The sequence below is a fragment of the Mesorhizobium sp. NFR06 genome (assembly GCF_900115245.1).
Lineage (GTDB): Bacteria > Pseudomonadota > Alphaproteobacteria > Rhizobiales > Rhizobiaceae > Mesorhizobium.
Genome location: NZ_FOVT01000011.1, coordinates 1 through 113,005 on the forward strand (window position 1 = coordinate 1; position 113,005 = coordinate 113,005).

At 64.4% G+C, this 113,005-nt stretch carries 106 protein-coding genes, 1 tRNA gene, 3 pseudogenes and 2 riboswitches (1 of these 112 cut by a window edge); of the genes and pseudogenes, 54 read left to right on the plus strand and 56 right to left on the minus strand.

All coding sequences use genetic code 11. The features are described from left to right. The first annotated feature begins 447 nt into the window (after positions 1–447). On the plus strand, positions 448–2,427 hold the full coding sequence (locus tag F3H96_RS19215; RefSeq protein WP_149803304.1) for a M23 family metallopeptidase: 1,980 nt from the start codon (positions 448–450) through the stop codon (positions 2,425–2,427). 56 nt (positions 2,428–2,483) lie between these two features. Here F3H96_RS19215 and F3H96_RS19220 read toward each other — a convergent pair whose 3' ends face one another. After that, entirely contained in the window at positions 2,484–4,037 is a 1,554-nt protein-coding gene (locus F3H96_RS19220) for an MFS transporter (protein WP_149803305.1), read from the minus strand. 158 nt (positions 4,038–4,195) lie between these two features. On the opposite strand from F3H96_RS19220, the gene F3H96_RS19225 reads away from it, so the two are divergent. Then, positions 4,196–4,828: a TMEM175 family protein gene (locus tag F3H96_RS19225; protein ID WP_149803306.1), complete on the plus strand. Its 633-nt coding sequence runs from the start codon at positions 4,196–4,198 to the stop codon at positions 4,826–4,828. On the opposite strand, the gene F3H96_RS19230 is transcribed toward F3H96_RS19225, so the two are convergent. The 8 genes and pseudogenes from F3H96_RS19230 to F3H96_RS19265 all read right to left on the minus strand — a co-directional run bounded on the left by F3H96_RS19230 (position 4,802) and on the right by F3H96_RS19265 (position 16,733). Then, positions 4,802–6,343, minus strand: a complete 1,542-nt coding sequence (locus F3H96_RS19230; RefSeq protein WP_149803307.1) for a L,D-transpeptidase family protein — start codon at positions 6,341–6,343, stop codon at positions 4,802–4,804. The two genes, F3H96_RS19225 and F3H96_RS19230, sit on opposite strands and share 27 nt — an antisense overlap. A gap of 132 nt (positions 6,344–6,475) precedes the next feature. After that, a complete protein-coding gene (locus tag F3H96_RS19235; RefSeq protein WP_149803308.1) occupies positions 6,476–6,844 on the minus strand; it encodes an MmcQ/YjbR family DNA-binding protein in 369 nt (122 codons plus the stop codon). 124 nt (positions 6,845–6,968) lie between these two features. Further along, on the minus strand, positions 6,969–9,575 hold the full coding sequence (gene clpB / locus F3H96_RS19240; RefSeq protein ID WP_149803309.1) for an ATP-dependent chaperone ClpB: 2,607 nt from the start codon (positions 9,573–9,575) through the stop codon (positions 6,969–6,971). Between the two features lie 489 nt (positions 9,576–10,064). Then, positions 10,065–10,862, minus strand: a pseudogene (locus F3H96_RS19245) (DUF4167 domain-containing protein); the annotation flags it as partial. Positions 10,863–11,166: 304 nt separating this feature from the next. Continuing rightward, positions 11,167–12,045: a peptide chain release factor N(5)-glutamine methyltransferase gene (gene prmC / locus F3H96_RS19250; protein ID WP_149803311.1), complete on the minus strand. Its 879-nt coding sequence runs from the start codon at positions 12,043–12,045 to the stop codon at positions 11,167–11,169. Next, a complete protein-coding gene (prfA, locus tag F3H96_RS19255; protein ID WP_149803312.1) occupies positions 12,038–13,117 on the minus strand; it encodes a peptide chain release factor 1 in 1,080 nt (359 codons plus the stop codon). Before prfA ends, prmC begins: the two co-directional genes overlap by 8 nt. Positions 13,118–13,125: 8 nt before the next feature. Then, a complete protein-coding gene (gene ptsP / locus F3H96_RS19260; RefSeq protein ID WP_149803313.1) occupies positions 13,126–15,396 on the minus strand; it encodes a phosphoenolpyruvate--protein phosphotransferase in 2,271 nt (756 codons plus the stop codon). An 83-nt stretch (positions 15,397–15,479) separates the two neighbouring features. Further along, complete coding sequence (locus F3H96_RS19265; RefSeq protein WP_149803314.1) at positions 15,480–16,733, minus strand: aspartate kinase; 1,254 nt, start codon at positions 16,731–16,733, stop codon at positions 15,480–15,482. Positions 16,734–16,954: 221 nt separating this feature from the next. On the opposite strand from F3H96_RS19265, the gene F3H96_RS19270 reads away from it, so the two are divergent. Beyond that, positions 16,955–17,254: a hypothetical protein gene (locus F3H96_RS19270; protein ID WP_149803315.1), complete on the plus strand. Its 300-nt coding sequence runs from the start codon at positions 16,955–16,957 to the stop codon at positions 17,252–17,254. Between the two features lie 25 nt (positions 17,255–17,279). Here the strand turns inward: F3H96_RS19270 and F3H96_RS19275 are convergent, their stop codons facing one another. After that, positions 17,280–17,858, minus strand: coding sequence for a putative glycolipid-binding domain-containing protein (locus F3H96_RS19275; RefSeq protein WP_149803316.1), 579 nt, complete (start codon positions 17,856–17,858; stop codon positions 17,280–17,282). Between the two features lie 193 nt (positions 17,859–18,051). Between F3H96_RS19275 and ubiG the strand changes: the two genes are divergently transcribed. After that, positions 18,052–18,801, plus strand: coding sequence for a bifunctional 2-polyprenyl-6-hydroxyphenol methylase/3-demethylubiquinol 3-O-methyltransferase UbiG (ubiG, locus tag F3H96_RS19280; RefSeq protein WP_149803317.1), 750 nt, complete (start codon positions 18,052–18,054; stop codon positions 18,799–18,801). Between the two features lie 23 nt (positions 18,802–18,824). Here ubiG and F3H96_RS19285 read toward each other — a convergent pair whose 3' ends face one another. Beyond that, on the minus strand, positions 18,825–19,739 hold the full coding sequence (locus tag F3H96_RS19285; protein ID WP_149803318.1) for a DMT family transporter: 915 nt from the start codon (positions 19,737–19,739) through the stop codon (positions 18,825–18,827). A 101-nt stretch (positions 19,740–19,840) separates the two neighbouring features. Between F3H96_RS19285 and F3H96_RS19290 the strand changes: the two genes are divergently transcribed. Next, positions 19,841–20,326: a MarR family transcriptional regulator gene (locus F3H96_RS19290; RefSeq protein ID WP_149803319.1), complete on the plus strand. Its 486-nt coding sequence runs from the start codon at positions 19,841–19,843 to the stop codon at positions 20,324–20,326. A 107-nt stretch (positions 20,327–20,433) separates the two neighbouring features. On the opposite strand, the gene F3H96_RS19295 is transcribed toward F3H96_RS19290, so the two are convergent. From F3H96_RS19295 to F3H96_RS19310, 4 genes are all read right to left on the minus strand, one after another. Beyond that, the gene (locus F3H96_RS19295; protein WP_149803320.1) at positions 20,434–20,859 is read right to left on the minus strand and encodes a DUF1178 family protein; all 426 of its coding nucleotides are present in this window, start codon (positions 20,857–20,859) and stop codon (positions 20,434–20,436) included. Then, complete coding sequence (locus tag F3H96_RS19300; RefSeq protein ID WP_149803321.1) at positions 20,856–21,722, minus strand: carbon-nitrogen hydrolase family protein; 867 nt, start codon at positions 21,720–21,722, stop codon at positions 20,856–20,858. The genes F3H96_RS19295 and F3H96_RS19300 overlap by 4 nt, the downstream gene beginning before the upstream one ends. 2 nt (positions 21,723–21,724) lie before the next feature. Next, complete coding sequence (gene grxC, locus F3H96_RS19305; RefSeq protein ID WP_149803322.1) at positions 21,725–21,988, minus strand: glutaredoxin 3; 264 nt, start codon at positions 21,986–21,988, stop codon at positions 21,725–21,727. A 69-nt stretch (positions 21,989–22,057) separates the two neighbouring features. After that, a complete protein-coding gene (locus F3H96_RS19310; protein ID WP_149803481.1) occupies positions 22,058–22,858 on the minus strand; it encodes a ComF family protein in 801 nt (266 codons plus the stop codon). A 64-nt stretch (positions 22,859–22,922) separates the two neighbouring features. On the opposite strand from F3H96_RS19310, the gene F3H96_RS19315 reads away from it, so the two are divergent. Continuing rightward, positions 22,923–23,795 (plus strand): methyltransferase domain-containing protein, encoded by an 873-nt coding sequence (locus tag F3H96_RS19315; protein ID WP_149803482.1) that lies wholly within the window; start codon positions 22,923–22,925, stop codon positions 23,793–23,795. Between the two features lie 32 nt (positions 23,796–23,827). Here F3H96_RS19315 and F3H96_RS19320 read toward each other — a convergent pair whose 3' ends face one another. The 5 genes from F3H96_RS19320 to argJ all read right to left on the minus strand — a co-directional run bounded on the left by F3H96_RS19320 (position 23,828) and on the right by argJ (position 26,987). Continuing rightward, positions 23,828–24,007, minus strand: coding sequence for a Flp family type IVb pilin (locus tag F3H96_RS19320; protein ID WP_149803323.1), 180 nt, complete (start codon positions 24,005–24,007; stop codon positions 23,828–23,830). 112 nt (positions 24,008–24,119) lie between these two features. After that, positions 24,120–24,440, minus strand: coding sequence for a hypothetical protein (locus F3H96_RS19325; RefSeq protein WP_149803324.1), 321 nt, complete (start codon positions 24,438–24,440; stop codon positions 24,120–24,122). Between the two features lie 107 nt (positions 24,441–24,547). Further along, a complete protein-coding gene (locus F3H96_RS19330) occupies positions 24,548–24,970 on the minus strand; it encodes a (deoxy)nucleoside triphosphate pyrophosphohydrolase (protein ID WP_149803325.1) in 423 nt (140 codons plus the stop codon). Beyond that, positions 24,967–25,746, minus strand: coding sequence for a GNAT family N-acetyltransferase (locus F3H96_RS19335; RefSeq protein ID WP_188131457.1), 780 nt, complete (start codon positions 25,744–25,746; stop codon positions 24,967–24,969). Before F3H96_RS19335 ends, F3H96_RS19330 begins: the two co-directional genes overlap by 4 nt. Beyond that, entirely contained in the window at positions 25,746–26,987 is a 1,242-nt protein-coding gene (gene argJ / locus F3H96_RS19340; RefSeq protein ID WP_149803326.1) for a bifunctional glutamate N-acetyltransferase/amino-acid acetyltransferase ArgJ, read from the minus strand. The genes F3H96_RS19335 and argJ overlap by 1 nt, the downstream gene beginning before the upstream one ends. A 187-nt stretch (positions 26,988–27,174) precedes the next feature. On the opposite strand from argJ, the gene F3H96_RS19345 reads away from it, so the two are divergent. After that, positions 27,175–27,771 carry a TetR/AcrR family transcriptional regulator gene (locus F3H96_RS19345; RefSeq protein WP_149803327.1) on the plus strand — a complete coding sequence of 199 codons (597 nt, stop codon included), beginning with the start codon at positions 27,175–27,177 and terminating at the stop codon, positions 27,769–27,771. Between the two features lie 55 nt (positions 27,772–27,826). Here F3H96_RS19345 and F3H96_RS19350 read toward each other — a convergent pair whose 3' ends face one another. Continuing rightward, complete coding sequence (locus F3H96_RS19350; RefSeq protein WP_149803328.1) at positions 27,827–28,753, minus strand: peptidylprolyl isomerase; 927 nt, start codon at positions 28,751–28,753, stop codon at positions 27,827–27,829. Positions 28,754–29,016: 263 nt separating this feature from the next. Between F3H96_RS19350 and secA the strand changes: the two genes are divergently transcribed. Then, positions 29,017–31,749 carry a preprotein translocase subunit SecA gene (gene secA / locus F3H96_RS19355; RefSeq protein ID WP_149803329.1) on the plus strand — a complete coding sequence of 911 codons (2,733 nt, stop codon included), beginning with the start codon at positions 29,017–29,019 and terminating at the stop codon, positions 31,747–31,749. A gap of 114 nt (positions 31,750–31,863) precedes the next feature. Here secA and F3H96_RS19360 read toward each other — a convergent pair whose 3' ends face one another. After that, positions 31,864–34,449, minus strand: coding sequence for a LuxR family transcriptional regulator (locus tag F3H96_RS19360; RefSeq protein WP_149803330.1), 2,586 nt, complete (start codon positions 34,447–34,449; stop codon positions 31,864–31,866). A 243-nt stretch (positions 34,450–34,692) separates the two neighbouring features. Here F3H96_RS19360 and F3H96_RS19365 point away from each other — a divergent pair, with 243 nt between their 5' ends. From F3H96_RS19365 to F3H96_RS19385, 5 genes are all read left to right on the plus strand, one after another. Then, entirely contained in the window at positions 34,693–34,965 is a 273-nt protein-coding gene (locus F3H96_RS19365; protein ID WP_149803331.1) for a DUF4242 domain-containing protein, read from the plus strand. 393 nt (positions 34,966–35,358) lie between these two features. Continuing rightward, entirely contained in the window at positions 35,359–35,862 is a 504-nt protein-coding gene (locus F3H96_RS19370) for a hypothetical protein (protein WP_149803332.1), read from the plus strand. A 329-nt stretch (positions 35,863–36,191) separates the two neighbouring features. Further along, positions 36,192–37,595 carry a lipopolysaccharide biosynthesis protein gene (locus tag F3H96_RS19375; RefSeq protein WP_149803333.1) on the plus strand — a complete coding sequence of 468 codons (1,404 nt, stop codon included), beginning with the start codon at positions 36,192–36,194 and terminating at the stop codon, positions 37,593–37,595. Beyond that, positions 37,595–38,875, plus strand: coding sequence for a GNAT family N-acetyltransferase (locus tag F3H96_RS19380; protein WP_149803334.1), 1,281 nt, complete (start codon positions 37,595–37,597; stop codon positions 38,873–38,875). Before F3H96_RS19375 ends, F3H96_RS19380 begins: the two co-directional genes overlap by 1 nt. Before the next feature lie 72 nt (positions 38,876–38,947). Beyond that, complete coding sequence (locus F3H96_RS19385) at positions 38,948–40,108, plus strand: YncE family protein (protein ID WP_149803335.1); 1,161 nt, start codon at positions 38,948–38,950, stop codon at positions 40,106–40,108. A 474-nt stretch (positions 40,109–40,582) separates the two neighbouring features. Here F3H96_RS19385 and F3H96_RS19390 read toward each other — a convergent pair whose 3' ends face one another. The 6 genes from F3H96_RS19390 to F3H96_RS19415 all read right to left on the minus strand — a co-directional run bounded on the left by F3H96_RS19390 (position 40,583) and on the right by F3H96_RS19415 (position 48,507). Beyond that, complete coding sequence (locus F3H96_RS19390) at positions 40,583–41,236, minus strand: hypothetical protein (RefSeq protein WP_149803336.1); 654 nt, start codon at positions 41,234–41,236, stop codon at positions 40,583–40,585. Between the two features lie 33 nt (positions 41,237–41,269). Next, positions 41,270–42,451, minus strand: coding sequence for a hypothetical protein (locus F3H96_RS19395; protein WP_149803337.1), 1,182 nt, complete (start codon positions 42,449–42,451; stop codon positions 41,270–41,272). A gap of 79 nt (positions 42,452–42,530) precedes the next feature. Next, positions 42,531–43,253, minus strand: a complete 723-nt coding sequence (locus F3H96_RS19400) for a TfuA-like protein (RefSeq protein ID WP_149803338.1) — start codon at positions 43,251–43,253, stop codon at positions 42,531–42,533. A gap of 6 nt (positions 43,254–43,259) precedes the next feature. Continuing rightward, complete coding sequence (locus F3H96_RS19405; RefSeq protein WP_149803339.1) at positions 43,260–44,414, minus strand: YcaO-like family protein; 1,155 nt, start codon at positions 44,412–44,414, stop codon at positions 43,260–43,262. 23 nt (positions 44,415–44,437) lie between these two features. Beyond that, on the minus strand, positions 44,438–47,599 hold the full coding sequence (locus F3H96_RS19410; RefSeq protein ID WP_149803340.1) for an AAA family ATPase: 3,162 nt from the start codon (positions 47,597–47,599) through the stop codon (positions 44,438–44,440). Positions 47,600–48,422: 823 nt separating this feature from the next. After that, a tRNA-Leu gene (locus F3H96_RS19415) sits at positions 48,423–48,507 on the minus strand. A gap of 335 nt (positions 48,508–48,842) precedes the next feature. Here F3H96_RS19415 and F3H96_RS19420 point away from each other — a divergent pair. Next, entirely contained in the window at positions 48,843–49,433 is a 591-nt protein-coding gene (locus tag F3H96_RS19420) for a YqaA family protein (protein ID WP_149803341.1), read from the plus strand. A 23-nt stretch (positions 49,434–49,456) separates the two neighbouring features. Next, positions 49,457–49,975, plus strand: coding sequence for a disulfide bond formation protein B (locus tag F3H96_RS19425; RefSeq protein ID WP_149803342.1), 519 nt, complete (start codon positions 49,457–49,459; stop codon positions 49,973–49,975). A 166-nt stretch (positions 49,976–50,141) separates the two neighbouring features. On the opposite strand, the gene F3H96_RS19430 is transcribed toward F3H96_RS19425, so the two are convergent. Together F3H96_RS19430 and F3H96_RS19435 are read right to left on the minus strand one after the other, a co-directional pair. Then, a complete protein-coding gene (locus F3H96_RS19430) occupies positions 50,142–50,699 on the minus strand; it encodes an HNH endonuclease (RefSeq protein ID WP_149803343.1) in 558 nt (185 codons plus the stop codon). Positions 50,700–50,810: 111 nt separating this feature from the next. Then, positions 50,811–51,470 (minus strand): DNA-3-methyladenine glycosylase, encoded by a 660-nt coding sequence (locus tag F3H96_RS19435; RefSeq protein WP_149803344.1) that lies wholly within the window; start codon positions 51,468–51,470, stop codon positions 50,811–50,813. Positions 51,471–51,561: 91 nt separating this feature from the next. Between F3H96_RS19435 and gluQRS the strand changes: the two genes are divergently transcribed. Continuing rightward, positions 51,562–52,431: a tRNA glutamyl-Q(34) synthetase GluQRS gene (gene gluQRS, locus F3H96_RS19440; protein WP_149803484.1), complete on the plus strand. Its 870-nt coding sequence runs from the start codon at positions 51,562–51,564 to the stop codon at positions 52,429–52,431. Here the strand turns inward: gluQRS and F3H96_RS19445 are convergent, their stop codons facing one another. Beyond that, on the minus strand, positions 52,432–52,689 hold the full coding sequence (locus F3H96_RS19445) for a hypothetical protein (protein WP_244620064.1): 258 nt from the start codon (positions 52,687–52,689) through the stop codon (positions 52,432–52,434). It lies immediately after the preceding gene. A 184-nt stretch (positions 52,690–52,873) separates the two neighbouring features. Here F3H96_RS19445 and F3H96_RS19450 point away from each other — a divergent pair, with 184 nt between their 5' ends. Continuing rightward, positions 52,874–53,779, plus strand: coding sequence for a DMT family transporter (locus F3H96_RS19450; protein WP_149803346.1), 906 nt, complete (start codon positions 52,874–52,876; stop codon positions 53,777–53,779). Between the two features lie 93 nt (positions 53,780–53,872). On the opposite strand, the gene F3H96_RS19455 is transcribed toward F3H96_RS19450, so the two are convergent. Continuing rightward, the gene (locus F3H96_RS19455) at positions 53,873–54,724 is read right to left on the minus strand and encodes a YihY/virulence factor BrkB family protein (RefSeq protein WP_149803347.1); all 852 of its coding nucleotides are present in this window, start codon (positions 54,722–54,724) and stop codon (positions 53,873–53,875) included. A 58-nt stretch (positions 54,725–54,782) separates the two neighbouring features. Between F3H96_RS19455 and F3H96_RS19460 the strand changes: the two genes are divergently transcribed. The 7 genes from F3H96_RS19460 (at position 54,783) to F3H96_RS19490 (ending at position 60,307) form a co-directional block, all read left to right on the plus strand. After that, the gene (locus tag F3H96_RS19460; RefSeq protein WP_149803348.1) at positions 54,783–55,649 is read left to right on the plus strand and encodes an SDR family oxidoreductase; all 867 of its coding nucleotides are present in this window, start codon (positions 54,783–54,785) and stop codon (positions 55,647–55,649) included. Between the two features lie 25 nt (positions 55,650–55,674). Then, positions 55,675–55,866, plus strand: coding sequence for a twin transmembrane helix small protein (locus tag F3H96_RS19465; RefSeq protein ID WP_149803349.1), 192 nt, complete (start codon positions 55,675–55,677; stop codon positions 55,864–55,866). Positions 55,867–55,946: 80 nt separating this feature from the next. Then, positions 55,947–56,528 (plus strand): cob(I)yrinic acid a,c-diamide adenosyltransferase, encoded by a 582-nt coding sequence (locus tag F3H96_RS19470; RefSeq protein ID WP_149803350.1) that lies wholly within the window; start codon positions 55,947–55,949, stop codon positions 56,526–56,528. 21 nt (positions 56,529–56,549) lie between these two features. Then, positions 56,550–57,359, plus strand: coding sequence for a rhomboid family intramembrane serine protease (locus tag F3H96_RS19475; RefSeq protein ID WP_149803351.1), 810 nt, complete (start codon positions 56,550–56,552; stop codon positions 57,357–57,359). Positions 57,360–57,521: 162 nt separating this feature from the next. Next, the gene (locus F3H96_RS19480; protein WP_149803352.1) at positions 57,522–58,271 is read left to right on the plus strand and encodes an electron transfer flavoprotein subunit beta/FixA family protein; all 750 of its coding nucleotides are present in this window, start codon (positions 57,522–57,524) and stop codon (positions 58,269–58,271) included. Positions 58,272–58,294: 23 nt separating this feature from the next. Then, positions 58,295–59,224, plus strand: a complete 930-nt coding sequence (locus F3H96_RS19485) for an electron transfer flavoprotein subunit alpha/FixB family protein (RefSeq protein ID WP_149803353.1) — start codon at positions 58,295–58,297, stop codon at positions 59,222–59,224. 204 nt (positions 59,225–59,428) lie between these two features. After that, a complete protein-coding gene (locus F3H96_RS19490) occupies positions 59,429–60,307 on the plus strand; it encodes a 3-hydroxybutyryl-CoA dehydrogenase (RefSeq protein ID WP_149803354.1) in 879 nt (292 codons plus the stop codon). Between the two features lie 102 nt (positions 60,308–60,409). On the opposite strand, the gene F3H96_RS19495 is transcribed toward F3H96_RS19490, so the two are convergent. The 3 genes from F3H96_RS19495 to F3H96_RS19505 all read right to left on the minus strand — a co-directional run bounded on the left by F3H96_RS19495 (position 60,410) and on the right by F3H96_RS19505 (position 63,680). Then, complete coding sequence (locus F3H96_RS19495) at positions 60,410–62,362, minus strand: PAS domain S-box protein (RefSeq protein WP_244620065.1); 1,953 nt, start codon at positions 62,360–62,362, stop codon at positions 60,410–60,412. Positions 62,363–62,503: 141 nt separating this feature from the next. Next, a complete protein-coding gene (locus F3H96_RS19500) occupies positions 62,504–63,142 on the minus strand; it encodes an NrsF family protein (RefSeq protein ID WP_149803356.1) in 639 nt (212 codons plus the stop codon). A 1-nt stretch (position 63,143) separates the two neighbouring features. Continuing rightward, positions 63,144–63,680 carry a sigma-70 family RNA polymerase sigma factor gene (locus tag F3H96_RS19505; RefSeq protein ID WP_149803357.1) on the minus strand — a complete coding sequence of 179 codons (537 nt, stop codon included), beginning with the start codon at positions 63,678–63,680 and terminating at the stop codon, positions 63,144–63,146. A 300-nt stretch (positions 63,681–63,980) separates the two neighbouring features. After that, positions 63,981–64,096, plus strand: a riboswitch (guanidine-I (ykkC/yxkD leader). A gap of 101 nt (positions 64,097–64,197) precedes the next feature. Between F3H96_RS19505 and F3H96_RS19510 the strand changes: the two genes are divergently transcribed. The 9 genes from F3H96_RS19510 (at position 64,198) to F3H96_RS19550 (ending at position 73,718) form a co-directional block, all read left to right on the plus strand. After that, positions 64,198–65,262: a putative urea ABC transporter substrate-binding protein gene (locus tag F3H96_RS19510; protein ID WP_149803358.1), complete on the plus strand. Its 1,065-nt coding sequence runs from the start codon at positions 64,198–64,200 to the stop codon at positions 65,260–65,262. Between the two features lie 134 nt (positions 65,263–65,396). Further along, a complete protein-coding gene (locus F3H96_RS19515; RefSeq protein WP_244620075.1) occupies positions 65,397–66,176 on the plus strand; it encodes an ABC transporter permease subunit in 780 nt (259 codons plus the stop codon). Beyond that, positions 66,173–66,982 carry an ATP-binding cassette domain-containing protein gene (locus F3H96_RS19520; RefSeq protein ID WP_149803359.1) on the plus strand — a complete coding sequence of 270 codons (810 nt, stop codon included), beginning with the start codon at positions 66,173–66,175 and terminating at the stop codon, positions 66,980–66,982. Before F3H96_RS19515 ends, F3H96_RS19520 begins: the two co-directional genes overlap by 4 nt. 12 nt (positions 66,983–66,994) lie before the next feature. Continuing rightward, a complete protein-coding gene (locus tag F3H96_RS19525; protein WP_188131458.1) occupies positions 66,995–68,203 on the plus strand; it encodes an agmatinase family protein in 1,209 nt (402 codons plus the stop codon). Positions 68,204–68,205: 2 nt separating this feature from the next. Beyond that, positions 68,206–68,751, plus strand: coding sequence for a hypothetical protein (locus F3H96_RS19530; protein WP_149803360.1), 546 nt, complete (start codon positions 68,206–68,208; stop codon positions 68,749–68,751). A 33-nt stretch (positions 68,752–68,784) separates the two neighbouring features. After that, complete coding sequence (locus F3H96_RS19535; RefSeq protein WP_244620066.1) at positions 68,785–69,396, plus strand: HupE/UreJ family protein; 612 nt, start codon at positions 68,785–68,787, stop codon at positions 69,394–69,396. A gap of 485 nt (positions 69,397–69,881) precedes the next feature. Next, a complete protein-coding gene (locus F3H96_RS19540; RefSeq protein WP_149803361.1) occupies positions 69,882–70,889 on the plus strand; it encodes an iron ABC transporter substrate-binding protein in 1,008 nt (335 codons plus the stop codon). A 193-nt stretch (positions 70,890–71,082) separates the two neighbouring features. Next, entirely contained in the window at positions 71,083–72,639 is a 1,557-nt protein-coding gene (locus tag F3H96_RS19545) for an iron ABC transporter permease (protein ID WP_244620076.1), read from the plus strand. Next, positions 72,636–73,718: an ABC transporter ATP-binding protein gene (locus F3H96_RS19550; RefSeq protein WP_149803362.1), complete on the plus strand. Its 1,083-nt coding sequence runs from the start codon at positions 72,636–72,638 to the stop codon at positions 73,716–73,718. The genes F3H96_RS19545 and F3H96_RS19550 overlap by 4 nt, the downstream gene beginning before the upstream one ends. Before the next feature lie 19 nt (positions 73,719–73,737). Here the strand turns inward: F3H96_RS19550 and F3H96_RS19555 are convergent, their stop codons facing one another. The 5 genes and pseudogenes from F3H96_RS19555 to F3H96_RS19575 all read right to left on the minus strand — a co-directional run bounded on the left by F3H96_RS19555 (position 73,738) and on the right by F3H96_RS19575 (position 78,962). Continuing rightward, positions 73,738–74,535, minus strand: coding sequence for a phosphodiesterase (locus tag F3H96_RS19555; RefSeq protein ID WP_149803363.1), 798 nt, complete (start codon positions 74,533–74,535; stop codon positions 73,738–73,740). A 49-nt stretch (positions 74,536–74,584) separates the two neighbouring features. Continuing rightward, complete coding sequence (gene ugpC / locus F3H96_RS19560) at positions 74,585–75,685, minus strand: sn-glycerol-3-phosphate ABC transporter ATP-binding protein UgpC (RefSeq protein WP_149803364.1); 1,101 nt, start codon at positions 75,683–75,685, stop codon at positions 74,585–74,587. Positions 75,686–75,696: 11 nt separating this feature from the next. Next, complete coding sequence (locus tag F3H96_RS19565) at positions 75,697–76,611, minus strand: ABC transporter permease subunit (RefSeq protein WP_149803365.1); 915 nt, start codon at positions 76,609–76,611, stop codon at positions 75,697–75,699. Positions 76,612–76,619: 8 nt separating this feature from the next. Further along, positions 76,620–77,503, minus strand: a pseudogene (locus F3H96_RS19570) (ABC transporter permease subunit). Positions 77,504–77,609: 106 nt separating this feature from the next. Further along, complete coding sequence (locus F3H96_RS19575; protein ID WP_149803366.1) at positions 77,610–78,962, minus strand: extracellular solute-binding protein; 1,353 nt, start codon at positions 78,960–78,962, stop codon at positions 77,610–77,612. 240 nt (positions 78,963–79,202) lie between these two features. On the opposite strand from F3H96_RS19575, the gene F3H96_RS19580 reads away from it, so the two are divergent. Both F3H96_RS19580 and F3H96_RS19590 read left to right on the plus strand, forming a co-directional pair. Then, positions 79,203–80,243 (plus strand): endonuclease/exonuclease/phosphatase family protein, encoded by a 1,041-nt coding sequence (locus tag F3H96_RS19580; protein WP_149803367.1) that lies wholly within the window; start codon positions 79,203–79,205, stop codon positions 80,241–80,243. 174 nt (positions 80,244–80,417) lie between these two features. Beyond that, positions 80,418–82,874 carry an EAL domain-containing protein gene (locus tag F3H96_RS19590; protein ID WP_149803368.1) on the plus strand — a complete coding sequence of 819 codons (2,457 nt, stop codon included), beginning with the start codon at positions 80,418–80,420 and terminating at the stop codon, positions 82,872–82,874. 5 nt (positions 82,875–82,879) lie between these two features. Here F3H96_RS19590 and F3H96_RS19595 read toward each other — a convergent pair whose 3' ends face one another. After that, positions 82,880–83,563 carry a TlpA disulfide reductase family protein gene (locus F3H96_RS19595; protein ID WP_149803369.1) on the minus strand — a complete coding sequence of 228 codons (684 nt, stop codon included), beginning with the start codon at positions 83,561–83,563 and terminating at the stop codon, positions 82,880–82,882. 32 nt (positions 83,564–83,595) lie between these two features. On the opposite strand from F3H96_RS19595, the gene argH reads away from it, so the two are divergent. The 3 genes from argH to lysA all read left to right on the plus strand — a co-directional run bounded on the left by argH (position 83,596) and on the right by lysA (position 86,601). Next, a complete protein-coding gene (gene argH, locus F3H96_RS19600; protein ID WP_149803370.1) occupies positions 83,596–84,996 on the plus strand; it encodes an argininosuccinate lyase in 1,401 nt (466 codons plus the stop codon). A 75-nt stretch (positions 84,997–85,071) separates the two neighbouring features. After that, positions 85,072–85,278 carry a lipoprotein gene (locus tag F3H96_RS19605; protein WP_149803371.1) on the plus strand — a complete coding sequence of 69 codons (207 nt, stop codon included), beginning with the start codon at positions 85,072–85,074 and terminating at the stop codon, positions 85,276–85,278. Positions 85,279–85,332: 54 nt separating this feature from the next. After that, positions 85,333–86,601: a diaminopimelate decarboxylase gene (lysA, locus tag F3H96_RS19610; RefSeq protein WP_149803372.1), complete on the plus strand. Its 1,269-nt coding sequence runs from the start codon at positions 85,333–85,335 to the stop codon at positions 86,599–86,601. A 15-nt stretch (positions 86,602–86,616) separates the two neighbouring features. Here lysA and F3H96_RS19615 read toward each other — a convergent pair whose 3' ends face one another. Continuing rightward, positions 86,617–86,919, minus strand: a complete 303-nt coding sequence (locus F3H96_RS19615) for a metalloregulator ArsR/SmtB family transcription factor (protein ID WP_149803373.1) — start codon at positions 86,917–86,919, stop codon at positions 86,617–86,619. Positions 86,920–86,969: 50 nt separating this feature from the next. On the opposite strand from F3H96_RS19615, the gene F3H96_RS19620 reads away from it, so the two are divergent. From F3H96_RS19620 to F3H96_RS19630, 3 genes are all read left to right on the plus strand, one after another. Then, on the plus strand, positions 86,970–87,911 hold the full coding sequence (locus tag F3H96_RS19620; RefSeq protein ID WP_149803374.1) for a threonine/serine dehydratase: 942 nt from the start codon (positions 86,970–86,972) through the stop codon (positions 87,909–87,911). A 114-nt stretch (positions 87,912–88,025) separates the two neighbouring features. Beyond that, positions 88,026–90,617 carry a TIGR02302 family protein gene (locus F3H96_RS19625; protein ID WP_149803375.1) on the plus strand — a complete coding sequence of 864 codons (2,592 nt, stop codon included), beginning with the start codon at positions 88,026–88,028 and terminating at the stop codon, positions 90,615–90,617. Positions 90,618–90,640: 23 nt separating this feature from the next. Then, positions 90,641–91,012 carry a glyoxalase superfamily protein gene (locus F3H96_RS19630; protein ID WP_149803376.1) on the plus strand — a complete coding sequence of 124 codons (372 nt, stop codon included), beginning with the start codon at positions 90,641–90,643 and terminating at the stop codon, positions 91,010–91,012. Positions 91,013–91,047: 35 nt separating this feature from the next. Here the strand turns inward: F3H96_RS19630 and F3H96_RS19635 are convergent, their stop codons facing one another. Continuing rightward, positions 91,048–91,932, minus strand: a complete 885-nt coding sequence (locus F3H96_RS19635) for a LysR substrate-binding domain-containing protein (RefSeq protein ID WP_149803377.1) — start codon at positions 91,930–91,932, stop codon at positions 91,048–91,050. Between the two features lie 294 nt (positions 91,933–92,226). Between F3H96_RS19635 and F3H96_RS19640 the strand changes: the two genes are divergently transcribed. Next, entirely contained in the window at positions 92,227–93,192 is a 966-nt protein-coding gene (locus tag F3H96_RS19640; protein WP_188131459.1) for a DMT family transporter, read from the plus strand. Here F3H96_RS19640 and F3H96_RS19645 read toward each other — a convergent pair. The 3 genes from F3H96_RS19645 to F3H96_RS19655 all read right to left on the minus strand — a co-directional run bounded on the left by F3H96_RS19645 (position 93,175) and on the right by F3H96_RS19655 (position 94,828). Next, entirely contained in the window at positions 93,175–93,546 is a 372-nt protein-coding gene (locus tag F3H96_RS19645; protein ID WP_149803378.1) for a response regulator, read from the minus strand. The two genes, F3H96_RS19640 and F3H96_RS19645, sit on opposite strands and share 18 nt — an antisense overlap. 84 nt (positions 93,547–93,630) lie before the next feature. Further along, positions 93,631–94,173, minus strand: a complete 543-nt coding sequence (gene hpt, locus F3H96_RS19650) for a hypoxanthine phosphoribosyltransferase (RefSeq protein ID WP_149803379.1) — start codon at positions 94,171–94,173, stop codon at positions 93,631–93,633. Positions 94,174–94,192: 19 nt separating this feature from the next. After that, positions 94,193–94,828, minus strand: coding sequence for a hypothetical protein (locus F3H96_RS19655; protein ID WP_149803380.1), 636 nt, complete (start codon positions 94,826–94,828; stop codon positions 94,193–94,195). Between the two features lie 180 nt (positions 94,829–95,008). On the opposite strand from F3H96_RS19655, the gene ftsE reads away from it, so the two are divergent. The 3 genes from ftsE (at position 95,009) to F3H96_RS19670 (ending at position 97,532) form a co-directional block, all read left to right on the plus strand. Further along, positions 95,009–95,668: a cell division ATP-binding protein FtsE gene (ftsE, locus tag F3H96_RS19660; protein WP_149803381.1), complete on the plus strand. Its 660-nt coding sequence runs from the start codon at positions 95,009–95,011 to the stop codon at positions 95,666–95,668. Then, positions 95,661–96,647, plus strand: coding sequence for an ABC transporter permease (locus F3H96_RS19665; protein ID WP_149803382.1), 987 nt, complete (start codon positions 95,661–95,663; stop codon positions 96,645–96,647). The genes ftsE and F3H96_RS19665 overlap by 8 nt, the downstream gene beginning before the upstream one ends. A gap of 195 nt (positions 96,648–96,842) precedes the next feature. After that, positions 96,843–97,532, plus strand: a complete 690-nt coding sequence (locus F3H96_RS19670) for a YdcF family protein (RefSeq protein ID WP_244620067.1) — start codon at positions 96,843–96,845, stop codon at positions 97,530–97,532. On the opposite strand, the gene F3H96_RS19675 is transcribed toward F3H96_RS19670, so the two are convergent. Next, the gene (locus F3H96_RS19675) at positions 97,529–98,155 is read right to left on the minus strand and encodes a pyridoxamine 5'-phosphate oxidase family protein (protein ID WP_149803384.1); all 627 of its coding nucleotides are present in this window, start codon (positions 98,153–98,155) and stop codon (positions 97,529–97,531) included. The two genes, F3H96_RS19670 and F3H96_RS19675, sit on opposite strands and share 4 nt — an antisense overlap. A 93-nt stretch (positions 98,156–98,248) precedes the next feature. Then, positions 98,249–98,800, minus strand: coding sequence for a peroxidase-related enzyme (locus tag F3H96_RS19680; RefSeq protein WP_149803385.1), 552 nt, complete (start codon positions 98,798–98,800; stop codon positions 98,249–98,251). A 102-nt stretch (positions 98,801–98,902) separates the two neighbouring features. Here F3H96_RS19680 and F3H96_RS19685 point away from each other — a divergent pair, with 102 nt between their 5' ends. Together F3H96_RS19685 and F3H96_RS19690 are read left to right on the plus strand one after the other, a co-directional pair. After that, complete coding sequence (locus tag F3H96_RS19685) at positions 98,903–99,805, plus strand: LysR family transcriptional regulator (RefSeq protein ID WP_149803386.1); 903 nt, start codon at positions 98,903–98,905, stop codon at positions 99,803–99,805. Between the two features lie 82 nt (positions 99,806–99,887). Beyond that, positions 99,888–100,682 (plus strand): 1-acyl-sn-glycerol-3-phosphate acyltransferase, encoded by a 795-nt coding sequence (locus F3H96_RS19690; RefSeq protein ID WP_149803387.1) that lies wholly within the window; start codon positions 99,888–99,890, stop codon positions 100,680–100,682. A gap of 4 nt (positions 100,683–100,686) precedes the next feature. On the opposite strand, the gene F3H96_RS19695 is transcribed toward F3H96_RS19690, so the two are convergent. The 3 genes from F3H96_RS19695 to F3H96_RS19705 form a co-directional block, all read right to left on the minus strand. Further along, positions 100,687–101,307: a LysE family translocator gene (locus F3H96_RS19695; RefSeq protein WP_149803388.1), complete on the minus strand. Its 621-nt coding sequence runs from the start codon at positions 101,305–101,307 to the stop codon at positions 100,687–100,689. 226 nt (positions 101,308–101,533) lie between these two features. Continuing rightward, a complete protein-coding gene (locus F3H96_RS19700) occupies positions 101,534–102,481 on the minus strand; it encodes an aldo/keto reductase (RefSeq protein ID WP_149803389.1) in 948 nt (315 codons plus the stop codon). Positions 102,482–102,716: 235 nt separating this feature from the next. Then, complete coding sequence (locus F3H96_RS19705; RefSeq protein WP_149803390.1) at positions 102,717–103,238, minus strand: gamma-glutamylcyclotransferase; 522 nt, start codon at positions 103,236–103,238, stop codon at positions 102,717–102,719. 124 nt (positions 103,239–103,362) lie between these two features. Here F3H96_RS19705 and F3H96_RS19710 point away from each other — a divergent pair, with 124 nt between their 5' ends. Both F3H96_RS19710 and F3H96_RS19715 read left to right on the plus strand, forming a co-directional pair. Then, a complete protein-coding gene (locus tag F3H96_RS19710) occupies positions 103,363–104,361 on the plus strand; it encodes a DUF2125 domain-containing protein (RefSeq protein ID WP_149803391.1) in 999 nt (332 codons plus the stop codon). A gap of 7 nt (positions 104,362–104,368) precedes the next feature. Then, positions 104,369–105,304, plus strand: coding sequence for a sugar kinase (locus F3H96_RS19715; RefSeq protein WP_149803392.1), 936 nt, complete (start codon positions 104,369–104,371; stop codon positions 105,302–105,304). A gap of 319 nt (positions 105,305–105,623) precedes the next feature. Here the strand turns inward: F3H96_RS19715 and F3H96_RS19720 are convergent, their stop codons facing one another. Next, positions 105,624–106,559 (minus strand): prephenate/arogenate dehydrogenase family protein, encoded by a 936-nt coding sequence (locus F3H96_RS19720; RefSeq protein ID WP_188131460.1) that lies wholly within the window; start codon positions 106,557–106,559, stop codon positions 105,624–105,626. Positions 106,560–106,565: 6 nt separating this feature from the next. Then, the gene (hisC, locus tag F3H96_RS19725; RefSeq protein WP_149803394.1) at positions 106,566–107,669 is read right to left on the minus strand and encodes a histidinol-phosphate transaminase; all 1,104 of its coding nucleotides are present in this window, start codon (positions 107,667–107,669) and stop codon (positions 106,566–106,568) included. Positions 107,670–107,801: 132 nt separating this feature from the next. Beyond that, positions 107,802–107,879: riboswitch (SAM riboswitch) on the plus strand. A 94-nt stretch (positions 107,880–107,973) separates the two neighbouring features. On the opposite strand from hisC, the gene F3H96_RS19730 reads away from it, so the two are divergent. Together F3H96_RS19730 and metW are read left to right on the plus strand one after the other, a co-directional pair. Next, positions 107,974–109,143, plus strand: a complete 1,170-nt coding sequence (locus F3H96_RS19730; protein WP_149803395.1) for a homoserine O-acetyltransferase — start codon at positions 107,974–107,976, stop codon at positions 109,141–109,143. 79 nt (positions 109,144–109,222) lie between these two features. Beyond that, entirely contained in the window at positions 109,223–109,837 is a 615-nt protein-coding gene (gene metW / locus F3H96_RS19735; RefSeq protein WP_149803396.1) for a methionine biosynthesis protein MetW, read from the plus strand. Positions 109,838–109,879: 42 nt separating this feature from the next. Here metW and F3H96_RS19740 read toward each other — a convergent pair whose 3' ends face one another. Then, positions 109,880–110,200 carry a DUF1330 domain-containing protein gene (locus F3H96_RS19740; RefSeq protein WP_149803397.1) on the minus strand — a complete coding sequence of 107 codons (321 nt, stop codon included), beginning with the start codon at positions 110,198–110,200 and terminating at the stop codon, positions 109,880–109,882. A gap of 262 nt (positions 110,201–110,462) precedes the next feature. Between F3H96_RS19740 and F3H96_RS31530 the strand changes: the two are divergent. The 3 genes and pseudogenes from F3H96_RS31530 to F3H96_RS31170 all read left to right on the plus strand — a co-directional run. Then, positions 110,463–110,838, plus strand: a pseudogene (locus tag F3H96_RS31530) (glycosyltransferase family A protein); the annotation flags it as partial. 196 nt (positions 110,839–111,034) lie between these two features. Then, positions 111,035–111,229, plus strand: coding sequence for a hypothetical protein (locus F3H96_RS31165; RefSeq protein ID WP_244620078.1), 195 nt, complete (start codon positions 111,035–111,037; stop codon positions 111,227–111,229). Further along, positions 111,226–111,423 (plus strand): hypothetical protein, encoded by a 198-nt coding sequence (locus F3H96_RS31170; RefSeq protein ID WP_244620068.1) that lies wholly within the window; start codon positions 111,226–111,228, stop codon positions 111,421–111,423. Before F3H96_RS31165 ends, F3H96_RS31170 begins: the two co-directional genes overlap by 4 nt. 77 nt (positions 111,424–111,500) lie before the next feature. Here F3H96_RS31170 and F3H96_RS19750 read toward each other — a convergent pair whose 3' ends face one another. Further along, complete coding sequence (locus tag F3H96_RS19750; protein WP_149803398.1) at positions 111,501–112,301, minus strand: DUF1194 domain-containing protein; 801 nt, start codon at positions 112,299–112,301, stop codon at positions 111,501–111,503. Positions 112,302–112,359: 58 nt separating this feature from the next. Next, positions 112,360–113,005: the end of an ABC transporter ATP-binding protein/permease gene (locus tag F3H96_RS19755; protein ID WP_149803399.1), read on the minus strand. The gene runs 1,187 nt beyond the window's last position; only the last 646 of its 1,833 coding nucleotides appear in the window; its start codon lies beyond the right edge, outside the window; the stop codon is at positions 112,360–112,362.

Here is a 113,005-nt window from a genome sequence, read left to right on the forward strand (position 1 = left end):
CGCGGCTCTCTTGAATTTCGCAGAGGGCAGATTTAGAAGCGAACTTCTTCGTCGCCAGCGGCGCACCGCCCTCGTTCGTGGGGCGTATATAGTCGGAGGTCCCTCGACGCGTCAACACCGATTTCGAACTTTTTTGAATTTTTTGCGACGAATTTTTCGGCCGCCTTTTTCGATAGCCGACTGCCGTCGCGGCAGCCCTTGGGTCATCCACAACGAGCCCTATTGCCGCCGCATTGAGGCGTGAAACCGGCCCATATAAGGAAGGCGCGCGCGTACGTACCAGGCGCGCCGACGACGGACGACAGGGCGCCCTGCGCAAGGGGCGCGTGATTGGGGATATCGGCCCCGGCTTGCCGCTTCGTTGACTTCAACCGTCGTGACAGGCAAATGTCATGGCCGCAACGACAACGACAAGCCGTTCGCCTGGGGAAGAAGCAGCCTTTCTGGATGCCGGACACCGAAGAGGTCATAGCCGAACTCGGCAACGAGCCGCCGCTGATCGCGGACGGCCGCAGCGGTCCGCCTGACCGCCGCGAGGTCTCGGCCCGCTGGCTGTCGGGCACTTTCCTGACGGGTGTGACGTCGAGTGTCTTGATGGGCGTGGCCCTGTTCGCCGCCCTGGATGGCCGCCAGCAGCTGGCGACGCCGCCCGAAATCGCCGAGCTCATCGGCCTTGCCGGCGGCGGCGACGATTCCGGCGAGCAGGCCAAGACCACCAGGCTGGTCGCGCCGCGCCAGATCGCCCGGGCAAAGGACCGGCGGCGCATGGAAGTGTCGATGGTCACCAAGGTCGGCGACCGTGACGTTATCCACACCATGCCTTTCGTGCAGATCAAGATGGCCTTGGCGGCCGGCCACACCACCAACCGCCCCTACCCGCCATTCGACCCGTTGCAGGTCTTCGGCGACGACGGCGACGACAACGCCCAGCCGGCGACGGCCACCGCGGCCGCCGGACAGATCTACGGCGCCAAGGTCGAAAGCGAGATGAGCCTGAAGACGGTCGATTTCCCGATCGAGACGGCCTCCTTCGACGAGAAGAGCGATCTTTCCGCCGACGAAGTGGAAAAGGTGGTGCGGGACGCCAGCAACGGCTTGAGCGACGGCGCCGTCCAGGTGGCCGCGCTGCACTATATCGATCCGCAGCGATTCGGCGATGCCTTCGCCGAATCGATGGCCGGCTCATATGATGTGAAGATCACGCAAGAAAACGTTTCGGTGGCGCCGCGCGCCACGCCGGACGATCAGGCGCCGGCCTTCGCCGAGGAAATCATCCCTTTCACCAGCGATACCGATATAGCCGAGGCCTTCGCCGATTCAGGCTATACCGGCGATGACGCCACCGGCATGGCGCAGGCGATCGGCAAGCTCTTGAACGCAACGGCGCTCAAGGCCGGAACGGTACTGCGCGTCGGCCTCGAAGTACGCGGCGATATCGCCAAGGTGGTCCGCACCAGCGTCTACGACCGCACCACCCACATCGTCACCATCGCACTCGACGATCGCGGACAGTTCGTGCCGGCGCAGGAGCCGGACCCCAATCCCGAATTGCTGACGGCGTTCGACGATTCGCAGCCAGTGGTGGTGCGCGCCAACCTGCCCAACGTCTATGACGGCATCTACCGCACCGCCTATTCCTACGGCATGTCGAAGACAATGACGCAGAAGCTGATCAAGCTTCTCGCCTCCGACGTCGATTTCCAGTCGCGGCTTTCGCCGGCCGACCGCCTCGAAGTCCTGTTCTCGCAGCCCGACGGCGACGACCAGACTTCCGACAATTCCGAGCTTCTCTACGTCTCGGCCACCTTCGGCGGCCAGACGCGCAACTTCTATCGCTTCCAGATGCAGGACGGCAGCACCGACTATTTCGACGAGAACGGGTCGAGCGCGAAGCAGTTCCTGCTGCGCAACCCCCTGCCCAACGGTCGCTTCACCTCCGGCTTCGGCGCGCGGCGGCACCCGATTCTCGGCTATGTCCGCATGCATACCGGCACCGACTGGGCCGCGCCGATCGGCACGCCGATCATCGCCGCCGGCAACGGAGTCGTCGAGAAGGCCGGCTGGGCCGGCGGCTACGGCAAGCAGATCATCATCCGCCATGCCAATGGCTACGAGACGTCCTACAATCACCAGAGCGCTTTCGCCCAAGGCATCGAGCCTGGCGTTCATGTCCGGCAGGGCCAGGTGATCGGCTATCTCGGCCAGACCGGCCTCTCCACCGGCCCGCATCTTCACTACGAGCTGATCGTCAACGGCACCAAGGTTGATTCGATGCGCGTGCGCCTGCCGGTCGGCAAGGTGCTGAAGGGCGACGACCTCGTCGCCTTCAAGCGCGAGCGCGAACGCATCGACGATCTTCTCAAGCAGGAAGACGGCAACTCGCTGAAAGTTGCCAGCGCCAAGACCGATTCGCAGCTTCCGAACTGACCGGTTCCGGGACAGGGGCGGAGCGGCTTTCCGTCCGGAATTGCGTCAAAACCGCTCTAACCAAGCGAATCATCTGACCGCCGCGGCCAAGGCGACGCCTGCCCGGGCACCGTAAACCAGGCGATGGCCGATGACAGCAGGCAAAGGAGCGCCGTGACCGCCGCAACCGCGGCAAATGCCGAATCGCCTGCTGCAACTCTCGCCGCGTCAACATCGGCGGCCAGTCCGGCCGGTGCCGGCTCACCAAAGCCGGGAACGCCTGACATGCCACCGGTCATGCGTGCATAGACGATCGCCGCGAGCGAACCCATTGCCGCGACGGCGATAAGGCCGCCGACGCGCGACACCGCATTGTTGATCCCGGATGCAGCCCCGGTGTCCTTGTCCTCGACCGATGTCATGACCGCGGTCGACAGCGGTGACACGACTTGCGCCATGCCAAGTCCCATCAGCGCCATCAGCGGAAAGGTCCCGATCCAGAAATCGTGAATGCCGAAATGGGTGAGCACGGCGAGGCCGGCGAAGGCGATGGCGACGACCATGCTGCCGCTGACGATCGGAAAGCGCGGACCTATGCGATCCGACCACTGGCCGACCGGCCCCGACAGAAGCGCGATCGACGCCGACAGCGGCAGGAAGATGAAACCGACCTCGGCCTCGCTCAGTCGCCAGCCGGCGATCAAAAGCATCGGCAGGTAGAACAGGTTGGCCGACAGCGCGAAATAAAGGAAGAATGTCGCCAGATTGGCGCCGGCAAAGGCCCTGATGCGGAACAGGCCGAGATCGATCATCGGGTCCCGCTTCCTGAGTTCATAAAAGATGAAAACAAACAGCAGCGCCGCGCCGGCAACGATTGCCGGCCCCGACATCAACCCGGCGCCTTCGGCATTCATTGCCGTCAAGCCGTAGGCGAGAAAGCCGAAGGCTAGCGTCGCGAGCCCGGCTCCGCCGAGGTCGAGGCTGCGTTTTTCGGTCGGCTCGTCGGCCGGCACCTTGGCCAGCAGCAGGTAGATCGAGATCAGCCCGAGCGGCAGGTTGATGGCAAAGATCGCGCGCCAGACGCCGTCGCCGAAAGTCGAAAGGACAAAGCCGCCCAGCACCGGCCCAAGCGCCGTCGTCAGCGCCGATGCGGCGGCCCAGATGCCTATCGCCCGGCCACGCTCCTTCTTTGGATAGGCTTTGGCGATAATGGCGAGGCTGCCTGGCACCATGATCGCAGCACCGATGCCCTGGATGGCGCGAAAGGCGATCAGCACGGCGGGATCGGGCGCCAAGGCGCAAGCGAGCGACGCAGCGATGAACAGCGCGATCCCGGTGACGAAGGCGCGCCGCAACCCAAATCGGTCGCCGGCGGCACCGCCCGCCAGGATGAGCGCCGAAAGGGTCAGCGCATAGGCGTTGGAAATCCACTGCGCTTCCACCAGGCTGGCGCCGAGATCGGCGCGTAAAGCCGGCATGGCGATCGCCAGGATCGAGCCGTCGATGAAACCGAGCGCCGAAGCGAGGATCGCCGCCACCAGCACGAATTTTCGCCGCGTCTGAGGACAGAACGTGCCGTTCGCGCGCGCGCGCGAATGCAAATCAGCGGTTGTTTCGTTCGCGGAAGACATGGGTCCCTGCTTAACCCTCTTGCGTGAATGCAACAACAAGCCAGAGCATCGCTGTTCTTGAAACCAGATAGTACTCGCCGCATGGCGAGGTGAGCACCAATCCTGATGCAAACCGCGATCGCGTGCTAGGTTCCGGCATTGCGTGTGGAGGGGAGCCCATGAAGCGGCCGCTTGAACCGTCGGCGGAAGGACGCGGACGTGTCGTCGGCATAACCGACGGAGTCTTCGCCATTGCGCTCACCTTGATCGTGCTCGAGATCAGGGTGCCTTCGCATCAAGCGGTGCATTCGGAAGGCGAGTTGCTTGGCGCGATCCTTGCGCTGGCGCCGCGATTCCTGACCTATGCGCTGAGCTTCCTGACGCTCACCATCTTCTGGTTCGGCCAGCAGGCACAGCACGGCCTGATCGCGAGGTCGGACCGGCGGCTCGCGACATTGAACCTGTGCTTTCTCGCCTTCATCGCGCTCTTGCCGTTCTCCACCGATCTTTTGGCCGATTTCCTGGAGTTCAGGGTCGCGGTTCTGGTCTACTGGCTGAACCTGTTGATGCTGGGCGCTTCGCTGTTCGCGAGCTGGTGGTACGCCGACAGCAACGGCATGATCGCCGAGGATGTGGACGCAGAAACGCGGCGCGCCGTCTACCAGCGAATCGTCAAGGCGCAGATCCTGTGGGCGACCGGAGCAGCGCTTTGCCTTGTCGCGCCGCTGCTCAGCATCGCCTTCATCCTGGTGGCACAGCTCATCTATGCCGCCGCGCCGCGCAGCTCATTGCTGCGTAAACTCATCGGTTGACGTCCCGCCGACATCCGCGATTGATGGTCCGCCAAGGAACTCCACGGTGACGCCGGGCGACACCAGCTTTGCGAGCTCGCGCGCGTCCCAATTGGTCAGGCGCACGCAGCCATGGCTTTCGGTCTTGCCGATCTTCGAGGGCTCCGGCGTCCCATGGATGCCGTAGGTCGGCTTGTCGAGCGCGATCCACACCGAGCCGACCGGGCCGTTCGGCCCCGGCGGAACGGTCAGGATCTTGTCGTTCTGGCCCTGCTTGAAATTGATGTTCGGATTGTAGGTGTAGTTCGGGTCGAGCGCGATGCGCGAGACGGCATGAATGCCGGTCGGCGATGGCGTGTCGGCCGAGCCGATCGTTGCCGGATAGGCCGCCACCAGCTTACCGCCCGCATCATAGGCGTAGACTTCCTTCTTGGTCTTGTCGGCGACGATGCGCGCCACCGGCGTCGACACCAGCTTGCCGAAATTGGCCACCTTGATCGTCGTGCCCGGGCGATTGAAGTCCACGCCCTTGTTGATCGACTTCAGGTAGGTCTCGTCCATATGGAAGCGTTCGGCCAGCGCCTCGGTGACCGAGGTGTAGCCCATGCGGTCGAGCTTGGCCTTCTGGCTGTAGTCTTCCGGGATCGAGGCGACGTAAGGGCCGGCCACATCTTCCGGCGTGATGGTATAGGAGGCAAAAGCGTCGCCGCCGGACTGCGCAAGTGCCGCTTGGATGCCCACCGCATCGGTCGATTTCAAATTGCTGCCGTTTATTTCGTTGTAGGCGGCCAACGCCTTGTCGACGTTCGAGCCAAAGCGCCCGTCGATCACGCCCGGCGAAGCGCCGCCGCGATCGAGCAGCACCTGCAGCGCCGCAACGTCCTGGCGCACCCCGAGCGACAGCGACGGATCGACCGTGGCCTTGCCGCCTGTGTTGGGCGGCAATGAAGCCTGGGAGTCCGGATTGGTCTGCAAGACCTCCCCCTGGCCCGGCTGCTCCGAATCGATCGACGCCTCGCTCAGCGGCTGGCGCTTGATGGTGTCCGACTTCGGCGCCTCCGGATAGGTGGTGGCATAGCCTTCATCATTGCTGGGCGCCGGCGGATAGGCATCGACGGAATTGTCATCGGTGGGATCGTATTCGTCGACCGGCGGCGGGATGACCCGGCCATTCTCCTCCAGCTGCCGGCGGCGGAAGCGAGCCATGTCCTCGGGATTGTCGAGATAATAACGGTCGTCGTCCTCGGCCGGCGCACGGCCGAGTTCCTGCATGCGCATCTGCCGGCGCAACGCACGGCGGTCGAGCCTGCTTCCCGGCGGCTGGATGGCGATCACCTTGCCGGTGTCGGCATCGACCAGCACTCGGTTGCCCCTGGCGTCGTAGTAGATGTCGATATTGCCTTCCTGGGCCAGCATCAGCGCGCCGCGCTCAACCGGGCGCGCGCTCGGCGCGCCGTCCACGTTCGGCGTGGCGAACGCACTGGAACACACCAGCCCGGCCGCGAGTGCCGAAAGGGGGAAAATCAAGCGCAGCATGGGGGTCAAGCTCTCCGGTCGACTCGGGCATCCGGCGGGCGAACCTTCGCCAGCAAACCAGCTACCCAAATTAAAGTTCCAATATGAACCGGGCATGAAGATGGCGGTTTTCCGGTGCTTGGGGAATATCGGCTAGCTTGCGGCGAGCCCCAATTCCTTGCGTGCCTGTCTGGTCAGCTTGAGGACCACCAGGCGATGGCTCTCGCGCAGATAGTCCTCGAGCGCGGCATCATCCACGCTTTGGCTTGTCTGACGCTGGATCCATTTCATGCCGCGCGAGGCGAGATAGGGCGCCGGCCGGCATCCGGGCTGATCCTTCAGCACGTCATAGGCCATCTCGGAGCATTTGAAGGTGACGAACAGCTGCTGCCCACCATCGTTCCAGCCACCAATGGCAAACACCTTGCCGCCGACTTTCCAGACATGGGCGCCGCCCCACTGGACCACGTGGGTCGTCGCCGGCAGCGAAGCGCAGAATCCGTTATAGTCGTCGAGCTTCATCGAAGGCTCCCCTTCCTTATCCATCGAGACCGGCAGCTGACCGTGCGCGGTCACCAAAAATAACAAAGCGCGCCGCACCGGTTCGATGCGACGCGCTTGCAATCATTCCAACCTGCTCGCGGGTTCAGGCGGCGGCCTCCGTCGCCACCACGGTCGGCTTCGAGCGGAAGTTCAGCCGATCGGAGCCCGCGGTGACCTTGACGGTCGAACCGTCGAGGATTTCGCCGAGCAGGATCTTCTCCGCCAGCGGATCCTGCAGTTCCTTCTGCATCACCCGCTTCAGCGGCCTGGCGCCATAGGCCGGGTCGTAGCCCTTCGACGCCAGCCACTCGACCGCGTCGTGATCCAGCGATAGCGTGATCTTGCGATCGACGAGCAGGTTCTCCAGCCGCTTGAGCTGGATCTCGACGATCCGGTCCATGTCCTGCCGGCGCAGCCGGTGGAACAGGATCACCTCGTCGACGCGGTTGAGGAACTCCGGCCGGAACGAGGCCCTCACCACGCTCATCACCTCGTCGCGCACGGCATCGACATCCTGGTCTTCGCTGAGATTGACCAGATATTCGGCGCCGAGATTGGAGGTCATGATGATCAGCGTGTTGCGGAAATCGACCGTGCGACCCTGACCGTCGGTCAGGCGGCCGTCGTCGAGCACCTGTAGGAGCACGTTGAACACGTCCGGATGCGCCTTCTCGATTTCGTCGAACAGCACGACCTGGTAGGGCCGGCGCCGCACCGCTTCGGTGAGCGCGCCGCCTTCCTCGTAGCCGACATAGCCGGGAGGCGCGCCGATCAGCCGGGCGACGGAGTGCTTCTCCATGAACTCCGACATGTCGATGCGCACGAGTGCCGTTTCGTCGTCGAACAGGAAGCTGGCCAGCGCCTTGGTCAGCTCGGTCTTGCCGACGCCGGTCGGCCCGAGGAACATGAACGAGCCGATCGGCCGGTTCGGATCCTGCAGCCCGGCGCGGGCGCGCCGCACCGCCTTGGACACCGCCTGCACGGCTTCGCCCTGGCCGACGACGCGCATGCCGATCTCGTCTTCCATGCGCAGCAGCTTCTCGCGCTGTCCTTCCAGCATCTTGTCGACCGGAATGCCGGTCCAGCGCGACACGACATGCGCTACGTGATCGGGCGTGACCACCTCTTCCACCATACTGGTCTTGCCGTCCTGCGCTTCGGCCTCCTTGAGCTTCTTCTCGAGCTCCGGGATCTTGCCATAGGCAAGCTCGCCCGCGCGCTGGAACTCGCCCTTGCGCTGGGCGATCGCCAGTTCGTTGCGCGACTCGTCAAGCTGCTTCTTCAGGTCGGCGGCAAGGCCAAGCTTCTGTTTTTCGGCCTGCCACTTCGTGGTCAGCTCGGTCGATTCCTCTTCGAGGTCGGCGAGTTCCTTCTCCAGGCGGGCAAGCCGGTCCTTCGAGGCTTCGTCCTTCTCGACTTTCAGCGCTTCGCGCTCGATCTTGAGCTGCATGATGCGGCGGTCGATCTCGTCCAGCGCCTCGGGCTTGGAATCGACCTGCATCCTCAGCCTGGACGCCGCCTCGTCGACGAGGTCGATCGCCTTGTCCGGCAGGAAGCGGTCGGCGATGTAGCGATTGGAAAGCGTCGCCGCCGACACCAGGGCCGAATCGGAGATGCGCACCTTGTGGTGCTGCTCGTACTTCTCCTTCAGCCCGCGCAGGATCGAGACCGTGTCTTCCACCGTCGGCTCGTCGACGAAGACGGGCTGGAAACGGCGGGCAAGCGCCGGATCCTTTTCGACATGCTTGCGGTATTCGTCGAGCGTGGTCGCGCCGACGCAGTGCAGCTCGCCACGCGCCAGTGCGGGCTTCAACAGGTTGGACGCGTCCATCGCGCCGTCAGCCTTGCCGGCGCCGACCAGAGTGTGCATCTCGTCGATGAACAGGATGATGTTGCCGTTGGCCGACGTGACCTCGTTGAGCACTGCCTTCAGCCGCTCCTCGAACTCGCCGCGATATTTGGCACCGGCAATCAGCGCGCCCATGTCGAGCGCCATCAATTGCTTGTCCTTCAACGATTCCGGCACGTCGCCGTTGACGATGCGCAGCGCCAGGCCCTCGGCGATCGCCGTCTTGCCGACGCCCGGCTCGCCGATCAGCACGGGGTTGTTCTTGGTGCGCCGCGACAGCACCTGGATGGTGCGGCGGATCTCGTCATCGCGGCCGATGACCGGATCGAGCTTGCCGGCGCGGCCGTCGGCAGTGAGATCGCGCGCGTACTTCTTCAGTGCGTCGTAACCTTGCTCGGCGCTGGCCGAATCGGCGGTGCGACCCTTGCGGATGTCGTTGATGGCCTGGTTGAGCGCCTGCGCGGTGACGCCTGCCTTGGACAGGATGTCGGCGGTCTTGGCCGACTTCTCCATGACGAGCGCCTGCAGCAGCCGCTCGACGGTGACGAAACTGTCGCCGGCCTTCTTGGCCAGGTCCTCGGCGGTCGAAAACACCTTGGCGAGCGGCTGCGCGAGATAGAGCTGGCCATTGCCGCCTTCGACCTTGGGCATGGCCTCGAGCGCCGCCTCGACGCCGAGCTTGACGTCGCGGACATTGCCGCCGGCACGCTCGATCAAGGACGCGGCAAGGCCTTCGTCATCGTCGACGAGCACCTTCAAAATATGTTCGGGGGTGAATTGCTGGTGGTTGCGCGAGAGCGCCATGGTCTGTGCGGATTGGATGAAACCGCGCACGCGCTCCGAATATTTTTCAAGATTCATTCTTGTCTCCTTCCATCACCGGCCCGCTTTGCGGCACCGGATCAGATTGCGGTGACGGACCCGCTCATAAGAGCCGAGCCCAGTTCCTGGCGAGATATGGTGCGGGGACGCCAGGCTCTCAAGACGTTTGGCTATCGGCGCGCCATATTATTCCACCGCTGCAAAAACAAAAACGGCGGAGAATGCTCTCCGCCGTCTGCAATGCCTGAAAGGACGTCTGAATCAGTTGTTTGCGTCGGCGGCCACAGGCTCGCCGGGAGCCACGGGCTCGCTGCCAGCTGGCGCCGGCTCGCTGGCAACGGGCTCGCTTGCCCGGTTCGCGGCTTCGGCGGGTTTGGCGACGACGTCATCGCCTTTGCTCGCCGCGTTGCGCTCTTCGCCCGAACTTGTGGGGCCCGAACTTGCGGGGCCCGAGCTTTCAGCGCTTGAGCTTTCGGCGCTTTCGCGGCTCGAGTTCTCCGGCACGTCGCCCTGCTCGCTATTACCGGCCTGATCGGCATAGGTGCCGCGCTGGCGCCGCGGGCGCCGTGGCCGGCGACCGCCGCCATTGTCCAAGGCGGCTTCGTTGAGCTCGGCCTGGGCGGCAAGCGCCGCCGGCGAGAAACCGTCGAACTGTGGCGCCTGCTCGGCCTGGGGTCCGGCCTCGCCGGCCGCCTCGGGCTGTGCCTGCGCCTCATTGCGGCGGTTCTGGTCGAACTGCTGGCCGCCATGCTCGCCGCGCTGGCCATTTTCGCCACGCTGACCGTTCTGGCCGTAGCCGCCGTTGCGGCGGTGCCGGTCGCGGCCATTGTTGTCGCGCTGGTTATTGTCGCGACGGTTGTTGTTGTCGCGACCGCTTTCCTGGTTGTAGGCGAGTTCCGCCGGCGTGCCTTCGATGACAGGCTGTGGCCCGGAGCCGTTCGCCGCGGCCGGCGCCTCGGCGCCACTGTTGCCGACATTGTCGAACTCGTCGCGGTCCTCATCGAGGTCGTCGTCGAAGTCGTCGCGGTTCTGCTGGGCGTTCTGGATCGGCATCTGCGCCTGTGCGGCGGCGATGATGCGATTGTAGTGTTCGGCGTGCTGGAGATAGTTCTCCGCGATCACCCTGTCGCCGGAGCTTTGCGCGTCACGGGCGAGTGTGGCGTATTTTTCGGCGATCTGCTGAGCCGATCCGCGGATCTTCACGTCCGGGCCGTTGCTCTCGTAAGTGCGGGTCAGGGGATTTGGCCCCTTGCGGTTGTTGTTGTTGCCACCGCCGCCATTGTTGTTGCGACCGCGCATGCGCCTGTTCTGCTGTTGTGGCCTCATTCGACTCTCTTCATATTGAAATTTTCGAAAACTCTTCGCGAACGGAGGCGCTCATGCAGCCAGCCGTTTCGTTTCTTCACCGGCGTTCGCCCGCATCAATTGCGTTGGCGCCACGTGCCATCCTGTTCCGGTTACATCACTTGCCGGACGATTCCCGCACGAAGCTTGGGCGTCGTTTGCGCAAGAAGGCAGCTATTTCCAAGGAAAACCGAATCGCTGGGAGCACTGCCTGCTTCGTCTCATCCGGTTGAGCCGGACCCTAACTGCATTCCCTAACATTGCCAAGCGGTTTTTTCGCACTGCATCAGGGGGTTCCACGCTCGAACACCAGAACCCTGTCGTTGCCGCCGAGATCGCGATGGACTCCCGCAAGCCGGTAGCCGGCTGCCGCGAATATCCCGGTTACGTCGCTTTTCTGCGTGTGGCCGATCTCGACCGCTACCTTGCCTTGCGCTTCCAGAAATCCTACCGCTTCGGCGGCGATGAACCTGTAGGGGTCCAAACCATCCGCACCGCCATCCAAGGCTTGGCGCGGGTCGAAATCGCGGACCTCGTCCTGCAGATTTTCGATGTCTCCAACCGGTATATAGGGAGGGTTCGAGGCAATTAAATGGTATCGGCCCGAAACTTTTTCAAACCAATTGGAATGCAAGGCTTTGAAGCGTCCACCGAGCCCCAGATTCCGGGCGTTTCCGGCCGCGGTCGCCAATGCGTCGGGCGAAATGTCGACACCTGTCGCGGTGGCCGCCGGAACGGCGCTCAGCAGGGCGAGCGCGATGGCGCCGGTGCCGGTGCCGAGGTCGAGGATGCGACACTCGCCGAGCCTGTCAGCCGTTGCCCTGGCGAAGGGCAGGACCGCGTCGACCAGCGTCTCGGTGTCCGGACGCGGCTCCAGCGTTTCCGGCGACAGCGACAGCCGCAGCCCGTAGAATTCGCGATAGCCGAGGATACGGTGCACCGGCTCGCCTGCGACGCGACGCCTCAGGGCCGCTTCGATATCTGAAAGCGCGGCGGAACCCACCTTTTGCCCCGGTTCGGCAATGGCCTGGGTTCGCGTCGTGCCCGAGAAATGTTCGACGATCAGCCTGGCATCGAGCGCCGGATCGTCAAGGCCGGCGGCGGCCAGGCGCTCGCGCGCTGCCCTGAGCAGCGGCCCGAGCGTGGCGGGCAGCGCATCAGCCATCGAGGCTCATATCGGCAAGCAGCTTCGATTGATGGTCGGCGATCAGCGCATCGATCACCTCGTCGAGCTCGCCCATCATCACCCGGTCGAGCTTGTAGAGCGTGAGATTGATGCGATGGTCGGTGACCCGCCCTTGCGGGAAATTATAGGTGCGGATGCGCTCCGACCGGTCGCCCGAGCCAACCTGCGATTTGCGCGATTCCGAGCGCTCTTCATCCGCGCGGCTGCGTTCGAGATCGTAAAGCCGCGCGCGCAGGATCTGCATGGCGCGCGCCCGGTTCTGGTGCTGCGACTTCTCCGCCTGCACCACCATGATGCCCGTCGGCAGATGGGTGATGCGAACCGCCGAGTCGGTGGTGTTGACGTGCTGGCCGCCGGATCCTGAGGCGCGCATCGTGTCGATGCGGATATCCTCCGCCCGGATATCAATATCGACCTCCTCGGCCTCGGGCAGCACGGCGACCGTCGCCGCCGAGGTGTGGATGCGCCCGCCGGCTTCAGTTTCCGGCACACGCTGGACGCGGTGCACGCCGGACTCGAACTTCAGATGCGCGAAAACGCCCTTGCCCGACACCGAGGCGATGATTTCCTTGTAGCCGCCGACCTCGCCCTCGCTGGCCGACACGACCTCGAAGCGCCAGCCGCGCGAGGCGGCGTAGCGCTCATACATGCGGAAGAGATCGCCGGCGAACAGCGCCGCCTCGTCACCGCCGGTGCCGGCGCGAATTTCGAGGATCGCGTTCTTCTCGTCGGCCGCGTCCTTGGGCAGAAGCAGGATCTGGATATCTTTCTGCAGTGCCTCGATGCGCTCCTCGACCTGTGGCAGGTCCGCTTCGGCCAGCGCCCGCATCTCGGCGTCGGTCGCCTTGTCGGCAAGCATCGCCTCGAGGTCCGCCTGTTCATGTTCGGCGGCGCGCAACGCGCGGATCTTGCCTACCATCTCCTGGATGTCGGCATATTCCGAGGCCATCTTGACATAGGCATCGGCGGCGGGTCCGGCCGACATCTGCGCTTCGAGCATGTCGAAACGCTTGACGACTTGATCCATGCGGTCGCGGGGCAGGTTGATCATGGTAGATGCTATAGCGGAATGGAGCGATCGTCGGCAAAGGCGTGCAATAGCGCCCGCATCGGCGTTCCCTGGGTAGGCGCCGTCAGATTGTCCCTGAAGAAGGCCTCCAGTTCCTGCAGCGGCAGTTCGGTCAGCATCGCCTTGACCGGACCGATCGAGGCCGGCGACATCGAGATAGAGCGGAAGCCGAGGCCGATCAGCGCCATCGCGGATATGGGTTTTCCGGCGAGTTCGCCGCAGAGCGTCACCGGCGTGTTGTTGCGCACTCCGGCATCGGCAATCATCTTCAGCACCCGCAGGAACGGCGTCGACAGATTGTCGAAGCGGTCGGCAAGCTGCGTGTTGCCGCGGTCGACGGCCATGACGAACTGGAAGAGGTCGTTGGAGCCGACCGAGACGAAATCGACCGCCTTCATCAATTCGTCGAGCTGGAACAGCAGCGACGGCACTTCCAGCATCGCGCCGAGTTTGAGGCTGGTGGGCAAATGATGGGCAAAGCGCGACAGGTGCCGGACCTCGCGGTCGATGATCTCGCGCGCCTGCGCGATTTCGGACAATTCGGTCACCATTGGCAGCATCAGCTTCAGCTCGCGGCCGCCGCAGGCCTTGAGCAGCGCCCGGATCTGCGTCCTGAGCAGGCCTGGACGATCGAGCGTCAGCCGGATCGCCCGCCAGCCGAGCGCCGGATTTTCTTCCTGGATCGCACCCTTGAAGTAAGGGAGGACCTTGTCGCCGCCGATGTCGATGGTGCGGAACGTCACCGGCTTCCCGCGCGCCGCCTCGAGCACGTCGCGGTAGAGCCGCTCCTGCGCCTCGGCGCGCGGGAAGGTCGAGGCGACCATGAACTGCAGCTCGGTGCGGAACAGGCCGATGCCGGCAGCGCCCGACTCCGTCAGCTGCGGCAGGTCGACGGCCAGGCCGGCATTCATCAGAAGATCGACGGGAACCCCGTCCTTGGTCAGGGACGGCTTCTTGCGCAGCTCGCGATACACCTCCTGCCGCCGCGCACGGAAGCGGACCTTTTCGGCGTAGGCGGCTTCCAGGTCGGATTGCGGCCGCAGATGGATGGTGCCTTCCTCGCCGTCGACGATGATGGCGTCGCCGTTTTCCGCCATGGAAACGGCGCCCTTAACCTGTCCGGCGACCGGGATGCCCATGGCGCGCGCCACGATCACCACGTGGCTGGTCGCGGCGCCATCCTCCAGCACCAGGCCGCGCAGCTTGTCGCGCGGATAGTCGAGCAGTTCCGCCGCGCCCATCGAGCGGGCGATCAGGATGGCGTCCTTGGGCAGCGAGGCGGCGACGTCCTCCGGACCGCGCCCCATGAGCTGGCGCAGCAGCCGGTTGGCGAGATCGTCGAAATCGCTCATCCGCTCGCGCAGATAGGGGTCGGTCATGTGCAGCATGCGCGCGCGCATGTCGCTCTGCACCTTTTCGACCGCCGCTTCCGCCGTCAGGCCGTTGCGGATCGCCTCTTCCAGCCGCCGTACCCAGCCGCGGTCGTTGGCGAACATGCGATAGGCCTCGAGCACCTCGCGATGCTCGCCCTCGAAGGCGACGTCGCGGCGCTCCAGCATGTCGTCGATCGAAAGCCTGAGCGAGCCCAGCGAGCGGTCGAGGCGGCGCACTTCCTCCTCGCTGTCCTCGTTGAACAGGTTGGTGACGACGATGCGCGGCTCGTGCAGCACGACATGGCCGAGCCCGACGCCCTCGTTGAAGGCGAGGCCTGTGAAGCTCACCGGGCGGCGCAGGTCGAGCTCGAGCCCCGGCTTGGTCAGGCGGGCGAGATCGCCGGTGGCGATCATCTCGGCGATAACCATCGCCGTCGTTTCCAGCGCCTCGACCTCGTCGTCGCGATAGTGGCGCATGGTCTTGTTCTGCACCACCAGGACGCCCAGCGTGCGCCCGGCCCGCAGCACCGGCACGCCGAGGAAGGAATTGTAGATCTCTTCGCCCGTCTCCGGCAGGTAGGCGAAGGCCGGATGCTCCTGCGCATTGGATAGATTGAGCGGCCGCGCGCTGGCGGCAATCGTGCCGACCAGGCCTTGCCCCAGCCGCAACTGCGCCAGGTGGACGGCGTTGGGGTTCAGACCCTCGGTCGCGTAGAGTTCGAGCACCGAGTCGGCGCGCAGCACGTAGAGCGAACAGACTTCGGCGACCATATTGGAGGCGATGTCGCGCACGATGCGGTCGAGCCGCTCCTGCGGCTCCAGCGGCTCCTGCATGAGCTCGCGGAGCCGTTTGAGCAGAACGCGCGGGCCACTGGCCGTATCACGCATCGCGGCTTGTTCTCCAATGGGCAATTCGCCCGCCGCAGTTTCTCCCGCGACCGGCGCTCACGCAACAACTGACTCAGTTCTTGCTATTGCTTATCCAGACCGTAGACGGAATGCAAAGTGCGAACCGCGAGTTCCGTATATGGACCGTCGATCAGTATCGAGATTTTGATCTCGGAGGTGGTGATGGCACGGATGTTGATCGCCTTGTCGGCCAGCGCCTTGAAGGCGGTGGCGGCGACGCCGGCATGGCTGCGCATGCCGATGCCGATGACCGAGACCTTCGACATGCCGGCTTCCGACTGCACGACATCGTAGCCGACATCGGGTTTCAGCCTCTCCAGCACCGCAAGCGCCTTGTCGACGTCGCCCGAAGGCACGGTGAAGGTCATGTCGGTGAACTTGCCGTCCTCGGAGATGTTCTGGACGATCATGTCGACATTGATGTTGGCCTCGGCCAGCGGGCCGAAGATGCCGGCGGCAACGCCTGGACGGTCGCCGACGCGGCGCAGCGAAATCTGCGCTTCGTCCTTGGCGTAGGCAATTCCGGTGACGACCTGCTGTTCCACGATCTCTTCCTCGTCGCAAATAAGCGTTCCGGGCGGATTGAGCAAATCCCCCATTCCGGGTGCATCGGGATCGTCGAAGGACGACCGCACGAAGGTACGCACCCTGTGTACCATGGCAAGCTCGACCGAGCGCACTTGCAGCACCTTGGCGCCGAGCGAGGCCATTTCGAGCATTTCCTCGAAGGAAATCTTGGCCAGCCGCCGGGCCTTCGGCTCGATGCGCGGGTCGGTCGTGTAGACGCCGTCGACGTCGGTATAGATGTCGCAGCGGTCGGCCTTGACCGCCGCAGCGATGGCCACGGCGCTGGTGTCGGAGCCGCCGCGGCCGAGCGTCGCGATGCGGTTGTCCGGCCCGATACCCTGGAAGCCGGCAATGACCGCCACCTGGCCCTCGCCGAAACGCTTGACCAGGAACGCGCCGTCGATGTCGAGAATGCGCGCCGCGCCATGGGCGTTGTCGGTCTTGATCGGGATCTGCCAGCCCTGCCAGGAGCGGGCATGCACGCCCATGTTCTGCAGCGTGATCGCCAGAAGGCCGGCGGTGACCTGCTCGCCCGAAGCCACCACGGCGTCATATTCGCGCGCGTCGTGCATCGGCGAGGCTTCACGCGTCCAGGCGACCAGCTCGTTGGTCTTGCCGGCCATGGCCGAAACCACCACGGCGACGTCGTGGCCGGCATCGACCTCGCGTTTGACATGGCGCGCCACATTGCGGATGCGGGCGATGTCGGCGACGGAGGTTCCGCCGAATTTCATCACGATGCGCGCCATGGAAGCGAAATGCCTTTAACTGAAGCCGGTATACGGCCGAAAACGGGAAGAAAGCGCCCGGCTGGCGCCGGCCGCTGAATGCGCGGCCTCCTTAGCCAAAACGGCAAGGCTTCGCAAGCGATGGCGGGCAGGAAGGGGCCGGACCAGCTTCCCGGACTCCTGACAGCTTCCCGAGGCCTCCCATGCGATAAACTCCTGGAATTCGTTCCATGGAGGATTTTATGAGCGAGACTCTGGAAATCGTAAGCTTCCGGCTGAAGCCCGGAACCGAGGCAGGCTTTCTCGCCGGCAACGATCTGATCAGCGCCTGGCTGGCGGGGCAGCCTGGCTTTCTGAGCCGCTGCCTGGCCAGGCGCGACGATGGCGCTTGGATCGATTTGGTGCGGTGGCAGAGCCGCGAGCAGGCCCTTGCCGCCGCCGCGCGGATCATGGCCGATATCGGCGATTGCGAGGCCATGCAGGCTATCGACCCCGCCAGCGTCGACATGGGCCATGCGGCGGTTGTGCTGTCGAAGCCTTAGCCGGACGGCCGATGCCTGTGGCCGCTCAACTCAGCGCGATGGCTTTCCAGAGACCCGGATAGTCGACGATGAAGCCGGACGGCAAGACCTCCAGCACCTGATCGTAACCGAATTTCGGCGCGGCATAGGCGTAACGGTTGTTGTCGAGGCGGCAGTAAGTCTGCTCGAGGCGTTCGAGCCTTAGCTCGGGAAAGGCCAGATAGGCCGCGGGAGCAGGCATCGGAACGCCGGGCCGGAGATCGAGGCGTCGGATCGGCAGCAGGTTCGAAGCGGGGGTGAAACCAAGGTCGAGGTCGATAAGGCCCGCCACCTGCGTCTGCTTCTTGCCGTTGAGCACCCAACCGCCGTCATCGAGCCTGTCGAACCGATAGTGCAGCGCGTCGCCGCCAAGAAATCCCGCAACGCGCGCGGCGCGGGTCCGCCATCGGGCATCGCAGTCGATCTCATAGGAAAGGCCGCACGGCGCGCCTTCCTGCAGGAAAACAGCCTGCCCTTTCAGGCTCCAGCCGGAGCCCGCCTTTGAAAGCAGACAGCCATCATGACCTTCCTGGTCAAGCCGGAGCCAAAGGATCGAGGCCTGCATGTTTCGCTCCTTTTCGAGCATGATCCCTTTCCTTTCGCTTGCAAAAGCAGCCCTGTTTCCATTGCAGGCTCTTCAAGCTGCCACCTGGTGACAAACCTGCGAGCGGGCGTCGGCAAAGCGCTTCCGCTGACTTCTCCCTGGCACCAGCCGAAAAACCCTGCCTTGACTTTCGCCGCCGAGGACCCGACTTCCTAGCGTTCGAGGAGACCCGCCCATGTCAGAGCCCCGCCGATCGACCATCGATGCCGCAGAAGTCGAGCGCTTCTCCGCCCTTGCCGCTGAATGGTGGAACCCGAACGGCAAGTTCCGTCCGCTGCACAAGTTCAACCCGGTCCGGCTTGCCTATATCCGCGACCAGGTGGCGGCGCGTTTCGGCCGCGACCCGCGCGCGGCGCGGCCCTTCGAGGGTTTGCGCTTCCTCGACATCGGCTGCGGCGGTGGGCTTTTGTGCGAACCGATGGCCCGGCTCGGCGCCGAGGTCGTCGGCGCCGACGCTTCCGCCACCAACATCGAGGTCGCGAAGCTGCATGCGGCGGAGGCCGGCGTCAGCGTCGACTATCGCGCCACCACGGCCGAGGCGCTTGCCGATGCGGGCGAAACCTTCGATGTTATCCTCAACATGGAAGTGGTCGAGCATGTCGCCGACGTCGACCTGTTCGTCGCCAAGTGCGGCCAGATGGTGCGCCCCGGCGGCATCATGTTCGTGGCCACCATCAACCGTACGCTGAAGGCGCTCGGCCTTGCCATCATCGGCGCCGAATATGTCCTGCGCTGGCTGCCGCGCGGCACGCATCAGTTCGGCAAGCTGGTGCGGCCGGAGGAGCTTGGAAAGGCGCTGGGGGCGGCCGGGCTCACGGTGATCGACCGCACCGGCGTCATCTATCATCCGCTGGCCGACCGCTGGCAGAAGTCCAGGGACATGGACGTCAACTACATGGTGCTGGCGGAGAAAGCGTCGGTCTGATCGGCCAACCCGAAGCGTTGTCCTCAGGCCGCCTGGCTTTGCATCTTCGTGCTTGGCTGGCTTTGCGCCTTGGTCGTGATGAACACGCCTGCGGTGATGATGGCTGCGCCCAGCCAGGTCAGGAGCTGGTAGTGCTCGCCGAGGAAGATCGTGCCGGCGAACAGGCCGACGGCGGCCGCCACATAGCCGATCTGGCTGAGATAGACCGGGCCGCCGACCGCCTGCAGCCGGAAGAAGAAGGCGAACATGGCCGAGGCCGAGGCGACCTGTCCGGCGGCCACCAGCGGCACGCCGCCGAGCGGAACGAACGCCTGCCAGCCGAACAGTGTCAGGATGCCGAGGAGAAGCAAGGTCGCCGATGCCAGATGGCTGCCGACGGCGAGCTCGATCGGGCCCGTCTCCTCGGGCCAGTCGATCGTGCGGTAGATGTTGCCGGCCGCGAGGCTGACCGGGATCAGCAGGCCAATTGCCACCCAGAAATAATCGGCCGGCTGGCCGGCCTCGCCACGCGTCAGCGCGACCATCGCCGCGCCGACAAAACCAACGGCAATGCCGATGACACCGAGCAGGTTGGGTCGCCGCACGCCGAGCAGGATCGAGAACACCAGCGTGATGACCGGCGACAGCGTGAACATGATGCCCGTGTATCCCGCACCCAGATGAGGAATGGCCGAGAACATCAACAGATTGGGAAAGGCGTAGGACACGGCTGCGGTGACGAAGAAATAGCGCAGCTTGTGCGTCGTCAGTCGTATGCGCTCGCCAAGCAGCAGAAGCGCCAGCAACAGCACACCGCCTGCGCCGAGCGAGACGACGAAAGCCCAGACCATGCCCGGCACCCCGGCGGCCGTCGCCAGCTTGCCGAATGGCAGCGTCAGGCCAAGAAGACCACCGGTTACAACGAGGAGCCCGAGAGCCGAATCCAAGAGAGGTTTCATCGAATGGTCCTGTCGCTGCGAGGTCGCGCTTGGCGGCCATTCCAACTTAAGGTAACATAGCGCAAAGATTCTTAATGTCAAGATACTTTACGGTGAAACACATGGATCGTGCGACCAGAGCGATCGAGCAATGGCGGAGAGAGCGGCCGGATCTGGACGTCTCGCCGATGGGGGTGATCGGCCGCCTGAATGAAGCGTCGTCGCTGATCGCGCGCGACCGTCTCGCGCCCCTCTTCGCCCGCTTCGGCCTACAGACCGGCGAATTCGACGTTCTGGCGACGCTGCGTCGTTCCGGCCAGCCTTACGCGCTGACGCCGACCGATCTCTATGAGGCGACGATGGTCACTTCCGGCGCCATGACCGCCCGCCTCGACCGCCTGGAAAAGGCCGGCCTGATCCAGCGCGCGCCGCACCCAAGCGACCGGCGCGGCGTGATTGTCCAGCTAACCGCGAAAGGCCGCGAGCTCGTCGACGAAGCGCTCACCGCCCACGTCGCCAACGAGCATGAGATTCTTGGCGGCTTGACGCGCGAGGACCGCGAGACTCTGGCGAAATTGCTGGAAAAACTGATCGTCAGCCTGAGTTGAGCTCGGCCAGAGCATTTCACCGTTTCACGGAACGGCGAAACGCTCTATCTCTTTGTTTTGACGCAATTCCTGACGGAAAACCGCGTCACACTTTTCCTGGAATTGCTTTAGTTCCGGTCGTCCGGAAAGCTCGGGATCGGCATGAACTCGACGCCGTCCTCGATCAGGCCTTGCGCCTCTTCCGGCGTCGCTTCGCCATAGATGCCGCGCGGATCGGTCTCGCCGAAATGGATTTTGCGCGCCTCCTCGGCGAACTTGTCGCCGACATAGTCGGCATTCTCGCGTACCTTATCGGCCAGCGCCTTGAGCTGCGCCAGCGCCTGCTTCTGCGCTTCGCCCATGGCCAAGGCGACCTTTTCCTGCTTGCGGGACGTCGAGACGGCCGGCGCCATCAGCGCCTTCCCTATCTTATGCGAGCCGCAGCTCGGGCAGTCGATGAGGCCGCGCTTCTTCTGGGTGTCGAAGTCGTCATTGCTGCGGAACCAGGCCTCGAATTCGTGCTCGTGTTCGCATATTAGGGAAAAACGGATCAAGAGGCAGCACCCCTGAGGCGCGGCGCCTCGCCATCGCCGGCGTTGATGGAAAAATCCCGCGCGTTCTTCAGATTGGGAATCTTGCGGCGCGCGGCGCGCGACTGCGCCGGACCGATCTCGGCCACGATCACCCCGGGTTCGTCATGCGCGGCCTCGGCGATGACGCGCCCCCACGGGTCGACGATCAGCGAATGGCCATAGGTCTCGCGCCCATCCTCATGCAGGCCGCCCTGCGCGGCGGCGATGACATAGGCGCCGTTTTCGATCGCGCGGGCGCGCAACAGCACATGCCAATGCGCCTCGCCGGTCTGGCGCGTGAAAGCGGCGGGCACCGTCAGCACCTCGGCCCCGGCCATCGCCTCGGCGCGGAACAGCTGCGGGAAGCGCAGGTCGTAACAGACGGCAAAGCCCAGCCTCGTCCCCTCGATATCGGCCACGACCGCTTCCGTTCCCGGCTCGTAGGAAGCGGATTCACGCCAGCTCTCGCCATTGTCGAGGTCGACATCGAACATATGGATCTTGTCATAGCCGGCGATCAGGGCGCCGTCGGGCGAAAACAGGAACGCGCGGTTGGCGAGCTTGCCGTCGGCGCGCAGGATCGCGGTCGAACCGACATGCAGGTGAATGCCGAGTTCCTTCGCCAGCCGGCGCGCGGTCGCGACGACCACGTCCTTGTCCTCGGTGGTGAAGGCGGCGGCTCCCGCCTGCTTGTCGCGAATCAGCCCCCCGGTCATTTCCGGCGTCTGGACGTAGGTGGCGCCTTGGCCGGCAGCCTGGCGGACCAGAACCTCCATGTCGGCGGCGTTGCGCTGTGGGCTCGTGCCCGAACGCATCTGCACGGCGGCGGCCTTGAAGGTGCCCATGATCATCTCCCGTTGGCGAGCAGCATGTCCAGCCGGCCCTGCGACTCCAACTCGTGGAGGTCGTCGCAGCCGCCGACATGGGTGCCGCCGATAAAAATCTGCGGAAAGGTGGTCCGGCCATGCGCCTTGGATATCATCTCCTGGCGCAATTCCGGCGAGAACGAGGCGTCGTGCTCGGTATAGGCCACGCCCTTGCGGTCGAGCAGCCGCTTGGCCGCATTGCAGTAGCCACACATCATGCGGGTATAGATCGTCACATCAGCCATCGGCCGGCAATCCTGCTCACGCATGCCGTCCCGTGCGAAAACGACATGCAGCAAAACATCAACTCAAACCTATATAGTTGCGGACTCGTCGGGCCGAAAGTCCCCGGGCAGGACGCGGGCAAAGGTGAGGATATCGACCGCTCCGGCGCCGCCCCTCTTCAGCGCCTTGGCGACCGCCCGTACTGTGGCACCGGTGGTATAGACATCGTCGACGACCAGCACCCGGCGGCCCGAGATTTCGATTTCAGCGTCCGGCGGCACCCGAAAAGCGGCGCGCACATTCTCCTCACGCTCGTGCCGTTCGAGCCCGACCTGCTGGCGCGTCAGCTTCACGCGTCTGACCGCGGATGGCTCGAACGGCAACCCGCTGAGCTTTGAAACGGCTCGCCCGAGTTCCGCCGACTGGTTGAACTGGCGCCGGAAGAAGCGCCGCCAATGCAACGGCACCGGAACGACGAGGTCGGCCTCCGCGATCAACTCGGCTCCGGCGCGCATCATCCAGTTTGCCATCCATGGCGCGAGGTCGGTCCGGTCCTGATATTTCAGCTCCTGCACCATCTGCCGCGCGACGCCCGAATAGACGACGGCGGCTCGGGCCCGCTCGAAGGGCGGCGGATCGGCGATCGCTTCCGCGGAAAGAAAGCCCTCGCCCATGTCATGGGCGAAGGGCGTACCCATCACCGGACACCAGGGCTTCTCCAATAGCCTCAGCTTTGGCCAGCAGGCGCCGCACAGCACGCCAGGCTGCGACACATGGCGACGACAGCCGGCGCAAACCGGCGGAAACAACAGGCGCGCCGGCCAGGCCAGTGCCTGCCGTGTGATGTGCTGGATCGCGCTGGTCTTGATCTTGTGCACCGGATCGGCCACGTGATTGGAACCCCGCGCCACATTAACACCACTCCGGCAGGCGGGGACAACAGGAAGCTTTTCATTGCAGCCCTTGATCGACACTGAGCTCTGGCTTGCGCGCAAGCGCCGGGCGCTTGCCCGCCCCGTCGAAGGCGCCGATTTCCTGATGCGGCGGGCGGCGGAAGATCTTGCCGACCGGCTGGACGCCGTCGAGCGCCGCTTCGGCAAGGCGGCCGCGCTGTTCTGCCAGACATCGGCGGCGGCCGAGGTGCTCACCGAGAGCGGCAAAGTCGGTGAAATCGTGCGTGTCGAGATGGACGAAGCGTTTCTGGCCGGCGGCCCCGGCCTGGTAGCGCCGCCGGAGACCGTGCCGTTCGAGGAACGCAGCCTCGATCTCGTCGTCTCCCTGCTGTCGCTGCACGCGATCAACGATATTCCCGGCGTGCTCGCGCAGATCCGCCGGGTACTGAAACCGGACGGGCTGTTCCTCGGCGCTTTCGCCGGCGCGGGCACGCTCGCGGAGCTACGTGACAGCATGCTCGCGGCCGAGACGGAGCTTTGCGGCGGCGCAAGCCCGCGCATCCTTCCCTTCACCGACGTGCGCGACGCGGGTGCGCTGCTGCAGCGCGCCGGCCTGGCGCTGCCCGTCGCCGACGTCGAAACGGTCGCGGTGCGCTACGATACCCTGTTCGACCTCGCCGCCGATCTGCGCGCCATGGGTGAAACCAGCGCGCTCATCGATCGCAGCCGGCGGCCGGCCGGCAGACGCCTGTTTGCCCGCGCCGCCGAGATCTACGCCGAGCGGTTCTCGGACCCGGACGGCCGTATCCGGGCAAGCTTTTCGATTGTCTGGATGTCGGGTTGGGCCCCCGACGCCTCGCAGCAAAAGCCGCTCAAGCCAGGATCGGCCAAGGTCTCGCTGAAGGCGATCCTGGAGAACCCGCCGAAGAGTTGAGGCCTGCGGCTCTGGTTGCCTGACCCGCTTCGTCAGGGGGAGAAAGCTTGGACCAGCCTGCTGTTGTTGTCGCTGAACAGCCATTGGAGCGCATCCGCGGCCTTGCTGACGCCGCCAATGATTACAAGCGACAGCACGGTAAGGATCAGGCCATATTCGACGGCCGTGGCGCCCGTTTCATCCCTCACGAATTGCTGCAGCAGGTTTTTCATGATCATCGATCCCTCATGCAGAAATTCTAATGTCCTACCCGTTAAGAAAGGTTAACGGCAAAAGCTTAACAGCGGGTGAAACGCCGTTGTCCCGTGGAAACCGTTAACCACGTCAGCACTCGCCGCTGCGGCTGCCGTCGCTGCGGATGACGCAGATTGAACCGGGCAACGGCTGCAGCACGCTGCGCCGCACCGTATATGTATCGACGCGATGCCCGATCGATCCGGTCGCGGTCATGTCGAGCCCGCCCGCGAAGCCGGCGCGGGCGCTCTGCGGCCGGGTCTGCTTGTCCAGAAAGGGCGTGGCGATCAGCGCCAACGCCACGGCGGCCGAGCCGAAGAGAAGCGTTATCCGCAGGATGCCCATGCCGGCGTCCACGGCACGAAAGCCGCGGTCGGGCCGGATCGGGTCCCAGTCTCTTTCAAGGCTCATCCCGTGTTTCCCAGTCATCGACGATATCGCCGCGAAACGGCTTCGCGCAATCTTTCACGTCGAGATAAATCTTCCATTAACGCTGGCTAAAGCAGGCGGCCGCGAAGTCACAAAAGATCGATGAGGAACTGGATCAGCGGCGCATCGGCCGGCGGCATCGGATAGTCGCGCATCTGCCGCGGCCTGACCCATTTGAGCCCCTGCCCTTCCCTGGCCTGCGCGATGCCGCGAAAGCGCCGGCAGACGTAAAGCGGCATCAAGAGATGGAAATCGTCGTAGGAGTGGCTGGCGAAGGTGAGCGGCGCCAGGCAAGGAATCTCGGTCTCGATGCCGAGTTCCTCATGCAACTCGCGGACCAGGCACTCTTCCGGCGTTTCGCCGGGCTCGACCTTGCCGCCTGGAAACTCCCACAGGCCGGCAAGCTGCTTGCCCTGCGGGCGCTGCGCCAGAAGCACGCGCCGGTCGGCGTCGACCAGCGCGCAGGCGGCGACCAGCAGCAGGCGCTTTCCCGACGGCTTAACCTCGCTCATGCGCCCGGCGGCCGTCGATAGTGGTAGCGATAGACTTCCTCGAAGCCGAGCGACCGGTAGAGCGAGAGCGCCGGCGCGTTGCCGGCCTCGACCTGCAGCCAGGCCTCGCGCGCGCCGCGCAGCCTGGCCCACTTCAGCGCCGACAGGATGAGATTTCGGCTATGGCCTTTCTTGCGCGCCGACTTCTCGGTGGCGACCTCGAACAGCCCGGCAAGATCGCCGTCGTGAACGCAGATCAGCGTCGCCAGCGGCTCATTGCCATCTTCGAGCGCGAACAGTCCGGCCTCCGGCTGGATGGCGCCGATGACCTCGGACAGGCCTGGCCGAAGCGAGGCATCCGAGCCGCTGGTCCTGAGCGATGCGCCGATGAAGCGGCTGATGTCCTTGAGCGGAATCTGGTCCATGGCCGCGCCGAGCTCGACCTCTTTCAACGCCAGCCGCATCACCAGCGATTCGTCGAACTTGTTCCAGCCGGCCTTGTCGAGATGCGCCGACAGCACCTGCCCCGACAGCGGAGACATGCGAAAGGTCAGCGGCCTGCCATAGGCATCGAAACGCCGCGCGGCGCGGCCAATACGCTCTTCAATGGCGTGCGTGTCGCCCGGATCGAGCGGATTGACCGAGTTCAGACGCTTGGCGGGGTGCCCGGCCGTAAGCCGAACCACCCAGGTCCCGTCATAATGGACGGCCGCCGCCGGCCAGGCGCGAAAACCCGCCGCCTCGTAGCGGCGCACGACCGCCAGCACGCTTGCCGGATGCCTCGACACCGGCGCCATCAGCTCCGGTAATCGCCGTTGATGGCGACATATTCCTTGGTGAGGTCGCAGGTCCACACCGTCGCCTTGCCGCGGCCGATGCCGAGATCGGCGCGGATGCGGATATCGTCGCGCTTCATATAGGCCGAGGTCGCTTCCTCCGAATAGGCCGGATCGCGCTCGCCCTCATGCGCCAGGCGATTATCGCCGAACCAGATCGACAACCGGTCGCGGTCGGCGGGTTCGCCGGCCTTGCCGACGGCCATGACGACGCGGCCCCAATTGGCGTCCTCGCCGGCGACCGCGGTCTTGACCAGCGGCGAATTGGCGATCGAAAGCGCAATGCGTTTGGCCGAACGTGCCGATTTCGCGCCGGTCACGGTGACCTCGACCTGTTTGCGCGCGCCCTCGCCGTCGCGCACCACCTGCAAAGCCAGCGACTTCAGCACCTTGCCGAGCGCCCGGCGGAATGCGCCGAGCCGTGCATCCTTCGGGTCGCTGATAGCGGGCGCGCCGCGCTTGCCGGCGGCACCGGTGGCGAAGATGAGCAGCGTGTCGCTGGTCGAGGTGTCGCTGTCGACGGTGACCGCGTTGAAGGTCTTGGCCGTGCCGCGCGAGAGCAGATCCTGCAGCACGGGCGCCGCGATCGGCGCGTCGGTGGCGATGAAGGACAGCATCGTCGCCATGTCGGGCGCGATCATGCCGGCGCCCTTGGCGATGCCGTTGATGGTGACGTCGGCCTCGCCAAGCCTGACCGTCGCCGTCGCCACCTTCGGATAGGTATCCGTGGTCATGATGGCCTTGGCCGCCTCGCTCCACAGATCCGGCTTGCCGTCCTTGACCAGGCCGGCGAGCAGATGGCTGAATTTGTTGGTGTCGAGCGGTTCGCCGATCACTCCGGTCGAGGCCAGGAACACTTCGCCTTCCGAGCACCCCGCGGCCTTGGCCGCGGCCTCGCCGGTCAGCGCGGTCGACGCCTTGCCCTTCTTGCCGGTGAAGGCGTTGGCGTTGCCGGAATTGACCACCAGCACGCGCGCCTTGCCGGCGGGCAGGTTCTGGCGGCAGAAGTCGACCGGCGCGGACGGACATTTCGACCTCGTGAAGACGCCGGCGACAGCCGTGCCCGGATCGAAGACCATGGCGAGCAGGTCGGTTCGGTTCCGGTACTTGATGCCCGCTTCGGCGGTGGCGATGCGAACGCCCTCGACGACCGGCATCTTCGGATATTTCTTCGGTGCGAGCGGCGAAATCGTAGCGGACATGATGACCCCGGAGCGGCGAGAACGCGAACGGAAGGCCGGTTTGCCTGATAGCGCGCCCCGGCGCAAGGGCGTTGTGGCCGAGCCTCACCGACCGCGCCAACCGTATCGCTGCCTAAAACGGATCGTTTCGTTTCATCGGCCGAGCCGATATGATTGGTGACAGATTCACCGGCTAAGGAAGACTGAAATGGGCGAGGCCGCCGCCGGCGGGCGCAAGTCGATCGGCGCCAAACGTAACCCGGAGAGCGCCGACGCCATTCTCGAGGCGGCTGAAGCGGTGCTGCGCGAGGCCGGCTATGCCGGCTTCTCGATCGAGGCCGTCGCCCGGCGGGCGCGGGCGGGAAAGCCGACCATCTATCGCTGGTGGCCGAGCAAGGCAGCGCTGCTGATCGAAGTCTACCAGCGGCAGAAGCATGTCGAGACACCCGACACCGGCAACGTCGAGGATGATCTGACAGGCTTCCTCAAGAACCTGTTCGCGCATTGGCGCGACACCCCGTCGGGCAATATCTTCCGCTCGCTGGTCGCCGAGGCGCAGTCGGACGAAACCGCGGCGGCGGCGCTTGCGAACTACGCGAAGGGCCGCCGCACCCATACCGGCATGATGATCGAGCGCGCCAAGGCACGCGGCGAGGTGGCAGCCGATGTCGATGCCGGGATTGTCGCCGACCTTATCGCTTCCTTCGCCTGGCGGCATCTGCTGAGCAATCGCCTCGACGAGGACGAAGCTGCTATCCGTGCCGCCGTCCGCTATGTGGTGCGAGGGATAACACAGGCGCCATAAAGCGAAGGGCGCCCGAAGGCGCCCTCTGTAGACAACTGTCGTCGGTTGCTGGCGATTACTTGCCGGCCTCGAGCGTGTCGACGTCCTTCTTGAGCTTCGCGTCCGCGATCTCGACCTTGGCGGCGGCGCGCAGTTCCTTGACCATGGCGAAATACTTGTCGCGGATCACCGCCTGCTTGGCCTGGTCCTTGACGTCGTCGAAGGCCGGCGGCTGCTTGGCGCGCTTGTCCTCGACCTTGATGACGTGCCAGCCGAACTGCGACTGCACCGGCTCCTTCGAATATTTGCCGACCTCGAGCGCGAAGGCCGCCTTGTCGAATTCCGGCACCATCTGCCCGGGACCGAACCAGCCGAGGTCGCCGCCACTGGTCTTGCCGCTCGGATCGCTGGTGTGCTCGTTGGCGAGCTTCTGGAAGTCGGCGCCGCCGTCTAGCTGCTTGATGATCGCCTCGGCCTCCTCCTTCGTCTTCACGAGGATGTGACGGGCATGGATTTCGTTGACCGGCGGCGTGTTGGCGATTTCCTGGTCATAGCGGGCGCGCACTTCGGCATCCGTCACCTTGTCGACGACTTCCTTCTCGACCACCTCGCCGTGGAGCGCGCGCGACTGCAGGAAAGCCATGCGGCGCTGGAAGTCGGGATCCTTGTCGAGACCGGCGTCGACCGCCTTCTTGGCCATGACGCGGATTTCGATCGCCGCCGAAAGGGCCGCCGCGCGGCGCTGTTCAGGCGGCAGCTGCGCGAACTGTTGCGACAGTTCGCCTTCGGCGAGCTGAAGGTCGGCCTCGGTCAGCTTCTGGCCATTGACGGTGGCGACCACGGCATTGGGATCGACCGGCGCCGCCGGAGCTGCGGCAGGTGCGGTGGCGTCCGGCTGGGCGGGCTTGGTCTCCTGGGCCATCAGCGGCGACAGGCAAAGGGCCGAGAGCCCGAAGGCCAGACCGAAGCTGGCGAGCGAGGCGCGGCGGAACGACAGGGACATCAAGATAAACTCCAATGGGTATTGCCAATAAGGATCGCGTGAGCGGAAGGGTTCCAGATAGTCGGATTGTGGCGGAATTTGGCGCTGCCCACAGGGCCAACGCGGCGTTGACATCGATTGAGCCCCCTCTTATCTGTCCAACGACTTGGCGTCCAGAACCGTTTTCCGGGCGCTTTTTGCGTTTGCCCGCATTCACGCGGATTTGATGGGCCCGCCAGGTGCCTGTCGCAAACGACCAAAATTGCTATCGAAAGGACCATTGGATGGTCAGTCTCGGCGGTCTCGCCCGTAAGGTTTTCGGTTCCTCCAACGACCGCCGCGTCAAGTCGACCCGGCCTCGCGTCGAGGCCATCAACGCCATGGAAAACGAGATGCGGGCGCTTTCCGACGCCGAGCTCAGGGGCCGCACGGAAAAATTCCGCCAGGATCTCGCCAACGGCGCTTCGCTCGACGATCTCCTGGTCCCGGCTTTCGCCACGGTGCGCGAAGCGGCCCGCCGCGTGCTTGGCATGCGGCCTTTCGACGTACAGTTGATCGGCGGCATGGTGCTGCACAATGGCGGCATCGCCGAGATGCGCACCGGCGAGGGCAAGACGCTGGTCGCCACCCTGCCGGTCTACCTCAACGCGCTGCCGGGCAAGGGCGTGCACGTCGTTACCGTCAACGACTACCTGGCCAAGCGCGACGCCGAATGGATGGGTCGCGTCTATAAGTTCCTCGGGCTGACCGTCGGCATCATCGTCCACGGCCTTTCCGACGACGAGCGCCGCGAGGCCTATGCCTGCGACGTCACCTATGCCACCAACAACGAACTCGGCTTCGACTACCTGCGCGACAACATGAAGTATGAGCGCTCGCAGATGGTGCAGCGCGGCCATACCTACGCCATCGTCGACGAGGTCGATTCCATCCTGGTCGACGAGGCGCGCACGCCGCTGATCATCTCCGGTCCGCTTGAGGACCGCTCGGAAATGTACAACACCATCGACGCTTTCATGCTGAAGCTCGAACCGGCCGACTACGAGGTCGACGAGAAGCAGAAGACGACGATCTTCACCGAGGACGGCACCGAGAAGCTGGAAAACATGCTGCGCGACGCCGGCCTGCTGAAGGGCGAGTCGCTTTATGACGTCGAGAACGTCGCCATCGTCCATCACGTCAACAACGCGCTAAAGGCGCATCAGTTGTTCCAGAAGGACAGGGATTACATCGTGCGCAACGGCGAGATCGTCATCATCGACGAGTTCACCGGCCGCATGATGCCCGGCCGCCGCTATTCGGAAGGCCTGCACCAGGCGCTCGAAGCCAAGGAGCACGTGCAGATCCAGCCGGAAAACCAGACGCTGGCCTCCGTCACCTTCCAGAACTATTTCCGCCTCTACAAGAAGCTTGCCGGCATGACCGGCACGGCGCTGACCGAGGCCGAGGAATTCGCCAACATTTACAATCTCGAAGTCACCGAGATCCCGACCAATCTCCCGGTCGCCCGCAAGGACGAGGACGACGAGGTCTACCGGACGGTGGAAGAGAAATACAAGGCGATCGTCAAGGAGATCAAGGAGGCGCGCGCGAAGGGTCAGCCGATCCTGGTCGGCACCACTTCGATCGAGAAATCCGAACAGCTCGCCGAGCGGCTGCGCAAGGACGGCCTCAAGGACTTCGAAGTTCTCAACGCCCGCCATCACGAACGCGAGGCATCGATCGTCGCCCAGGCCGGCAAGCCCGGGGCCATCACCATCGCCACCAACATGGCCGGCCGCGGCACCGACATTCAGCTCGGCGGCAACGCCGACATGCGCATCGCCGAGGAACTGGCGGACATACCGGAGGGGCCGGAGCGCGAGGCGCGCGAGAAGGAGATCCGCGACGATATCGCCAGGCTGAAGGAGCAGGCGCTCGGCGCCGGCGGCCTCTATGTTTTGGCCACCGAGCGCCACGAGTCGCGCCGCATCGACAACCAGCTGCGCGGCCGTTCGGGTCGTCAGGGCGACCCGGGCCGCTCGAAATTCTTCCTGTCGCTGCAAGACGATCTGATGCGCATTTTCGGCTCCGAGCGCATGGACGGCATGCTGCAGAAGCTCGGCCTCAAGGAAGATGAGGCGATCATCCATCCCTGGATCAACAAGGCGCTGGAGAAGGCGCAGAAGAAGGTCGAGGCGCGCAATTTCGACATCCGCAAGAACCTCTTGAAATATGACGACGTCTCGAACGACCAGCGCAAGGTGGTCTTCGAGCAGCGCATCGAGCTGATGGACGGCGAAGGCCTGTCGGAAACGGTTGCCGAGATGCGCGAAGGCGTCATCGAGGAGATCGTCGCAAAGAACATTCCCGAAAACGCCTATGCCGAGCAGTGGAACGTCGCCGGCCTCAAGGAGGAGGTGGCGCAGTACCTCAATCTCGACCTGCCGATCGAGGAATGGGTCAAGGAAGAAGGCATCGCCGAGGACGACATCCGCGAGCGCATCACGGCCGCCGCCGATGCCGCGGCCAAGGAGCGCGCCGACCGCTTCGGCCCCGATGTGATGAACTATGTCGAGCGCTCGGTGGTGCTGCAGACGCTGGACCATCTGTGGCGCGAGCATATCGTCAATCTCGACCATCTGCGCTCGGTCGTCGGCTTCCGCGGCTACGCCCAGCGCGATCCACTGCAGGAGTACAAGGGCGAAGCCTTCGAGCTCTTCCAGGCCATGCTCGGCAACCTTCGCCAGGCCGTCACCGCGCAACTGATGCGCGTCGAGCTGGTGCGCCAGGCGGCGGACGCGCCGCCGCCCGAGGCTCCCGAGATGTTCGGCAGCCATATCGACGGCCTCACCGGCGAAGACGATTTCCAGGGTGGCGAGACGGCGCTTCTCATGCGTCAGGACTCAAGCACCGTCGTCGCGCCGGAAAACCGCGACCCGAAGAACCCCGCCAGTTGGGGCAAGGTCGGCCGCAACGAGCTCTGTCCCTGCGGCTCCGGCAAGAAGTACAAGCACTGCCACGGCGCCTTCGCCTGACCTCTTCTTCCTTCACCCCGTCACAACACGGGGAGAAGGTGGCCCGCAGGGCCGGACGAGGAGCAGCGTCGGCGCTGGCGGTTCCAGTAGAACGCTTTCATCGGCCAGCGGACCTCACACCAGCCCCGACGCACGCGCCGCGGCCGCCGCCTCGCCGCGCGACACGGCCTCCAGCTTCTCCAGCACCGCCGAAACGTGGTGATCGACCGTTTTCGGCGAGATGGTCAAATGCGCGGCGATCTTCTTGTTGGAGAAGCCCCGCTCGATAAGCTGCAGGACCTCCATCTGGCGCTGCGTGAGGCCGGCCTGGTTGGCGCGCGTCGCCTGCCTCGGCCCTCTCGCAACGTGGCTGACGCCGCTTTCCCGCATCATAGAGCGCACATGCTGCGCCACCGGCCGCGCGCCGAGCCCCTCGAATATGCCGAGCGCCTCGCGCAGCGCCGCCTCGTCGCCCTGCAGCAAGGCCAGCGCCCGCTCGAAGGGGGCATCCATCTCGGTCCACAGCGCGGCGGCGCCGCGCCAATCGCCAATCAATTGCAGGCGATGCGGCTCGGCCATGCCGCCGGTCTCGCCCGGATCGCTTCCGGGCAACAGCAGCTGCCGCCAGGTCGCCAGTTCACCGAACGCCGCCCGTGTCGGCGACAGACTTTCGGCAAGCGCGATCAGGCGAAGCGCTTCATCCCGGTCGCCCTCACCCAGCCATGCCAGTTCGGCCGTCACCGCGGCAAAGGGCGCAAGCCGTTGCAACTCCAGGCCCTTGTCCAGGAAGGTTCTCATCTCGCTGAGAACCGGCCCGGCCGATGGATCTCCGCGGCGGACACGCAACCGTGCCAGAGCGACGAGCGACGGATAGCGTACCAATGGCGTCGTTGCCTCGTCGTCGATGACCTCGTGCGCGATTGTCGCCGCGTCATCCCAAAGGCCGAGCCTGAGGAAAAGCTGCGCCTGCACGCCGCGCATGTAATCGCGCCAGGTGGCGAGATCGTTCTCGACGCAATAGCCGATGCCGCGATCCAGGAACGCCGCCGCCTCGCCGAGATTGAGCCTGTTCATCTCGACACAGGCGCAGTTGGTGAAGGCACGCGCGGCATGCTCCTGAAAATTGCCCGTGAGGGCAATGCCAAGGCTGCGCGCGAGATCGCTCCGCCCCTTGGCGAAATCCAGCCATTGGCCGGCCGCCCCGACATTGTTGAGGGCATGGCAAAGTATGTCCGGCCGGTTGAGCCGCTCCGCCAGTTCGACGGCCTTCCCGCCGAACGCAAGCGTGTCCTCGAGCCGCTCGGCCAGCATCGCCAGTTGCGAGAGATTGGAATAGGCCATGGCGAGCTCGGGACTGTCGGGCGCCGTTTCCAGCAGCTCCACGGCTTGTCCGCCGAGCCGGTCCGCGGCCTCGCGATCGCCGAGCAGGTAAGCGAAGCGCGAGAGGCATCTGAGGCTGTCACCTTCCTTGATCCGGTCGCCCAATGCCTGGCGCAGCTTGCGCGCCCGTCCCTGGGCTTCCATGGCGGCCTCGACGCGGCCGATCAGGTGGCACTCGAACGCATGGCCTTCATAAAGTTCCGCCCGTTCCTGGATCGGGAGGATATCGGCATAACGCAGGGCGACTTCGTAGTACCCGGTCGCGTCGCGATGCGCGCCGACGCGGGAGGCCTCGCGCGCCGCAAGCGGCGCCAGCTCGCGCACCGCCTCAAGATTTTGCGCCTCGACGGCGTGATGCACCAGTCTTGCCGTGGCGACCTGCGGGTTCTCCTGCAGCGCTGCAAGCGCGCGTTGATTGTATTCACGCCGCTTGCTCGGCGTCAGCGCCATCTCGATGGCGCTGCGCGCGATCTCGTGCCGGAAGGCGTAGCCGTCGCCGAAATCCTCGAGCAGACCATTGGCGACGCACTCGGCAAGTTGGCCGGCGGCGGCAATGCCGCAAAGGCCGCTGAGCGCCCAGGCATCGGCGCGGCGCGGAAACACCGACACGGCGTCGAGCATCGAGCGGGCACCCGACGACAATTTTTCGGCCCGCGCCAGCACCGCGTCGCGCACGCTGGCCGGCAGCGCTATGTCGCTTTCGGCCGCCAGCAGCTCGGTGACGAAGAAAGCGTTGCCGGCGCTTGCCCGGTAGATTGCGTCGCCGTCGCGCTCGGCCGCCGCGGCAAGCGACAGCACCGCCTTTTCACTGAGCAACGGCACCTCGATGCGCTGGACGTTGCCGGCCGGGATCTCGCCGAGCGCGCGGCGCACGCGCATCTGTCCCTCGCTGCGGTCGGTACGCGCCGTGATCACAAGCATGATGCGGGTGTTGGCGATACGCCGGCCGAGGAAGCGGACGAAATCGAGCGTCGCATCGTCGGCCCAGTGCAGATCCTCGATGATCAGCAGGCTCGGGCCTTTGGCCTCGAAGGCATCGAGCGCGTCGGAAAACAGCGGCAGCCTCTGGCCTTGCCGCGCATCGATCGCCCGTGGCAGCTCCCACTGCGCCTCGCGGGCGAGATCATAGAGCGGCCCTAGCGGATCGGGGATCGACAGGTCCTCGCAGGCGCTGCGCAGCAAGGTTATCCCTTGCCCCACGCGCGCCACGAAAGCCTCCGCCAGCGCCGTCTTGCCGGCGCCCGCCTCACCCGCCAGCGCCGCGACACGACCACGACCTTGTATCGCGTCCGCCAGCAGGGCGTCCAATTGCTGCAGCTGCGTCTGCCGTTCCAGAAGCATCGTCACTCTCTCGCGAAGCGGATTTTTACCACGGCGGGTTACCGCCACGATAGTCGGGAAGGTGAGCACCTCAATGTGACCTTCCACACATTGAGGTGCGTCTCTCCACAAATAACGTCCCTAACATAGGGAATCGTCCCGCCAAATATGGGGAAAGGCTCCGATGCGCGGCTTTTGCCGGCGTGATTTTAGTCCGGCCGCGCTCCAACCGAGCCGTACTCAACCATGAAGGGAAAAACAATCATGCCTCGCTACCTGGTAGAACGCACATTTCCAGATAGCCTCAACGTGCCGATGAACGACGCCGGCGCCACGGCCATGGGCGGCGTCATCGCCCGCAACGCCGAAAAGGGCGTGACATGGGTGCAGTCCTTTGTATCGCCCGACAAGGGCAAGAGCTTCTGCATCTACGATGCGCCCTCGCCCGAGGCGATCCGCAGCACCGCGCAGAAGAATTCGCTCCCGGTCGACAAGATCACGGAGGTGCGGGTCCTGGACCCCTACTTTTATCGCTGATCCGGCGCACGATCGACACGACGATGCGGACCATCTCATCCTTGTCGATGGCGGACCTGATGTCGAGCCGGACAGCGCGGGAGTATCCGCCGCGGCGGATACTCCCGCGCCACGCCGCGGCCTCGTGCGACGGATCCTGTCGGCACTGCTTTCGCCTCTGCGAAACCAGCGCCGCCGGCAGCCACCGAGGGACGACTATCTGAGACGCGACATCGGCCTGCATGAGCAGGAAAACCCGCGCGAATATTGGGAATATTGGTGGCATCATCGCTGATCCCATGACTGTGGGATCAGCGTTTCGCCCCCTTTCAGCGAGAGGCGTTGCAGGCACCCGGACCTGGTCTTGACCCAGCCGGCACTGCCTTTGCGCCTCAACCGAACTTGGAGAGGAAGATGACTATTCACGACTGGAAACGCTGCCTCATCGCCGCATCGGCCCTGACCGTCTTCGCGGCAGGCGCCGCCTCGGCAAAAACCGTCAACCCGCTCGCCGAAAAGGTGCGGGCGCTCGACAGCCGCTTCGAGGACGTCGCGGTGGCGAAGGCCGAAGGGTATGCGCCGATCCCTTGCGCCAGCGGACTCACCGGCGGCGCCATGGGCATCCACTATGTCAATGCCGCCTATCTGAAGGACGACGCCGTGGACGTCGCCAAGCCGGAAGCGGTGATGTATGAGCCGGTGGCCGACGGCACGCTGAAACTGATCGCCGTCGAATACATCACCGCGAAGGGACCGGCCTCGCTCGAGGGCCATCTGTTCAACTTCAACACGGCGCCCAACCGCTACGGCCTCGGCCCATTCTATGAGTTGCATGTATGGGCGTGGAAGCAGAACCCGACAGGCGCCTTCGCCGACATGAACCCGAACGTATCGTGCGACGCGATGCAAGGGATGTAAGGTGCCCTTCCCTTCTCCCCGTTCCACGGGGAGAAGGTGGCCCGTCGGGCCGGATGAGGGGCGGCGCCGTCGTTTGTGGTTCGCATTTCTTCCGAGGTCCGAAAAACGATGGCTTGACGTGAAACCTCCACAACATCGCCCGCGAACAAATCATCGGCCTGCCGACTTCCGCGCAAATATTCGAAACCCGGCTCCGCCCCTCATCCGCCTGCCGGCACCTTCTCCCCGTATAGTGACGGGGAGAAGGAAGCACCCCACCCAACCGTTTCTTAATGTGTCTCGAATACATCGGAACGCTGGAAAGAGGCGGAAAACGGAGACTGTTCGGGGTGCGCTTTTCCGCGGCAACGACTGCCGGGCGGTTCCTGCCGCAGCGCTGGGCGCTGCGCATGCGTCCGTTGCTTGGCCGCATCGATGCCGTCCTCTTCACCGCCGACGAGCGCGGCGAAGCCGGGCGCATGTCGCTGATCGCCTTCTCGATCCGCATCGTCAGCGCCTTCATCGCCTTCGTCAGCCAGGTGCTGATGGCGCGCTGGATGGGCTCGTTCGAATACGGCATCTCGGTGCTGGTCTGGGTGACGATGGTCATCGTCGGCAATCTCGCCTGCCTCGGTTTCCACACCTCGGTCATCCGTTTCATTCCCGAATATCGCGAGCGCGGCATGCTGGCCGAATTGCGCGGCATCGTGCTGGCCAGCCGCCTGTTCGTGCTCGTCGCCTCGACGCTGATCGCCGGCCTCGGCGCGCTTGGCGTCTGGCTATGCTCGGACTGGATAGAGAACTATTACGTCATCCCCTTCATCCTCGGCGTCATCTGCCTGCCGATGATCGCGCTCGGCGATCTCATGCAAGGGCTGGCGCGCGCCAATTCATGGGCGCTGCTGGCGCTGTCGCCCACCTATCTGGTTCGGCCGGTGCTGATCCTGCTGTTCATGGCGCTGATGCTTGGTCTGCATTATGTGCCCGATGCCAAGACCGCGATCTTCGCCTCGATAGCGGCCACCTATGTCACGACGCTCGGCCAGCTGGTGGCCGTCACCTCGCGCATGGACAAGAAGACCCCGGCCGGACCGATGGCGGTGCATTTCGGCCAGTGGATCCTCGTCTCGCTGCCGATCTTCCTGGTCGAGAGCTTCTTCTTCCTGCTCACCAATGCCGACGTGCTGATGGTCGGCGCCTATCTCCAGCCCAATGATGTGGCCGTCTACTTCGCCACGGTGAAGACGCTGGCGCTGGTGCATTTCGTCTATTTCGCGGTCAAGGCCGGCGTTGCCCAGCGCTACGCGCAGTTCACCCACGGCGAGCCCGAAAGGCTTGCCGCCTTCGCCCGCGAGACCGTCTCCTGGACCTTCTGGCCTTCTCTGTTGATGGCGCTGCTGGTGCTGGCGCTGGGCGAACCGATGCTGGTGCTGTTCGGCCCCGAATTCACCGCCGGCTATCCGCTGCTCTTCCTGCTCGTGCTGGGGGTCGTCGCGCGTGCCGCCGTCGGCCCGTGCGAGAGCCTGCTCACCATGAGCGGCAACCAGAACATCTGCGCCGCCGTCTACGCCATGACGCTTGCCCTCAACGTCGGCCTCAACGTCATCCTGATTCCGCATTTCGGCCTCTGGGGCGCGGCGATCGCCACCAGCCTTGCCATGGTGTTCGAGGCGAGCGCGCTCTCCTTCACCGTCTGGCGCAAGCTCGGCATCGTCATGGCGATCTTCGTGCCCGCACAAAAGGAAGTCGCCTGATGGCCGCCGTCCCGTTGCTCGAAGAGACCAGCGGCGGCCCAGCCGGCGCCATGGTCTCCAACCTTGCCGGCCTGGCGCGCGAGGTCGACCCTGCCCATATCGAGCTCTTTGCCAGCAACAGGCCGGAACGCAAGCTCGCCATCTACCCGGCCTCGGCCGGCTTCGACCTTGTCGAGGAACTCGACCATCTCAGCGCCCGCACTGTCGAGCCCAATGTCTTCTTCAACCCGCGCTTCCTGGCGCCGGCGATGCCCCGGCTGGAGGACCGCGAGGTGCGGCTCGCCGTGATCCGCGACGGCGACGAGTACCGCAACAGGCTGCGGCTACTGGTGCCGTTCTCGGTCGAGCGGCCGGCGATCCCGCTCGGCGTTCCGGTGATGCGCACATGGTCGAGCCCGTTCGGCCCGCTCGGCACGCCGCTGGTCGATCGCGACGATCCGGTCGGCGTCATCGAGGATTTCTTCTCGATGCTGGGGAGGCCGCATCTCAAGCTGCCCAAGGTCTTCGTGCTGCCCGACATGCGGCTCGACGGCCCGGTGGCGAGCCTGCTCACCTCGTTCGCCGACAGTCGCGGCTTGACCATGGTGACCACCGGCAGGGCCGAGCGTCCGGTGCTTGAAAGCGATGCCGACGGCGAGAACTATCTCAAGGCCTCGCTGCGGGCGCATCACTATCGCGAGTTTCGCCGCCTGAAGCGGCGCCTTGCCGATCTCGGCAAGCTCAAGCATGTCGTGGCGCGCGGACCGGACGAGATCCGCCACGCCATCGAGGGTTTCCTGACGCTGGAGGCGGCCGGCTGGAAGGGCCGCGAACGCACCGCGATGGCAATCGACCGCTACCGCGCCGCCTTCGCCCGCGAGGCCGTGCACAGGCTGGCCGAGCAGGACATGTGCCGCATCCACTTGCTGACGCTCGATGGCCGCACCATCGCCTGCCTCGTCGTCTTCGTCGAAGCCGGCGTCGCCTACACCTGGAAGACGGCCTATGACGAAGCACTGGCTGCCTTTTCGCCGGGCACGCTGCTGATGATCGAGGTGACCAAGCAGCATCTCGACGATCCCAATATCGTCATCAGCGATTCCTGCGCGATGCCCGACCATCCGGTGATGAGCCGCCTGTGGGCGGAGCGCAAGCCGATGGGCACGCTGGTGATCGGGCTGACGCCGGACGCCGACAGGCTGGCCCGACAGGCGGCCTCGCAACTGCACCTCTACCGCGAGACCCGCAACATGGCGCGCGTCCTGCGCAACCGCATGCGGAGCCTTTTGAAAAGACGCTAGATGCGCGGCGGAACACCGGCTATGGCTTGCGGCGGCCGGATCCGGCCGACCTTCACCACAAAGCACTTCCAAATGATCGAAATCGTCCTGCGCTTCGCCCGCCTCTGTGCGCCGCTTGTTCTGCTCGCCATGCTTCCAGCCCGAGCCCTGGCCGGCTCCTGCCCGGAGGATTGCAGCGATCCGGCGCCTGCGCCGGTCAACATCTACAGCCAGACCGCCGCCGGCCATCTGAGCCCCGCCACGGCCGGCGCGCTGCCGCGCGTCTACGTGCCCAACCGTTCCTCGAACAGCGTGTCGGTGATCGACACCGTCACCTTGAAGGAGGTCGACCGGTTTCCGGTCGGCAGCAAGCCGCAGCATGTGGTGCCGTCCTGGGACCTGAAGACGCTCTGGGTAGCCAACAACGGCACCGGCAAAAACGGCAGCCTGACGCCGATCGACCCGATGACGGCCAAGCCGGGCCAGCAGGTTGCGGTCGATGATCCCTACAATCTCTATTTCCTGCCGGACGGCAGCGCGGCCATCGTCGTCGACGAGGCGATGAAGCAGCTCGATTTCCGCGATCCGCACTCCATGGCGCTGAAATCGAGCCTGCCGACGCCGACCTGTTCCGGCATCAACCATGCCGATTTCGCGGCCGACGGCTCCTATGCGATCTTCACCTGCGAATACGGCGATGGCGGCCTCGCCAAGATCGACCTGAAGAACCAGAAAGTCCTCGGCCACATCGATTTCTCGAAAATGGGCATGCCGCAGGACATCCGACTCTCGCCCGACGGCAAGGTCTTCTACGTGGCCGACATGATGAATGACGGCGTGTTCCTGGTCGACGGCGACAGCTTCAGGGAAATCGGCTTCATCCCGACCGGCATCGGCACGCATGGCTTCGTTATCAGCCGCGACGGCAAGCGGCTCTACGTCTCGAACCGAGGCTCGCACAAGATGGAGCAGGGCAAGGCGAAGGGCCCGGGCAGCGTGACGGTGATCGACTTCGCCACGCGCCAGGTGGTCGCGCAATGGCCGATCCCCGGCGGCGGCAGCCCCGATATGGGCAATGTCAGCGCCGACGGCAGGCAGCTTTGGCTCTCCGGCCGCTTCGACAGCGAGGTCTATATGATCGACACGACCAGCGGCGCCGTGACCAAGATCCGCGTCGGCGCCGAGCCGCATGGCCTGACGGTGTGGCCGCAGCCCGGGCGGTATTCGCAGGGTCATACGGGCAACATGCGGTAAGGACGCTTTCGGACAGTCTGCCAACCGAGGCTGGTAGCGGGTGGCCTGCCATCCGAAGCTCGCAGAGCGAAGCGGTGGCCTGCCACCCGAAGCTCGCAGAGCGAAGCGGTGGCCTGCCACCCGAAGCTCGTAGAGCGAAGGGTGTTGTCCCTAGCCGGGGACCAAAAACTCAATCAATTCAATTGCCAGATAGAGGAGTGGGACAAACTGCTCGTTACAAATCGCCATGTTTTTCGGCGAGCTTGTCCCACGAAAATGCCGATACAGGTTCCCATTCAGAGAGCCGTTAGCGCTTGGCACGTCTTAGTCGCCGGCAATCGACCGGTACCCAACCCGCGGATGAGAGTCTGATCAACCGTCGTCTCTGAGTTCCACCCCCCCAGCCCTGTGCAGCTTCAGCCGATTCAACTGCATGGCAAACCTGCCAAGCAGGCGAGCCCTCTTGCCTTCAACCTTGACAGGGAACATGAGAGACTAGTCGTTCAGCTTTCCGCCACGGTGTCCCATCGTCATCTTGGATGCATACATCGTCGGTGAACGCTTGCCTGGAAGGTTCGCCTCGAGGACGATCTGCTCGATAAACCCCTGGTTCATTTCGAATTCCACGCATTGGTTGAGCTTGTCCACGATCCAGACCGCGTAGCCCTCTAGCCGCTTCTTGTCATATCCGGAGTCATCGTCGGGAATCCCTGGTTCCGGAGCTGCTGGAATCAGCATGATCTTGGGTTTTGGCAAATCATACGTGTGCCCTTCATATGCGTAACCGAATATCACCCCGGAGGTGAATTCCGTCTTGGACTCCGATGGCATGACGTCGATTGCGCCGATCATGACCATGTAGTTTGCTATTATCGAATTGACAAAAACGTATGAACTATTGGTTGCATTGATATCAAATATATTTTTCAGGAATGTCATTGTGTCATCGCTTGCAGGGGGATCAATTCCGATTCTAGCGCCAACAAGGGCAAATTGATTATTTATGATTGCAGTATTTATCTCTGCTATATCATTTGTTGTTTTCAATCGCGGCAAGCCCGGTATTCCATACAAGCGTACTTGCGTGGCATTGAATGCGCTGTGGGGATCGCGCGTAGTGTAGGTTGGCCTGTGATAATCGTCGCTCATTTTCCTCGCTCCTTTTTTGTTACGTCGTTCAGCTCACAAGATCTCCCGCCAGCTGAAATTCTCATCGAATTTTTCCGCGAGCATCGGCGCGACCCGATCGCTGACGTCCACCACCATCACCGCGGCCTTTTCGAACGACAGGTCATCCGCATCGAGGCGTGGCCACGCCTGAGCAAGTGCGAGGGCCACTTCGTCCCTTGCTCTGATCAGCATGCTCTTGAACATGAAGGGCCGAGCGCGAAAGGCGCGGGACGTGAAATCCGAGATGCGCTGCATGTCGGACTGGTCGACATCCTTGATATCGATCCCCAGCAGCCGCTCGTCGGCCAACCCCTCGTGCACCAATGCCGCGTGGTAGACGTCGACGATCGTGTCGAACACAGCTCCCGTGAACGGCCGTGACCTGTCATGGATTTCCGCCGTCACCTCCGACATGCGGCGTGCGTTGCTGGCGAGGCGGATCTGCCGATCGCCAGTCAGTTCGGCAATCCGGTTCAATTCATTGAGAACAAGCAGGTTGCCATCGCAGTGCCGCAGCAGCCGGTCCATGCCGCTGTCGAAATTCAGGAAGGACAAGAGCGAGACCAGATCCGAGCTGGCTTCGTGGAATGGTCCGAAATCGCCTTGAGTCAGGCCGCCGGCTGGTGTCCCGAACAGCGAAAACAAGATTGCGTGGCCGACCTCATGTGCGATCACATCGAAGTTGAGCGCATAGGGATAGTTGCGTCCGTCGATGCCGCGCTCTCGGCCGAGTTCCAGATAGCCATAGCCCGATTGCGCATTCTCCCAGTCGACGAAGGGGATGATTTCGAGCCGCTCGCACGTCTCGGCAAAATACCAGACAATCGGTTTGCCGAGGTAGCTTTCCCAGATATCCAGCACGCGGCTGACCGAGGCGAAAGCGTGCGCAGAAAGGAACTGCCGCGAGGTCAGGGAAAGCTGATCGAAATGGCCGTCAAAGCCAGCCTCTGCAGGCGGAAAGATTTCGCCGACAAACGGTGGCAGATAAGGGTAGTCGTAAGGCTCCTTGTCGAGGAGCGGATCGCGAACGTAGATGCGGTGATCTTCCGGGCCGGAGCGGATCAGATCGGGTGGAGTAGAAATCCATACTGTTTCGGGTGTTCCGTAGCCCGAAAGGTGAGGGACCTGCGGGTAGACCAAGAACCGCGTTCCCAGCAACGGATCTTGCGCAACGACACGATCGACCGCGTCCAATTGCTTGCCCCCCTCTGACGCTACCACGCTATCACGGCGCTTACGTTGCGTAAATCGTCGGCCGCCAAGAGGTCAGGGCCTATAGCGCCAGCCCCGCATCATCCACATCCTTGGAGAAGGCCGCGGTTAGCTGTAATTGCGGCATGGGGTGTGCTTTTTCAAATGCTTGCTCCCGCAAAAGTTCGAGTGCCCGCAGGGCATCTTGCTTTTTTTGCTGGACGAAAGCCGCGCCGAGCTCCCTGCACAATTTCTCGACGTCGTCCTTGCCGTCGTGCGCATCCCGGACCATCCGTGCCAGGGTGCGCTCGCGAAAGTTGACGGCCTGTGCCGCACCCTCGAGCCTCGCCTGCTGTTCGGGTGAAATCACGCCGCGCCGGCAAGCAGCGCGAAGGGTCCGGCGCAGGTCAATCAGCGCATGCGTCAATTGAGCGAAATTCACCTCGGCCGGTCCATGCAGTACCGCTACTGCGTCGTCGGGTGCAAAGGCGAAGCGGCGATACCATCGGTAGATAAGCCCGACGCCTTGCATATGGGGGAACAGCTCGGCTGCTCGAAGGGCACCCATGCTGGCCGCGCCGACGACATGAATGCCGCGGCTGAGGGCCCACAGGATTTCTTTGTGCCGAACCGCCGGCTCGGCCTGAAAACCGCCGTCTATGATAAGGATCGCACTCGGGTCGAAATGCTGCACGGCCGAAACGATCGAGCCTTGCACGGCCGGGGGGAGGCATATCGCATCGACGACCTTCAACGTGTCGGCATGGGACACGGTAGGGCCGGTGAAGACGAGTTTCGGGCGCATAGTCCTCTACCCCTGCAAGAGCGGCTGCAAGGCAGGGATGACAATCCTGACAACCGACAGGGCGTCGAGCGGTTTCGTTCCCACCCGGATTAGGTGAACCGCATCGAACCCTCTCTCTTCGAGAATTGCCAAGAGGACCGACAGCCCGTCCGACGCCATGTTGAACTTCTGCTCGGCGAGCGCGCGGAAATCCACGCTGCGCGGGCCATCGCGGAGGAGCCGGCGATGCGCTGCGATCATCTGCCGATCGGGGTATTTCGGATAGAACGCACGCGTCAGGTCATCGCGCGCGCCCGAGATCGCCGCCAGACGGGCCTGGGCCGCTTCGTAGATGGCGTGCGCCGCCGCGCCAGCGGGACTGAAACCGGCAGCCGAACCATCAGCCGGATGATCCAAAAGGACCGTTTCCGTCGGTTCGTCTTCCAGCAGATGGCACCATACCACCGGTATGCCCAACGGCGACAAAGCTTGCCAAAGGCCGACCAGCACGTTCTTGGCCGCCAAAGTTTTCAGGAGATCGCGGAGCGACGGATCATCGATCGTCTCGGGATCGATGCGTTGACGGTGGAAAAACCCGTGGGTCCGGTATGCCGTGGCGATCGCGTCGCGTTCGATGCATTCAAGCATGCCATGAACGATGGCATCCGGCTCCTCGAAGCCTGCGGCCAAACCGCTCGTCGATGCCGCGAAAATGCCGTCATGGGGCAGTGACGGCAACACATAGGCGGTGTGCACGAGCTCGAACGGGACCAGGTCGCGGCTGCCGGTAAGAAGATTGTCGGCGGCTACCCACGCCGTCTCCCTGCCGCGCCATCCGGGCGCGGTGCCCCCCTGGAGGTGCCTTTCGAAACGATCGGGCGGGATGCCCAATTGATCGGCGCAGGCGACGACTGGTTCGAAATTCGCCACCTGCTCTGCAAAGAAGCTCTCGGCCGATTCCAGCATGGCCGATATCGCGGCTTGCGCCAGGGTGGCGCCCTTGCCTTGCGCGACCGCGTTGGAGAGCGAGAAAGGTCTTGTCACCTGCACGACCGGGATGCCGAGCTGGTCGAGCCCGGTAATGTCGGCGATCCGCGTGATGCCCAGGCCTTCGCGCATCTTCATCAGCCTCGCCAGCGCCTCGTCGGGCGGCGGACCCAGGCGTTCATATCGCTCCACCATCGCGGATGCTCTTGCAGGGCCGGCTAGTGCCGAACGGCCGATTCGGGATTGACGATCAGCGCGGCGCCCGGCTCGAGAGCGGATTTCGCACGTTCGACCCGATCGCGATAGCGCGACGACAGTTCAGGTGACAGGCCTGATGATTGAAGGGTCTCGTATGTACTGACGAGGAAAGGCACTGCGCTTTGCTCCGCAGCTATGGCGATGCTCTTTTCGAGGGCAGCGATTACGTCCGCCTCCGCATCGCCCTGGAGAAGAAGTAGCTCCGCCCTTCGCCTGTAGAGCTCTGCCAGCCAGAAGCGGCTGCCGCCGGCCTCCGCCTGCGCCACAGCTGAGCCCAGCAGCGCGAGCGCCTCATCGACCTCGGCAGTTCGTGTCAAAAGCTCTGCCAGCATGCCGCAATAGACCGGTTCGTCCTCAGGCGTCTGGAACTCGCCATGGAGGCCAAGGCCTTGCCGCATTTTTTCCCTGCCGCTCTCGACCTGGCCGGCGTTGCCGTCGCACCAGCCTTCGAAGATCTGCGCTGCGGCGGCGAGGGCGGGCATATAATGGCGCTCCGTCAAGTGGCGCAGATCCGCTATCACGCTTCGCAGCATCGAAAAATCGCGGCGATAGCAATGCAGCATCGCCTCGTTTAGGTAGGCATGCGCGATGCTGCCGGCATGTCCGGTTTGCTGCGCCCAGTTCCTCGCTTCCGACATCGAATGGATCGCGCTTGCCGGCTTTCCGACGAACCACAGCGACAAGGCGCGGTGAGCGAGCCCGCAGACCCTCGCGTCATGCCCGCCGAACAGCGCAGCATTTGCTTTGCCCTGGCCGTGCTCATAGAGCGACAGTCCGGCGTCGACGGCCGCGATGCAGCGCTCGTGGCGGCCAAGATTGAAGTCGATTGCCCACACGCAATGCCTGGCCTGGAGTTGCACTTCGGCATCCTCGACATCCCTGAGATCGCTGAGCACGACTTCCGCGCGCTCGCCGTCCATGACGGTATCCGTGAACCACCAGCCCCAGTAGATCGGGAACCACTTGGCCCGCTCGGCCACCGGCCGTCGCCGGGCGATCACCACGCCGTCCTCGTACAATTTGCGGGCGGGTGCCGAGTTCGGACCTTCGACAGCGGTCAGGATGGGACCGAGCACGATCATTGCCGATAGCCGCAGCGCGTCTCGAGTGTCGACTGCCGCAACGCGCTCGCAGAGCGCCAATGCGTGCTCGAGTATCTGCCTCGCTTCCGCCATTGCCGAGCGGGACGAGCTTTCCGTGCCTGCGATCACGAACTGAGCGATCGCGTCCTCCACAAGGCCTGCGCGCTCGGCGTGCTCGGCGACTTCGGCGGTGCCCAGCCACCCGGCCAGGTTTCGGTTGCGGCTCACCGCGGCAAACAGGCGGCGATGCAAGGCCTGCCGTCTCTTGCGCAGCGTTGCGTTGTAGATCGTCTCCTGGATAAGCGCGTGGCGCACGCCATAGACCGGAACGCCGGAAGGCCGCACGCGGATCAGGAACCCGGCCTCGCTCAGCGAATCCAGCGCGTTTGCGATGATTTCGTCGTCGAGCTCCGGCAACAGCGCGCGCAGCAATTCCTGATTGAAACGATTGCCCGCGACGGCCGCGGCGCGCGCGACTTCGCGTGCCGGCCCCAGCGCTTCGAGCCTCGCCTCGATCACGCTTTCGAACACCGAGGCATGACTGCGCGTCCCGGTCTGCACCAGCCGATCCGTTGCCGAGGCCGCGTTCTCGGTCATCCACTGGCAGATTTCTTCGATGAACAGCGGGACGCCTCCGGTGACGCGTTCCACCACGTCGAGCAATTCCGGGGAAGTTGACGGCTTGCCTTGCGGCCGCATGGCCGCGATCGCCAGCCGCGTTTGCTCGCGGTTGAGCGGCTTTAGTGAGATATGCCTTGGATTCGATGCTGCCAGCCAGCTCCCCGATTCAGGGCGCGTGGTCGCGATGACAAGCGCCCGGAAGTGACGGGCCGACTGTGCAAGCTCAGCCAACAATTGTCTCGACGTCAGGTCAATCCAATGGATGTCCTCGACCACCAGGACGATCGGCCCGCTGGCGCACAGGGCTTCGAGCGAGCGGCGAACCGCCCAATTGGCTTTCGCGCGCATCGCCTCGGCGTCGATCTCCTGGAGCATCGGATCGGCGCCCGCAGCGCCGAGCAGGAACGAGAAGATGTCGATGATTTCGGGATCGCGGACGTCATGATCGCGGAATACTTCCGCCACGGCGGCAGCGCTCAGCTGTCTTTCGTTGCCGGCGAGATCGCCGCGTACGTTCTGTAGCAGCGGATGCAGCGCCGAGCGCAAGCCGCCGGGCGTGCACTGGAAGAGCAGCAGTTTCGCGCGCTGGTGACGCGTGCGCCGGCGCACTTCGTGAAGAATGCGCGACTTGCCGATCCCGGCCTCGCCCTCGATCACCACCACGCCGCCGTTTCCTGCAACGGCGCTGTCCCATGCTTCCGCGATCGTGGCGAGCTCGGCCTCGCGATCGACGAGCGGACTGCTCAGCCGCCCGAAGGCGAAGAAGCGGTCGACCTCGCGCTTGTGACTCAGCGCGCGCCAGACCAGCTGCGGCTCGGCAAACCCCTTGATCGCATGGGGGCCCCTGAAGCTGAACACATGCGACCGTCGCGCCAGGTTGCGCGTCTCGTCCGAGACCACCACCGTATCCGGTTGCGCGATGGCCTGGAGCCGCGTGGCCATCGCGAAGGCAGGGCCGGTGACATTGTCATGACCGGTGTCGGCGTCACCCTTGTGGATCAGGGTCATCGATGTCGCGATTCCGACCCGGACATGCAAATCGGCGCGGCCTTTGTCCGAACCGACGCGCCTGCAGGCGTCGACGATTTCGAGCCCGGCCCGGATCGCCAGCGATGCCGCGTCCTTGGCGTCTATTTCGGCAGGAAACAAAGCAACGCCGCCATCGCCGACCTCGACCTGGACGGCTCCCGAGCACGACGCGACCGCCTGTCTCGCCGCCCGCTGGAAGGCTGATATCAGTTCCTCGAACTCTTCGATGTCCAGGATGGCGAGAAGGTCGGTCGATCCGACCAGGTCGTAGCAGAGCGCGGTCAGGATCCGGCGCTCACGCCGGGCTTCGGACGCATTGTTGCCGTTGCCACCCAGAAAACCTGTTGACACCGACGCCGCCGGCAACGCGGCCGGACTCTTCTCCGACATGCTGCGATTTCCTCGCCGAGCGCAGTGACGGCAATATTAGCAAAGTGCGATGCTGTCCACAAAACACTTGATTGGTGGGCAGGGCAGGAAAAAGCCGATGCTGGAATCATTATGGAGATATGCTCATGGCGCAAACTCCCCGTGGCGTTGACACCAGCTGTGACCGCTTTTGGTGGCGGCCGGGATGACTTCGATGACCGAGATGAGGCGTAAAGCTGCCGGTGCGATTTCGCTTGAGCCTGTCATTGAGCAGGACGTCATGATGTAGGCTGCAAGGCAAGCGCGTCGGTGCCATCCGTGCGCAAATGCCGGCACAGTTCGATGGTCGCTCCCGAGCTATCGACGATTCCCCAGTCAAATCAGACGGCGCCATGGGGATTCATGCGCTCGAGCGTCCGGTCTTTCAGAACAAATTGATGCCAAAGCGCGATCAGGGCGTGCAGCCCGGCGAGCCAAAGGATTAACGTCCGACCAGTTTCGTGCAAATCGGCAATCTCTCCTGGCGCACTTTGTACTGACGCCGTCAGGGCAAGTGAACTAACGGTGACGGCTTCCCCCACTCCGACGTCAAGAAGGTCAGGTCACCGTTAATTCACTTGGTAACAAAATGCGGGACTGGCGCGACCAAGCCTGGACCACCAAGCAGCAAACGATGCACTACACGAGGAAGGCGCAACGTCGCCGGATGGCTGAACATGCCGCCCATCTCCTGGTGATCCCGGAACAAAATCAGGACGAAATTGTCCCACCGAAAAAGGCGCGGACCAAGAGTGGGACGAAAATCAGAAAAAGCCCTGACAACTCAACACCAGCAAAAAGGTGGTGGTGCCCCTAGCCGGGATCGAACCAGCACTCCTTGCGGAACTCGATTTTGAGTCGAGCGCGTCTACCAATTCCGCCATAGGGGCTCAGGCCGGACAGCCTGGATGGGCGCGGACTATACGGTCGGACGGCCTTTCGTCAACTGGCCTGTTGCGGATTTGCCGGCGCCACCCCGGCCGGCACCGTCTCGCGGTTTCGCAAAGGCCACTGCCATTGTGCGGCGCGAAAAATCTTTCTAGAGAAGCGAAACTTTACCGCGCCCGGGTTAAAACGCCGGCTGCGGCGCTTTGGGTCCTTGTTTCGTCCATGCCGGTGCCCGAAAACCGCTGTGCCGTTTGGGGCGACATGCATTAGGGCAGTTCCAGGAAAAGTGCGCAGCGGTTTTCCGTCCGGAATTGCGTCAACCGCATCAGGAGAGCCGATGCTTCGCGGACTGTACGACTGGACCCTGTCGCTGGCGGCCCGCAAATCCGCCGAATGGTGGCTGGCCTTTATCGCTTTCGTCGAAAGCTCGGTCTTCCTGGTGCCGGCCGATGTGCTCTTTCTGCCGATGGCGCTGTCGAAACCCGGGCGCGCCTACCGCTATGCGCTGATCGCCACCGTCGCTTCGGTCCTGGGCGGCATCTTCGGCTGGTTCATCGGCCACTACGCCTACGAGGCCGTGGCAAAGCCGGTGCTCGAATTCTACGGCAAATATGACGAGTTCGAGCAGCTGCGCACCTCGTCCGGCATCGGCTTCATCATCCTGATGCTGGTCACCTCAGGCGCGGCCCATCTGCCGCCGATCAAGGTGGTGACGATCCTGTCCGGCGTCATCGGCGTCAATCTCTTGCTCTTCATCGGGCTTGCGATCGTGGCGCGCGGCGCCCGCTTCCTGCTGCTTGCCTGGCTGCTGCGCCGCTATGGCGAATCGATCAAGGAGTTCATCGAAAAGCGCTTGGGGACGATTGTCGGCGCCGGCGCCGCTGCCCTGATTTTGCTCTATATCCTCGTCAGATACGCCCACGGATAGCGACGCAACAACGGACCCCATCGATGACAGCGACCATGACTGCCGACACCGGACGCCAGCGCACCCGCGCGGCGCTCTTTCTCGCCGTCGCCATGGCCGCGACGGTCGGCTCGGCGCTGGCCTTCCAATATATCGGCGGCTACATCCCCTGCCATCTCTGCCTGGAGCAGCGCACCCCCTACTATATCGGCGCGCCGCTGATGCTGCTGGCGGCGATCACCTCGATGCTGCGCGCGCCGGCCTGGGTGACGCGCGGGCTGCTGGCGATCGGCGGTTTGCTGATGCTTTACGGCCTCTATCTCGGCGTCTACCACTCCGGCGTCGAATGGGGCTGGTGGCAGGGCCCGGCCGACTGCACGGCCGGCGCCGGCCCTGTCGACACCGGCGGCAAGGGCGTGCTCGACGCGCTCGACAAGTTCGTGCCGCCCTCCTGCGATAAGGCGGCGCTGCGCATCCTCGGCCTGTCGCTCGCCGGCTGGAACACCGTCGCCAGCCTCATCCTGGCGGCGGTCGCCTTCCGCAGCGCGCTCGCGCGCGATTGAGCCAATTCCCATGGGGTGGCACGACGCAGAGTTCGTCCAGAAATTCGCCAGCCCGGATTGGCTGGTGCAGCTTTCGAGAACCGGAGCGGAGCGTACTTAAGTACGTGAGCACGGGGAGCGCAGAAAGCTGCGGCAGACGGCCGGGCTCGCGGATTTGTGCCGAACTCTACGGCTCCAGCTCGACATCCCAGTACAGATAATCCATCCAGCTTTCATGCAGATGGTTGGGCGGAAACAGGCGGCCGTTGTTGTGCAGGTCGTGCACTGTCGGCTGATAGGGCCTCTGCAGCGGCCACATCTTGGCCTGCGCCGGCATCATGCCGCCCTTTCGAAGATTGCAGGGCGAGCATGCGGCGACGACATTCTCCCAGGTCGTCGCCCCGCCGCGATGGCGCGGGATGACATGGTCGAAGGTCAAATCCTCCGGCGTGCCGCAATACTGGCACTGGAAGCGGTCGCGCAGGAAGACGTTGAAGCGCGTGAAGGCGGGATGCCTTGACGGCTTCACATAGGCCTTGAGGCTGACCACGCTCGGCAGCTTCATCGAGAAGGTCGGCGATGAGACGGCGTGCTCGTATTCGGCGACGATGTTGACCCGGTCGAGGAAGACAGCCTTGATGGCGTCCTGCCACGACCAGAGCGACAGGGGGTAGTAGCTGAGCGGGCGATAGTCCGCATTCAGCACCAGCGCGGGAAGCCCATCCGGAGATACGGCAACCGTCACGTCCTATGCCTCCTTGCTTCTAGAACCGATCGGCGCGGATACTGTAAGCCCGACATGACAGGGATGTGAAGCGGATTGTCGCGCGACGAAGTTCCAAAAAACGCATGATTTTCAGGCTTTTTTGACACTTTCGACGGTGGGCGCCGCGTCCCTGCCCTTCAGTTCCCGGTAGTAGGCCCAGAAAAGCCGCGACGCGACACCTCGCCAGGGGCTCCATGATTCGGCCAGCCGGATCAGCATTTTTTCCGGCGGACGCGGGTCGATGCCGAGCGCATGACCAACCGCCGTTTGCAGCGCCACGTCGCGCGCGGGGAACACGTCGGCATGGCCGGCGGCAAACAACAGGTAGCACTCCGCCGTCCATGGGCCGATGCCGGGCACGGCCGTCATCGCGGCGATCGCCTCGCCGGCGTCGAGCGTGCACAGGTGACCGAGATCGAGCCCGCCGGCGACGGCTTGCGCGACGGCGAGCAATCCACGCTGTTTCGGCCGCGACAGCCCCGCCTCGCGAAATATGCCCTCGCCGGCGGCAAGGATCGCTTCCGGCGTCAGCGGATCGACCAGCTTGAGCAGCCGCCCGAAGATGGCGTCGGCGCTGGCGCGCGACACTTGCTGTGACACGATGATCGAGGCAAGGCTTTGAAACCCTGGCTCCGATAGTCGGAGCGGCACCTCGCCGACCCTGCCGCGCACTCTCTCCAGCCGCGGATCGATCCGGCAGAGCGCGTCGAGCCCTGTCGCAATGTCGTCGAGCGAGGCGATGCGTTGCACGTTGCTTGTTCCCAGGGCGCCCGCGAAGTGGCAATTGATGGCTAGTTACCAACGCGCAAAAGCGCCTGACAACCCGAATGCCGCCTCGGAGATGACGCTCCTGACATTCCGCTTCGCGCCGAGCCCCAACGGCGAATTGCACCTGGGTCATGCCTATTCGGCCCTGCTCAACCAGCGCATGGGGGCGCGGGCCGGCGGCCGGCTGCTGCTGCGCATCGAGGATATCGATACCGCCCGCTGCACGCCGGAATTCGAAGCCGGCATCTTCCGCGACCTGGAATGGCTGGGGCTGGACTGGGAACGGCCGGTACGCCGCCAGTCCGAGCATTTTGCCGAATACCGGGCGGTGCTTGACCGGCTGATCGCCGACGAACTCGTCTATCCGGCCTTCATGAGCCGGGGCGAGATCCGCGCCTTCATCGCTGAGACCGGCGGCCGCGACTGGCCGCGCGATCCCGACGGCGTGCCGCTCTACCCGCCGCTCGACAAGGCCCTGCCGGCCAAGGAGCGCAAGCGGCGCATCGCCGAGAACATGCCCTTCGCCTGGCGGCTCGATGTCGCGGCAGCGATGGCGGGCGCCACAGGCGCCCTGTCATTTGCCGAATTCACCGACGAGATGATGTCCGCGACGCGAACCGTCGAAGCAATGCCGCGGGCCTGGGGCGATGTCATCGTGGCGCGCCGCGATATCCCGACCAGCTACCATCTCGCCGTCGTCGTCGACGACGCCTTGCAGGGCGTCAGCCATGTCGTGCGCGGCCACGACCTCTATCCGGCGACGGGCGTGCAGCGCCTGCTGCAGGAATTGCTCGGCCTGCCGGCGCCACGCTATTTTCACCACCGCCTGATCCTTGGCCCGGACGGCAGGAAACTGTCCAAGAGCTTCAAGGACACCGGCCTCGCCGCCCTTCGGGATGCCGGCGTATCGCCGCAGGACGTCAAGCGGCTGGTTGGGCTTTGATCATAGACGTGCCAGCCCGGCCTTGATCAGTGCCAGCACGCTGATGAAGGCGAAGGCGCCGCCCAGCCCCCACGCGACTGCCAGCTTGAGATCGCTCAGGCTGATGCCATGCTTGTTGGCAACCACCACCGCGACAACAAAGCCGATGATGAAAAGCAGCGTGTTGCCGGTCGGGCCGAAACCGCCTTCCCTCAAGATCGCGTCGAGCGCCGTGCCGAAGAAAAAACCAAATGCGGCAATGATCGCGAAGGCGAACAAAAGCCAGCTCGTGTCGAGATGCGAAAACATGCCTCACCATGGCGCTGCAAAGCGCCATGCCCCTGTTGGCACGGTTTGTTGAATTCAATTTAGCTTATGGATCAACCGTTTCGTTTTGCTTGCCGGATTGAACGGCATTAGAGCAATTGCCGTCATCAACCGTTCATCCCGGCAGCCTCCCCCCATGCAGAGCATCAAGCGGTTCATTCCCGCCTCCTTCGTCGTTTTGTGGGCGACCGGCTTCATCGGCGCGCGCTACGCCATGCCCTGGGCGGAGCCCTTCACCTTCCTTGCCATTCGCTTCGTGCTGGCGGCGATCCTGTTTGCCGGCCTGACCGTCCTGCTTGGCTCACACCGGGCGACACGCGAGGAGGCGCTGCACGCCACGGTGGCTGGCGTCCTCATGCACGGCATCTATCTCGGCGCCGTCTTCTGGGCGATCCACAGGGGCATGCCGGCAGGGCTCTCGGCGCTGATCGTCGGCCTGCAGCCGCTGATCACCGCCGTGCTCGCCGGGAAATTCCTCGGCGAGGCGATCCTGCCGCGCCATTGGGTCGGCCTTGCCGTCGGCCTTGTTGGCGTCGTCATCGTGCTGTGGCCAAAGCTCGGCGCGATGGGCGGCGGCGTCACATCGACGACGCTCGCTGCCTCGCTGATCTCGGTGCTCGGCATGAGCGCCGGCACCATCTGGCAGAAGCGCTACGCCTCCGGCGGCGATTTGGTGTCGGCGACGATGTGGCAGTATGTCGGCGGGTCCGCCGTGATGATCCTGGGCTCCCTCGCCTTCGAGACGCGCACCATCACCGTCAATGGCGAACTGATCTTCGCCACGGCCTGGCTGGTCCTGGTGCTGTCGGTCGGCGCCATCTTCCTATTGATGGTGATGATCAGGGACGGCGAGATGTCCAAGGTCGCCTCGCTGTTCTACCTCGTGCCGGCCGTTACCGCTGTCATCGCCTGGGCGCTTTTCGACGAGCGGCTCAACCTGTTGCAGATCGCCGGCATGGCAATCGCCACGCTTGGCGTCGCCCTGGCGACCGCGCGGCAGCCAGGAAAGAGGAATTGGAGAATTGAAGAACTGGAGAATTGAAGAAGCGCGGAGCCAAGTGTTGGCGCCTTTTCCCCAATTCTTCAGTTCTTCAATTCCTCATTTCCTCTGTTCCTCCGTCCGACCGGTATCGATTCAGCCGACGCGCGCGCGCGCCTCCAGATAGCGGCTGATCGCAGCGTTGAGTTCGCCGCCGAGGATGAAGATCGCCGAGATGATGTAGAGGAAGACGACCGCGATCATGATCGAGGCGAGCCCGGCATAGGTCGTCACATAGGACGAGAAATGGTCGAGATAGGTGGCGAAGATCGTCGACCCTAGCAGCCAGGCGACGAGCGTGAAGACGATGCCAGGTATGATCGAGACGAAGCGGCGCTGGCCGGCCGGCAGCCAGATATGCACCGAAAACAGCCCGATGACGATGACCGTGGAGGCAACCACGTAACGCCAGATGGTGATCGTGCCCATATAGGGCTTGATCCATTCCAGATGCGCTTCCGCCAGCCGCGCCAGCAGCGGCGCGAACACCAAAAGCACGCTGACGGCGAGGAAGCAGGCCGTGGCGATCAGGACGAAGATGATGCTCTGGACCCTGCGGTGGATGATGCCGCGCGTCTCGGTGACGCGATAGGCGCGGTTGAGTGAGGTGCGCAACGCCTCGATGCCGTTCGACGCGAAATAGGCCGCAAGCAACACGCCATAGGTCAGGAGGTCGGTGCGCCGCACGGTGAGCACGTTCTGCACCTCACGCGCGATCGGCTTGGCGATCTGCTCCGGCCAGGTGTCGAAGACCAGATGCACGGCCGTGTCGGCGAAGGCGCGCGCGCCGAGGAAACTGGCAAGCGTCGTGGCGAAGATCAGGAATGGAAACAGCGCCATCAGCGAGGTAATCGCCAGATGGCTGGCCATCGCCCAGCCGTCATCGGTGTTGAAATGGCCAATGGCATCGTAGAGCACGCGCCTGACGGCAACGATATTCCGTAGCAAGGGCCCGTGCTCCGCTCGATTGTGTCGACGCCGCGAATATGGGAAGTGATTGCAGCAAATGGCAACCCCAGGTCACACGACGATTCCCGCCGCCGAAGAGTTGCGCACAATCATCGTCACCGGCGCATCCTCCGGCATCGGTGCCTATTGCGCCCGGGCCTTGAAGGTGGAAGGCTGGCGGGTGTTCGCAACCGCTCGCAAACCGGCCGATATCGCCACCCTCGAATCCGACGGCATCGAAGCCTTCTATCTCGACTATCGTGAGCCCGAATCCATCGCCGCGCTTGTCGAAGCAGTGCTGGAACGCAGCGGTGGCCGGCTTGATGCGCTGTTCAACAACGGCGCCTATGCGCAGCCCGGCGCGGTCGAGGACCTGCCCGTCGCGGCGCTGCGCGAGCAGTTCGAGGCCAACTTCTTCGGCTGGCATGATCTCACCCGGCGCGTCGTGCCGGTCATGCGACGCCAGGGGCACGGTCGCCTTGTCCACTGCTCCTCGATCCTCGGGCTCGCGCCTGTCCGCTTTCGCGGGGCCTATTCGGCGTCCAAACACGCCATCGAGGGCCTGATGCTCTGCATGCGCCAGGAGCTCGAAGGCAGCGGCATCCACCTCTCGCTTATCGAGCCGGGGCCGGTGACGTCGAAGATCGCCAGCAACGGCCTGCCCTGGTTTTTGAAGAATATCGACGTCGAGAATTCCGTGCACCGCGGCGACTATCAGGCGCAACTCGCCCGGCTTCAGGCGGGCGGCAGCGTGTCGAAGCTGAAGCCCGGGCCCGAGATCGTGCACAACGCGCTGCGCCACGCGCTTCTGTCACAGCGCCCGCGCCCGCACTATGTGGTAACGGTGCCGGCTAAGATCGGCGTGGTGCTGAAACGCATCTTGCCGGCGTCCCTGCTCTACCGCGTGCTCGCCAGGCGCGCCTGACCCAACCGGAACCGGAGCCAGCCAGATGGTCATCGTCCTCAAGATCCTCGCCGTCGTCGCGATGGCCGCCGTGGCGGTCGTGCTGGTTCGCGGCCTGATCAACATGATGCGCGGCGGCTCCGGCTTCACCTCGAACAAGCTGATGCAGACGCGCATCGTCCTGCAGGCCGTGGCCTTGGCGCTACTGTTGCTGGTGGTCTACTTCACGCGCAAATAGCACGGGCTTGGCAATTCCAGGAAAAGTGTGAGACGGTTTTCCGTCCGGAATTGCGTCAAAAATCGCTCAAGGGGGACGGCGTGGTCAAGCTCAACAAGATCTATACCCGCACCGGCGACGACGGCACCACTGGTCTCGGGACCGGCGAGCGGCGGCTGAAATCCGACCTGCGCGTCGACGCTTACGGCACCGTCGACGAGGCCAATGCCTGCATCGGCATGGCCCGCATCCACATAGCCGCCGGGCATCCGGCGATCGACGCGATGCTTTCGCGCATCCAGAACGACCTGTTCGATCTGGGAGCCGATCTCGCCGTGCCGGACGACGGCAAGCCGCTGGACTACGAGCCGCTGCGCATCGTCGCCGCCCAGACCGACCGCGTCGAGCGGGACATCGACCTCCTCAACAAGGAGCTGCAGCCGCTGAAATCCTTCGTGCTCAACGGCGGCACGCCGGCGGCCGCGGCACTCCATCTGGCTCGCACCGTGGCGCGCCGCGCCGAGCGCATCATGGTGGCGCTGGCTCAGGATTCGGCTGAACACGTCAACGGCGAGGCGCTCAAATACATCAACCGCGTCTCGGATTTCCTGTTCGTCGCCGCCCGCGCGGTCAATGACAATGGAAAGGCCGACGTGCTATGGGTTCCTGGCAAGAACCGCTGAATTCGCAGGTGGGAGGGTCAGATGTTCATCCCGCTTTACGACACCAACAGGCTGCGTCACATCCGCCTGCAATATGTGACGATCGGCCTGATCGTGGTGAATGCGCTGGCCTATCTGGCGACCACGCTTGGCGGTGAGAACTTCACCAATGCCGCCGTTCTCGGTCTCGGCTTCATTCCGTCGGTGGTACACGACAAGGTCGAGCTGTCACCCGAATTCATCGTCATCCCGGAGAGCCTCAGCTACCTTACCTACTCGTTCCTGCACGCCGATATCTTCCATCTCGGTGGCAACATGCTGTTCCTGTGGGTGTTCGGCGACAATGTCGAGGACGCGCTCGGCCATATCCGCTATCTGATCTTCTACCTGGCTTGCGCCGTCGCCGGCGCGTTTTTCCAGGGCTTGGTGGCCTGGGATTCGCAGGTGCCGTTGATCGGCGCCTCAGGCGCCATTGCCGGCGTCGTCGCCGCCTATCTGATCCTCTACCCTCGCGTGAAGGTCTGGGTGTTGGCCTTTGCCCGCATTCCGCTGCGCATCCCGGCCTTCATCCCGCTGATCCTGTGGATCCTGTTCCAGGTTGTGATGTTTGCCGCCGGCGGCGAGGACCGGATCTCCTGGGCCTGTCATATCGGCGGCATCATCGCCGGGTCGATCTTGGTGCTGGTGCTGCGCAGCCGCGGCGTGCCGCTGCTGGCCGGCGCCGACGGCGAGCCGGACCCGACGCCGAACGTCCAGCCGCCCCCCGTTCCCGTCGAACCGGTCGCGAGCGACGGCGCCCCGGCGCAGCCGGCGTCGCAATGGGGCCGAGGAGCGGCAGCGCCCCGCGACTGAACCGATTTGGGTGCCTCGTGGGATATTGACGCGCCGGTTTGCCGCCACTACGGAAACGGCACCGTTGGGCGGATATTCCGCCCGGAATGTCGGCTTTCGACAACTCTGGCAGGGCGCTCGCTGCTATAGCGCCCCGACTATCTCAGGAGAGGTGACAGGAAAATGAAGATCCTTGTGCCCGTGAAGCGGGTTGTGGACGCCAACGTCAAGGTTCGGGTGAAAGCCGACGGACTGGGCGTCGAGCTTGCCAACGTCAAGATGGCAATGAACCCGTTCGACGAGATCGCGGTCGAGGAAGCGATCCGCATCAAGGAAGCCGGCAAGGCGGAAGAAATCATCGTCGTCTCGGTCGGTCCGCAGCAGGCGCAGGAGACGCTGCGCACAGCGCTCGCCATGGGCGCCGACCGGGCCATCCTGGTCAAGACCGACGAACAGACCGAGCCGCTGGGCGTCGCCAAGGTGCTGAAGGGCGTGGTCGAGGCCGAGAAGCCCGGCCTCGTCATCCTCGGCAAGCAGGCGATCGACGACGATTCCAACCAGACCGGCCAGATGCTGGCGGCACTGCTGGGCTGGGCGCAGGGCACTTTCGCCTCCAAGATCGTGCTCGACGGCGACAAGGCCAAGGTGACGCGCGAGGTCGACGGCGGCCTGCAGACGGTTGAGCTGAAAATGCCGGCGATCGTGACCGCCGACCTTCGCCTCAACCAGCCGCGCTATGCCTCGCTGCCCAACATCATGAAAGCCAAGAAGAAGCCGCTCGACGAGAAGAGCCCCGCCGACTATGGCGCCGACGTCAAGCCGCGCCTCAAGGTGATCAAGACCGAGGAGCCGGGCGGCCGCAAGGCGGGCGTCAAGGTGAAGTCGGTGGCCGAACTGGTCGATAAGCTCAAGAACGAAGCCGGCGTGCTCTAAGCGGTCAGGAAAGGAACAGGAAAATGGCTATTCTCCTCATCGCCGAACACGACAACGCAACCCTTTCCGACCAGACCGCCAAGGCGCTGTCCGCGGCCCTCCAGATCGGCTCGGATGTCGATGTTCTGGTGGCTGGCAAGGGCGCCAAGGGCGCGGCCGATGCCGCCGCCAAGCTGAAAGGTGTTCGTAAGGTGCTGCTCGCCGAAGCCGACGAGCTTGCCGAGCGTCTCGCCGAGCCGCTGGCGGCGCTAGTCGTTTCGCTCGCCGGCTCTTACGACGCGATCGTGGCGCCTGCCACCTCGTCGGGTAAGAATGTGGCGCCGCGCGTGGCCGCATTGCTCGATGTCGCCCAAGTGTCGGAGATCATCGAGGTGATCTCGCCCGACACCTTCAAGCGGCCGATCTATGCCGGCAACGCCATCCAGACCGTGCAGTCGACCGACGCCAAGAAGGTGATCACGGTGCGCACCGCCTCGTTTCAAGCTGCGCCGGAAGGTGGCGCTGCCTCGGTCGAAACGGCGAATGCCGCCGCCAATCCCGGCCTCTCGTCCTTCGTCGAGAACAGGCTGTCCGAGAACGATCGCCCGGAGCTGACCTCGGCCAAGATCATCATCTCGGGTGGCCGTGCGCTCGGTTCCTCGGAGAAGTTCCAGGAGGTCATCCTGCCGGTAGCCGACAAGCTCGGCGCCGCCGTCGGCGCCTCGCGCGCCGCGGTCGACGCAGGCTATGCCCCCAACGATTGGCAGGTCGGCCAGACCGGCAAGGTGGTCGCGCCCGACCTCTACATCGCCGTCGGCATTTCCGGCGCCATCCAGCATCTGGCCGGCATGAAGGATTCGAAGGTCATCGTGGCCATCAACAAGGACGAGGAAGCGCCAATCTTCCAGGTTGCCGACTACGGCCTTGTCGGCGATCTCTTCGTCATCCTGCCCGAGTTGCAAAAGGCGCTTTGACGCTTCCGGCTCTTGCATATTAAAATCCGAAGGGTGGGGTAGACGAAGTCGCCCCGCCCTTTTAGTTTGCACTGCACAAAAATCGGGCCATCAAGGCCTGACAAGCTATTCCGGCCGTTTCGCATCCGGATGGCGGAAAATAAACGAATAGGAGCATTTTTCCCGCTTCAAGAAAGCGGAAATGCTCCAGACGGGATCGGGGTAATGAGCAAGATCGAGACGATCGGCATTGTCGGCGCGGGTCAGATGGGAGGCGGTATCGCCCATGTCTCGGCGCTTGGTGGCTACAAGGTCCTGATCCATGACATATCGCCGGATCGGATCGAGAAGGGCATCGCCACCATCAGTGGCAACATGGCCCGCCAGGTGGGCTCCGGCAAGCTGGAGGAGAAGGCGCGCAACGAAGCGATGGCGCGCATCTCCGCTGCCCCTGCCATGTCCGATCTTGCCGCCGCCGACCTGGTGATCGAAGCGGCCACCGAGGACGAGACGGTCAAGCGCAAGATCTACGCGCAGCTCTGCCCGCAGCTCAATCCGGAAGCGATCCTGGCTACCAACACCTCGTCGATTTCGATCACCCGGCTCGCCGCCCAGACCGACCGACCCGAGCGCTTCATCGGCATACATTTCATGAACCCGGTGCCGGTGATGAAACTGGTCGAGCTGGTGCGCGGCATCGCCACCGAGGACCAGACCTTCGAGACGGCCAAGACCTATGTGAAGCACCTCGACAAGACGATCACCGTCTCCGAGGATTTCCCGGCCTTCATCGTCAACCGCATCCTTTTGCCGATGATAAACGAGGCGATCTACACGCTCTACGAAGGCGTGGGTACGGTCGATGCCATCGACACCGCCATGCGGCTCGGCGCCAACCATCCGATGGGGCCGCTGCAGCTTGCCGACTTCATCGGCCTCGACACCTGCCTGTCGATCATGCAGGTGCTGCATGAGGGCCTGTCGGACTCGAAATACCGCCCCTGCCCGCTGCTGGTGAAATATGTCGAGGCCGGCTGGCTCGGTCGCAAGACCGGCCGCGGCTTCTACGACTATCGCGGCGACCATCCGGTACCGACGCGCTGAGCCTAGACTAATGCAAATGCTTAAGAGCCGGATTCAGATTTCAGATCGAGTCGACCTGAAATCATCCGGCTCTAGGCTTAAGGCTTCTATCCCTGCTGACGCTCAGGACGCTGCCGCAAGCGCGGTTGTGTAGTCCCCCAAGTCCTCGTCCGGCGCGGCGGAAACGCAGCCGCGGCCTGCTGCCTTGGCAGCGTAGCAGGCGGCGTCGGCGCGGGCGATGATCTCGTCCACTTCGCCACGGCCGGCTCTGATCGGCGCAAGACCGATGCTGGCGCCGATCGAATGTGGGCGCCCGTCCCAGCTGAAATTGAGATTGCGGATGGCATCGATGATCGAGCGCGCCGCGATCGGTCCGCGCTCGGCGCCCGACTTGAGGATGACGGCGAACTCGTCGCCGCCGAGCCGCGCGACGATGTCTTCCGGACCGAGCACATTGCGCAGGGCGTCGGCGACGCGCTTGAGCAGCGCATCGCCCGCGGCATGGCCGCCGGTGTCGTTGACCGCCTTGAAGTGGTCGAGGTCGACGAACATGAACTGATGCTCGCCGCCATTGAGGCGGCATTGGTCGACCAGGTCCTCCATGGTGCGGATGAAGCTCGAGCGGTTGGCGAGCCCGGTCAGCGCATCGTGGGCGGCGGCGTAGGCCAGTTGCCGCTGCAGTGCGCGCGCGTCGGTGAAATCCTGGAAGACGATGACCAGGCCGCAGAACTCGTCGCGGTCGTTCATGATCGGCGACACCACCTGGCGGATGCTGCAGCGGGTATCGTCGCGCCGCACGAGCACGGCGCGTGTGTTCCGGTCGCAGTGCGGCCGCTCGCTCGCCGGGGGGCGCGTCAGGCCGATTCGCTGCCCGCTTTCCTCATCGACCGCCCAATAGACATGGCCCAGCATCTTTCCCATCGCCTCGCCGACCTCGACGCCGGTGAGCTTCTCCGCGACCGGGTTCATGAAGGTAACCCGGTTGGCGGCATCGGTGCAGATCACCGCGTCGCCGATCGACTGCAGCGTCACCCTGAGACGCTCCTTCTCGTCGGCAAGCATTGCCGCCGAAACCATCAGCCGCGCCTCGGCCTGCTTGCGCTCGGTGATATCGGTCAGGCTTCCGATCGCCCGGATCAGCCGGCCCTGCGCATCGCGCTCGATCGCCTTGCCGCGATCAAGGATCCAGACCCAGTGACCGTCCTTGTGCCGCATCCGGAACTCGGCCTCGAAAAACGGGGTCTCGCCCGCAAGATGCGCGCGATCCGCCTCTGCCACGCGCCCCTGATCGTCGGGATGGATCATGGTCAGCCAGCGGTCGGGGCTGCCGTTGAGTTCGCCATCGGCGTAGCCCAGCATCTTCACCCAGGTTTCCGAATAGGTGGTGCCGCCCTTTCGCATATCGAGGCTCCAGACGCCCTGTCCGGCGCTGGTGAGCGCGAAGTTCCACCGTGTTTCCGCTTCTGCAATGCGCGCCTCGGCCTGCTTGCGAGCATCGATGTCCTCGATCTGCGACACGAGATAAAGCGGCTTGCCGGTTTCCTCGTCGCGGATGACCGAGCCGGCGAGTTGCGCCCAGACCGGTGACCCGTCTTTCCTGAGGTAGCGCTTTTCGAAATGGTAGGAGCTGATCCTGCCTTCCTTCACGTTCTGCATCGTCTCGCGGCCGATCTGCAGGTCGTCTGGATGTGTGATCTGCGGGAAGGTCAGCGCCTCGATCTCCGCGCGGCTGTAACCCAGCATGGCGGCGAAGGCAGGGTTGGCCTGCTGGATGCGGCCGTCGAGGCCGACGATGGCAACACCGATCGCGGAGTCTTCCATGGCGCGGCGAAAGCGCTGCTCGCTCTCGGCGATCTGCCGGCGGTCATCGACGATACGGTGAATGAACAGCGCCGACAAAAACAGCGTCGCCGCCGTGATGGCGACGGAAATCTGCAGACAGAGCTTCAGCGCCTCGGCACCAAAGTCAAGGCGCGGCAACAGGATCGACACAGCGGTGGCAACCAGGCCGATCGCCAGCAGGCCCTGCGCGGCGTGCCTGTCGGCACGAGGCCCTTTCCAGTTCAACCACGTCACGATGCGACCCCACCCAATACGCAACTGCGCGTTGCCGCAACCCTGGCGGATCGATTTTAAGGAATGGTTGCGTGGACGGTAGCGATCGGTCCGCTAACCGGCAAACAATTGCCGGCATGATTAAGGATCGGTGTGCGGCGGCTACCAGCGCACGAATAGCCGCCCGCCAATGGCCCCGAGCAGCGTGAGGAAGGCGATCGCGATCGTGTACCAGGTGGCGACGAACAGCGGCGAATCGTCGAAGCAGTGTGCGGCATAGAAAGTTGCCGCGAGCCCGCCTGCAAGCAGGCCGGCGACCGCGCCGGCAAGCACCGGCCTGGTCGGCGCGCCATAGCGTAGCATGCCGAGGAAGATCGCCAGCGGGCCGATGCCGATCAGCGGGATGAAGGTCATGCAGATCATCATGTTCGAACCGATGAGCCGCTTGCCCCAGTCGGCCTCGGGCACGACGAAAAGCTCCAGAATCACCGCCAACACCACCAGCGCGGGCGCCGCGACCATCCAGGCCATCGCCCGCCGGGTCGAAGCACCCGGCATCGACAGCGCGCGGATCAGCGCGAAGGCGCTGGCGGCGAGCACCAGCGTGAACACGAATTTCGACATGAAGCGCATCGTGTGCATGGCCGGCATGAGGTCGGGACGCGGACCGATGGTCGCAAACAAGACCGCGGCCGCGATCGCCACGGCCACGCCGACGGCCAGCCACCAGGCCTTGCCGAGCGGCATCGCTTTGTCGCGGGCATCGGCGTCTAGCGCCTTGATGAGATCTTCGGTCCTCATGTCACTGTCGTCCGAACCTTTTCGCGATCGCGGCTAGCCCGCGATGCAGCGACACGCGCACCGCCGTTTCGCTGATGCCGAGCCTGGTTGCCGTCTCGCCGATCGACTGGCCGTCCACCGAGATCGAGGAGACCACCGAGCGTTGCGCCGGCGGCAGGCCGTCCAGCGCCCGGTTGATGTCGCGCTCGCTGACCTTTTCCGTCTCCGGCTCGGCGAAGGTTTCGGCGATCTCGTCGATCTCGACCTCGATGCGGCGCCCGCGCCTGCGGAAAGCGTCGATCAGCTTGAAGCGGGCGATCGCATAGACCCACGGCAGGACAGGCGCATCCTGGCGCCAAGTGTGCCGTTTGACGTGAATGGCCAGCAAGGTTTCCTGCACGACATCTTCGGGGTCGACCCCGCCCTGTACGACCTTGCGCCGGACGAAGCCGCGAACGAGAGCGGCTATCCGATGCAGAAAGTCGGCATAAGCCTTTTCGTCTCCCGCGATCGCAGCTCTGAGCAGCCTGGAAAACTCGGCCTCATCCTTGCCGGTCACAAGAGTGTACCCCCGATGTTCGCGTCTCGGCCCTGGTTTGTTACGAGGCCGGCGAAATAATGTCCAAGCCAAACTACCGCAAAATCACGAAAGTTTGCGACGGCCGCCACGCCCTTCAATTCTTCGTGGGAAGGCGGGACCCTTGCGACATCCGAGATGATCGCCCGGCACGATGCTGCTTATTTCGGCGGCGCCGCGATGATTTTTTCGCCACGGACACGCCGCGATCGCCCGAGAATCGGGGAAAACAGCCTCAAGGCTGCCGTTTCGGATTGGCATGGCCCTTGCATAGGAACCGGCGTGCAGAGCGTCTAGGGTTCCGGCCGTATCGATCACGGTGCTGGTCCGAGAGACGCAACCGCCAGGGATGCATTGAGGCATCCGGCGGAACACGGCGGGCCAAAATCCCGGGAGAACCCTGCACGGGTTTGCTGGCGCGAACCTCTCCCGGATGCGCGCTCCGTAAACCCCCAACAAAAGCCCGGACGTAAATCCGGACCGCAAACAGGGGTACGCAATGCTTCGCAAGCTGGCTGCAATCATCCTGGCCGCGTCACTCAGCCTTCCCTTCGTCCCGACCGCGCAGGCGACGCCCAAGAAAGATTTCAAGATCTGCTGGTCGATCTATGTCGGCTGGATGCCATGGGGCTATCTCGCCGACAGCGGCATCATGAAGAGATGGGCCGACAAATACGGCATCAATGTCGAGATCACCCGCATCAACGACTATGTCGAGAGTATCAACCAATACACCGCCGGCGGCTTTGACGGTTGCTCGATGACCAATATGGACGCGCTGTCGATCCCGGCCGGAGGCGGCGTCGACACGACTGCGCTGATCGTCGGCGACTTCTCCAACGGCAACGATGCCGTCATCCTCAAGGACAAGACCGCGCTCAAGGACATCGCCGGCCAGAAGATCAACCTCGTCGAGCTCTCGGTCTCGCACTATCTGCTGGCGCGCGCGTTGGATACGATCGGGCTCACCGAGAAGGACATCACGGTGGTCAACACCTCCGATGCCGACATGGTCGCCGCCTATGGCACCAGCGATGTCACTTCCGTTGTCACCTGGAATCCGCTGGTTTCGGAAATCGTCGCCATGCCGGGCGCCCACAAGGTATTCGATTCAACGCAGATTCCCGGCGAGATCATCGACCTGATGGTCGTCAACACCGCTACGCTGAAGGACAACCCGGCGCTCGGCAAGGCGCTCGTCGGCGCATGGTATGAAGTGATGGCTCTGATGACCTCCGGCACACCCGAAGGCAAGGCGGCCAAGGAAGAGATGGCCAAGGCGTCTGGCACCGATCTTGCCGGCTTCGACGCCCAGCTCGCGTCGACGGCGATGTTCTTCGAACCGGCCAAGGCGGTCGAGTTCACCAAGGGTGCTGAATTGCCTAAGACGATGGATCTCGTCCGCAACTTCCTGTTCAGCCATGGCATTCTCGGCACCAATGCGTCCAATGTCGATGTGACCGGCATGAGCTTCCCCGACGGCTCGACATTGGGCGACGCCGGCAACGTCAAGCTGCGGTTCGACCCGGCCTTCACGGCGGAGGCGGCGGCCGGAACGCTCTAGGACCGATCGTCATGCTAGCCAGAGGAACCAGTGCTGCGCAAGCAGGGGCAGGCGCGGACTTGGCCAGCCAGCCCGCAGGCGTGCCGAAGACACGGCTTCGCCTGATCAACGCCACGGTCTCGCGCAGCGGAGCGGTGTTGCTTGGCGCGTTGCCGTTCGCGGCCGTTGCCGCGGCCTATCTGGTCGCTTCGGCGCAGCGGTTGGCCGTCAACGCAAACGACAAGCTGCTGCCTGCCCCTGCGCAGATGTGGGCGGCGTTCTTCGATCTGGCGACGGTGCCGGACAAGCGCTCCGGCGACCTGATCCTGTGGGCCGACACCTATGCCAGCCTGGTCAGGCTGTTCGCGGGAGTGGGCTTGGCGACGCTGGCGGCGCTCCTGCTTGGTGTCGCCATCGGCTTCGTCCCGCGTGTCAGGGCGTTTTTGCTGCCCTTCGTCACCGTTGTCTGCGTCATCCCGCCCCTGGCGCTGCTGCCGATCCTGTTCATCGCGCTCGGCCTCGGCGAAACCGCCAAGATCACCCTGATCGCCGTCGGCGTGGCACCCGTCATGGTGCGCGACATCGCCAACCGGGTGATGGAGCTGCCGCCCGAACTCGTCGCCAAGGCGCAGACGCTCGGCGGCAACAGCTGGACCATGGTTCTAAGACTGGTCCTGCCGCAAATCATGCCGCGCCTCATCACCAGCGTGCGGCTGGCGCTCGGACCGGCCTGGCTGTTTCTGATCGCGGCGGAGGCCATCGCCTCGACCGAGGGGCTCGGCTACCGCATCTTCCTCGTCCGGCGCTACCTGTCGATGGACATCATCCTGCCCTACGTCGCCTGGATCACGCTGCTTGCCGTCGCCACCGACTGGCTGCTGGCGCGGCTCTCGCACGTCATCTCCCCCTGGGCTCATCCGGTGCAGAATAGATGAGCCGCATCGTCGTCCACGGACTGGAGAAAAGCTATGGCGACGCCCACGTGCTGGAGCGGGTCAACGTCACTGCCGAACCGGGCGAATTCCTGTCGCTGGTCGGTGCCAGCGGCTGCGGGAAATCTACCTTCTTGCGTATCCTGCTCGGCCAGGAACGGCAGAGCGGTGGCGTGGTCGTCGTCGGCGATCGGCCGATCGTGCCGGAACCGACGCCGCAGCGCGGCATCGTCTTTCAGCGCTATTCGGTGTTTCCGCATCTGACCGCGCTGCAGAACCTGCTGCTGGTCGAGGACTTTCGCTCTGGCGGACCGTTTGGCCGCGTCTTCGGCGCCCGGCGCAGAAGCGCCAGGCAAGAGGCCGAAACCATGCTGGAACGCGTCGGGCTCGCCCACGCCCGCAACCTTTATCCGGCATCGATGTCGGGCGGCATGCAGCAGCGGCTGGCAATCGCCCAGACCTTGCTCGGTCGGCCGCAGATCCTGCTTCTCGACGAGCCGTTCGGCGCGCTCGATCCCGGCATTCGCGTCGAGATGCATGAGTTGCTGACCGAGCTCTGGGTCGAGCACGGCATGACCGTCGTCATGGTCACCCACGATATCGGCGAGGCCTTCAAACTCGGCACCCGTGTGCTCGTCTTCGACAAGGTGCGCCACGACCCTCAGTTCCCTTCCGCCTATGGCGCGACGATCACATACGATCTGAAGCTCGACCGCAACCACCGGGCTTCCTCACGAGACGTGGCCAAAGTGGCCGCGATGGTCGGGACGACCCGACTGGACAGCGCAATTGCGACGACGGCGTCGTGAAGGAGGTCTTTCGTGCATAGCAACATTCCAGAACGCCGGCATCGCCGTGCCGGCATAGTCGACTACCAACCACGCCAACGCTTCCACCATCCGAACTTCGAGATCCGCGACATGCAGGGCTGGAAGTCGATCGAGGCGGAAGGAAAGCTGCCTGAGGACGGCTGGCGCAAGGAACAGAAATGGGCGCTGGACATGGGTCTGCCGGGATCGGAATCGATCACCGACAAGTCCATCCCGACCTTCGCGCGCGGCGAGCTGCCGCATTTCGCCGGCATCAACACCTTTCTCAAGGCGCCCTATGTCGAGAATGTCCGCGACGTCGGCCGATATGATGCTGCCGTCATGGGCATTCCCTTCGACAGTGGCACCACCTACCGTCCGGGAACCCGTTTCGGGCCGCAAGGCATTCGTCGCATCTCGGCACTTTACACGCCCTACAACTACGAGTTGGGAGTCGACCTGCGCGAGCAGATGACGCTGTGCGACGCCGGCGACGTCTTCACCATCCCGGCCAATCTCGAAAAGAGCTTTGACCAGATCACCAAGGGCGTCAGCCACGTAGCCTCCTCGGGCGCGCTGCCGATCATGTTGGGCGGCGATCATTCGATCGGGTTCCCCTGCGTACGCGGCATCGCCGACGTCACCTCGAAGCGGATCGGCATCATTCATTTCGACCGCCACATCGATATCCAGGAAAAGGATCTCGACGAGCGCATGCACACCACGCCCTGGTATTGGGCGACGAACTTGCCGAACGTCTCGGCCACCAATCTGGTGCAGCTTGGCATCGGCGGATGGCAGGTGCCCCGCTATGGCGTGGCCGAGGCCAGGAAGCGTGGCACCAACGTGCTGACGATTTCGGACATCGAGCAGATGGGACTTGAAAAGACGGCCGAGATCGCGCTCGAGCTGGCGTGGAAGGATGCCGACGCCGTCTACATTTCCTTCGACGTCGACAGCGTCGACTGCGGTTTCGTGCCAGGCACGGGTTGGCCCGAGCCCGGCGGCTTCCTGCCGCGCGAGGCGCTGAAGCTGCTCGGGCTGGTGTCGGCGCCCGGCATTTGCGGACTGGAGGTGGTGGAGGTGTCGCCGCCCTACGATACCTCGGACATCACCGCGCTGTTCGGCGTGCGGGTTGTCGTCGAAGCGCTCGGCTCGATGGTCGCCCATGGCACGCTGGGCAAGCACAAATCCATCATCGACAAGCCGACGAGCTTTTGACCATGCACGATGATCATCACCACAGCCACGACCATGGCGAAGGCCAGCACCATCACGCGTCGATCGGCCATCACCACCATCCGCACACGGTCGGTCACAACGGGCCGGCCGGCAGGCCGTTGCAGTGGCAGACGCCGCATTTGCCGCCCGAGCATGTGCCCGAGCCGGGCGACCCGCGCACGACCGATCTCGATCTCGTCGAAACCGCCTTTCTCGACGGGTTCGCGCGGGCACCCGATCCGTCCAGCTTCCTGCGGCTCGCCGGCATTCCGTTCCTCGGCGAAGCCGCGGACGGGAAGCGGCTGCACCTGCTGCGCGTCGAGACGCAGGAGATCGTCGATGTCGGCGCCGTGATGCCGCTGATCGGTGGCGCCGGCGTGACCTACAACCCGCTGCCGGCGAAGCTGACATCGCACCGGCGGCGCCTGGCATTCGTCTACCATGACGGCAATGGCCAGCGGCCCCTCGATTTCAGCGAGGCACGGCTTCTGAGCGACAGGTCCGCGACGGCCGAAATCGCGATGCCCGACAGTGAACGCCGGCTTTGACCGGATCCTCCCCTTTCAGACAGGTTCAGACCAATGAACAGAATGCTTTCGATCCTCTCCAGGCTTGCCCCGGCAGCTTTCTCAAGGCTTGCTTCGACGGCCATGGCGGTCCTCATGCCGTCACTGGCCTTCGCCCATAGCGGCGGCTTTCATGTCCACGGCTTCCTGAGCGGTCTTCAACACCCACTGGCCGGCATGGACCATCTGCTTGCGATGCTGTCCGTCGGCATCATTGCGGCTCGAACCGGCGGCAGGGCCGTCATCCTCGTGCCGGCGTGTTTCGTCGCGGCGATGGTCGCGGGCGCCATGCTCGGGATCGCCGGCATCGGCTTGCCTTCGCTGGAGTCCGGGATTGCGCTGTCGCTGGTGGCTTTCGGCGCCATGGTCGCGCTCGCCAGACCGATGCCATTTGCCTTCGCCGCGTCGCTCGCGACGCTCTTCGGTCTGTTCCACGGCAACGCCCATGGTCTTGAGATTCCGGAGACGGTCGACGGCATGGCCTATGCGATCGGTTTCCTCGCCATCACCTCGGCTTTGCACGCGACCGGAATGCTTGTGGCGTTGCGGAGCCGGCCGGCAGCCGTCCGCGCGGCCGGGTTCGGCACCTCGTTGGTCGGGGTCGCGCTGGTCGCGCAGCTTCTCTGAAGGCGTTTGAAGGATCGCGCTTGAGCCGGTTGATTTCAGGTCGAACCGACCTGAACTCTGAATCCGTCTCTAAATCAAAGAGATAGAGCATGATGTCGTCCGCAAACCGCTTCACGCTTGTCGGCATCATGCCCTAGCAGGAGGCAGAGCCATGCCTAGGACGATCTGGCGGCGCATTCGAGCGCTGCTGTACTTTATCCTGAAGGTGCGGGCCGAGCGGCTCTGACCGCAATCGTTCCCGCAGCCTCGCGCGGGACCGCTATTGCCGGCCCCGTGCGACAGGGGATTGCTCGGCTTGAAACAATGGATGCCATTGGATCCCGCCAAGGGTTCTGGCAAATCCAGCGGCACCCAATTCACATGGAATTGTCCGCGTGGCGCCGGCTTTCACGCCTCCGCGACGGAATGAGCCATCCTCACAATGTTGACTATCATTATCAGGTATTGGTAGGTGGGGGCGGATCACCAAAATCAAGGACAGCACCATGAAACTTGCCCTTTCGACCCTTGCCGGCGCCGTCGCGCTGGCGGCGAGCCTGATCGCCGCGCCGACCCTGGCCGCGGATCAAGGCATCATCGTCTACAACGCCCAACATGAGAGCCTTGCCAAGGAGTGGGCGAAAGGCTTCACCAAGGAAACCGGCATCAAGGTCACGCTGCGCAATGGCGGCGACAGTGACTTCTCCAACCAGATCGTCGCCGAGGGCGCCGCCTCGCCGGCCGACGTGTTCCTGACCGAGAATTCACCCGCGATGGCGCTGGTCGAGGCGGCTGGCCTGTTTGCCCCGGTCGACGCCGACACCCTCGCCCAGGTTCCGCAGGAATACCAGCCGTCGAGCGGCAAGTGGGTCGGCGTTGCCGCCCGTAGCACCGTCTTCGCCTACAGCAAGGACAAGCTGAAGGAAGGCCAGTTGCCCAAGTCGCTGCTCGACCTCGCCGATCCGAGCTGGAAGGGCCGGTGGGCCGCCTCGCCCTCCGGCGCCGACTTCCAGGCCATCGTCAGCGCCCTGCTGCAGCTCAAGGGCGAGGCCGCGACCGCCGACTGGCTGAAGGCGATGAAGGAAAATTTCACCGCCTACAAGGGCAACAGCACGGTGATGAAGGCGGTCAACGCCGGCGAGATCGATGGCGGCGTCATCTACCACTATTATTATTTCGGCGACCAGGCCAAGACCGGCGAGAACAGCAAGAATGTCGGCCTGCATTATTTCAAGAACCAGGACCCGGGCGCCTTCGTTTCGGTGTCCGGCGGCGGCGTGCTGGCCTCCAGCAAGCATCCGAAGGAAGCCCAGGCATTCCTGAAGTGGGTTACCGGCAAGGGCGGCCAGGACGTGCTGAAGACCGGTACGTCATATGAATATGCGGTCGGCAAGGGCGCGCAATCCAACCCGAAGCTAGTGCCGCTCCCCGACCTGCAGGCGCCGAAGATCGACCCGGCGACGCTGAACTCCAAGAAGGTCATCGACCTGATGACGCAAGCCGGCTTGCTTTAGTTCAAGTTCGTCCTAAAAGGGCGAAAGACCGTGCTCCCGGGGGAATTCGCTTTCCGCGGGAGCGCTTTTGTTTGGAGATCGCCTCGTCGATGACGATCGACTGCGCTTCGAGCCGCGTGGGCGGCGTATCGGATCGTTTCCGCCAGCCGGCGGTAGCGACGTGGCGGCTCGCCTGATGCAGTCGGCGATCGACATGGCGCCTGGACGACTGCCGACGGCCCGGATGAAGAAGCGCCGGTCCACCTCGTGGATCACGCTCGCCGCCGCCCTGATCTCCCTGATCGCGCTGCTGCCGCTCGCCTTCATCGTCTGGATCGCGATCCAGACCGGCTGGGATACGGTGGTGGCATTGATCTTGCGCCCGCGCGTCGGCGAACTGCTGGTCAACACCGTGCTCCTCGTCGTCATTACCGTGCCGATCGCAATCGCGCTGTCGGTGGCGCTGGCCTGGCTGACCGAACGCAGCGATCTGCCCGGCAACCGCCTGTGGTCGTGGCTCTCGGTAGCCCCGCTCGCCATTCCCGCTTTCGTGCACAGCTATGCCTGGATCAGCTTTGTTCCAGGCCTGCACGGGCTCTGGGCCGGCGTGCTGGTCTCGGTGATAGCCTATTTCCCGTTCCTCTATCTGCCGATCGCCGCCGCCTTGCGCCGGCTCGATCCGGCGCTGGAGGATGCCGCCGCCGCGCTTGGTCTTGGCCCGTGGCGCGTCTTCGCGCGCGTGGTGCTGCCGCAGCTGCGGCTGGCGATCTGCGGCGGGTCGCTGCTGGTCGGTCTGCATCTGCTGGCCGAATACGGCCTCTATGTCTTCATCCGCTTCGACACTTTCACCACCGCGATCGTCGACCAGTTCCAGTCGACCTTCAACGGCCCCGCCGCCAATATGCTGGCCGCCGTGCTGGTGGTCTGCTGCCTTTTCCTGCTCGCCCTCGAGGTGATGGTCCGCGGCGAGGAGCGCTATGCCCGGGTCGGCTCCGGCGCCGCGCGCAAGCAGCAGCGCGCCCGGCTCGGCCTGGCCACTCTGGCATGCCTGCTTTTGCCGGCGGGCGTCGCGCTGCTGTCGCTCGGCGTGCCCTTCGTCACGGTCAGCCGCTGGCTCATCGCCGGCGGCGTCGATGTCTGGCGTTGGGACGAGATCGGCCTGGCGCTCGGCCAGACGCTGTTCCTCGCCATCGCCGGCGCGGTGCTTGCAACGATTGCCGCCATGCCGATGGCGTGGATCTCGATCCGCGCGCCGGGACGGCTGCAACGCCTGCTCGAGAGCTGCAATTACATCGTCGGCGCCTTGCCGGGCGTGGTCATCGCGCTGGCGCTGGTGACGATCACCGTGCGCGTCGCGCTGCCGCTCTACCAGACGCTGTTCACCATCCTGTTTGGCTATGCGCTGATGTTCCTGCCGCGCGCGCTGGTCAGCCTGCGCGCTTCGATAGCGCAGGCGCCGGTAGAGCTGGAGCGCGCCGCTTCCAGCCTGGGCCGGCCCCCGGTCAGGGCGCTGTGGGCGACGACCATCCGCCTGTCGGCGCCTGGTGCCGCGGCCGGCATGGCGATGGTGGCGCTCGGCATCACGAACGAGCTCACCGCCACCCAGATGCTGGCGCCGAACGGCACCCGCACGCTGGCGATGGCCTTTTGGTCCTATAGCGGCGAGATCGACTACGCCTCCGCCGCTCCTTACGCGCTGATCATGGTGGCGATGTCGTTGCCGATGACGTGGTGGCTCTACGTCCAGTCGAAACGGATGGCCGGGCGATGAGCTTTCTCGAACTCAGCGGTGTCGCCAAGAACTACGGCCCGGTGGCGGCGGTCGCCGGCGTCGACCTGCAGGTCGAGAGCGGCAGCCGCACCGCGATCGTCGGCCCCTCCGGCTGCGGCAAGACAACGTTGCTGAGGCTGATTGCCGGCTTCGAGGCGCCGGATCGCGGCCGCATCGCACTCGACGGCAAGGTGCTCGCCAATGGCGGGGCCGCGGTGCCGGCACACCGGCGCGGCATCGGCGTGGTGGCGCAGGACGGCGCCCTGTTCCCGCATCTCAGCATCGCCGACAATATCGGTTTCGGCATCGCCCGGAACGCCGAGGGACGCGCGCAACATATCGTCGAGCTCGCCTATATCGTCGGGCTGGACAAGGCGATCCTGAAGCGCCGGCCGCACGAGCTCTCCGGCGGCCAGCAGCAGCGCGTGGCGCTCGCCCGCGCCATGGCGATGAAGCCGAGGCTGATGCTGCTCGACGAGCCCTTCTCGGCGCTCGACACCGGGCTTCGCGCCTCGATGCGCAAGGCGGTTGCCGAGCTGCTGGAAGAGGCTGGCATCACCACCATCCTGGTCACGCACGACCAGGCCGAGGCGCTGTCTTTCGCCAGCCAGGTGGCGGTCATGCGCGACGGCCTGTTTTCGCAGGTCGGCACGCCGCGCGAGCTCTATTTCCAACCCAGGGACAGGATGGTCGCCGAATTCCTCGGCGACGCCATCATCGTGCCGGCCAGGATCGCGGACGGCTTTGCCGTATCGCGGCTCGGCCGCATCGCTGTAGACACCAAGGAACGGCGCGATGTCGCGCGCATCATGCTCCGGCCTGAGCAGGTCCTGCTCAAGCGAACCTCGCGCGAAGGCATGTCCGGCACACCGGACATGCTGTTCGGCGAAGTGACGGACTGCGAATTCGCCGGCTCGGTCTGCACCGTCGCGGTGCGGCTGCTCAACAGCCCGGATCCGCCGGATGCGGCTGCGATCGGCAACACGCCGCTGGTCCTGCGCAGGACAGGCATGGACGCCCCGGCGATCGGCGAGATCGTGCGCCTCACCGTCAACGGCAAGGCGCATGTATTCGCCTAGGTCCGGGTTGAGCCATGCCTCAGCGCACGCGCTGCCCCGTCGCCGGCGACCAAAGCGGCCATTGCTCCAGGAAATCGCAGCTGTGGATGACGACGCGAGCGCCGTCGATCAGGATGAGCGAATAGGCGGGCGGCGCCTGCTCGACCATTTCGTCGCCCACCAGGTCGAGCATGAAGCGGGCATGCAGGCCGCGCTGCGCCGAGAACGGAATGCCGGCGACGGTGCCGGCGATGTCGCGGTGGACATGGCCGAAGAAGATATAGCCGACATTGCCATGCCGGGTCAGCACGTCGATGAGCCGCTGCGGCTGTTCGAGGCCAAGCGGATCGAGCAGCGTCAGCCCGAGCTCGACTGGCGGATGGTGCAGGAAAATATAGGCCGTTTTGCTCGCCGCCTCGGTGAGCATGGCGTCGAGCCAGCCGAGGCGGTTGTCGCACAACTCGCCGCTGACGCGGCCTTCGGCCAGGCTGTCGAGAAAAACGAGACGCCCTTCCGGCGTATCGAAAACCGATTGCACGAAGCCGTTGCCGTCAGTCCCGTTTTCCGGAAAGGCGGCGATGAGATTGGCGCGCCGGTCGTGGTTTCCAGGCAGCAGCCGGTAAGGCACGCTGAGCCGGTCCAGCGCCGCTTTCAGGTCGACATAGGCTTGCGTGTCGCCGCCATCGGCCAGGTCGCCGGTGAAGATGCAGAGCGTGGCATCGCCATGGCGGGCGTTGATGTGATCGATGCAGCGGCCGAGCCGCTCGTGCAGGTCGGCGCCATAGCGGATTTCGCCCCGACGGCCGAGATGGACGTCGGTGACCTGGATTATCTTCATTCCCCGAACCCTTATTCAAATTCGCAACGTCAGCCACGCAAGGACCGCCTTACAGCGCCGGCTCCGGCACCGAAGCCTTGAACACGTCGAGCCTGCCGCCGGTCTCGGACGAGAAGAAATGCAGATCGGATTCGGCGAACTGCAGGCCGATCGCGCTGCCCGGTTCGGAGTGGACGGTCTCGGACGTCACGATGGAGAACGGCGCGCCGTCGAGGTCGACATAGATGACCCGGCCGGCGCCCAGCTCCTCGATGAGGTCGACGGTCGCCGCAAGCGCTCCGGGCGTGCCCGGCGCCACCATGCGCACCGCCTCGGGCCGGATGCCGACCGCGACTTTCGAGCCCACGGGAAGGCCCGTGCGCGACACGTTGAGCTTGCGGCTGTCGCCGAGCAGCGACAGCCCGTCGAGCGTGACGGTGCCCTCGAGCATGTTCATCGTCGGCGCACCGACGAAGGTGGCGACGAAGCGGCTCGCCGGCCGGCTGTAGACTTCCGCCGGTGTGCCGACCTGCTCGACACGGCCGCCATTCATCACCACCAGCCGGTCGGCCAGCGTCATCGCTTCGACCTGGTCATGGGTGACGAAGACCGAGGTCGCGCTGAGGCGCCTGTGCAGCTTGCGGATCTCGGAGCGCATCTGAACGCGCAGCTTGGCGTCGAGGTTGGAGAGCGGCTCGTCGAAGAGGAACACCTTCGGCTCGCGGATCATGGCGCGGCCCATGGCGACGCGCTGGCGCTGGCCGCCCGAGAGCGCCATCGGCTTGCGGTCGAGCAGATGCTCGAGTTCCAGGATGCGGGCGACGGCCTGGATGCGCCGGGTGCGCTCGGCCGCAGGAATGCCGGCCACCTTCAGCGAATAACCGATGTTCTGCGCCACGCTCATATGCGGATAGAGCGCGTAATTTTGGAAAACCATGGCGCAGCCGCGCTCGCGCGGCTCGAGCTTGTTGACCACGGTGCCGTCGATGGCGATCGTGCCGTCGGAGATCTCTTCCAGCCCCGCGATCATCCTCAGCAACGTGGACTTGCCGCAGCCGGACGGCCCGAGGATGACGACGAACTCGCCGGATTTGATGTCGAGGTTGACGCCATGCACCACCTGCATCTTGGCGTAACTCTTCCTGACGTCGCGGATGGTGATGGAGGCCATTTCCTGTCTCCCTATTTTTCGGTGGCGATCAGGCCGCGCACGAACCAGCGCTGCATCAGCACCACGACGATAAGCGGCGGCAGCATGACGATCAACGTGCCGGCCATGGCGATATGCCATTCCGGGGCACCGCCGACATTGGGGATCAGCTGCTTGAGCTCGGTCACCGCGGTGGCATGGCTGGCATCCGTGGTGATCAACAGCGGCCACAGATACTGGTTCCAGGCCCACAGGAACATGATGGTGCCGAGCGCCGCCATGTTGTTGCGCGACAGCGGCAAAAGGACATCGACGAAAAAGCGCAGCGCGCCGGCGCCGTCCATGCGCGCGGCCTCGGTCAGTTCGTCCGGCACCGTCAGGAAGAACTGGCGGTAGAGGAAAGTGCCAGTGGCGGTGGCGATCAGCGGCATGATCAGGCCGGTGTAGGAATTGAGCAGTCCGAGGTTGAGCTGGACCTGGACGCCGGAAGTCTTCTCGATCAGCCAGGAGAGGCCGGTCACGTCCATGATCGCCTGGTAGGGCGACAACACGTTGGCGACCACCGCATAGGTCGGCACGATGCGCACTTCGAGCGGCAGCATGAGCGTGACGAAGATCAACCAGAAGATCAGCGTGCGGCCGGGATAGCGGAAATAGACGATCGAAAACGCGGTGAGCGCCGAGATGATCACTTTGCCGGCGGCGACGCCTGCCGCCATGATGAAGGAGTTGAGCAGCTTCGGGCCGAGATCGGCCGTCGTCCAGGCGGTCTTGATGTTGACCCAGAAATCGCTGCCCGGCAGCAGCGACATCGGCACGTCGTTGACGTCCTTGAGATTGTGCGAGGCGGCGATCGCCACGATGACGAACGGCGCCACGCAAAATACAAAGCCGACGAACAGGATGAGGTGCGTCAGGAAATTGAGGATCGGGGTGCGTTCGACCATGGCCCGCCTCAGCGATAATGCACGCGCCGCTCGATGAAGCGGAACTGAACGATGGTCAGCGCGACGATGAGCAGCATCAGGATGATGCTCTGCGCGGCGGCGCCCGAATAATCCAGGCCTTTGAAGCCGTCGGAATAGATCTTGTAGACCATCAGGTTGGTGGCGTTGGCCGGGCCGCCGGCGGTCATGATGTCGACGATGCCGAAGGAGTCCTGAAAACTCTCGGTGATGTTGATGACCAAGAGGAAGAAGATCGTCGGCGTGATCAGCGGGAACTGGATGTCCCAGAACCGCCTTATCACGCCGGAGCCGTCCATGGCCGCCGCCTCGATCAGCGAGCGCGGAATGGCCTGGAGGCGGCGAGGAAGAAGATGAAATTGTAGCCGACATATTTCCAGGAGAAAGCGACGATGATCGAGGCCATCGCATCGGCGCCGTCGAGGCCGGGATCCCAGAAACCCGGCCAGACCTGGTTGACGACAGCCATGAAGCCGGCTTCCGGCGCGAGGATGAAGCGGAAGGCCATCGCCAGCGCGGGTGCGGCGATGCCGTAAGGCCAGATCAGCACCACGCGATAAAGCCATGAGCCGGCAAGCTGCCGGTCGGTCAAGACGGCGAGCACAAGCGCGATCACCATGGCCAGACCGGTGCTGATGCCGGCGAAGACCAGGCTGGCGGTGATCGAGTTCCAGTAATCGGCGTTGGACAGGATCGAGCGGAAATTGTCGAGCCCGACCCAGATGTTGCCGCCGCCCCAGGGCTGCTGAAGCGTCAAGGACCAGTAGACGGCCTGGCCGGCAGGCCAGTAGAAGAACGTGAAGATCAGAAGCAGCTGCGGCACGGCGAACAGGATGCCGATCGTCCATCTGCCGAAAGTGACGCGTTTTTCCATCGATCCGCCGATGCCGTTGAACCGCCAGCCCGCTCTCCCTGGGCAAGACTAGATATGAAATGGCCGCCCGTCGATTCTCGGCGGGCGCCCGTTCCGCTATCCGCGATCAGGGCAGGGTCTTACCCGGATAGGTCTGCTGGAAGCGCTCGAGGATCGCGTCGCCATTCTTGACCAGCGCATCGAGGCCTTGCTGAACGCTGACCTTGTTGGCGAAGATCGCCTGCATCTGGGTGCCGAACTCGGCGCGGATCTGGGTGAAGTTGCCCAGGCGAATACCGCGGGTGATCTCGGTCGGCTCGGATGCGGTCAGGCTGGCGATCGCCACTTCACGGCCCTTGTAGGGCGCCTTGTCGTAGAAGCCGTTGGACTTCATGAACTCGAAGCCCGACTTCGTCACCGGAATGTAGCCGGTGTTGGTCGACCAGAACAAAGCGGTCTTGGGGTCGTGGATGAAGTTGAGGAAAGCGGCCGCGCCCTTGTATTCGGCCTCCGACTTGCCGGAGAGCACCCACAGCGATGCGCCGCCGACCAGCGAGTTCTTGCGCTCGGTGCCGGCATAGACCGGCAATTCGGCGACATCCCAGTGCATGCCTTCCTTCTGGGTGCGGCCGACCGTGCCGTGATCACCAACCGAGGTCAGGATGACCTGGCAGGTGCCGGTGGCGAAAGCCTGCACCATATCCTGGCCGAGGTCCTTCGACTTGATCTTGACCAGACCGGCATCATACCATTTCTTCAAGTCGGTGACGTACTGGACAAACTTGGTCTTGTTGACCTCCAGACGGGCATCGAGGCCGTCATAGCCATTGTTCTTGGTGGCGATCGGCTGGTTGTGCAGCGCCGAGAACTGCTCCATCAACTGCCAGCTTTCGTTGGCCGAGATGTTGATCGCCATCGGGCAATCATAGCCGGCATCCTTCATCGCCTTGAGATCGGCGCCGACATCTTCCCAGGTCTTCGGCGCTTCGGTCTTGCCGATCTTGGCGAAAGCATCCTTGTTCCAGTACATCAACGGGGTCGAGGAGTTGAACGGGAAGGACAGCATCTCGCCCTTCGACGTCGCGTAGTAGCGGGCGATGCCGGGGAAATAGTCGCTGTAGTCGATCTTGTAGCCGTTCTCTTCCATCAGCTTGTCGGCGGGCTTGTAGGCGCCCGACAGCATCATGGTGGCGGTGCCGACGTCATAGACCTGGACGACGGTGGGCTGCTTGCCGGCGCGGAAGGCGGCTATGGTGTTCTGCAGCGTTGCGTCGTAGTTGCCCTGGCTGGTGCAGACGACCTCGTAGTCCTTCTGGGAAGCGTTGAAATTCTTGCACAGCGTGTCGACGACGCGGGCGAGATCGCCCGACAGGCCGAACCAGAAATCGAATTTGACCGGCTCCGCAAACGCAGGAACCGCGAGCGCGGTGCTGAGCACGCCGGCGGCAAGGGCAGCGAGGCCCCGCTTGATGATCGTCATGGTTTTTCCCTCTTGAGTGGCAGTATGACAGGGGTGTTGCGCAAGTCCTTGCCCGCTCTCATAGAGAAGGTATGTGACAGTTCTGTTGTGGCCCTGAAGCCCCTGTGGACAGCCAGTCTCTCCTCCCTGGCAGCGGTCGCGCCGGCATGAAAACGTCATATCGGCGCTCTAGGAAGCTAGGGCACCTTGAAGCGGCGAAAAGACCCTTCTGATTAACCGGCTAACTGGATGAGAAGAGACATGCTGGTCCCGCAACTCACGCACGTGCCCCTCGCCGAACGCAATGCGATGCGAGACGGGCCGCGCGACAGCGCCACGCATCTGCGTCACGCGGCCGCCATTCCCGCCCTCGGCGAGATCGAGATCGGCGGCAAGGCCTTGCGCGAGGGCGCCGGCCGGAGCTTGACCGTCATGGCCTGGAATGTCGAGCGGCTGCGTCATGTCGAGGCCATCGCCGAAACGATCGCCGGCCAGGCGCCGGACGTCGTGCTGCTGTCCGAGGTCGACAAGGGCATGGCGCGCTCCGGCAATGGCCATCTGTTGAGCCGGCTTGCAGATCGGCTCGGCCACGCTTTCGCCTATGGCGTCGAGTTCCTGGAGCTCGGCACCGGCAATGAAACGGAGCAGGCGGCGAATGGTGGCGCCGAGAACACGGAGGGCTTCCATGGCAATGCCGTAACCACTGCCGTTGCGCTGCTGCGGCCTTTTCTCGTTCGCCTCGATGCGGCCGGCGCCTGGTTCCTGCCCGAGCACGGCCAGCCGCGCATCGGCGGCCGCATGGCGCTCGGCGGCCAGGTGATGGTCGGCGACCGCCGGGTCACCGTCGTGTCGTTGCATCTCGAGAACCGCACCAACCCCGCCGGCCGGGCCGACCAGACGCGCCACTTGCTCGACGCCATCGACAAATATGACGCTGAAGCGCCGGTGCTGATCGGCGGCGACTTCAACACGCTGACCGCAACCTATGACGAGCGCCATGCCGATCCGGCCGCTTGGCAGGCGCGCATTGCCGCCGAACCGGACCGGCTGATGCAGCCCGACCGTCACGAGCCGCTCTTCGCGATCCTGGCCGAGCGCGGCTACGACTGGCGCGACGCCAACGCGTTCGACAAGCCGACGCAGCGGCGCGCGGCCGGCGACCCCACGCCTGCCGGCCATATCGATTGGTTCTTCACCCGCGGCCTCGCGGCAAGCGCGCCGGCGACGCTGCCGGCGGTATTGCCGGACGGCAGCCCGAGCGCCGACCACGAGGCGCTGCTGGTGACTGTGCGGGTGAAGTGACGGCCCCGCGATCCGGCGAGCTCGATCCGGAAATCGGTTCCGGCGCATAGCGTCCGCCGGAAATACAACCTGTCAGGCACGCAGCGGTTGCGGGCGGCGTAATCGATTCTTCAGTCGTCCGGTCCTAATCAATCACGTTGCCTTGATTGACGCGGGTAGATCAGGTGAAGCAGGATGCTGACCGTCTATAATTGCATCGTGAATGAGCACGATCTGAGACTGGTCGCATTGGCCGCGCTCATTTGCGGAATCTCCTGTTTTTCCGCCGTCAACCTGCTTCGCCATGTCGATCAATCGACTAGCCGAAACCGCCATGCGTGGCTGCTGATTGCTGCCGCGTCGACCGGCTTCGGCATCTGGGCGACGCATTTCATCGCCATGATCGCCTTCACGCCGGGGATACCCAACGCCTACAACGCCGAGCTTTCGGTGGCTTCGCTGGCGGTTTCGGTCGTTCTGACCGCGGCGGGGATGTGGGTCGCGACCATGCGCGGCGGCATCGACCACTACCTCGTTGGCGGCGTTGTGCTCGGCATTGGCATTGCCGCGATGCATTATACCGGCATGGCGGCTTTCGAGGTCGAAGGCCGGATCGTCTGGAACCAGCTGCTGGTCGCCGCTTCGCTGATCTCCGGCGTCACGCTTGCCGCGCTCTCGCTGGTTGTCGTGCTTCGCCGGCCATCGACGCTGGCGACGATCGCCGGCGCCGTCCTTTTGACGCTGGCGATCTGCACGCTGCATTTCATCGCCATGGGGGCGGTCTCGATCTATCCGGATTCCTCGATAGAGATCTCGAAACTCACGGTCGCGCCGATGTCGCAGGCCTTCGCTGCCGCGGCGGCAAGCCTGGTCATCCTGGTGCTGTCGGCCACGGCGCTGTGGATCGATCTGCGCTTCCGCCGTCACAGGATCGAGGCAGAGCGCATGCACGGCCTCGCAAATGCCGCTGTCGAGGGGCTGATCGTCTGCGACGGCAGCCGCATCGTCAGCGCCAACGACAGCATCGCGGCGCTGAGCGGTATCGCCACCGCCGCCCTGAACGCGATGACGCTGGGCGAGCTGTTCGGCGAGCGGGTTGCCTCCGCTATCACTGCCGGCAGCGAACAGGCACAGGAAGCCGATCTCCGCGGCCGGGACCATAGCCCGATTCCGGTGGAGCTGATCGCCAGGAGCATCGACTATTGCGGCAGGCCGCATCTGGTCGTTGCCGTCCGCGACATGCGCGAGCGCAGGAAGGCCGAGCAGGAGATCATGCGCCTCGCGCATTACGACCCGCTCACCGGGCTTGCCAACCGCCGCAGCTTCACCGACCGGCTGGAAGCCGCGATCGCCGCGTCCGCCGAAGGCGGCAAAGGTGCCGGCAGCGGCGGGCAGCTGGCGCTCATGCTTCTTGATCTCGACCGGTTCAAGGAAGTGAATGACCTCTACGGCCACGCAGCCGGCGACGCCGTCTTGCAGAAGGTGGCCCATTGCGCCTCCGGCGTGCTGCGCAACGGCCAGATGCTGGCTCGGCTGGGCGGCGACGAATTCGCCATCATCGCCCCCAACCTTCCTGATCCACGAGCGGCCGGCCGCATCGCCGAAGCCGTGCTTTCCGCGCTGCATCAGGAAACCCGGCTGTCACCCGGCGGCATGGTGTCGGCCAGCATCGGCATCGCGCTTTACCCGCTCGATGCCGACGAACAGGCGGCGCTGGTCAGTCATGCCGACACGGCACTCTATCGCGCCAAGGCCGAAGGCAAGGATACCTTCCGCTATTTCGAGGCCTCCATGGGCGCCGAGGCGCGCGACCGGCGCACCATGGAACAGGACCTGCGCCAGGCGGTGGCGCGCGGTGAGTTCCGCCTCGTCTACCAGCCGCAGAAGGAAATCAGCAGCGGCAGGATGGTCGGCTTCGAGGCCTTGATCCGCTGGCAGCATCCCGAACGCGGCGACGTTGCGCCTTCGGTGTTCATCCCGGTGGCCGAGGACTGCGGCGCGATCGCCCAGATCGGCGAATGGGTGTTGGCGACCGCCTGCGAGGAGGCCGCGGGCTGGAAAAACCCGCTGACGGTTGCCGTCAATGTCTCGGCGGTGCAGCTTCACAATCCAGATTTCAGCCGCAAGGTGCATGAGGTTCTGCTTCGCTCCGGCCTGGCGGCCGGCAGGCTCGAGCTCGAGATCACCGAGACGGCGCTGGTCAAGGACATGCCGCGGGCGCTGGCCACCTTGCGCCAGATCAAGGCGCTCGGCGTGCGTGTGGCGATGGACGACTTCGGCACCGGCTATTCGTCCTTGTCCAACCTGCGCGCGTTCCCTTTCGACAAGATCAAGATCGACGGATCCTTCATCAAATCGGTAGACCGCAACAGCCAGGTCGCGACCATCGTGCGCGCCGTTCTGGGTCTCGGGCGCGGCCTTGGCCTGCCGGTTCTGGCCGAAGGCGTCGAGACGCTGGACGAACTGCGCTTTCTCGACGCCGAGGATTGCGACATAGGCCAGGGATATTATCTCGGCAGGCCTGGCCCGATCGAGGCGTTCGGCGAGCTGACGGGCGTTTCCGTGACCGGTGACGGCACCAAAACCGGCGTCGTCAGGGGCAGCAGCAGCATCCTGATGCTCGAGCCAGCCGCGGCCGCGCGCTCGGTCTGATACGATCAGGGCGCTAGCGCCGCTTCCACCAGCCGCTTGGCGTCCGGGCTCGACCATTCGGCCGGGCCGTTCATATGCGCGATCAGGCAACCATCCGGGTCGATCAGCATCGAGACCGGAAGTCCGAGCGCCAGCCCGCGCGTCTTGGCCTCATTGAACAGGGCAATCGTCGGATCGCGATAAAAGCCGAGCGTCTCGACGCCGACATCCTTGAGGAACTTCCTCGGCTTCGTATCGTCGCCGGTGTCGACGTTGACGGCGACGACCTCGAAGGCATTGCTTCCCTTTTCCTTCTGCAGCGCGTCGAGCGCCGGCATCTCGGCGCGGCATGGCGCGCACCATGTCGCCCACAGATTGAGCAGCACCGTCTTGCCGGCATGGTCGGCGATCGTCATCGGCTTGCCGTCCGGGCCGTTGAAGGCCAGGCCTTTCAGCGATTGCGGCGGGTCGGCCGGCTGCAGCGCCGCAACCTGGCCGACGGCTTTCGCGGCGACCTGCTTGGCCCGCCCGGCCTTGGCCGCGCAGGCGGCATCATCCTTGCCGGTGACCGCCGCGACCTGATCCGGAGCATTGTTGCCAGAACCGCTCTCGCTGACATATACCGCGACCGCGCCGGCCAGCACGCCCGCCACCAGGGCGGCGAGGACGAGGCGGGTAGCCGGAAAAAAGAACCTATTGCCGTCTGCCATTTCAAAACTGCTCCGGAGCACGGGTTATAGCGATGAGCGACAAGAAGGCCAGCAACCAGATGTGGGGCGGACGTTTTGCCTCGGGTCCGGCCGCGATCATGGAAGCGATCAACGCATCGATCTCCTTCGACCGCAAACTCTATGCGCAGGACATAAGCGGATCGATCGCCCATAGCGAGATGTTGGCTGAGACGGGCATTATTTCGGCGGCCGATCAAGAAAAAATCGCTCACGGACTGAACACGATCTTGAAAGAGATCGAGGCCGGCACCTTCGAGTTCTCGACCAGGCTTGAAGACATCCATATGAATGTCGAGGCCCGCCTTGCCGACCTGATCGGCCCGGCCGCCGGCCGCCTGCACACCGCCCGCTCGCGCAACGACCAGGTGGCCGTCGACCTGAGACTCTGGGTCAAGGAAGAATGCCAGCGCGTCGCCCGGGCGCTGAAGGACCTTATCACCGCTTTCCTCGAACGCGCCGAGGAGCACGCCGCAACCGTGATGCCCGGCTTTACTCATATGCAGGCAGCGCAACCGGTGACCTTCGGCCACCATTGCATGGCCTATGTCGAGATGTTCGGCCGCGACCTCTCGCGCGTCCGCGACGCCATCGAGCGCATGGATGAAAGCCCGCTGGGCGCGGCAGCCCTTGCCGGCACCAGCTTCGGCATCGACCGCCACAGGACGGCGAAGGCGCTCGGTTTCCGCGAGCCGACGCGCAATTCCCTGGACAGCGTTTCGGACCGCGACTTCGCGCTCGAATTCTTGAGCCTGGCCGCGATCTGCGCCACGCATCTGTCCAGGCTTGCCGAGGAGATCATCATCTGGTCGACGCCGCAATTCGGCTTCGTCCGGCTGTCGGATTCATTCTCCACCGGCTCATCGATCATGCCGCAGAAGAAAAACCCGGACGCCGCCGAGCTGGTGCGCGGCAAGACCGGCCGCGTCAACGGCCATCTCGTCGGCCTTTTGACCGTGATGAAGGGCATGCCGCTGACCTATGGCAAGGACATGCAGGAAGACAAGGAGGCCGTCTTCGACGCCGCCGAGACGCTCGACCTGATGCTGGCGGCGACGACCGGCATGGTGCGCGACATGACCGTCAACGCCGCCGCCATGAAGAAGGCCGCCGGCGCCGGTCACGCCACCGCCACCGACCTTGCCGACTGGCTGGTGCGCAATCTCGGCCTGCCCTTCCGCGAAGCGCATCATGTCACCGGCCGCGCCGTGGCGCTTGCCGAGGAGAGGAAGGTCGGGCTGGAGAAGCTCTCGCTGGAAGATCTGCGTTCGATCCATTCCGGCATCACCGACGATATCTTCTCGGTGCTTGCCGTGCAGAATTCGGTGAAGAGCCGCACCAGCTTCGGCGGCACCGCGCCGTCGGAGGTGCGAAAGCAGATCCGCTACTGGAAAAAGCGGCTCGCCAAGGCTTAAATTTGCCGGGATGCAATGCGCCGAAAACTCGGCTAAAAGCGGCGGCACCAGAAACGATTTCGAACGGATGGATCGATGACCCGTAGCAGGATTTTGGTGACGCTCGCGCTGCTGGCGGCGGTTGTCACCGTCACGGCCTGCGGCAGGAAGACCGGGCTCGATACGCCCTATGAGGCGGCGGAGCAGGCGCGCAAGGATGCCGAGCGCGCCAAGCAGCCGCTGCCGCCCGAGCCGGAGAAACCGGTCAAGGACAGGAAGTTCATCCTCGACCCCTTGCTCTAAAGCCGACGGGGTCGCTCGATCTCATCGTGCTCCAACTTTCCGGAACCGATCCTCGTGAACCATTTCGATTACCGCGACGGTGTGCTCCATGCCGAGGACGTCGCCATTCCCGACATCGCAGCCGAAGTCGGCACGCCCTTCTACTGCTATTCGACGGCGACGTTGACCCGGCATTTGCGAGTCTTCAAGCAGGCTTTCTCCGGCCTCGACGCGCTGGTCTGCTACGCCATGAAGGCGAACTCCAACCAGGCCGTGCTGAAGACGCTGGCAAGACAAGGCGCGGGCGCCGACGTCGTCTCGGAAGGCGAATTGCGCCGCGCCTTGGCCGCCGGCATACCGGCCGGCAAGATCCTGTTTTCGGGCGTCGGCAAGACCGCGCGGGAGATGGACTTCGCCCTTTCCGCCGGCATTCTCTGCTTCAATGTCGAATCCGAGCCTGAGCTCGAGCTGCTGTCGGCGCGTGCCGTGGCGCTCGGCAAGGTGGCGCCCATCTCGCTGCGCATCAATCCGGATGTCGACGCCAGGACGCATAAGAAGATCTCGACCGGCAAGGCCGAGAACAAATTCGGCGTTCCATGGCAACGGGCACGGCAGGTCTACGCCCGCGCCGCGCAACTGCCGGGCATCAGGGTGACCGGCATCGATACCCATATCGGCAGCCAGATCACCGAGCTGCAGCCTTTCGACGACGCCTTCGCGCTTCTGGTGGAACTGGTTGGCGTGCTGCGCGCCGACGGCCACGCCATCGAGCATGTCGATCTCGGCGGCGGTCTCGGTATTCCTTACCGAGTCGACAACAGTCCGCCGCCGCTGCCCGACGCCTATGCCGAGATCGTCAGGAAGCACGTCGCCAAGCTTGGCCTGAAGGTGATGTTCGAGCCTGGACGCCTGATCGTCGGCAATGCCGGCATCCTGGTCTCGGAAGTGATCTACGTGAAGGAAGGCGACGCCAAGAACTTCCTCGTCGTCGACGCCGCCATGAACGACCTGATCCGGCCGACGCTCTACGACGCCTTCCACGACATCAGGCCGGTGGTGCAGCCGCCGGCTTCCACGCCGCGCATGAAGGTCGATGTTGTCGGTCCTGTCTGCGAGACCGGCGATTTCATTGGCCTCGACCGCGACTTGCCAAGGCTGAAGGCCGGCGACCTCATCGCCGTCGCCACCGCCGGCGCCTATGGCGCGGTGCAGGCCGGCACCTACAACACCAGGCTTCTGGTGCCGGAAGTGCTGGTCGACGGCGACCGTTTCCATGTCGTGCGGCCACGCCAGACCTACGAGGACCTGATCAGGCTGGATTCCATCCCGGATTGGCTGAAATAGTCCTCACGCCTGACGCTAGATCCTCTCTTGGATCAGCGCCCTGGCCTCGGCGATCCGGCCCTCGTCGCGGCGATAGAATATCCATTGCTTGGTGCGCTTGGTCGAGAGCAGGCCCGCCTGGGTCAGCACGCGCATATGCTCGCTGAGCGTCGCCTGGGTGATGCCGAGCTTTTCGGCGATCAGCAGCGCGCAGACGCCGTCCTCGACGAGATCGCCGTCCGACTGCGGCCGGAAATGCGCGCGTGGATCCTTGAGCCAATCGAGGATCTGCAGCCTGCGCTCATTGGCTATCGCCTTGAAGATGTCGACCTCTTGCATTTAGCCATTTTGCTAAGTTACTAATTGAAGTCAACCCCGAGGAGCGGGCCATGCTGAACACCAGAACGATCACGCGCGAACGCATCGCCGCCGTCGAACCGCGCATCCGCCCATATGTGCGCCACACGCCGGTAATGCGCGTCGACATGGCGGATTTCGGCCACCCGGCCTTTCCGGTCGATCTGAAGCTTGAATGCCTGCAGCATTCCGGCTCCTTCAAGGCGCGCGGCGCCTTCACCAACCTGCTCGAGCGCCAGGTGCCCGAGGCCGGCGTGGTCGCCGCGTCCGGCGGCAATCATGGTGCCGCCGTCGCCTATGCCGCCATGAAGCTCGGGCACAAGGCCACGATCTTCGTGCCCGAGGTCAGCCCGCCGGCGAAGCTCGCGCGCATTCGCGGCTACGGCGCGGAGCTGGTGGTCGGCGGCGCCCGCTATGCCGAGGCGCTCGCCGCCAGCGAGGATTTTGCCGCCAGGACCGGCGCCTTGCAGGTTCACGCCTTCAACCAGGAAGAGACGCTCATCGGCCAAGGCACGCTCGGCCTTGAAATCGAGGCGGATTTGCCCGGGATCGACACGCTTCTGGTCGCCGTCGGCGGCGGCGGCCTGATCGGCGGCATCGCCGCCTGGTTCGCTGGCCGCATCCGCATCATCGCCATCGAGCCGGAGGGCGCGCCGACGCTTTACCGCGCCTTGGAGGCCGGCCGACCGGTCGACGCGCCGGCCGAAGGCATTGCCGCCGATTCGCTGGCGCCCAAGCGCGTCGGCGAAATGATGTTCCCGATCGCCGAGGCTTTTGTCGAGCGCTCGATACTGGTCAGCGACGACGACATCGTTGCGGCGCAGAAGGCGCTGTGGGATCGCGTGCGAATCATCGCCGAGCCGGGCGGCGCGGCGGCCTTCGCAGCCATGCTTTCCGGGCGTTATACGCCGGCGGATGGCGAGCGCGTGGCGGTCCTGGTCTGCGGTTCCAACACGAATCCCGCCAATTTCTGATCATAATCCGGCCAAACCGCTTCACGTTTTTGGAACTCGCCTCGCCTTTGCCGTGTTTGCTGGTATCCTTCTGGCGATGACGTCCGGGCTGTTGTGCCCGGGCAGGAAGGGCCGATGACGCAACGACCCATTTCCAGTGGCGATCGCGGCCTGGCCGGGCGCTTGGCGCTCAGCCGGTTGGCGACGCGGGCCTCGATGGTCTTCGAGCGCGGCTGGCCGCTCGTGCTGCCGCCGCTGGTCGTCGTCAGCCTGTTCTTCAGTCTTTCGTGGTTGGGCCTGTTCCCGCGTCTGCCGGACGCGGCGCGTATCGGCCTTCTGATCCTGTTCGCGCTGGCGGCGATCGCGGCGCTCTATCCGCTCCGCTTCTTCCGCATTCCGTCTGCCGCCGAGGTCGACCGGCGTATCGAGGCGGCGAACGAATTGCTGCACAGCCCGGTGCAGGTGCAGACCGATCGGCCGAGCGGCGCCGAGAGCATCTTCTCGCAGGCGCTGTGGCGCGAGCACCAGAAGCGCATGGCCGAGCGGCTGTCGAGCCTCGCCGCCGACCGGCCGCGCAGCAGCGTGCCGGATTACGACCGCTGGGGCCTGCGTGCCGTGGCGGGGCTGCTGTTCGTCACCGCCCTGGCCTTCTCATTCGGGCCCTTTGGCGGCCGGGTCAGCGACGGTTTCGTCGCTCGCGCAGCGCGCGATACCGTGCCGCCGCGCATCGATGCCTGGGTGACGCCGCCAGCCTATACCGGCAAGGCGCCGCTGTTCCTGACCGCCGATGCCAACCAGGCCGTCCAGACCTTCTCCGTGCCGCAAGGCAGCGACGTTTCGCTACGTGTCACCGGCGGTTCGGGCGAGGAAACGCTGAGCTATGCCGATGCCGGCGGCAATGCCCGCGCCATCGAGCCCGCGGCACCCAAGGGGACGGCCGCCGCCGCCAGTCAGACAGCGCCCAAGGTGCGCCAGTTCTCGGGCAAGCTTAGTAGCAACGGCACGCTGACGCTGAAGTCCGACGAAGGCGATCTCGGCCATTGGGCCTTTGCCGTGATCCCCGACAAGCCGCCGACGATCCGCTTCGTCGGCGAGCCGAAGCGCGCCGTCAATGGCTCCATGGAGCTGAACTACCAGATCGACGACGATTATGGCGCCGCCTCCGCCAAGGCCGTCTTCGAACTGGTCGAGCCGCCGCCGGCCAACGCCCATCCGCTTTACGGTCCACCCGACATGCCGCTGACAGTGCCACGTCGCGGCGGCAAGACGAATGCGGCCAAGACGACCAAGGACCTGACCGAGCATGTCTGGGCCGGCAGCAACATCAAGCTGACGCTGAGCGTTACCGACGATGCCGGTCACACCGCGACCAGCGAAACCAAGACGATGGTCATGCCCGAGCGGCCCTTCGCCAACCCGCTGGCGCGCGCGGTTGTCGAACAGCGCCGGCTGCTGGCCCTCGACACCAATGCCAAGCCGCGCGTTCTCGACCTGATCGATGCGATCACGCTGCGTCCCGAGGACACGTTCGACAACATGTCGAACTATCTCGCCATCATGAGCGCCAGGAGCCGGCTGAAGCTGTCCGAGAGCGACGACCAGTTGCGCAACGTCGTGTCCTATCTCTGGGAAATCGCGCTCGGCATCGAGGAAGGCAACCTGTCGGCCGCGGAGCGGCGGCTGCGCCAGGCGCAGCAGGCGTTGCAGGACGCCATCAAGAACGGCGCCAGCGATCAGGAGATCGAAAAGGCGATGAAGGAACTGCGCGAGGCGATGAACCAGTTCCTGCAGGAATTCGCCCAGCGCGCGCAGCAGAACCCGAACGCGCCGCAGATGCAGCAGAACGGCCGCGAGCTGCGCCAAAGCGACATCGACCGCATGATGGACCAGATCGAGAACCTGGCCAAATCGGGTGATCGCGACAAGGCCCAGCAGCTTCTCTCCGAACTGCAGGACATGATGAACAACCTGCAGGCCGGCCGCCAGCAGCAGGGCGGCGAGCAGGACAGCGAGCTGCGCCAGCAGATGGACAAGCTGGGCGATATCATGCGCCGCCAGCAGGAGATGATGAACGACACCTTCCGCCTGGACCAGATGCAGCGCGGGCAGCGTGGCGAGGGCGGCGAGCAGCAGCTTGGCGAGGATGGCGAACAGGGCCAGTCCGATGACCAGCAGCAGCGGCAAGGCCCCGGCCAGGACCGCGATCCGCTGGGGCGGCCGAAAATGTCGCCGAAGGACCTGGCCGATGCACTGAAGCAGCTGCAGGAAGGCCAGGGACAGCTGCAGAGCGAGCTCGACCAGTTGAAGAAGGGACTCGAGGGCCTAGGCATGGAGCCCAACGAGGGCTTCGGCGAGGCCGGCAAATCGATGGGCGACGCCGAGCAATCGCTTGGCCAGGGCGATGGCGACCAGGCCGTCGGCCACCAGGGCCGCGCGCTGGAGGCGCTGCGCCGCGGCGCCAAGGAAATGATGAAGCAGATGCAGGCCATGCAGGGCGATCAGGGCGGCAGCGAGCAGGGCGGCCGCGAGCAGGATGCCGATCGCGATCCGCTCGGCCGGCCGCGCGCCACCAACGGCCCGGATGACGGCACCTCGGTCAAGGTTCCCGATGAGATCGATGTGCAGCGTGCCCGCCAGATCCTCGACGCGATCCGTAAGCGGCTCGGCAACGCGCTGAGCCCCGACATCGAGCGCAGCTATCTCGAACGGCTGCTGGAACTGAAATAGCGGGCCACTTGCGGATCGCCGTCATGCCGAAGCTTGGAACCGTCACGCCGATCCTGCGCATGTTCGACATCGCCAAGGCGCGGGAATTCTACCTCGACTTCCTCGGTTTCGAGGTCCGCTTCGAGCATCGCTTCGACGACAACGCCCCGCTTTACATGGGCATCGCGCGCGACGTCTGCGAGCTGCATCTGAGCGAACACCATGGCGACGGTTCGCCCGGCGCCAATGCCCGCATCGAAGTGGTCGACATCGTCGCCCTGCATCGCGAGTTCAAGGCCAAGAACTATCGCTTCAACAGGCCGGGCCTGGAGACGACGCCGTGGGAGACGAAAGAGGTCACGGTCATCGATCCGTTCGGCAACCGTCTGACCTTCTACGAACGTGACCAAGCTTAACCTACGCCATCCGCGGCAAATGGCGACAGGCAGCGTCAACGATCGGCCACGGCGCCCGCTTGCCTGGTCAGCATGAAAGCCTCGCGGATCGCGTTCTCCATGCCGTCGATCGCCTCGCCGGTCGCCAGCGGATTGCGGTGCAGCACGACATTTGAGGAATCGATGTCGCCGAAACCGTCGGCGGCCGTCAGTTCGCGGCAATCGGACGGGATGTTGCTGCGCGAGATCGGCGCGATCGCCAGGCCCGAGGTGACGGCAAGCGTCAGGCCGCCATTGGTATCGCTGGTGTAAGCGACGCGATAGTCGAGGCCGCGCTGCTGCAGCGACTTGATGGCGAAGTCGCGGCACCAGCCATTGCGGCTGTAGAGCGCGATCGGCACCGGCCGTTCCTCATGCATGTGGTGCAGCGTCGAGGTCACCCATACCGTGGGGTCGTGCATCAGCACCTCGCCGCCGGAAGAGCCTTCCCATTCGAACACAACGGCGAGATCGAGCTCGCCGGCCGCAAGCGCCCTCACCTGCGAATCCGAATGCGCGTAGCGCACCGTGACCTCCACGCGCGGATGGCGCTTGGCGAACTCGCCGAGCGCCCGCGACAGGATCGAACGGCCATATTCCGCCGGGATGCCGATGCGCACCAGCCCGCCGAGCGGCTGCGCCACCAGCGACGCCGCCGTCTCGTCGAGCAGCGAGACGATCCGGCGCGCGTTGGCGATGAGCTCGCCACCGCGGCGTGTCAGCGCCACCCCGCGTGAACCGCGCTCGAACAGATGGTCGCCGACCATGTCCTCCAGCTTTTTCATCTGCATGGACACCGCCGATTGCGTGCGCCCGGCTTTCTCCGCCGCGCGTGTGAAATTGCCTGTTTCGGCCACTGCCACAAAGGTGCGCAGAAGGTCGCTGTCGAGCACGGGCTTCATCGATCTCGCCATAAGCAAATTTGATTGCTGGCATCATCCCAATTCGTTTGCAACATGTCAAAAGCCGCAGGATAGTCGCTCCACCCATTGGATATGCGGTCGCGAAATCGGCCGCGGACCAATCGAAGAGTCCTCACTCGATACCCGCCGCCTGAAAATGGTGGCGGGTTCTTTTTAGGGGCAATTCCAGGAAGGCGCTTTGCGTTTTTCCGTCCGGGTTTGCTTGCAAGACGAATGCTTGGAGCGGATCGGCTGGCTGAGCCGCTCCGGGCAGCTCGCGGGGGGCCGATACTGATGCAGAACCGGATGGTGCTTGGCATTGTGAGCCTCTGCCTCGGCGTGCTGGTCTTTTCGCTGCAGGATCCGCTGGTGAAGGCGGTGTCGGGCGGTTATCCGGTGACCGAGGTGATGGCGATCCGCGCCATCGTCGCGCTGCCGATCCTGGTCGTGCTCGTCCAAGCCGATGTCGGCCTGAAGGCGGTCTTGTCGAAGCGCTTCGGCATGCTGACGCTGCGCGCCTTCATCCAGTTCTCGTCCTACACGGTCTACTATCTGGCGATCGCCGCTTTGCCGCTGGCCGACGCGGTTGCGCTCTATTTCATGGCGCCGCTGTTCATCATGGCGATGGCCGGCCCTTATCTCGGCGAGCGCGTCTCGTGGAAAACGCTGGCAACGGTGCTGATCGGCCTGGTCGGCGTCCTTGTGATGGTGCGGCCGGGCGCCGGGGTGTTCGACTGGGCGGCACTGCTGTCGCTGGGCTCGGCCTTCCTCTACGGCTTTTCACAACTGATGGCACGCCGGATCGGCGACACCGAATCGTCGACCGTGATGGCCTTCTATCAGAACGGCGCCTATCTCAGCGGCGCCGTTGCCGTTGCAGCCGTCTTCCATCTCGCCGGCATCACCCATGCGGCGCATCCAAGCGTGGAATTCCTGGTGCGGCCATGGGTGTGGCCGACGCTGCCGGATTTCCTGAAAATGGCCGCCTGCGGCTTTGTCGCGTCCGCCGGCATGATCCTGCTGTCGCAGGCCTACCGGATGGCGCCGGCCAACCGCGTCGCCACTTTCGAATACACCGGCATCCTTTGGTCGCCGCTTTGGGGCTTTCTGTTCTTCGCCGAGGTGCCGCGCGCAACGACAGTGCTGGGCGCGGCACTGATCATCGGCGCCGGCCTGCTTGCGCTCAACGGCGAGCGGCGGCGAAGTGCCGCGCCGGCGGTCGCGGTCACGGCCGATGCGCTCTCAGGCGAAGCAGCTTAACGCCCGGCCGACGCGGGCGCGGATCTCGGCAAGCGTGAACGGCTTTTGCACGACGTCGAGGATGATGCCGTTGAGTTCCTCGGCGCGCTCGCGCTGGTCGGCATAGCCGGTCATCAGCAATATCTTCATTGACGGAAACTGCTTCGCCGCTTCCGTCGCCATCTCGATGCCGTCCATCTCCGGCATGCGGATGTCGGACACCACCAGATCGTAGCCGCCCCGCGCTTGCCGGATCATGTCCAGCCCTTGCGCGCCGTCGGTGGCGATGGTGACGTTGTGGCCGTCGCGCTCGAGCGCGCGGGCAGCGAGGGTGCGGACGGACTCATCGTCCTCGACGATCAGAAGCTTTGCCATGCCGAGATAGATGCCGCCGAAACGTTGATGTTTTCTGAAAATTCTAACGATCGGCAGCTTTTCGATGATGGCTTCGGCGCCACGTCAGGCATCGCCCTTCACCACCCCGACGAACGGCAATTCGCGAAATGCATGGGCGACGTCCATGCCGTAGCCGACGACGAAGTAATCCGGGCAGTCGAAGCCGACATAGTCGGCATTGAGCGTGGTCTGGCGGCGCATCCGCTTGTCGAGCAGAACGGCGATGGCGCAGCTCTTGGCGCCGCGCGAAAGCATCAGGCCGCGGGTATAGGAAAGCGTCTTGCCCGATTCCAGTATGTCGTCGATCAAAAGCACGTCGCGGCCGGCGACCTCGTTGTCGATATCGCGCAGCACCCTGACCTCGCCGCTCGTGGTGCCGGCGCCGTAGCTCGAGATGAAGATGAACTCGACTTCCGGCGACAGGCCGACATCATGCATGGCGCGAATGAGATCGGCGGCGAAGACGAACGAACCTTTCAGGATCGAGATCACCAGGAGATCGTGGTAGTCGCGCCCGGCGATTTCCTTGGCGAGTTCGAGATTGCGGCGCGCGATCGCCGACGCCGAAAACAGGACCTCGATGTCCTTGCCGCGTACAACTGGCATCAACCACCTTCCAGATCGCCTAGCCGGCGAAGATTACAGAGACTGTTCTTACGCCGTCTTTAGGCACATCGAGGCGGCTGGAAAAGCCGAATCTTTCGCCGGGCCCTAGGGAACGGTTTGATGTCCCCACCCTGTAGCGGATGATGTTGCTGTTGTTGTCGGTGACGCGGATTTCGAGCGGCGGCAGCATCTGCGGCCCTGCCCCGTCATTCGCCGCCTCGCCGTCGACGAACAGCACCGGTTTCAAGCCCGAGGCATCGATGCGCGACGTCACGCCGGAAATGGTCAGTGCGCTCGCCGGCTCCGCGGTCGCCCGCAAGGTGCCCTGCCGCACCAGCGCATGACCGCCCGACACCCAGAAGGAGACCAGCGCTATGCCGACACCGGCGGTCCAGAACATCGGACCGCCGCGCGAGGATCGCCACGGCGCGGCCTCCTGCTTACGCAGCATGCCCATGCCTTGGATCGACGGCGTCGAAGGAATCTGCGGCGGCGGGGCCGCCGGTTCCGGGTGAGCGGCAAAACGCGGCAGCACCACATAGTCGGCGTCGACGACGTCGGCCGCACCGAACATGCCACGCTCCACCGCGGCGCGCGTTGCCGTGCCGGTCATGATTTCGCCGGAAACAGGGCGCGCGGTTCTCTCGTCAGCCATTGCGGCACCAGTGCAGTCTTCGTTTCTTTTGCGTAAACGGAATTGGTTAACGCTTCCCCACCGGAATGGCTATGACGAACGCTGAATGTCGAAAAATTAACCGCCGGTTAACCATGCCGGCCGATGGTCTGTTAAAGTAGATTGTGGCGCGTCGCCGCCGAAAGTTTCAGGTCGCCGAACGTGATCCGCTTCGAAAATGTCGGCCTCCGCTATGGCATGGGTCCGGAAATCCTCCGCGACATTTCCCTGCACATTCCGGAGCGCTCCTTTCAGTTCCTGAGCGGCCCCTCGGGCGCCGGCAAGACGACCTTGCTGCGCCTTTTGTTCATGTCGCTGAAGCCGACACGCGGCCTGATCACCATCTTCGGCAAGGATCGCGCGCGCATTTCGCGCAGTGACTTGCCGCTGCTGCGCCGCCGCATCGGCGTTGTGTTCCAGGACTTCCGCCTGCTCGACCACATGACCACCTATGAGAACGTGGCCCTGCCGCTGCGCGTGCGCGGGCGCGAGGAGGCGAGCTACCGCACCGATGTCACCGAACTCTTGAAATGGGTTGGCCTCGGCGATCGCATGCATGTGCTGCCGCCGGTGCTGTCGGGCGGCGAGAAGCAGCGCGCCGCGATCGCGCGCGCGCTGATCGAACAGCCCGAGATACTGCTTGCGGACGAGCCGACCGGCAATGTCGATCCGCCGCTGGCGCGCCGGCTGCTCAGGCTCTTCATCGAACTGAACCGGCTGGGCACCGCGGTGGTGATCGCCACCCATGATCTCGGCCTCATGGAACAGGTCGACGCGCGCCGCATGATCCTGGCCGGCGGAAGGTTGGACGTCTATGACTGACTTTCCGGCCGATCACCTCCAGAATGAAACCGCGCAGACGACGACGGTCCGGCGTGTCCAGCGCAAGACGGCGCCGATCGTGCCCGCACAGAACATCGCCGGCCGGGCGCTGGTGCTGGTCATCGCCATCATGACTTTCCTGTCCTGCCTGACCTTCGGCGCGGTGACGCTGGTGCGTGATACCGCCTCTGTCTGGGAAAACCAGATCTCGCGCGAGGCGACGATCCAGATCAAGCCGGCCGACGGTCTCGATATGGAGGCGGCGCTTGCCCTGGCCTCGCAGATCGCCAGCGAGTTCCCTGGCGTGAAAGGCACCAAGATCATCGACCGCGACGCCACAGCGCGCCTGCTGGAGCCGTGGCTGGGCAGCGGCCTCAACATCGACGAATTGCCGGTGCCGCGCCTGATCGTCGTCACCATCGACGAAGCCAGTCCGCCGGACTTTGCCGCCATGCGCGCCGCCATCGCCCCGAAAATACCGACCGCCGCGCTGGACGATCACCGCACCTGGGTGGACCGGCTGGTCGCCATGGCGCGCACGACGGTGACCATCGGCATCGCCGTTTTGGTGCTGATGCTGTCGGCAACGGTGCTGACTGTGGTGTTCGCCACGCGCGGCGCCATGGCCGGCAATGGCCACATCATCGAGGTGCTGCATTTCGTCGGCGCCGAGGCGCGCTTCATCGCGCGCGAGTTCCGCTGGCATTTCCTGGTCACCGGCATGAAGGGCGCCGCCGCCGGCGGGGCGTTGGCGATCGCCGTCTTCATCGTCTTTTCCTGGTGGTCGTCGCGCAACATGGCCACGCCCCAGGCCGACCAGGCGACCGCTTTGTTCGGCAATTTCGCCATCGGCTCCGCCGGCTATTTCGGCGTCGGGCTGATGGTGCTGGTGATCGGCGTGCTGACCGCGGCAACCTCGCACGCCACCGTCGTCGCCTATCTGAGCGACATAGACGTTCGCCAGCCGGATGGAGGCTGAGCCATGAACCCCAACCGAAAGTGGCGCCAAGCGCTATATACGAACAGGACAACGATCACACACCGAACACTTGCCGTAACGCAATGTGCGCCGTCTTACCTATCAAAGGTCGCATTTCGGAGTTAACCATAGGATGTTTTCAGGATTAACCTGGGGATGATGGACTTGCGGGACACGACCGGGACGGCTGGGCAGATGCCAGTTGGGCTTGCGTGCGCTGCTGCGCCCCACGGGTCGGGTCATCTGCGGCGCTCCCTGCGCATCTGCGGTTTCGTCGTTCTCGCCGTGCTGGTGCTTTTTGCCGGTGGCTTCGGGTGGTTTGCCGACAAGGTCAGCCACATGACCACCCCGCCCAATCCAGCCAAGGCCGATGCCATCATCGTGCTCACCGGCGGACAGTCGCGGCTCGACGCGGCGATGGACCTGTTGGCGTCCGGCAAGGGCCAGCGGCTGCTGATCAGCGGCGTCCATCCCTCGGCTACCAAACGCCAGTTGCAGGCCGCCATGGGCGGCGACAAGCAGCTCTTCTCCTGCTGCGTCGACATCGACCGCGCCGCGCTCGACACCATCGGCAATGCCGAGGAAAGCGCCAAATGGGTGGAGAACCACGCCTATGGCAGCATCATCATCGTCACCAACAACTACCATATGCCGCGCAGCCTGCTCGAGATGAGCCGGCTGCTGCATGGCGCGCGGCTCGAGCCCTATCCGGTGGTCAACACCAATCTCGGCAATGGCGGCTGGTTGACCAAGCCGGAAGCGCTGCGCGTTCTGCTCACCGAATACAGCAAATATGTGCTGTCGCTGGCGCGCGGCTTCCTGCCGCTTCGCCCGACGCCCGAGGGCGTCACGCTCGCGGAAGCCTCCGCGATTTCTAAAAACTAAACCTCGCTCGGCGCGCTGCCGCGTAGGCGGGCGATCTCCTGTTCCAGATCGACGATTCGCCGATCGCGCTCGGCAAGGGCGGCAGCGACATCGGCCGCCTCGAATCGCTGCGGGATGTGCTGCGGACAATTGGCATCCCAGGCCGAGACCGTGAACAGGATCGCCTGTTCCGGCCGCGCCTTGTAATCCGGCGGCATCAACCTTGCCGTCAGCCCGGGTTCATTTTCGACGACGCGCGCCTTGCCCCAAACCTTGATGCGCTGCCGCAGCATGTAATCGATCAGGAACAGGAAGGCCTGCTCGTTGTCCTCTAGATTGCCCTGGGTGATGAATTGCCGGTTGCCGGAAAAATCGGCAAAGCCAATCGTATGCTCGTCCAGCACCTTGAGGAAGCCGGCCGGCCCCCCGCGGTGCTGGATGTAAGGCTGGCCCTCGGCGTTGGCTGTTGCGAGGAACACGCTGGTCTGCGCTTCGATGAAGGCGGCAAGATCTGGCGTGATCGCTGCCCGCCAGCCGCCGCGCTGCTCGACACGCGCGTAGGAATCGCGCGACCCCTTACGGGACTGGATGGCCTTGACGGTGGGCGTGAAGGCGACATCGCTGGTGAAGGCGTGAGCATTCATGGCAACGTCCTCCGGCTAATTTACATCAGTTCCAGGAAAATTGCGCGACGCGCCGGATCGCGCGCGTTCCGCACCTCCGCCGCCATACGCGCCTCAGGCGACCCGACGGGCGGCAACGACCGGGAAGTCCACCTCCGTTCCTGCAACCTCGTTGATGTAGTTGGTCCAGAGGTTCAGAGCGACATGCTGCACGATCTCGATGATCTGCGCGTCGTCGTAGCCGGCGCGCCTCACCGCCTCGAGTTCGGTCTCGCCGACACGGCCGCGCTCGCGGGCGACCTTGGCGGCGAAATGGACGGCCGCCGCGGCCTTGATATCGTTGGAGCTTCCACCCCGGTTGGCGGCGATCTCCATGTCGTCCAGATGAGCCAGGTTCTTGCCTAGATAGGTGTGGGCGGAAAGGCAGTAGCTGCAGCCGTTGATCTCCGCGACGGCCAGTGCAATGCGCTCCCGCGTCGACGCCGGCAGACGCCCCTTGGCCAGTGCCGCCGACATGGCGAGATAACCCTGCAACGCTGCGGGACTGTTGGAGACCAACCGAAACAGGTTCGGCGCGACGCCGAGCTGTTTCTCGACGGCCTTGAGCATCGGCTGCGAAGCGTCCGGTGCGTCCGCGATGGTTTCAGGCGTGGGAATGCGGGACATGTGAACTCCTGTCGGATCCGTGATCGGACGAAGATGCATTCTTCCATCAGCAAAATTTAGATGGCATTGTTGCAATCCATTATTCCATTTTTTGGAAGGACCATGGATCGCCTCGACGCTATGTCCCTGTTCGTCGCCACGGTGGAGGCCGGCAGCCTTTCCGCCGCCGCGCGGCGCGTCGGCGTGCCGCTGGCCACCGTCAGCCGCAGGCTCTCCGACCTGGAGAAACATTTGAAGACGCGCCTGCTCAACCGCTCGACGCGGCACCTGACCTTGACCGATGCCGGCCAGTCCTATCTGGCCGCCTGCCGCCGCATCCTGGACGAGGTGAGCGACGCGGAGCGCACCGCGGCAGGCGAATATGCTAGCCCGACCGGCGAACTGGTCATCACGGCGCCGGTTGTCTTCGGTCGTCTGCATGTGCTGCCCGTCATCACCGACTTTCTCGCTGTCTATCCCGAGGTGACCATCCGTCTGACCCTGTCGGACCGCGTTACCCAATTGGTCGAGGAGCACATCGATCTGGCGGTGCGCATCGGCGAGCTGCCGGATTCGGCCATGGTCGCAATCCGCGTCGGCACGATCCGGCGGGTCGTCTGCGTTAGCCCGGCCTATCTCGCCGGGCATGGCATGCCGACGCGACCGCAGGAGCTTGCCGGCCACCACTGCATCACCTTCGAAGGGCTGGCCTCGCCCACCACGTGGAGCTTCGGCACGAGCAAGACCGAAGCCCTGGTTCCCGTCCGCTCACGCCTCCAGGTCAACACCGCCGAGGCGGCGATCGATGCCGCGATTGCCGGGCTCGGCCTGACGAAAGTCCTCTCTTACCAGGCCGACGCCGCCGTGCGTGTCGGCACGCTGCGGCTGGTGCTGGAGCCGTTCGAACCGCCGCCCTGGCCAGTGAGCCTCGTTCATGCCGGTCAGGCGCGGTTGCCGGTGAAGCTGCGAGCCTTCCTCGATTTCGCCGCACCGCGCCTGAAGGAGCGGCTGGCGCGATCCTTGTAGGGGCGCATCCGAGCACCGTCCCGTTTCCTTTTTGCTGCCGCTTGGTGTAACCAACCCCACACTTCCTCACCGGGCCTTTTGCATGCTCATCATCCGCTCGCTGGCGTTCAACCTCGTCTTCTACCTCAGCCTGATCGTCCAGATGATCTTCTGGACGCCCTATTATTTCCTGTCGCCGCGCCACCGCGCCTGGTTCGTGCCGAAATTCTGGTCGCGCACATCGATGTGGCTCTATGACAAGGTCGCCGCGACCAAGAGTGAAATAACCGGGGTAGAGAACCTGCCGGAGGGGTCCTTCATCCTGGCGCCGAAACATCAGTCCTTCTGGGACGCGATCGCGTTTTTCCCCTATCTCGACGACGCGCTCTATATCCTGAAGCGGGAGCTGACCTGGATCCCCTTCTTCGGCTGGTACATCTTGAAGATGCGCATGATCCCGGTCGACCGCGGCAGCCGCTCGAAGGCGCTCAAGGCCGTCGTCGCCGCGACCAGGCAGGAGATGGATCGCAATCCGCGCCAGCTCATCATCTATCCCGAAGGCACGCGCCGCCCGCCGGGCGCCGAGCCGTCCTACAAATACGGCATTGTCGAGCTCTATGCGCAGTTGGGCGTTCCTGTCGTGCCGGTAGCCCATGTCGCCGGTCTCTACTGGCCGCGCCGCAAGTTCCTGCGCTATCCGGGCACCATCAAGGCCCGCTTCCTGCCGGCGATCCCGCCGGGGCTCGAGAAGGAAGAATTCATGCAGCGGCTGATCGGCGAGACCGAAGCCGCCTGCGACCAGCTGCTTGTCGAGGCGGCGCAGGCGCCGAACCCGCCGCCCATGCCGCCGACGGCGGCGCGACGGTTGGCCGAACTCGGCGTAACCGCAAGGACCTGATCCGCTATCGCAGCGCCGCCAGCGCGGTGGTCAGCACCAGCGTTGCGGCGAACACCAGATTGATGATCCGCGAGGCCACAGGATTGCGCAGGAAGCGTGCGAAAGCCGTTCCGGCGAGCAGCCAAACCACATGGATGGCCACGATCATCGCGGCAAGCACCAGCAGCCTGGTAGAGGTGCCGAGCGTGTCGGCCTGCGACGCGGCGCCGGCGAAGACGGCGGCGATCGCCACATACGCTTTCGGGTTGGCGACGGCGAGCATGAAGCCGCCGAGAAAATCGGGCTTCGTCGCCGTGCTTGCGCGTTCGGCCAATGGCGGCGCGGTTGCAATCTTGAAAGCCAGATAGAAGATGTAGGCGGCCGAAAGGATCGACAGCACCGTCGCCAGCGCGGGCATGGAGGCCAACATGCCGACGATCCCGGCGGCGACGACCAGAAGCACGGCAATCGTGCCGAGCACGATGCCCGAAGTGTAACCCAGCGAAGGGCGCAGACCGAAAGCCGCGCCGACCGCGGTCACGCTGATGGTCGCCGGTCCCGGGCTGCCCATTACAACCGTCGCTGCCAGGACGAGCGCCAGCACTTGCTGCCAGGACTGCGCTGCGCCCGGAATGCCACCGGCCATGCCGAACCCTCCTGCCGCGATGCGGGAGATTTAAGAGGGATCGTCATGGCGGTCTTGGACGATTGTGCGCGCGTCTACTGCATTAAGGCGTTTTGAGATTCAGGTCAGGGCAAGTCGAAAATGGTGGCTTCCGAGAACCGGAGCGGAGCGTACTTGAAGTACGTGAGCACCGGAAGCGCAGGAAGCCGCCATTTGCAGACTGGCCTCACCTGAAGATCAACACGCCTTAGGCGCTGGCGCGGTCGAGCGCCCCGATATCGTCGGCCGAAAGCTTGAGCGAAGCGGCGCGGATCAGACTGTCCATCTGCGCCGGCGTCGTGGCGCTGGCGATCGGCGCGGTGACGCCCGGCCGCGCTATGATCCAGGCCAGCGCCACTTCCGCCTGCTTGGCCGAATGGCGCTCGGCCAAGGCATCGAGCGCGGAAAGGATGCGCATGCCGCGCTCGTTGAGGTAGCCGGCGACACCCTCGCCGCGCGCGCTTTGGCCGAGATCGGCCTTGCTGCGGTATTTGCCACTCAGGAATCCCTTCGCCAGGCTGAAATAGGTGATGACGCCGATATCCTCCGCCTTGCAGAGATCGAGCAGCGGTCCGTCGAGCGACGAGCGATCGTACAAATTGTATTCAGGCTGCAGAACCTCGTAACGCGGCAGGCTGCGCAGGCTAGCGACATCGAGCGCGGCGCGCAATTGGCCGGCGTCGAGATTGGAGCAGCCGGGATAGCGGATCTTGCCCTTTTCGAGCAGGCGCTGAAAGGCGCCGAGCGTTTCCTCGTAAGGCGTCGCCGGATCTGGCCAATGCGACAGATAAAGGTCGATGACATCGACCTGCAGCCGCTTCAGCGATTGATCGACCGCCTTTTCGATATACGCGGCGGAGAGGTCGCGCTTGCCCTGGCCCATGTCGGAGCCGACCTTGGTGATGATCACCACCTTGTCGCGGTTGCCGCGGCTTTTCATCCATTTGCCGATGATGGTTTCCGATTCGCCGCCCTTGTTGCCGGGAGCCCAGCGCGAATAGGCATCGGCCGTGTCGACGGCGTTCAAGCCTGCGCCGACGAACCGGTCGAGCAGATCGAACGAAGTCTTCTCGTCGGCGGTCCAGCCGAAGACGTTGCCTCCCAGGACCAGCGGCGCGATGGAAAGGTCGGTGCGACCGAGACGGCGTTTCTGCAAGACTGATCTCCGTGATGCTGGAAGGGCCTGATGCCTGGGGGGATGGGTTGCCGCTAAGCTAGGTCGTGCCCGGCCGAGGTCAAAGGCATGGCTTTGCTTTTTTGATCGGACCAGAGCAATTCCAGCGAAGGTGCGCAGGGCCAGGCTCGGCGGTTTCGTCGTAGCCTTGCGTCCTGGATTGCGTAAAAACAAAGAGGTAGAGCATTGGAGGCGATCATTTCGCCGGAAATGCCCATCACGAAGATGCGACCTTGCGGCCCACCTCCTCCAGCCAGTGATCGCGGATGCCGAGCGCCTCGAGGTGCTCGAGCGTGCTGAGAACATAGTCCTCGTTGCGCCCGGATTGGCCGACGGCGCCGCGAACGATTTCGGCCGCATGATCGGCGTCGAGCGCGCCGGCATATTGCTCATGCTGCCGGTCGACGATGTAGGCGATCGCCTCGACCGAACCGCTGCCATCCAGCCGGATATCGAGAAGACGTTCGCGATAGACGCTGGTCACCAGCTCACGCTCGCGCAGATAGGAAAGCGCCTCGTCGCGCAAATTGCCGGGAACGCGGTAGGCCAGGCCGATACAGGAGCCGCCCCGGTCGAGGCCGAGCACCAGGCCAGGCCGCCCGCGCGTGCCGCGATGCACGAAGGAATAGACGCAAAGCGAGCGCCGGTAGCCGTAGAGCCGGGCGCGGCGTGTCTCGACATGGGCGAATCCGGGCCGCCAGATCAGCGACCCATAGCCAAAAACCCAAAAATCGCCCATATCGCCAAGCCTGATCGCATTCGAGTGAGCGACACCGCACCGTCAAGGTGCTTCTTCTGTCCCCCGCTGTTTGCGTGAGAGTGAATGCCCGCTCGCCACATGAGGGGTTAACGAGAGCCACAGCATGACGTCAAGTGACGAGCGACCGCCCAAACTTCGCCGCCGGCTATTCTGGCTTGCCGCATTTCTTGTCGTGCTTTTCGCCATCTACAGCGGCGGCTGGTTCTATCTCGCCGACAGGCTCAAGACCGAAGCCGACCAGGCGGTGGCGAGACTGGGCAGCAAGGGTATCGCCGCCGGCTGCGCCAACCTCGCCGTCAGCGGCTATCCGATGAGCTTCACGGTCTCCTGCGACAACATCGCCTATGAGGACGACGCCCGGAAAGTCGCCGCCTCCACCGGAAGCTTCAACGCCGTCGCCGACATCACCGGACCTTTGTCGCCGGTCGCCGACCTGCGCGGGCCGCTGAGGACCATGGCGCCCGGCATGCCGCCGCTCTGGATCGATTGGGACCAGTTGCAGGCCAATGTCAAAGTGTCATGGCCGCTGCCGAGGAGCGTTTCGCTGCGGGCCGAAGGGCTCTCCGGTCAGACCGATCCGCAAGACGACACGGATCCCATGCAATTGTTCAGCGCCGGCAAGGCGGCCGGCCAGTTGCAGCCGGTCGGCCAGGATATCAACTATGCCGGCAGCTTCGGCGATCTGGAGATCAATGCGGATGCCATTGGCGGGCGCGCGCTGCCGGCGCTTGACGGCAGCGGCGAGGTGACGCTTAAGAACGGTGTGGCGTTGATTGCCGCGCCGCCGAAGAGCCTGCGCGGCCAGTCGATCGACATCGCTGGTTTCGACCTGTCGTACGGGACGGCACGCATCACCGTGTCGGGACCCCTGTCGGTCGACGCTGAAGGCATGATCGACGCAAATCTGACGATCAAGCTTAAGGACCCCAAGGCAGTGGCAGCCATCCTTGGGGACGCCATACCGGAGCACAGAAGTGAAATCGAGCGGGGATTTGCCGGCATTGCCATGCTCGGCAAGGAGCCTTCCTTGCCGCTCAGGATCGTCAAGGGCAAGGCCTCGCTGGGCTTCATCCCGCTGGGCAAGATCAAGCCACTCGAGTAACGCAGCGATGGCGAAGCCGGTCAGACTGCTCAGCGTCGGCGCGTTCACCCTCGACACCATCCTACGCGTCGAGACCCTGCCTGCGCATCAGGGCAAGTTCATCGCTGGCGACGGTGTCCAGATCGCCTCCGGCATGGCGACGAGCGCCGCCTGCGCCGCGCATCGGCTCGGCGCCGAGGTCTCGCTCTGGGCAAGCGCGGGCGACGATCCGGTCGGCGACCGGCTGATCGCCGACATTCAGGCCGAAGGCGTCGACTGCAGCCTCATCCGTCGCGTTGTCGGCGCGCGTTCGGCGCTGGCCGCGATCCTGGTGGATGCGCATGGCGAGCGCATCATCGTCCCTTTCTACGACAAAAAGACGCAAGCCGATCCCGCGGCTCTGCCGCTAGCCGACCTGTCCGCCTTCGATGCCGTGCTCACCGACGTGCGCTGGCCTGGCGCCGCGGCACTCGCCCTGGGCGCGGCCAGATCGATCGGCCGCCCGGCGATCCTGGACGCCGACACCGCGCCGGTCGAAGTGCTGGAGCGCCTGCTGCCCTTGGCCTCGCATATCGTCGCCTCCGAACCGGCGGCGCGCATCGTCTGCGGCCACGCGCTCGACCCTGAAAGCGCCTGCGCCGACCTCGCCTCGCGCACCGATGCCTTCGTCGCGGTGACCGGTGGCGCCGCCGGCACCTGGTGGCATGACCGGACGGCCGGGCGCGTGCGCCATGTCGAGGCTCCGAAGGTCAAGGCGGTTGACACGCTTGCCGCCGGCGACGTCTTCCACGGCGCCTTCGCCGTCGGCCTCGCCGAGGCCATGCCCATGGAAGAAGCCCTGCGCTTCGCCAGCGCCGCCGCCGCGCTCAAATGCCTAAGCTTCGGCGGCCGGCTTGGCGCGCCTGGCAGGGCCGAGACGCTAGCCATGATGGCGACCTATTGGCCGCCATCGGGACAAGATTAGGTCCTCGACTTCACCATCCTTGCCGTGAGATCGGTGCTAGCTCTGGGGTTTGGCGGACGGTCTACCCATCTCGTCATCCTAGGGCGGAGCAAGGAGCGAAGCCACGCGCAGACCTAGGATCCATGCCGTGACGCTAAAGCATTGCAGCGGTTACAGAATTTTGCGCCGCTGCACCCTATGTCGAACGTCACGGAATGGATTCTCGGGTCAAGCCGATCAAGCCCGAGAATGACGACCGAGTGGGCGTTTCGGCCAATCTCGAAGATCTATCACCTTCCGCCGCAGACATAGCCGACCGGTCAAAATCCGGTGCGGAAGCCTAGGGTTTGGCCGGGTGCTCGACCGCTTGCCGGCCGAAATCCGGTACGTCGATGTCCTGGCCGGCCTCGATGATCGAGCGGCGAATGGCGCGGGTGCGGGTGAAGAGGTCGAACAGCTTCTCGCCATCGCCCCAGCGGATCGCGCGCTGCAGCGAGGCGAGGTCCTCCGAGAAACGCGCCAGCATCTCCAGGATCGCGTCCTTGTTGTGCAGGCACACGTCGCGCCACATGGTCGGGTCCGAGGCGGCAAGGCGGGTGAAGTCGCGGAAACCGGAAGCGGAATATTTAATGACCTCGCTCTTGGTCACCGCTTCCAGATCGTCGGCGGTGCCGACGATGTTGTAGGCGATGATATGCGGCAGGTGCGAGACGATGGCCAAGGTCATGTCGTGATGCTGCGGGTCCATCGTATCGATATTGGAACCGCAGCGCCGCCAGAATTCCGAAAGCTTCTCGAGTGCTACCGGATCGGTACCCGGCAGCGGTGTGAAGATGCACCAGCGATTCTCGAAGAGCTCGGCGAAGCCGGCATCCGGGCCGGACTTTTCCGTGCCTGCCAGCGGATGCCCGGGGATGAAGTGCACGCCGTCCGGCACATGCGGCTCAACCTGCGCGATCACCGAGGCCTTGGTCGAGCCGACATCGGTGAGGATGGCGCCTTTCTTCAGCGCCGGCGCGATTTCGGCCGCGACCTCGCCGGATGACCCGACCGGAACCGAGACGATGACAAGGTCGGCACCGCGCACGGCTTCGCTGGCATCGGTGCTGTAGGAATCGCCAAGGCCAAGCTCCTCGGCGCGCTTGAGCGTCGATGCGCTGCGCGTCGCGATGGCGATGTGGCGCGCCAGGCCTTCGCGGCGGATGACGCGGGCCAGCGACGAGCCGATCAGGCCGATGCCGACCAGCGCTATTTTCTCGAACATCGGTGATGCCATGGTGTGCTAGCTTTTCAGGAAGGTCTTGAGCGCGTCGACGACGCCGCGATTGGCCTCTTCAGTGCCGATGCTCATGCGCAGCGCATTGGGGAAGCCGTACCCGGTAACGCGGCGCAGGATGTAACCGCGTGCACTGAGGTAGTCGTCCGCGGCCGCCGCCGAGTGCTTCTTGCCTTCGGGGAAGTGGATCAGCAAGAAATTGCCGACGCTTGGCGTGACGCGCAGGCCAAGTCCCGTCAGCTCCGCGCTGAGCCAGGCCAGCCATTTCTCGTTATGCGCCACGCTGCGCTCGATATGGGCGCGGTCGCGGATCGCGGCGATGCCGGCTTCGATCGCGGTCGCGTTGACGTTGAAGGGGCCGCGCACCCGGTTGATCGCATCGACGATATGCGCCGGCCCGTACATCCAGCCGACGCGCGCGCCGCCGAGGCCGAGTTTGGAGAAGGTGCGGGTCATCACCACGTTTTCGGAGCTGCCGGCCAGCTCGATGCCGGCTTCGTAGTCGTTGCGCCGCACATATTCGGCATAGGCTGCGTCGAGCACCAGAAGCACGTCCTTCGGCAGCGCCGCGTGCAACCGGCGCACCTCCTGGAACGGCACATATGTGCCGGTCGGATTGTTCGGATTGGCGAGGAACACGATCCGCGTCGCCGGGGTGATCGCGGCGAGGATCGCATCGATATCGGCGCGCTCGTCGGTTTCCTTGACCGCCACCGGCTTGGCGCCGGCCGCCTGGATGTAGATCTTGTAGACCATGAAGGCGTGCTCGGTGAACACGGCCTCGTCGCCGGGCGCGAGATAGGTCTGCGCCAGTAGCCCGAGGATCTCGTCGGAGCCATTGGAGCAGATGATGTTTGCCGGGTTGAGGCCGTGCACTTCGGCGATCGCCTCGCGCAGCCGGCGGGCGGAACCATCCGGATAAACGTCCAGCCTAGCCGCCACTTCGCGCGCGGCTTCGATCGCCTTGGGCGAAGGCCCCAGTGGATTTTCGTTCGATGACAGCTTGTAGACTTTCGTCACACCGGCGGGCGCCGTGCTTTTGCCCGGCACATAGGCCTCGATGTCCATGATGCCTGCGCGGGGCGTCGGACGGGGCTGATCCTGCTTCATGTCACAAATCCGTCGAGAGGGGCCTCAAGGCCGCAGCGGAAATACAGGCCATGGCCCGGAATGTCGAGTGCCGGCGCTTGCGCAAGCATGCTGCCCCGTTGACGAAGCGCGGCGCTGGCCCTAGAAGGACTGCCAGACTTCCGTGGTGATTTGGCCGGTCGGCTTGCAGCCACGTTAAACAACTCGCTAAAGGGCCGTTTGCAACCTGTAACCGGCTTTGCGACGGCAAGCCGGTTTTTTATTGTCCGCTGCTGGCCGGACACCGCACCGGGACGCGACCGATGCGGACAGGATGGGGACGGACATGGCCGCTCAGCGCGCTGCAAGAACCAAGGACGAGGCCGACCACCCGTCGAGCCCGGTGCTGCAGTTCGGCCTCGACAAGCCGCTGAAGCTTGACGCCGGCACCTTCCTTGCGCCTTTCCAGATCGCCTACCAGACCTACGGCACGCTCAACGACGCGCGCTCCAACGCCATCCTCGTCTGCCATGCGCTGACCGGCGACCAGCACGTCGCCAACACCAACCCGGTGACCGGCAAGCCGGGCTGGTGGGAGGTGCTGGTTGGCCCCGGCAAGATCATCGACACCAACCGTTTCTTCGTCATCTGCTCCAACGTCGTCGGCGGCTGTCTCGGCTCGACCGGCCCGGCCTCGACCAATCCGGCGACCGGCAAGCCTTACGGGCTCGACCTGCCGATCATCACCATCCGCGACATGGTGCGCGCGCAGGCGATGCTGGTCGACCATTTCGGTATCGAAAAACTGTTTTGCGTGCTTGGCGGCTCCATGGGCGGCATGCAGGTTCTGGAATGGGCGGCCAGCCATTCGGAGCGCGTGTTCTGCGCCCTGCCGATCGCCACCGGCGCCCGCCATTCCTCCCAGAACATCGCCTTCCACGAGGTCGGCCGACAAGCCGTCATGGCCGATCCAGACTGGCATGGCGGCAAATATATCGATTTCGGCAAGCGCCCGGAAAAAGGCCTCGCCGTCGCGCGCATGGCCGCGCACATCACCTACCTTTCGGAAGCGGCGCTGCATCGCAAGTTCGGCCGCAACCTGCAGGACCGCGAGGCGCTCACCTTCGGCTTCGATGCCGATTTCCAGATCGAAAGCTACCTGCGCCATCAGGGCATGACCTTCGTCGACCGCTTCGATGCCAATTCCTATCTCTATCTGACCCGCGCCATGGACTATTTCGACCTTGCCGCCGATCACGGCGGGCGGCTCGCCGATGCTTTCGCCGGCACCAGAACGCGCTTCTGCCTGGTATCCTTCACCAGCGACTGGCTGTTTCCGACCGAGGAGAGCCGCTCGATCGTGCACGCCCTGAACGCCGCCGGCGCTTCCGTCTCCTTCGTCGAGATCGAGACCGATCGCGGCCACGACGCTTTCCTGCTCGACGAGCCGGAACTGTTCGCTGCCATCAACGGCTTCATCGCCTCCGCCGCCCGCGCCAGGGGGCTCAGCGCATGACCCCGAACCGAAGGTCAGCGAACGCAAAAAGTTGCAGACTTTGCGTACCGGGATCATGCGCCATGCAGGAGGCGAAGCCATGAGCGTCAACCGCGCCCAGCGCGTCGACCTCGAGGTCGTTGCCGATCTCATTCCGCCGAATTCGCGCGTGCTCGATGTCGGCTCGGGCGACGGCCTGCTTCTGGAGCTTCTGCAGGAGACCAAGCAGGTCGACGGCCGCGGGCTGGAACTGTCGCAGCGTGGCGTCAACGAATGCGTGGCGCGCGGCCTCTCCGTCATCCAGGGCGACGCCGACACCGACCTCGAATTCTACGCCGACCAGGGTTTCGACTTCGTCGTGCTGTCGCAGACCCTGCAGGCGACGCGCAACCCGAAGGTCGTGCTCGACCAGTTGCTCAGGATCGGCAACCGCGCCATCGTCTCCTTCCCTAATTTCGGCCACTGGCGCGTGCGCTTTTCGCTGCTGATCAAGGGCAGGATGCCGGTCACCAAGGACCTGCCCTACTCCTGGTACGACACGCCCAACATCCACTTTTGCACCATCCGCGACTTCGTCAATCTGTGCGAGGAGCTCGGCGCGACGGTCGAGAAGGCGACCGCGCTCGACGCCAACGGCCAGAAGATCGGCCTTTCGATGCCCTGGTGGTTCTGGAATTTCTTCGGCCAGCAGGCAGTGTTTTTGCTGAAGCGATGATGCTACGGGCGAACTCCACAAGTCTTGCTTGACGCCCGCCATTCAGCCAAGCACATCCGTCGCCTCGTGCGGATGCTCGACGCCGTCGACGAAAATAACGTCGGATTCGGAGTTATCAGTGCGCAGTTTGACGATCTGTTGATAGGCGGGCGACCGATACCAGTCCCGTACATGCTGCCTGTCCGGAAATTCGATGACGATCAGATGCTCGGGCCAGCCGTTCTCGATGACCTCGACATCGCCGCCATGGACAATGAAGCGGCCGCCGAACGGCGCCAGCGTGGCGTCGATCCTGCCGAGATATTCGATCATCCAGGGGCCCGGCGTGACTTGGCGCATATGGGCAACGGCGTAGGCGGTCATAATCCTGCTCCTTCATGGGTCGAAGCCGCTTGGCCTCATGGGATCATCATGCAAAAGCCAGGTAGTCCAGTCGATTACCTCGGAGGTCATCGGCAAAAGTCGGCCCGTGGCTCTGACCGGCGGACTGTCTCGCCAGAACCGGAAAGCCAATTGTGTTGCCATCAACCGGAATGCTGCGGAAGGCCGCCAACTCCAGTATTTCTTGGCGAGCGCGGCGTGACACAAGGGGTGGCTTTTTTATATCGTCGGCCGCGAGTCAGAAGTGGGAGACGAGATAACCATCAGACCCATCAGACAAACGCCGGGTCCCGCCGGCAGCGGCAACCCGACGTCGAGCGAGGATGCTCCACAAATTGCAGTAATCACGCCGACGCACAACCGGCGCAGCCAGGTCTTACGCGCGGTGGAAAGCGTTCTGGCGCAGACATTTACCCGCTTCGAGCACATCGTGGTCGATGATGGTTCGACGGACGGCACGGCCGCTGCGCGTGCCGAAATCCGCGACCCAAGGCTGATCCGCTCGAAATGCCGGCATAGAACGCGCGCGGGCACCGGTCGTGACTTTCCTCGATTCCGACGACGTCTATTTGCCGGACCGGCTGGAGCGGACGCTGGCGCACTTCGACGAAAACCCTTCGCTCGAGGTGCTGATTAGCTCCTCCCTGTCGATGAAGGGCGGGCGCAGCACCAAATGCATCAATCGCGGCGCCTTCCTCGACAAGAGCACCCTGCAGCGCCCTGGTCTCGCAGACCATCTTCATTGCCGGTTCGGCGATCACGGCCAGGCTCCGGTCGCTGCTGGCGATCGGCGGCTACGACAGCGACGTGACGCGCATGCAGGACCGCGAATTGCTGCTGCGCTTTGCCCAACGCAGCGGCGCCTTGCTGTTGGAGGACATCGACTGGAAGAAGTACAATTCGGAGAATTCGATCTCCGGCCGCCGCGACGGCTATGTTGAGGCCTACGCCAATTTGATCGACAAGCATCCTTATATCGCCGACCGCTATCCCGACGTTCCCCCTACATGATCGCGCGGCAGATCATCGCCGATATCCTCAAGGGCAGGCTGCTGCAGGCGTTTTCAGGCTATCACGCCAACCGGTCGTCCAAGTCGCTCGGCTACTCGCCGACCGAACTCTTGCGCGGCTATGTCGTCGGCCGCCGCTGGCGCCGCGATTGCTACGACGAGTTCCGCGCCAAATACGGCGCGCGGGCGGTCTGAAAGAGCAAAGCCGTTGACCAGAGCATGATGCCGAAAAGCGTGAAGCGGTTTTCGGGCTACATCATGCTCTCCTTCCTCTATCTGTCGAGTTCCGGAAAATAGGGATCGGAAAACCGTTGCCGCAGGCGCTCGCCCAGCAGGCAATCGACGGGCGTTGTGTCCTCGACGCGAACTGACCTGGCGTCGGGGAGGCCGCTAACCTCCTGGATCAGCTTGCGGCGTATGGCGGTCGAGAATTCCGACGCCGCGTAGATCGGAAGAACGAAGGAGCCTGCGCCTCCGGTGACGCAATCGGCATAGTAGCGGTCGAGACGGCTGACGCTCGGCGACGGGCTGATCAGGATCGGCAGGCCGTTGATGACGATGCCCTTGGCGACAGCGGCGTCACGGATCGTGGCGACCGGCGGCCCGGTGTTGTTGGGCCCATCGCCCGATATGTCGATGACGCGCCGCGGCGCCGAAAAGCCGGTGCTCTCGAGTAGCCCGGTGCCGAAGCCGAGAGCGCCGGAGATCGAAGTGCCGCGAAAGCTGCGGAACGGCCGCGCGGCGATCTTATCGGCGAAGGCATAGGCGCTGTCCTCGCCGTCGACGATCTGCCAGGCGATGACCCCGTCGTCGCGCACCCCGCCCGCCCATTCGAAATAGGCGAGCGCGATGCGGCCCTTGGAACCCGAGCGCACGGCATCGATGAAGTCGGGGTGACGCAACGCTTCGACATAGCCGGCGCGCTGCAGGGCGAACTCCTCCTCATCCATCGACTGCGAGATGTCGACGGCAAGGACGAGTTCTACATCTACCGCCGCGCCGTCGCCGACGTCTGGCAGGGGCGCCGCCTCGGCGCAGGCTAGGCAGGCAAGCAGGCTGAGCATCCCGAGCATGGCCGCGAGCATCCTGACGTCACAGGCGATTGTTCCCGGCGATCACGGCGAAATAAAGCTATTTCTTCTTGGCGCGGGCGGCGGCCGGTGGTGGCGGTTCGATCGCCCCGGCCCGCACGCGGGCCGGCCTCAGCGCCGGTGCGCCCGTATCCTTCACGATGTTCAACGCGCGCGGGAAGAACTGGGTGTTGTGCAGCCCGCGCCCGATATTGAGGATGGCGGCATCGGGCAGCCGCGTCTGCAGCATCGCCAGCACGCGCCGCAGCGACGGGCCGTCGAACGCGTCCAACGCTTCGTCGATGACCACCCATTTTGGTTTCCGCACGGCGAGCCGGGCGAAGGCAAGCGCGCGCTGCTCATCGTCGCCCAGCTCACGTTCCCAGCGCCCGCGGTGGTCGAGCGAGGACGACAGCCGTTCGAGACCGACCTCGGCAAGCACCGCCGAGATTTCGGCATCGCTGGTCGGCGCCGATCCGTTCGGATGATCGAGAACCTCGCGCAGCGTGGCGGCCGGGAAATACGGAACGCGGGGCACGAAGATCGGGGCTTCTCCGGCAGGCAGGCCGATGCTGCCGCTCCCCCACGGCCACAGGCCGGCAATGGCGCGAAAGAACAATGTCTTGCCGGCCCCCGGCTCGCCAGTGATCATCACACGCTCGCCGGGATGGATTTCGACATCCGTCTGGGCAAGCCTGGTGCAGCCC

Excerpts from the sequence above, each read along its gene's own strand:
- F3H96_RS19215 (WP_149803304.1), top strand. The coding sequence starts at position 448 with ATGCCGGACACCGAAGAGGTCATAGCCGAACTCGGCAACGAGCCGCCG.
- F3H96_RS19220 (WP_149803305.1), bottom strand. The coding sequence starts at position 4,037 with ATGTCTTCCGCGAACGAAACAACCGCTGATTTGCATTCGCGCGCGCGC.
- F3H96_RS19225 (WP_149803306.1), top strand. The coding sequence starts at position 4,196 with ATGAAGCGGCCGCTTGAACCGTCGGCGGAAGGACGCGGACGTGTCGTC.
- F3H96_RS19230 (WP_149803307.1), bottom strand. The coding sequence starts at position 6,343 with ATGCTGCGCTTGATTTTCCCCCTTTCGGCACTCGCGGCCGGGCTGGTG.
- F3H96_RS19235 (WP_149803308.1), bottom strand. The coding sequence starts at position 6,844 with ATGAAGCTCGACGACTATAACGGATTCTGCGCTTCGCTGCCGGCGACG.
- clpB (WP_149803309.1), bottom strand. The coding sequence starts at position 9,575 with ATGAATCTTGAAAAATATTCGGAGCGCGTGCGCGGTTTCATCCAATCC.
- prmC (WP_149803311.1), bottom strand. The coding sequence starts at position 12,045 with ATGGCTGATGCGCTGCCCGCCACGCTCGGGCCGCTGCTCAGGGCAGCG.
- prfA (WP_149803312.1), bottom strand. The coding sequence starts at position 13,117 with ATGATCAACCTGCCCCGCGACCGCATGGATCAAGTCGTCAAGCGTTTC.
- ptsP (WP_149803313.1), bottom strand. The coding sequence starts at position 15,396 with ATGCGTGATACGGCCAGTGGCCCGCGCGTTCTGCTCAAACGGCTCCGC.
- F3H96_RS19265 (WP_149803314.1), bottom strand. The coding sequence starts at position 16,733 with ATGGCGCGCATCGTGATGAAATTCGGCGGAACCTCCGTCGCCGACATC.
- F3H96_RS19270 (WP_149803315.1), top strand. The coding sequence starts at position 16,955 with ATGAGCGAGACTCTGGAAATCGTAAGCTTCCGGCTGAAGCCCGGAACC.
- F3H96_RS19275 (WP_149803316.1), bottom strand. The coding sequence starts at position 17,858 with ATGCTCGAAAAGGAGCGAAACATGCAGGCCTCGATCCTTTGGCTCCGG.
- ubiG (WP_149803317.1), top strand. The coding sequence starts at position 18,052 with ATGTCAGAGCCCCGCCGATCGACCATCGATGCCGCAGAAGTCGAGCGC.
- F3H96_RS19285 (WP_149803318.1), bottom strand. The coding sequence starts at position 19,739 with ATGAAACCTCTCTTGGATTCGGCTCTCGGGCTCCTCGTTGTAACCGGT.
- F3H96_RS19290 (WP_149803319.1), top strand. The coding sequence starts at position 19,841 with ATGGATCGTGCGACCAGAGCGATCGAGCAATGGCGGAGAGAGCGGCCG.
- F3H96_RS19300 (WP_149803321.1), bottom strand. The coding sequence starts at position 21,722 with ATGGGCACCTTCAAGGCCGCCGCCGTGCAGATGCGTTCGGGCACGAGC.
- grxC (WP_149803322.1), bottom strand. The coding sequence starts at position 21,988 with ATGGCTGATGTGACGATCTATACCCGCATGATGTGTGGCTACTGCAAT.
- F3H96_RS19320 (WP_149803323.1), bottom strand. The coding sequence starts at position 24,007 with ATGAAAAACCTGCTGCAGCAATTCGTGAGGGATGAAACGGGCGCCACG.
- F3H96_RS19325 (WP_149803324.1), bottom strand. The coding sequence starts at position 24,440 with ATGAGCCTTGAAAGAGACTGGGACCCGATCCGGCCCGACCGCGGCTTT.
- F3H96_RS19330 (WP_149803325.1), bottom strand. The coding sequence starts at position 24,970 with ATGAGCGAGGTTAAGCCGTCGGGAAAGCGCCTGCTGCTGGTCGCCGCC.
- F3H96_RS19335 (WP_188131457.1), bottom strand. The coding sequence starts at position 25,746 with ATGGCGCCGGTGTCGAGGCATCCGGCAAGCGTGCTGGCGGTCGTGCGC.
- argJ (WP_149803326.1), bottom strand. The coding sequence starts at position 26,987 with ATGTCCGCTACGATTTCGCCGCTCGCACCGAAGAAATATCCGAAGATG.
- F3H96_RS19345 (WP_149803327.1), top strand. The coding sequence starts at position 27,175 with ATGGGCGAGGCCGCCGCCGGCGGGCGCAAGTCGATCGGCGCCAAACGT.
- F3H96_RS19350 (WP_149803328.1), bottom strand. The coding sequence starts at position 28,753 with ATGTCCCTGTCGTTCCGCCGCGCCTCGCTCGCCAGCTTCGGTCTGGCC.
- secA (WP_149803329.1), top strand. The coding sequence starts at position 29,017 with ATGGTCAGTCTCGGCGGTCTCGCCCGTAAGGTTTTCGGTTCCTCCAAC.
- F3H96_RS19360 (WP_149803330.1), bottom strand. The coding sequence starts at position 34,449 with ATGCTTCTGGAACGGCAGACGCAGCTGCAGCAATTGGACGCCCTGCTG.
- F3H96_RS19365 (WP_149803331.1), top strand. The coding sequence starts at position 34,693 with ATGCCTCGCTACCTGGTAGAACGCACATTTCCAGATAGCCTCAACGTG.
- F3H96_RS19370 (WP_149803332.1), top strand. The coding sequence starts at position 35,359 with ATGACTATTCACGACTGGAAACGCTGCCTCATCGCCGCATCGGCCCTG.
- F3H96_RS19380 (WP_149803334.1), top strand. The coding sequence starts at position 37,595 with ATGGCCGCCGTCCCGTTGCTCGAAGAGACCAGCGGCGGCCCAGCCGGC.
- F3H96_RS19385 (WP_149803335.1), top strand. The coding sequence starts at position 38,948 with ATGATCGAAATCGTCCTGCGCTTCGCCCGCCTCTGTGCGCCGCTTGTT.
- F3H96_RS19390 (WP_149803336.1), bottom strand. The coding sequence starts at position 41,236 with ATGAGCGACGATTATCACAGGCCAACCTACACTACGCGCGATCCCCAC.
- F3H96_RS19400 (WP_149803338.1), bottom strand. The coding sequence starts at position 43,253 with ATGCGCCCGAAACTCGTCTTCACCGGCCCTACCGTGTCCCATGCCGAC.
- F3H96_RS19405 (WP_149803339.1), bottom strand. The coding sequence starts at position 44,414 with ATGGTGGAGCGATATGAACGCCTGGGTCCGCCGCCCGACGAGGCGCTG.
- F3H96_RS19410 (WP_149803340.1), bottom strand. The coding sequence starts at position 47,599 with ATGTCGGAGAAGAGTCCGGCCGCGTTGCCGGCGGCGTCGGTGTCAACA.
- F3H96_RS19420 (WP_149803341.1), top strand. The coding sequence starts at position 48,843 with ATGCTTCGCGGACTGTACGACTGGACCCTGTCGCTGGCGGCCCGCAAA.
- F3H96_RS19425 (WP_149803342.1), top strand. The coding sequence starts at position 49,457 with ATGACAGCGACCATGACTGCCGACACCGGACGCCAGCGCACCCGCGCG.
- gluQRS (WP_149803484.1), top strand. The coding sequence starts at position 51,562 with ATGACGCTCCTGACATTCCGCTTCGCGCCGAGCCCCAACGGCGAATTG.
- F3H96_RS19450 (WP_149803346.1), top strand. The coding sequence starts at position 52,874 with ATGCAGAGCATCAAGCGGTTCATTCCCGCCTCCTTCGTCGTTTTGTGG.
- F3H96_RS19460 (WP_149803348.1), top strand. The coding sequence starts at position 54,783 with ATGGCAACCCCAGGTCACACGACGATTCCCGCCGCCGAAGAGTTGCGC.
- F3H96_RS19465 (WP_149803349.1), top strand. The coding sequence starts at position 55,675 with ATGGTCATCGTCCTCAAGATCCTCGCCGTCGTCGCGATGGCCGCCGTG.
- F3H96_RS19475 (WP_149803351.1), top strand. The coding sequence starts at position 56,550 with ATGTTCATCCCGCTTTACGACACCAACAGGCTGCGTCACATCCGCCTG.
- F3H96_RS19480 (WP_149803352.1), top strand. The coding sequence starts at position 57,522 with ATGAAGATCCTTGTGCCCGTGAAGCGGGTTGTGGACGCCAACGTCAAG.
- F3H96_RS19485 (WP_149803353.1), top strand. The coding sequence starts at position 58,295 with ATGGCTATTCTCCTCATCGCCGAACACGACAACGCAACCCTTTCCGAC.
- F3H96_RS19490 (WP_149803354.1), top strand. The coding sequence starts at position 59,429 with ATGAGCAAGATCGAGACGATCGGCATTGTCGGCGCGGGTCAGATGGGA.
- F3H96_RS19500 (WP_149803356.1), bottom strand. The coding sequence starts at position 63,142 with ATGAGGACCGAAGATCTCATCAAGGCGCTAGACGCCGATGCCCGCGAC.
- F3H96_RS19510 (WP_149803358.1), top strand. The coding sequence starts at position 64,198 with ATGCTTCGCAAGCTGGCTGCAATCATCCTGGCCGCGTCACTCAGCCTT.
- F3H96_RS19520 (WP_149803359.1), top strand. The coding sequence starts at position 66,173 with ATGAGCCGCATCGTCGTCCACGGACTGGAGAAAAGCTATGGCGACGCC.
- F3H96_RS19530 (WP_149803360.1), top strand. The coding sequence starts at position 68,206 with ATGCACGATGATCATCACCACAGCCACGACCATGGCGAAGGCCAGCAC.
- F3H96_RS19535 (WP_244620066.1), top strand. The coding sequence starts at position 68,785 with ATGAACAGAATGCTTTCGATCCTCTCCAGGCTTGCCCCGGCAGCTTTC.
- F3H96_RS19540 (WP_149803361.1), top strand. The coding sequence starts at position 69,882 with ATGAAACTTGCCCTTTCGACCCTTGCCGGCGCCGTCGCGCTGGCGGCG.
- F3H96_RS19545 (WP_244620076.1), top strand. The coding sequence starts at position 71,083 with ATGGCGCCTGGACGACTGCCGACGGCCCGGATGAAGAAGCGCCGGTCC.
- F3H96_RS19550 (WP_149803362.1), top strand. The coding sequence starts at position 72,636 with ATGAGCTTTCTCGAACTCAGCGGTGTCGCCAAGAACTACGGCCCGGTG.
- F3H96_RS19555 (WP_149803363.1), bottom strand. The coding sequence starts at position 74,535 with ATGAAGATAATCCAGGTCACCGACGTCCATCTCGGCCGTCGGGGCGAA.
- ugpC (WP_149803364.1), bottom strand. The coding sequence starts at position 75,685 with ATGGCCTCCATCACCATCCGCGACGTCAGGAAGAGTTACGCCAAGATG.
- F3H96_RS19565 (WP_149803365.1), bottom strand. The coding sequence starts at position 76,611 with ATGGTCGAACGCACCCCGATCCTCAATTTCCTGACGCACCTCATCCTG.
- F3H96_RS19575 (WP_149803366.1), bottom strand. The coding sequence starts at position 78,962 with ATGACGATCATCAAGCGGGGCCTCGCTGCCCTTGCCGCCGGCGTGCTC.
- F3H96_RS19580 (WP_149803367.1), top strand. The coding sequence starts at position 79,203 with ATGCTGGTCCCGCAACTCACGCACGTGCCCCTCGCCGAACGCAATGCG.
- F3H96_RS19590 (WP_149803368.1), top strand. The coding sequence starts at position 80,418 with ATGCTGACCGTCTATAATTGCATCGTGAATGAGCACGATCTGAGACTG.
- F3H96_RS19595 (WP_149803369.1), bottom strand. The coding sequence starts at position 83,563 with ATGGCAGACGGCAATAGGTTCTTTTTTCCGGCTACCCGCCTCGTCCTC.
- argH (WP_149803370.1), top strand. The coding sequence starts at position 83,596 with ATGAGCGACAAGAAGGCCAGCAACCAGATGTGGGGCGGACGTTTTGCC.
- F3H96_RS19605 (WP_149803371.1), top strand. The coding sequence starts at position 85,072 with ATGACCCGTAGCAGGATTTTGGTGACGCTCGCGCTGCTGGCGGCGGTT.
- F3H96_RS19615 (WP_149803373.1), bottom strand. The coding sequence starts at position 86,919 with ATGCAAGAGGTCGACATCTTCAAGGCGATAGCCAATGAGCGCAGGCTG.
- F3H96_RS19620 (WP_149803374.1), top strand. The coding sequence starts at position 86,970 with ATGCTGAACACCAGAACGATCACGCGCGAACGCATCGCCGCCGTCGAA.
- F3H96_RS19625 (WP_149803375.1), top strand. The coding sequence starts at position 88,026 with ATGACGCAACGACCCATTTCCAGTGGCGATCGCGGCCTGGCCGGGCGC.
- F3H96_RS19630 (WP_149803376.1), top strand. The coding sequence starts at position 90,641 with ATGCCGAAGCTTGGAACCGTCACGCCGATCCTGCGCATGTTCGACATC.
- F3H96_RS19635 (WP_149803377.1), bottom strand. The coding sequence starts at position 91,932 with ATGAAGCCCGTGCTCGACAGCGACCTTCTGCGCACCTTTGTGGCAGTG.
- F3H96_RS19640 (WP_188131459.1), top strand. The coding sequence starts at position 92,227 with ATGCAGAACCGGATGGTGCTTGGCATTGTGAGCCTCTGCCTCGGCGTG.
- F3H96_RS19645 (WP_149803378.1), bottom strand. The coding sequence starts at position 93,546 with ATGGCAAAGCTTCTGATCGTCGAGGACGATGAGTCCGTCCGCACCCTC.
- hpt (WP_149803379.1), bottom strand. The coding sequence starts at position 94,173 with ATGCCAGTTGTACGCGGCAAGGACATCGAGGTCCTGTTTTCGGCGTCG.
- F3H96_RS19655 (WP_149803380.1), bottom strand. The coding sequence starts at position 94,828 with ATGGCTGACGAGAGAACCGCGCGCCCTGTTTCCGGCGAAATCATGACC.
- F3H96_RS19665 (WP_149803382.1), top strand. The coding sequence starts at position 95,661 with ATGACTGACTTTCCGGCCGATCACCTCCAGAATGAAACCGCGCAGACG.
- F3H96_RS19670 (WP_244620067.1), top strand. The coding sequence starts at position 96,843 with ATGCCAGTTGGGCTTGCGTGCGCTGCTGCGCCCCACGGGTCGGGTCAT.
- F3H96_RS19675 (WP_149803384.1), bottom strand. The coding sequence starts at position 98,155 with ATGAATGCTCACGCCTTCACCAGCGATGTCGCCTTCACGCCCACCGTC.
- F3H96_RS19680 (WP_149803385.1), bottom strand. The coding sequence starts at position 98,800 with ATGTCCCGCATTCCCACGCCTGAAACCATCGCGGACGCACCGGACGCT.
- F3H96_RS19685 (WP_149803386.1), top strand. The coding sequence starts at position 98,903 with ATGGATCGCCTCGACGCTATGTCCCTGTTCGTCGCCACGGTGGAGGCC.
- F3H96_RS19690 (WP_149803387.1), top strand. The coding sequence starts at position 99,888 with ATGCTCATCATCCGCTCGCTGGCGTTCAACCTCGTCTTCTACCTCAGC.
- F3H96_RS19695 (WP_149803388.1), bottom strand. The coding sequence starts at position 101,307 with ATGGCCGGTGGCATTCCGGGCGCAGCGCAGTCCTGGCAGCAAGTGCTG.
- F3H96_RS19705 (WP_149803390.1), bottom strand. The coding sequence starts at position 103,238 with ATGGGCGATTTTTGGGTTTTTGGCTATGGGTCGCTGATCTGGCGGCCC.
- F3H96_RS19710 (WP_149803391.1), top strand. The coding sequence starts at position 103,363 with ATGACGTCAAGTGACGAGCGACCGCCCAAACTTCGCCGCCGGCTATTC.
- F3H96_RS19715 (WP_149803392.1), top strand. The coding sequence starts at position 104,369 with ATGGCGAAGCCGGTCAGACTGCTCAGCGTCGGCGCGTTCACCCTCGAC.
- F3H96_RS19720 (WP_188131460.1), bottom strand. The coding sequence starts at position 106,559 with ATGGCATCACCGATGTTCGAGAAAATAGCGCTGGTCGGCATCGGCCTG.
- hisC (WP_149803394.1), bottom strand. The coding sequence starts at position 107,669 with ATGAAGCAGGATCAGCCCCGTCCGACGCCCCGCGCAGGCATCATGGAC.
- F3H96_RS19730 (WP_149803395.1), top strand. The coding sequence starts at position 107,974 with ATGGCCGCTCAGCGCGCTGCAAGAACCAAGGACGAGGCCGACCACCCG.
- metW (WP_149803396.1), top strand. The coding sequence starts at position 109,223 with ATGAGCGTCAACCGCGCCCAGCGCGTCGACCTCGAGGTCGTTGCCGAT.
- F3H96_RS19740 (WP_149803397.1), bottom strand. The coding sequence starts at position 110,200 with ATGACCGCCTACGCCGTTGCCCATATGCGCCAAGTCACGCCGGGCCCC.
- F3H96_RS31165 (WP_244620078.1), top strand. The coding sequence starts at position 111,035 with ATGCAGGACCGCGAATTGCTGCTGCGCTTTGCCCAACGCAGCGGCGCC.
- F3H96_RS31170 (WP_244620068.1), top strand. The coding sequence starts at position 111,226 with ATGATCGCGCGGCAGATCATCGCCGATATCCTCAAGGGCAGGCTGCTG.
- F3H96_RS19750 (WP_149803398.1), bottom strand. The coding sequence starts at position 112,301 with ATGCTCGGGATGCTCAGCCTGCTTGCCTGCCTAGCCTGCGCCGAGGCG.